Below are 115343 nucleotides of genomic sequence, written 5' to 3'. Positions count from 1 at the left end.
GCGGGTCGTCTGGCCGGGCCTCAACCAGGCCTTAACCAGGCCTCAACTTGGCATTGACCTGGTATTCACCTGGCATCAAGCAGGCTTCGGTCAAGCTTCGGTCAGGCGGCGCATTGGCAGTAGCGCTTCAGCGAGCGCGCAGCGGCACAACAAGGAGGTGACAGTATGAGCTCCAGCTTCAAACTCTCCGCCGTTTCAGTTGTCGCTTCTCTCGCGTGCGCGCTCGCGCCCGGCATGCTCGTGACGGCGGCTCACGCGGCCACGCCGATCACGGTGACGTCGCAGTCCGCCCTCGACGGGCCGATTCGCTACACGGTCCGCGTCACGTCGAAACAGTTCGGCAATTCACAGGAAACCCGCACGATCCGCTCTGGCGAATCGGACGACTTCACGTGGAAAACCGTGCCGCCGGGCGGCCCCGTGCCCGCGACCGATACTTGCCCGAATTATTCGTCGCTCCCGACGGATACCAACGGCGCCATGATTCGTCAGACGCAGATCCGTTTTGCACCGGTCGTCGCGGCTGACGGCACCGCGTCCGTGCAATTGAGTTTCCAGGCACAGACGCCCCACGGCGTAAAGACGGTGACGAGCGGCGGCAAAACGCTCAAGTGTCCGAACGACGTGACCGTCAGCCAGATTCTGCGTTTTACGATGCCGACCAACGGCAGCACGAAAACGCTGACGCTCAATGACGGCACCGAGGTGGCGGTCACGGCGAAACGTTGAGGGTCGCGCGCGAAGTTTGCCCGCGATGTCGCCCGCGATGTCGCCCGATAAGCGTCGCGTGACGTCGCGGCGGCAGCGTGGCTATCTGCCGGCAGCAGCAACCAGCCAGCTTCGCGCATGCTTGCCTCACGCCATCGTGCCGGTGGCGCGAATGCATTGCGCATCGGCTTGCCCCTCAACGCTGCGCCGCAGCCCGCTCCACCAGCCGCGCCGACAGAAACCGGTGCTCCGCCGAGAAGAGCCGCCGATAGGTGAGCAGCACCGCGCCCACCGTCCCCAAAGCCGACGCCGCCGCGATCAGGAACATGATCACGATCTGATAGCGCACCGCCTGCAATGGCGACTGACCGGCCAGCACCTGCCCGGTCATCATGCCGGGCAAACTCACCACGCCGACCACGGCCATCTGATTCAGCGTGGGCATCATGCCCGCGCGCACCGCCTGGCGCGCCGGCGCCTGCGCCGCTTCCCAACGGGTCGCGCCGAGCGCGAGCGCCATGTCCACACGGTCACGCCGCGCGGTCAATTCCTCAGTCATCCGTTCGATGCCGAGCGACACGCCGGTCAGCGTATTGCCGAGGATCATGCCGAGAATCGGAATCGCGTATTGCGGTTCGTACCACGGGTGAATGCGGATCACGACGAAGAGTCCAACCGCGGCCACCAGCCACGAACTGACCCAGATCGACAGCACGCTGTCCGCACGCTGGCCCGCATAGGTACGGCTGCCGCGCTGCGCGCCCGCAAAGCCGGCGATCAGCGTCATCACGACCATCAAGGGCAGCACCACGAACCAGCGGTCGTAACGGAACACCCAGCCGAGCACATAGCCGATCGCCAGCAACTGCACGACGGTGCGTACCGCTGCCCACGCGAGCTTGCGTTCGAGGTCCAGCTTGAGCGCCACCGACACCACGCCATTCACCACGATCAGCAACGCGGCGATCGCCACGTCCCACAAACTCAGGTTCTGCAATGTCATTGATCGAGCTCCTGATGCGCGGGTGTTACCACGGATTCGTCGAGCACACCGGCACGCATCGTGAGGTGCCGCGCGCTCATGCGCGCCGCTTGCGCCGGATCGTGCGACACCCACATCGACGCATGCCGGCCGGGATCGGCCGCGAACCACGCGTGCACCAGAGCCTCGATCGCGCGTGACGACTCCGGGTCGAGCGAAGCGGTGGGTTCATCCAGCAGCAGCACTTCGGGTGCGAGTTGCAGAACGCGAATCAGCGCGGTGATCTGCGCTTCTCCGCCGGACAGCTCGCTCGCACGTTTGTCGAGAAAATCGTCGCCGCGGCCGGCCTGAGCGGCGAGGCTCGCCGCGCGTGCGCGATCGAAGCGCACGTCGCGATAGGTGCGCAATTCGAATGGGTAACGCAGATTGTCTTCGACGCTGCCGTCGAGCAGCGCGGGCCGCTGCCGGATATAGGCGACATTGCGCCGGTAACGTGGAATGGCGGCGCGCTCGACTGGCGCGCCGTGCCACATGATGCGCCCCGCATCGAGCGGATCGAGCAGGGCGAGGGCGCGCAGAAACACGCTCTTGCCCGAACCCGACGGCCCGGTGACCGCGACGCGGTCGCCGCCGCGCAGGGCGAAGGTCGTCGGCTGCAGCAGCGTTTGCCCGCGCAATGCATCGCGCCGGGCGATGCCGTCGGCGAGGACGAAAGGAACATCGGTCATGGGTGGGATCGTGGTGGATTTCTGCGTGGATTCTGAGGCCGTCATGACATTCATTGACGTTTTCCATGGCAGGCAACCTGTGCCCGAACTGTGCGGCATGATAAAACGGCATCTGTCAGACAATACTACCAGGCACGATACGTGCTGCCCCGATGCAGAACGAAGAACAAAGGCGGAGCTTCTCAATGGCAGTGTCGCGCACGATTGGAAGGCGGATAGGAAAAATCATCGCATGGCTGGTGGCGATCATCGTCATTCTGATTGTCGCGCTGACTATTTTCATCCTGACCTTTGACTGGAACCGGGCCCGGCCTTACGTCAACGACAAGGTCACGCAGGCGATCGGCCGGCCGTTCGCAATCAACGGCGATCTGAAAGTAGGCTGGCGGCACCCGGTCGGCGAGACCGGCTGGCGCGGCTGGGTGCCCTGGCCGCGCTTTTCGGCGGCCAATATCACGGTAGGCAATCCTGATTGGACCAAACAGCCGCAGTTCGCGACGCTCGATGAAATCGACTTCGAGGTCAAGGTGCTGCCGCTGCTCGCGCACGACATCGTGATTCCCGCGATCAATCTCGTGAACCCGTCGGTCGACCTCGAACGCCTGCTCGATGGGCGTAACAACTGGACCTTCAAACTGCCGGCGTCCACCGGCCCTTCCGAATGGAAGCTCGATCTGCACGACATCGCGTTTGCCAAGGGCAATATCGCGCTGTCCGATCAGCAGAAGAAGGTCGAAATGCAGATGGCCATTGATACGCTCGGCCAGCCGATTCCGATCGGTGAGGCAATGAAGCAACAGGAGGCCGCGTCGCGCAGCGCGTCGGCAGAGACGGTCGGCAAAGCGGGCGCGGGCAAGCTCACTGCACAGGCTAACGCGCAGGCCGCATCGGAAGCTGCGGCGGCGTCCGCGGCGGCGGCTTCAGGCGCATCGTCGACGGAGATCGCCGCTTCGGGCGCGACGCCGGCGAATGGTGCTTCAGGTGCGCTGGTTGCCGGTGGGGCGAGCGGTGCAAGCGAGGCGGTAAGCGGCACAGCGGTGGCCTCGGCGTCGAGCGCCAGCGAGGCAGCCACGGCGCACGGCGCGAAGCCGGCGATCCCGCCTTACGCGATCGGCTGGACCGTCAAGGGTACCTACAACAAGACGCCAGTGTCCGGTAGCGGCAAGGTAGGCGGCGTGCTGGCGTTGCAGGACGTGAACCGGCCGTTCCCGGTGCAGGCCGATGTGAAGGCAGGCGATCTGCGTGTCGGCCTCGTGGGCACGATCACCGATCCGGCGCATCTTGCCGCGGTCGATTTGCGCCTCTGGCTGCAAGGCAACAGCCTGGCGCGGCTGTATTCGCTGACGGGCGTGACCTTGCCCGACACGCCGCCGTATGCGACCGAAGGGCGTCTTGTCGGTCAGTTCAAGTCCAGCGGCAACGTCTTCAAGTATGAAAATTTTACAGGGCGGGTGGGCGGCAGCGATCTGAATGGTTCGCTGACCTACACGGCACGTGAGCCACGTCCGCTGTTGCAAGGCGAACTGGTGTCGCGTCTGTTGCAATTCTCCGATCTCGCACCGGTCATCGGCGCGGACTCGAACGCGAGCAAGGCCAAGCGCGGCGATGCGACGGCGCAGCCGAGCAACAAGGCACTGCCGGTCGAAGAATTCCGCACCGACCGCTGGAAGGCGATCGACGCTGACGTGAAGTTCACGGGCCGCCGCATCGTCAAGGAGACCAACCTGCCGATCACGGACTTGTACACACACGTCGTGATGACCGACGGCGTGCTGTCGCTCGAACCGCTGAAGTTTGGCGTGGCGGGCGGCTCGCTGGAATCGAACATCCATCTGGATGGCAGCGCGACGCCGCTGAAGGGCCGCTTCGCGACGTCGGCGCGGCATCTGAAGCTCAAGCAGTTGTTCCCGAACTTCAAGACGATGCAGAACGCGCTCGGCGAAATCAACGGCGACGCCGCGCTGACCGCAACTGGCAATTCGCCGGCGGCATTGGCGGCGACGTCGAACGGCGAGGTGAAGGCACTGGTCACCGATGGGACAGTGAGCCGCCTGCTCATGGAAGCCGCGGGGCTGAATGTGGCGAACGTGGTTTATGAAAAGCTGTTCGGCAATCGCGACGTGAAGATCAATTGCGCGGCGGCGGACTTTGTCGCGACGAACGGCGTGCTGGATTCGCGCGTCTTCGCGCTCGACACGGACGACGCGGTGATCAACATCGACGGCGATGTGAATCTGCGCGACGAGACAATGGATCTTGGCGTGCATCCGCATACCAAGGGCTTCCGGGTGTTTTCGTTGCGCTCGCCGCTGTATGTGAAGGGGACGTTCAAGGATCCGCACGTGGGGGTGAATGCCGCCGCGCTGGCGCTGCGAGGTGGCGCCGCTATCGGGCTCGGCTTGATCAATCCGTTTGCGGCGCTGATTCCGCTCCTTGCGCCTAGCAATAACAAACCGCTGCCGTGCGCGCAGTTGCTGTCGCAGGTTCGTCAGGCGCCAAGCGCGCCGCCGCCGGGCGTGAAGCAGCAGCCTAAACCGACCATTTCCCTCGACGGTGTGCCGGTGAACAAGTCTTCCGCGGGCGCGTCCTCGCCGGCTGCGGCCGAAAAGAAGCCTGCTGTCGTGTCGCCGGCCAGCGCGGCCGAATATAAGGGGAGCTGATGTTTTCTGCGTTGCCCGCGGACTGGTGGAGTTGGACCTTCGGCGCCAGCCTTTCCTTGATTTTCTTGTGGCTGCTTAGCGTTCCCCCGGTACGGGGCGAACACTAATAAAGCCAAGCAGGAAAAGGAAAGGCGATGCCGTCGGCACGCGAGCAAACACGCGCCGTGCAGGCGAAAGAGAAAAACGGGGATCGGCGCCGCGTGCTTAAAACAGGGCGCCGATAAAGAAAAGGAAGAACTACCTTAACGAGCGCGGAGCGGCGTCTCCTGCGGCATCCTGCCTGCGAACCCCTCGTCGGGCGCCCCCAACGCGGGTGGCGCCAAACTCCGTCAGGATCTTGCCTCTAGCCCGGCTCGCAAAGACCAGGAACCCAAATCCGTCGGCTTCATACCAATACCCGCCGTTCTCGAGCCCGTCGAGCGGCTGCTCCAACGCATTGGTAATGGATTCGATACAACGCCGCCGCAATTCGGCGGGGGCGGGATAAGGTGGCTGTGCGCCTCGTACGCTGCACAGGAGAACGTCGAGCCCGGGCAGCACATGTGCATAGAGCACCGGCTCGTCTTGCGCGCGAGCGCGCGCAATTTTGGTGTCGAGCTGACTGAACGGCTTGAAATGCCGTAGCACCGCGAGGAACGACTCATCGCCGTCCACCTTCGCGCGTCTACGCTTTTTCGGGAAGGACATAAAAATTCGCCTGAAAAAGAATTGCAAGAAACGCAGAGTCCTCATGCGACAACTCCCGGCTTCGCGCGCCGCACGTCGATCTTTTATAGCATACGACAAGGCCGGATTCACGGTGATTCGGCGTCTACGCCGCCCCACCGCCTCCCGCACGAATCATGCCGAACCGCCTCGCCGCGCGCTTTCGCTTCCCAGCACATCTGTCTCCATCATAGACTCACGCGCCGCCGAAAAAACATCTCGTACCAATAAAAAAGTCATTTTTATGTGGGCGAGCGCATCTTGCCGCTACGTTGAAATATCTCACATTCACGTCGATAATGGTCCGTCCCGGCTGCACTGCGGCGTGCCTGCCAGTCCTGCACCGCAACGGGCCGCCCGCGTGGTGAGGCGCGTGGTCCGTGCAGGACTGGCAAGCACGCCGCGGCTTGAACGACCCTTCGGGCGCACATGAAACTATTCACCAAGGGTTTGCTGCTGATTGCAGTGCCGAGCGCGGTCGAGCTGGCGCTTCTGGGCGTCGTCTTCGATACCCAGGAGCAAACGGCGCAGGCCGCGCAGTGGGTCAGCAACAGCAAGCAGATCCTTTATCAGTCGTCGGCCATTGTCGATCCGTTGCTGCGTCAGGCCGCGCGGGTCCGCACGGGCATGGTTGTCGGCGATCCGTCGTTTATCGACCGCCACACTGTGTGGGTCGATCTCGGCGACCGGCTTTCGAACCTCGAAGCGCTGGTGGCCGGTACGCCGCAACAGGTCGAGCGCGTGCACAAGATGCAACAGGCGATCGAGGCGTATCGCGCGCAGGCCGTCACGATCTCGGAGGCGCTGCACGCAGGACGCAAGCTGAGTTCCGTTGCCGCGCGGGATACGGGTGCGCTCCCCCAGCAGATCGCGCTGTTTCGCGATCAGCTTGCTGAGTTTAGTAGCGAGGCCTCGCGGCTCGACGCCGAGCGCGGCGCGGCCTTGGCACGGCGCCACGAACGCCAGCAATATGCGCTGATTGCCGCGGTGTTGGGGTCGATGCTGATCTGGGCGGTCACCGCCGTGGTGTTTGCGCGCAGCATCGGTCGGCGCCTGGAAGTGTTGACAGGCAACGCCGAACGTCTGGGCCGCGGGCGCGAGCTCGCGGCACCGCTGTCCGGCAGCGACGAAATTGCCGCGCTCGACGCGGTGCTGCATCAAACGGGCGCGCGCCTGCGCGAGGCCGAAGGCGAGCAGGCCATGCTGAAAGCGCGGCTCGAAGCGCGCGCGCGGGAACTGGCTGCCGTCAACGAAGTACTGCGCCAGGAGACGCAAGACAACGAAATGTTCATCTACAGCGTGTCGCACGATCTGCGCTCGCCGCTGGTGAATCTGCAAGGCTTTTCGAAAGAATTGCAGGTGTCGTGCGACGAACTGGGCAGCATCGTCGAGGTGGCGAAACTGCCGGAGGCCGAGCATCGGCGTATGGTGCATATCCTCGACGGCGACGTGCGGGAGTCTCTGCAATATCTACGCACCGCGGTGACGCAGGCGGCGGCGATCATCGACGCGCTATTGCGGATTTCGCGCGCCGGCCGGGTCGAATACCAGTGGCAGCGGGTGAGTGTCGGACGGGTGGTGGGCCGTGTGGTCGACGCGCTGCAGGGCGCGATCCGGCAGCACGCGGCGGTGGTCACCGTGCGCGAGTTGCCGCCCGCATGGGGCGACCCGGGCGCGATCGAGCAGATTTTCAGCAACCTGGTTGGTAACGCACTCAATTATCTCGACCCGGCGCGCAATGGGCGCATCGAGATCGGCGCCCTGGAGCCGGAGCCGGAACCGGTCGACGAGACGGAACCGCGCGCGTTGCGCACGCGCACTTATTATGTTCGCGACAACGGCCTCGGGATTCCGGCGGCGTACATGTCGAAGGTGTTCCGGGCGTTTCAGCGCTTGCACGGCGACGTCGCGAACGGAGACGGCATTGGCCTCGCGGTGGTCCGGCGTATGGTGGAACGGCATGGCGGGCACGTTTGGGTCGAGTCGGCGGAAGGCGCGGGATCGACCTTTTTCGTCGTGTTGCCGGAACAGCCCGCGCGTCATTGAGTCGGGACAGTCGCCGGGAGGCACTGTGGAGACAGTTAAAAGCACTATGCAAAAACGGATTGTCAGCACGGAGGGCGTATGAATCACGGGGAGACGGTCAGTATCGTGCTGATCGAAGATGACGACGGCCACGCCACGCTGGTCGAGCGCAACCTGCGCCGTGCCGGTATTTCAAACGGTTTCGTGCGCTTTCGCGATGGCCAGCAGGCACTCGATTACTTCTTCGGCCCGGCGCCGGCCGACGCTGCGGCCAGCCCTTACCCGCCTCGCGAAGATCTGACGAATTTCGTCGTCCTGCTCGATCTGAAAATGCCGCGTGTGGATGGCTTCGAGGTATTGCGGCGGCTTAAGGAGTCGCCACAGACAGCCGCGGTGCCCGTGATCGTGCTGACCACGACCGACGATCCGCGCGAAATCGCTCGCTGTTACGAACTCGGCTGCAACGTCTATATCACCAAGCCGGTCGAATATGACGCGTTCATCGAAGCCGTGCGCCGTCTCGGCTTCTTCCTGCAGGTGGTCAAGCTGCCGCCGGGCCACCGGCTGGCCGCGCCGTGACGGGAATTTCATGTGAAGGCGCTCCGAAAGCGGCCCATGACAAGATAGCGACACCAGACCTAGCCAAAGAAGACTCCGCATGACCGAAGAAGTGTCCACGCAGCCCGCCGCGTATGTGCTGGTCGTCGATGACGATGAGGGCATTCTGCGGCTCGCGCGCAAGTCGCTCGAACGCGCCGGCTGCCGGGTTGCAATCTGCGCGGGTGTCGAATCCGCCCGCGAGCGGCTTGCCACGGGCGCGCCCGACCTGCTTGTGCTCGACTACCAGCTCAGCGGGCCGGAGACCGGTCTCGACTTCTTTCGCCGCTTGCGGGCGGAAGGTGTGCGGATCCCCGCCATTCTCGTGACCGGTTTCACTGACGAATCCCGCGTAATCGAAGCGTTGCGCGCGGGCGTATCCGATGTGGTGCCGAAATCCGGCGATTACCTCGATTACCTGCCCGAAGCGGTGGACCGGGTGCTGTCCCAGGTGCGTTTGCAGAAGGCTTCGGACGAAGCCTTGCTGCTACGCGATCGCGAACAGCATTACCGCACCTTGTCGGAGGCGTTGCCGCACCTCGTGCTGACCTGCAACGCCGCGGGCGATTGCGATTTCCTTTCGAAGCAGTGGTTCGACTACACGGGGTTGGCGGAAAGCAGTTCGTATGGTCTTGCGTGGCTCGAAGCGGTGCATCCCGACGATCGCGAAGAGATTCGCCGCACGTGGCTCCAGGCGGTGACGAGCGGCGCCGGCGATTATCGGCACGAACTGCGGATTCGCCGCCACGATGGCGCTTATCGCTGGTTCGACGTCCGCGCGGTCGCCATGCGTGACCCCGAGGGCAATGTCAGCAAATGGTTCGGCAGTTGCACGGACATTCATCCCCAGCGCGAGGCGATCGAGGAGCGCGAACGGCTGCTCGCTTCGGAGCAGGCCGCCCGCCAGATCGCCGAAGAAGCCAATCGTGCGAAAGACCGCTTCCTCGCCATGCTGTCCCACGAATTGCGCACGCCGCTCACACCTGTATTGGCGGGCGCCAGTGTGCTGGAGATGATTCCGGATCTGCCCGATCAGGCGCGCGCGAGCGTGCGCATGATCCGCCGCAACGTCGAACTTGAAGCGCGGTTGATCGACGACCTGCTCGATCTCACGCGCGTGGCGAACGGCAAGCTGCGTCTGTCGCTCGAAACCGTCGACGTGCATGAGGTGATGGACAGCGTGCTCGAACTCTTTCTCAGCGAGATCCAGGTCAAGCAGCAGGACGTGCATGTCTATAAGAACGCGCAGCACCATTACGTGCTCGCCGACCGCGCACGGCTGCAACAAATGCTGTGGAACCTGATTCGTAACGCCGCCAAGTTCACGCCGGACGGCGGCCATATCTACCTGCGCACGCACGATGAACGCATGCACGTGCAGATCTCGGTTGAGGATACGGGCATCGGTATCGAGCCCGAACAGATCGGCAAACTTTTCAACGCGTTCGAGCAAGGCAACCAGAACATGACGCGGCAATTCGGTGGCTTGGGTCTGGGTCTCGCGATCACCAAGGCCCTGACCGATGTGCACGGCGGCACGGTGATCGCACAGAGTCCGGGCGCGCACTGCGGCGCGACTTTCACGATCACGCTGCCTACCGCCGCGGCGCCTGCGGAAATAGCGCCCGTTACAGCGCCTGACGAGGTGCGTCCTCCTGGTCTGTTAAGCATTTTGTTGATCGAAGACCACGTGGATACCGCTGAGGTGATGGCGCAGCTGATTCGCAGCCTGGGGCATGACGTGACCACGGTGGGCCGTGTGGACGATGCATTGGCCGCCACCCAGTCGCAGATCTTCGATCTGGTGATCAGCGATGTGGGCTTGCCCGATGGCACCGGCCTTGATTTCATCAAAGCGTTCCGCGAGCATTCGGATGCGCCGGCGGTCGCGTTGACCGGCTTCGGTACTGACGAAGATGTGCGCCGTTGCCTGAGCGCAGGCTTTACTTCGCATCTGACCAAGCCTGTTAATTTCGGACAGCTCGAAACAATGATCGAAAGCGCGCTGAGTCTGAAGGCGGAAAAGGACGCTTAGTCTGTTCGTAGCGTCGGCTGACTCGGCGTAATTTGCGCGTGGCATAAAAAAGCCTGTGGCGATTCCTCGCAACAGGCTTTTTTAATTCGCGCCGGCTAATGTGCTGGCGCGAGTGCTGAACGCGGTGAAGGAGGCTTAAACGCGGGCGGCTTAACGCGGCGCCGAGTTTTTCAGCGAATCGCGGATTTCACGCAGCAGCACGACCTCTTCCGGCGTCGGCGGCGGCTCTGCCGGCGCGGCTTCAGCCGGCTTGCGCAGGTTGTTGATGAACTTGACCATCAAGAAGATGATGAACGCGAGGATCACGAAGTTGATGGCGACGGTGATGAACGAGCCATAACCGAACACCGCCACGCCTGCAGTCTGCAAGTCTTTATACGACTCGGGACTGCCTTTGAAACTCGCGGGAATATCGCCGAGGCGAATGAACTTGTTGGAGAAATCGAGGCCGCCGGTGGCAACGCCGACAACCGGCATGATCAGGTCTTTAACAATTGAATTGACGATGGTGGAAAATGCGCCGCCGATAATCACCCCGACGGCGAGGTCCATCACGTTGCCTTTGAGGGCAAATTCCTTGAATTCCTTAATCATGCTCATATACGTTCCTCCCAGAAGTCGATAATCGAATCATACCAATCTGAGAAGGATAGGCTAGTCTTTTGGCACGGAAAGCGCGGATTGGCTTTATTCTGGAAACTGTGCCTGACTATGCCGCGCCCGTTCAATATGCGCGGCAAAACTGACCGGGTCGGTATTGGTGCCGCACAACAGCACACCTACGCGTTTGCCTTGCAGCGTTTCGCGCAGCGGTCCGAGCAGCGCCGCCGTAGCTGCGGCGCAGGCCGGCTCCACGGCGAGCTTAAGTTGTCCGAACAAGGTCAGCATGGCCGCGCGCAACTGGTCGTCGGATACGGTGACGAGCTGGTCGATATGACGGCGGCACAACTCGTAGCTGTATTCCTCGGTATGCGGCGACGCCAACGAATCGGCAATGGTGTGCATGTGGCCCATCTTAACCGTGTGATTGGCCGCAAAGCTTTTGCCCATCACATCCGATCCTTCCGGTTCGACGCCGTAGACGTGCACCCTCGGATTCGCGAGCCGCATGGCGGTGGCCACACCGGCAGCGAGACCGCCGCCGCCGATCGGCACGATTACCGCTTCGAGGTCGGGCGTTTGCGTGGCCCATTCATAGCCGAGCGTGGCCGAGCCCAGCACGGTGCGATAACCGTTGAACGGGTGCACGAAGTAGCGGCCTTCCTCCGCCTCGATACGGCGCACCAGTTCGAATGCCTCGGCAATGTTTTCCGCGAACACGATGTCCGCGCGATATTGCCGGCACAAGGCGACGCGTGCCGGATTGGCCGCACGAAACAGCACGACCTTTGCGCTGATGCCAAGGCGCATGGCCGCATACGCGACCGCCACGGCATGATTGCCGCCTGAAACACAGGTGACGCCCGCGCTGCGTTGCGCTTCGTCGAGCGCGAGCAGGTTGGTGAACGCGCCGCGCGCCTTGAAGCTGCCGCCCGCTTGCAGCAACTCGAACTTAAAGTTCACTACCGTGCCTTCCAGTGACGGAAAGTCGAGCCGGTCGAACACCGGCGTTCGCGTCACCCACGGCGTCAACGCAAAGTGCTGCGTGGCGATGTCGTCGAGTGTGGGGATCGGCTCGCCGTCGATCGTATGGTCGGTGTGTTGCGGCGTGGCGGTTGACATGGCGTGGGCGTGTGTTCCTCAATAAGCGTAAGACTCTTTTTGCGCCAGTCGGTTTCAGTGCGCGTGCGCGTCAACCGACATGCTGTGAATGAATTTTTGCAAGAAACGTTCGCACGCCACGAGCTGATCCAGCGCCACGAACTCGTTGGCCTTGTGCGCCTGCTCGATGTCGCCGGGGCCGCAGACAATGCTCGGAATGCCTGCCAGTGAGAACAGCCCGGCTTCGGTGCCGTACGCGACCTTGCGTTTGTCCTGGTCCGCGGTCAGCGCACGCACGAGTTGTGTGATCGCGGCTTGTTCAGACGAATCGAGGCCGGGCGCGGCGGCAATCTTCGTGATCTCGATCGCCGCAGATGGATGCTCGCGCAACATTTTCGGCAGCAGCGTTTCGCGTGCATATTGATCGATACGCGCGAAGATCGGTTCGGGGTCGAGCGTGGGCAGATTGCGGAATTCAAACTGGAACTTGCATTCGGCCGGCACGGTATTGATCGCATTGCCGCCGATAATCGTGCTGGTTTGCGACGTGGTGAAGGGCACGTCATACAGTTCGTCGAACGGGCCTTGCTCGCGGAATTGATCGGCCATATCGCGGATGTAGCAGATCAGGCGCGCGGCGTATTCGATGGCATTCAAGCCCTTCGGCGTGAGCGACGAATGCGCTGCCTGGCCGCGCACGCAGCACTGATACGCGTTGATGCCTTTGTGCGCCACGATCGGCCGCATGCTGGTCGGCTCGCCGACGATGCAGCCGTCCGGCTTCACGCCGCGCTTCATCAGATCGGCAATCAGGAGCGGCGCGCCTGCGCAGCCCACTTCCTCGTCGAACGACAAGGCGAAGTGAATCGGCTTGGCGAGTTTGGTGCGCTGCATATCGGGCACGAGTGCAAGCGCCGCGCCGATGAAGCCCTTCATATCGCAGGTGCCACGGCCGTACAGTTTATCGCCGCGAATTTCCGGCTTGAACGGATCGCTGTCCCATTGCTGACCGTCTACGGGCACGACGTCTGTATGGCCCGACAGCACCACACCGCCGTTCGTCTCACCGTTGTGCGCGGGGATCGTTGCGAACAGATTGGCCCATTTGCCGCTTTCGTCGTGCGTGAGCGTGGCCTCGATGCCGACCGCGCGCAATTCGTCGCGCACGGTTTCGATCAGACCGAGATTCGGATTGCGGCTCACCGTGTCCATCGACACGAGACGGGTTACCCAGGGAAGCGAGGCGGGGAGCGATGCAGGCGAGGAAGAATTTGATTCAGAGGCGGGCGTTTGCGACGATTGCGCTGATTCAGCGACGTGAGACATGACAAGACTCCAGCATTTGAGTCTTTCGATCATACCCAAAAAAAACGCACCCGTATGCTGCGGAGCGCATTTGCGCACCGCAGCATGAACGAAAAACCGCTAGACGTAGCCGGTTTTTCGAGTGCCGGCGTGGGTGCCGGCGCAGGTGCCGGCGCAGGTGCCGGTATAGGCAGCGGTGTTAAAGCCGCTGTTGACGCGATATCGCCGCGTTAGCACGAACGCTGCGATACGTTAGCGCGCAGCAGTCGTGGCCGCCGTGCCGCGGCTGGGCGTGCCGAGCGCGCGCAAGGTTTCTTTCACCGTCGCCACACGCACGGCCAGATCCGGGCTGCGCGTTTCAATCCGCAGCTTGTCCTGGCCCGCGAGTCTGATGTGCTTGTGCTTCTGCACCATCTCGATGATCCGCATCGCGTCGATAGGCGGATTGGGGATGAACTGCAAGCCGATCACGTTTTCGCCTGCATCGATTTTTGAAATGCCCAAAGGCTTGGCCGCCAACCGCAGACGATGTGTCTCGATGAGCGCATGCGCTTGCGGCGGCAACTTGCCGAAGCGATCGATCAACTCTTCCTGAATGCCGTCGATCGAATCGTTGTGTTCACAATTAGCGAGCCGCTTGTAGAGCGACAGACGTTCCTGCACGTCGCCGCAATAATCCGCGGGCAGAATCGCGGGCGCGTGCAGATTGATCTCGGTGGTCGCGGCGAGCGGCGCGGTGAGGTCCGGCTCCTTGCCTTCCTTGAGCGCCTTCACGGCGTCGTTCAGCATGTCGGTATAGAGCTGGAAACCGATCTCCTGAATCTCGCCCGATTGCTTGTCGCCGAGCACTTCGCCCGTGCCGCGAATCTCCAGGTCGTGCATCGCGAGATAGAAGCCCGAACCGAGTTCCTCCATCTGCTGGATCGCTTCGAGACGGCGCTGCGCCTGCTTGGTGAGTCCTTGCGGGTCATGCACCAGCAGATACGAGTATGCCTGGTGATGCGAACGGCCTACGCGGCCACGCAACTGATGCAATTGCGCGAGGCCGAACTTGTCGGCGCGGTGAATCAGGATCGTGTTGGCGCTCGGTACGTCGATACCGGTTTCGATAATCGTCGTGCACAGCAGAACGTTCGCGCGTTGGGCAACGAAGTCACGCATCACGCGTTCGAGTTCACGCTCATGCATCTGTCCATGCGCGACGGCGATGCGCGCTTCCGGCACGAGCGCTTCAAGCATCTGCCGGCGATTCTCAATCGTCTCGACTTCGTTATGCAGGAAGTACACCTGGCCGCCACGTTTCAACTCGCGCAACATCGCTTCGCGAATCACGCTGTCTTCTTCGCGACGCACGAAAGTCTTGATCGCGAGGCGCTTTTGCGGCGCGGTGGCGATGACAGAGAAATCACGCAGGCCTTCGAGTGCCATGCCGAGCGTACGTGGGATCGGCGTGGCGGTGAGCGTGAGCACATCGACTTCAGCGCGCAACGCTTTCAATGCCTCTTTCTGACGCACGCCGAAACGGTGTTCCTCGTCGATGATCACGAGCCCCAACCGCTTGAACTGCACGTCCGACGACAGCAGCTTGTGGGTGCCGATCACGATATCGACCGTGCCTTCGTTGATCTGCTGGATCGCTGCGTTGACTTCCTTGGTCGACTTGAAGCGCGACAATTCGGCAATGCGCACCGGCCAATCGGAGAATCGATCAGTAAAGGTTTGCGTGTGCTGTTCGGCGAGCAGCGTGGTGGGCGAGAGCAGCGCAACCTGCTTGCCGCCCATCACCGCGATAAACGCCGCGCGCAATGCCACTTCGGTCTTGCCGAAACCGACGTCGCCGCACACGAGGCGGTCCATCGGTTTGCCGCTCGTCATGTCGCCGATCACGGCGGCAATCGCTGCGGCCTGGTCCGGTGTTTCCTCGAAGCCGAAGCTCTCGGCGAACTTCACATAGTCTTTCGGTTCGAGCGCGAACGCATGGCCTTCACGCAGGGCGCGACGGGCGTACAGGTTCAGCAGCTCGGCAGCGGTGTCGCGGATCTGCTGCGCGGCTTTGCGTTTGGCCTTTTCCCACTGGCCTGAACCGAGCGAATGCAACGGCGCGCTTTCCGGATCCGCGCCGCTGTAGCGCGAGATCACGTGCAACTGCGCGACCGGCACGTAGAGCTTGCTGTTGCTCGCGTATTCGAGGTGCAGGAACTCGGTCTCGCCTTCGCCGAGATCCATTGTGACGAGGCCCATATAGCGGCCGATGCCGTGCTGCGAATGCACGACCGGATCGCCGATCTTCAGTTCGGACAGATCGCGCACCATCGAATCGACGTTGCTCGCCTGTTCCTGACGGCGGCGCCCCGCGCGGCGCGCGAGCGGGCCGTAAAGCTCCGTCTCGGTGATGATCGCGATGCCGTCGGCGGGCACGGCAAAACCGTTGGCCAGCGGTGCGACGCCAAGCGAGAAACGCGTGTCGCTCGTGAGCCAGCTTTGGAATGTGTCGCTCGATGCCGGCCTCAGATGATTGTCGGCGAGCAATTGCAAGAGCGTTTCGCGCCGACCGGCCGATTCAGTGGCAAAGAGCACGCGGTTCGGCGTGGTGTCGAGGTAGGCGCGTAAGGCCGAGACCGGATCTTCCGCGTGACGGTCGATCGCAAGATTCGGCAACGGGATTGACCAGCCGCCGCCCGCGTTGGCGGGCAAGACGAGCCGCGCGAACGGCTTGGCGAACGTGAAGAAATCCTCGTCCGACAGGAACAGGCGCTGCGGTTCCAGAATCGGCCGGTCGCGATCGTGCGACAGGAAGTTGTAGCGCTGTTTGGTGTCGTTGGTGAAGCGCTTGATCGCCGCGTCCAGATCGCCGACGAACGCCAGTTGCGCGCCTTCGGGCAGATAGTGGAACAGCGTCGCCGTCTCGTCGAAGAAGAGCGGCAAATAGTATTCGATGCCCGCTGAAGGCACGCTGTTGCCGATATCCTTATAAATCGACGCGCGGCTCGGATCGCCCTCGAAGGTCTCGCGCCAGCGACTGCGGAATGCCGTGCGGGCGGCCTCGTCGAAGGGGAATTCGCGGCCGGGCAGCAGACGCACGTCTTTCACCGGATACAGGCTGCGCTGCGTGTCCGGATCGAATGCACGGATCGAGTCGACCTGGTCGTCGAACAGGTCGATCCGGTACGGTAGCGGCGAGCCCATTGGATACAGATCGAGCAGCGAGCCGCGTACGCAGTATTCGCCGGGGCGCACCACCTGGCTCACATGCTCGTAGCCGGCAAGCGTCAATTGCGCTTTGAGCCTGGCTTCGTCCAGCCGCTCGCCTTGCGAGAAGGAGAACGTGTAGCCCGCCATGAACGAGGCAGGCGGCATTCGGTACAAAGCGGTGGTGGCCGGCACCAGCAGGATGTCGCAGCGGCCTTCGCCGAGATCGTGCAGCGTGGCGAGGCGCTCGGAGACCAGATCCTGGTGGGGCGAAAAGGTGTCGTAAGGCAGCGTTTCCCAGTCGGGCAGCAAACGCACGCGTGCCTCGGGCGCGAAAAAGCTGATTTCCTGCGACAGCCGCTGCGCGTCGACGGCGCTTTCGCAGACGACCGCCAACAGCGGCACCTTCTCGCGATAGGCAAGGTGGTAGCGGGCGATCAGCAACGCGTCGGACGAGCCGTGCGTGCCGTCGAAGGCAAAACGCTGGCCGGCCTTGACGAGCGCGACGGGCGGGGAGTACTGCGATGTTGCGGCGATGTCTGGCATAAAAGAGAAAAAGCGGCCTCAGGCTCACACGTGATCGGCAAGTTTACGCGTGTCAGGGCGTGGATGCGAAGGACCTATTATAAAATCCGTCCTTTACTTTAACCTCGCGGCATCCGCACTCGTGACTTCCCGTCTATTTGCCCTGATTCCGTGCGCAGGCACCGGCAGCCGTTCCGGCGCCGCGATGCCCAAACAATATCGCACTGTCGCCGGCCGCGACATGTTGCATTACTCGCTGGCGGCTTTTGACGCCTGCAGCGAGTTTGCGCAAACCCTTGTGGTGATTGCCCCGGACGACCAGCACTTCGACGCCCGCCGCTTCAGCGGCTTGCGTTTCGCCGTGCGCCGCTCCGGCGGGGCCTCGCGCCAGGCGTCGGTGCTGAACGGGTTGCATGCGCTGGCCGAATTCGGCGCGCATGACGACGACTGGGTGCTGGTGCACGACGCCGCGCGGCCCGGCATTACGCCTGGCTTGATCCGCACGCTGATCGCCGCGCTGAAGGACGACGCGGTGGGCGGCATCATGGCCTTGCCCGTTGCGGATACCTTGAAGCGGATAGATGCAGGTTCGTCCGACGGGCGGATTGCCCGCACCGAAGCCCGCGATGGCCTGTGGCAGGCGCAGACGCCGCAGATGTTCCGCATCGGCATGTTGCGCGAGGCGATTTTGCGCGCGCAGGCGGACGGTCACGACCTGACCGACGAAGCGAGCGCGATCGAGTGGCTGGGGCACGCGCCCAAGTTGGTGCAGGGGAGTTTGCGTAACTTCAAGGTCACTTATCCGGAAGACTTCGATCTGGCCGAGGCGATTCTGTGCCGGTCGTCTTCGGCTTCCTGACTGGATAATCAAATTTTAATGAAGGGGCTGAGGACTTGACGCATATGGATTTCAGAATTGGGCAGGGTTATGACGTGCATGCGCTGGTGCCGGGACGTCCGTTGATTATCGGCGGCGTGACGATTCCCTACGAGCGCGGGCTGCTCGGGCATTCGGATGCGGATGTGCTGCTGCACGCGATTACCGACGCTATTTTCGGCGCGGCCGCGATGGGCGATATTGGGCGGCACTTCTCCGATACCGATGCCAAATTCGCTGGCGCGGATAGCCGGGTTTTACTGCGTGAGTGTTTTGCTCGCGTTAAAGCCGCCGGATTTTCTATCGCTAATGTGGATAGCAGTGTGGTTGCGCAGGCGCCCAAGTTGGCGCCCCATATCGAAGGGATGCGCGCGAATATTGCTGCGGATCTTGACCTGCCGGTTGAGCGGGTCAATGTTAAGGCTAAGACTAATGAGAAGCTGGGTTACCTCGGGCGCGGGGAGGGGATTGAAGCGCAGGCTGTGGCTTTGCTGATCAAGAATTGAGGTTGGTTTTTTTGCCTTTGCGGCGGTTGTTTATCTGCATGCCGGTGGCGTTGGCCTTTCCTTGAATTGATATTGGATTATTAGCCCCGCACAGGGGCGAACGCTAACAAACCAATAAGTAATCAAGGAAAGGCCCAAGACCACCTTCCGACAGCACTGCCTACAGCGTTGAGCCGCCGACTGCGCGGTTGCAAGGACACAGTTCGTCCGTCTGCAACCCATCCAGAATACGCAGCACTTCTTCTGGATTACGACCGACGTTCAGGTTGTTCACCGAAACGTGCTGGATCGTGTTGTCCGGATCGACGATGAACGTTGCACGCAGCGCCACGCCCGCTTCCGCGTCGCGCACGCCCAGCTGGTCAATCAGCTCGCCCTTAACGTCGCCGAACGAATAATGGTTCAGCTTGCTCAGGTCCTTGTGCTCACGGCGCCATGCCAGCTTGACGAATTCGTTGTCCACGCTGCCGCCCAGCAAGACCGCATCGCGCTCTTCGAAATCCTTGGCTAGCTTGCCGAATTCAACGATTTCCGTCGGACAGACGAATGAGAAATCCTTAGGGTAGAAATAGATAATCTTCCACTTGCCCGGAAATGACTGCTCCGTAATGTCCTCGAATGCGGACACGCCGTTTTCTTCGTGGTTGTTGAAGCCCGGCTTGGCAGCAGTGACCGTGAACGCTTCAACTTTATCGCCAACGGTTTTCATGCGAATACTCCTTCGTTTGATCGAAAAATTGCATGTTGAGGCTACTGGCTCGCCGTAACGAGCACGTACACGTCTCCGATATTGGTTTATTGGATCATCCGCCCAATAGCTCTCCTCTAACAATCAGGGTGCTGATATCCGACGCGGCCGGTGGTCGCAAGAACCGTGCAGACGCACAGACAATCAGGCGCCTTTTGCCAGCGGAAACTCGATCGTCACTTCGAGACCCGGGCCTGGCGTGCGATTGCGCAGGCGCAACGCGCCGCGATAACGGCCTACCAGTCGCTGCACAATGGCCATGCCAAGGCCCGTGCCGTTCGCCTGGGTGCGCGCCGAGTTCACACGATAGAAGGGGCGTGTGACAAGGGCCAGTTGGTCTTCAGGAATTCCGGGCCCTTCGTCGACCACCGACAACTCGACACGCGAATGTGACACCCTTGTTTCCAGAATCACATGCGGTATGCCGTCGCCGTCGCTCAAACCATACTTGCGCGCGTTCTCCAGCAGATTGCCGACCACGCGACGCATATCGGTTTCATCCGCTTCGATCACCGCCGATGGCGCGAGGCGCGTGATCAGGCGCATGCTGTCTTCGCTCTGCATTCGCGCGGCAAGCTCGCCTGCGATTACCGACAGATCGACGGGTTCCGGCACACGCTGTACGGGACGAGCGTAATCGAGGAACCGGCCGATGATCATGTCCATCTGCTCGATGTCGTCGACCATCGCATCCTTGGTGGCCTGGTCGGACGGGCTCATTTCGGTTTCGAGCCGCAGCCGCGCAAGCGGGGTGCGCAGATCGTGCGAAATACCTGCGAGCATGAGTGCACGGTCGGCCTCGAGCTGTTCGAGGTCCTGCACCATCTGGTTGAAACTGCGATTGGTCTCGGCGGCCACGCCCATGCCGCGCTCGGGCAGCGGCTCCGGCGACTGGCCGGAGCCGACCTTGCGCGCGGCCATCGCGAGCCGGGCGAATGGGCGGTTCACGAGACTGGTGATGAAGGCCGCGCCGAACAGTGACAGCGCCAGCGCGAACACGCCCCAGCCGGCCCACTGCAAGCCCGTTGCGTTGTCCAGTTGATCGCGGTCGAGCGCCACCCAGTAATCGTCATCGTCGATCTTGAAGCTGATCCAGACGCCGGGGATATCGTTGACGCTCTGTGCAATGACCGTGTCGTCGCCGAGGCGGCCGCGAATGTCGTGTTCGATCAGCCGGTTGAGCGACTCGTCCGGTTGGAGTTTGTACTTGTCGGTGGTTTCGCGCGGGTACACGCGCACCCCTTCATTGCTCTCCAGATCCTGCAGCAGGGCGCGCCGCAGGTCGGGATCGGAATAGAGGAGTGCAGTGCGTGTGAGCTTGACGATAGCAACCAGTTGCAACGCCACGCGCTGTGCGCGCGGCTCGCGTTCGATCACCCGAAAGCTCTGGAACCACGCGGCGAGACTGACTGCGATCAACAACGCGATCAACAGAAAGGTCCGCCAGAAAAGGCCACCGAACGCGAGCGTCAGGAGGCGCCGGTCGATCCGCATGGGCCCTTCTTATTTAGAAACTATCTTGCATGGGACCAGAGATAAGCGCTTTGCATGGGACCAGAGTAATCGCGCTGAAGCGCGAACTCTGGTCGACAGCTAAAGCGCCAACTCTGGTCGACTGCTTTGCATGGGACCAGAGATAAGGCGCTAAAGCGCCAACTCTGGTCGACACAGGAGCTGAGGACAAACTCAGGCTGCACCGTCAGGAATGAACACGTAGCCCAGACCCCAGACGGTTTGGATGAAACGCGGGCTGCCCGGATCAGGTTCGATCAGCTTGCGCAGACGCGAAATCTGCACGTCGAGACTACGGTCGAAGACTTCATATTCACGACCGCGCGCCAGTTCCATCAGCTTTTCACGCGACAGCGGCTGACGCGGGTGACGTGCAAACACCTTCAGCACCGAAAACTCACCCGTGGTCAGCGGAATTTCCTGGCCGGCCTTGGTGAGCGTGCGGGTGGCGAGATTCAGCGCGAACTCGCCGAACTCGAACACTTCGGTGGTTTCGGACGGCGCGCCCGGCAACTCCGACGGCGACTGGCGGCGCAGCACCGCGTGAATCCGGGCGACCAGCTCGCGCGGGTTGAACGGCTTGGGCAGATAGTCGTCGGCGCCCATTTCGAGCCCGACGATACGATCGACATCTTCACCCTTGGCCGTCAGCATGATGATCGGGGTGCGGTCGTTGCTGCCGCGCAAGCGGCGGCAGATCGATAGGCCGTCCTCACCCGGCAGCATCAGATCGAGCACCAGCAAGTCGAAGCGCTCACGCACCCAGAGCTTGTTCATGGAAGGCGCGTTCTCGGCAACGTAGACATTGAAGCCCTGTTCACCGAGGTAGCGGCGCAGCAGATCGCGCAGGCGCGGATCGTCGTCGACGACGAGGATTTTCGAAGGGTTTTTGGTTTCCATGGTCGGCATCTTAGCGCGATTAGAAAGTGGCGCGCGGTTGCATCATTTAACGGGTTACAGTCAGTTACAAAATTTACCCGCACTGTGGCACGACGTAAAGCACGGGCAGGTAGACTCCTTTACTGAATGCGGCTGTTCGGTGGATACTTCACTCGACTAAAACTCTCGCACCCGGCTCGCTACCGGGGTCTGTATACGCATTTGAGGTAGCCGGTTGCCGCGCCACGAAGGGAACAACATGAAGGGAGGGGTTTGGCCGAATGTGCGCCTAAGCGTAGCTGCACTGGCGGTAGCCGGGACGCTTGCAGGCACACTAGGACCAACGCTCGCCCACGCCCAGCCTTCGGCCGACAGAGCTGTGAGCGAACGCGTGCCCAAGTCGGCTAATTCCAGGGCGAATCGCCGCAATCCCAACACCAACAACGACAGCCCTGCGTCAGACGTCATGTTGCGCACTGCAGTTCCCCCCGATCTTGATCAACGCCGTCGTGATGGCCATATGACGCCCGACGAACGGCGTCTGCTGCGGCAGCACATCGAAGACGCTGTCCGCGAACTCTATAAGCGGTAGCTATTTTCGTGCCTGCTCTGGGCACGCCGATCGTGCGTTGTCCGCGCGTGAAAGATTTCGTTGCACTTCCTCCGTCAACTTTGCCGTTCCATCTGCCGTTGAGCTGCCAGAGCAGAGCGCGTTTTGCATGCGCGAATGCCTTTCCGTGACGCCTCGCAACCGGATGATCGATGATGAAAGTGCTGACAGGCGGTAATGGTGGGCGCTGGCTTGCAGTTACTGCCACTGCGCTCGCGGCTGTGACGTGGTGTGCGCTAGCACTGGCCGTGCAGCAAGGCGCTTCTCATGCTCCCTACAACACGCGTCGCGCGCCGGCTGCCGCATCTGCCGTTTCCCCTGCCGACCAGGACATCCTCGACGCCGATGACGCGCGCTTCTTCCTGACACGCGTCGGCTTTGCGCCCGACAGTGGCGAGGTCGCGCAATACGTTGGACTCACGCGCGAGCAGGCCGTCGACAAGGTGCTGGCAGCAACCCGAACCGAATCCGTCACACCGCTGCCCGTCTGGGTGCTCGAACCGATCCCGACACGCGAAATCCGCAAGACGTGGACGGACGATCAACGCCGTGACGAGCAGCGACTGCGTGGCCAGCGTTACGAAATATTACGTGCGTGGTGGGTGCGCGAGATGTTGAGCACGCCGTCGCCGCTGACCGAACGCATGACGCTCTTCTGGCACAACCACTTCACGTCGGGGCAGGACAAAGTCCAGTATCCGCAGCAGATGGCGCAGCAGAACATGCTGTTGCGCCATGACGCGCTCGGCAACTTCGGCGAGCTGTTGCACGACGTCGCGAAAGATCCGGCGATGCTGCAATACCTGGACGGCTCGAGCAATCGCAAGGGCAAGCCCAATGAAAACTTCGCGCGTGAAGTGATGGAGCTATTCACGCTCGGCGAAGGGCACTACACGCAGCGGGACGTATCGGAAGCCGCGCGTGCCTACACAGGGTGGAGTCTCGACCCCGACGCGCAGACGTACGTGTGGCGCGCCAACCAGCACGACGACGGCGACAAGACCGTGCTGGGTCAAACCGGTCCGTTCGACGGCGATCAGGTGCTCGACATCCTGCTCGCCCGACCGGAAACCGCGACCTTCGTCACGACCAAGCTGTGGCGCGAGTTTGTCTCCGATACCCCGGACCCCGCCCGCATCGCACCGATCGCCGCGCAGTTCCGCGCGAGTCACTACGATATCAAGGTCGCGCTGCGCGACCTCTTCATGAGCGACGCGTTCTGGGACGACGGCGATCGCGGTGTCCTGGTGAAATCACCGGCGGAGTTCGTCGTCGGAACACTGCGTGCGTTCGACATCGGCTACGACAACACGGCACCGTTCGCCGCGCAGATCCGCACGCTCGGCGAGAACCTGTTCTACCCGCCAAACGTCAAAGGATGGCCGGGCGGCACAATATGGATCAACAGTTCGACACTGCTTGCGCGCAAGCAATTCGTCGAGCAATTGTTTCGCGCGACTGAAACCGCCGGTCCGCGGCGTATGAACAATCCAACGAGTGCGAAGATCGCCGCGAGCGGCACAGCCGCCAATATGCAGGCGAATCCGCCGATGCAGCGCGCGACGGCGCGAGTCGGCCAGGCGGGCCAAGGTGGCGTACGCTTTGACATTGACACGTGGCTTCTACATTACAACACGGCGCCGACGTCGAAGCCGGGGCTATCGGTGGAGCTTCAGTTGCAGCACGCTGTCTTGCCGCTTACGCCGGTTGACGCGATCGCAACCGATTCGACCGCCAGTGCTTATCTGGAGGCGTTGCTGATGGACCCGGCTTATCAGTTGAAATGAGCAACCGGGCTATCCGTTGAAGTGAGCGACTGCGACGGGCGACGGAATTGAGCAGAGCAACCGTTTAACCCAGGTCGGCAGCGCGAATAAACGGTCCGTCGACGGCGGCAAGACACGCGCCATGACAATCGAACGAGGTGCAGGATGAAACGACGCAGCTTTCTCTCGATGTGCGCAGCCGCCGGCGCGACGCTCTGGTTGCCACGCGCGTTCGGCGCGCAGGCGGCAGCGCCCGGCGGCTCGATGAATCGCGGCTACGGCAACCTGCTGATTCTCGTCGAGTTGAAGGGCGGTAACGACGGTTTGAATACCGTGATTCCGTTTGCCGATCCCACTTACTATCAGCTGCGTAAAAACATCGGCATCAAGCGCGAGCAGGCGATTCAGCTCGACGAGCGCACCGCGCTGCATCCGTCGTTGCAGCCTCTGATGCCGCTTTGGCAGAGCCAGCAGTTGGCGATCGTGCAGGGCGTCAGCTACGCGCAACCGAACCTGTCGCATTTCCGCTCGATCGAGATCTGGGACACCGCGTCGCGTTCGGATCAATACTTACGCGAGGGCTGGTTGACACGTGCATTCGCGCAGGCTCCGGTGCCCGCCGGTTTTGCCGCCGACGGCGTCGTGATCGGCAGCGCGGAAATGGGGCCACTCGCCAATGGCGCGCGCGCGATCGCGCTGGTCAATCCGGCGCAGTTCGTCAAGGCTTCGCATCTCGTCACACCGGTGTCGCTGCACGAGCGTAATCCGGAATTGGCGCACATTCTCGACGTCGAGAACGACATCGTGAAAGCCGCCGATCGCCTGCGCCCCACACAAGCTCAGGCGCAATTGAAGACGGTGTTTCCCGGTGGCGCATTCGGCAGTTCGATCAAGACCGCGATGCAGGTACTCGCCGCTGGTGATGCCCCGCAGGAAGCCCCCTTGGGGGGCACGTCGCAAGGTCAGCCGAAGAGCGGGCAGGGCGTCGCGGTGATCCGTTTGACGCTGAACGGTTTCGATACGCATCAGAACCAGTCCGGTCAGCAGGCGGCGCTGCTCAAGCAACTGGCCGAAGGGTTTGCGTCGATGAAGTCGGCGCTTGTGGAGCTCGGCCGCTGGAATGAGACGCTGGTGATGACCTACGCCGAATTTGGCCGGCGTCCGCGTGAGAATCAGAGCAACGGCACCGATCACGGCACCGTGGCGCCGCATTTCGTGATGGGCGGGCGAGTGCGGGGTGGCCTGTACGGCGTGCCGCCGGTGCTCGCGCGCCTAGACGGCAACGGCAACTTGCCGGTCGGCGTCGATTTCCAGCAACTCTACGCGACTGTGCTTGGGCCCTGGTGGGGGCTCGACGCGTCAGCGATCCTGCAGCAGCGGTTCGAGCCGCTGCCGTTATTGCGCGTCTGATAACGGTCGCCGTTTCCTCATCAGCAGGAGGTGGCGGCCATTGTGGCGCCCGCTTACCTGGCGCGCCACGCGATCCAGAGTTTGCGGATCGGCGTCAACGCGATGCGCTGATGCAGCACGTGATAGCCGTCACGTTCGATTTCGTCCAGCAGCGCCAAGGCGAGTGCCGTCTGTGCCACCAGCGTGCGCTGCGAGCGGCGCTCATTCGCAGGCATGGCGGCGAGCGCCGCATGCAACGCATCTCGGGCCCGCTTGGTCTCGAAGCGCATCAGCTCGGTAAACGCGTCGGAGTATTTGCGGTTTATCAGATCCGCCGCGGTGACTTTAAAGCGCTGCATTTCGTCGATCGGGATATAGATGCGGCCGTGACGCGCATCATTGCCGGTTTCGACGACGAATTGCGCAAGCTGTAGCGCCTCGCCGAGCGGCACGGACCAGCTTGATGCCTGTGTGCTGTCTTTCGCCGTAGCGCGCGCGACCAGCGACGCGAAGGTGCCGCCCACGCCCTGCACGTAGCGCCGCAGATTCGGGTAGTCGAGGTAGCGCGCCTGATCGAGGTCCATTTCGAAACCGGCGAGCAACGCCTGTAACTCCGGATACGCGGCTTGCACGTCAGGCAGATAAGCTGCCAGCGCTTTGGAAACCGGATGCGACGGCGAACCCGAAGCCAACGCGGCGATCTCGTTTTGCCACCACGCGAGTTTGGTGCGGCCGATGGCCGGATCGCTGGTTTCCTTAACGGTTTCTTCAAACTCCCGGCGCAGCGCGAACAGCGCGCTCAGGAGTGGCTGGCTTGCCGCGGGCGCCTGCCGAAGCGCATAGTAGGTGCTCGATCCGGGCGGCGCCGCTTTCTGCTGGCAATATTCGTCGAAATTCACGGGATTGGAATGTGGGGAAGGGCACGCGAAGAGGGGCACGGCGTGCGTGCGTTTAGCCAAAAATTGTAGCATCGACGCTGCCTCAGGCAGATGCATCAGCAAATGCAGACAAGCGCGAATCAATCGGTTAGAATCTCGCGCTTACGCTTTCGGCCGCGGGTTTTTACGCGGTCGTGAGCATGCAGGACATCGGGCAGAACGTGCAGCGCTTTGCCCGGCTGCGAGGGTGGCGAAATTGGTAGACGCACCAGGTTTAGGTCCTGACGCCCGCAAGGGTGTAGGGGTTCGAGTCCCCTCCCTCGCACCATCCGTATGTCGCAGAGAACCCCGTTAAGTCTTCGGACTGACGGGGTTTTTTGTTTTCCGTGTGAGTTGCCTCGGACCTCGCGTGCCCGGCTGCGCTCAGGCGTCCGGCGCTGGCGATTGCTGTTCGGCTTGTGTGCCTGGCAACTCGGCTTGTGCGGCGCCCTCGAGAAAGCGGCGGGTCGATTCGAACGCCTGCAGCATCGGATCGGGCCATGGCGTTTGCAGCATGACCGCCTGGTGGTTTTCGAACGCCGACGACAACAGTTTTACCAGTTCAGGCGAGCGCAGATGGCGCAACAGCACACTGACGGCGATCGCCGTCGCCTGGCTCGCGCCGGCGGTTTGAAGTTCTGAGGCGGTGAGGGCCGCTACCTGTTTGTTGATGTCCACTGAAACTTCCCTGGATGAATGTGGGTGATTGAGGGCCCGGTGGCCGATTCCGAATTTTGACATGGTTGGCGGGTTGCCGCGAATGCGGCTGGCTGGTCGGGCTTGCCGTGCGCGAAGCGTGACGAAGGTTTTCACCGCAGTTAATCTATCAGGCGATATGCAGTTCGACGCCGCTGTCTGGTTTGTCCGGGCAATCGGGTGCCGATCGAGCCGTGCCCGGAATTAGGCGGTATTCGCTGTCACCCATATTGCGTAGCTTGTTAATCCGCGCGTCAGGTGCATTGATCGCATGGAGTTAAAGATGGCTGCTTTGGTCCGCTCCGTACGGTTTGTGGCGTGTACGTGTCCGAACCACACCAGTCGGCGCGTCGACGCGGAGACGCTCGCGCTCATTGCCACTCGTCCACGGATTAAACCTGGAGAAATAAGCAACGTAAAGTCGGCAAAAGAATCGATATGCATCGACGAATAAACGTCACCATTCGACTTCGTTCGCTTGATGGTTCAAAAGCGCGATTTACATGGTATTCTGCGCGCCGATTTTCGCCGTATTGCTGACGCAATACTCGCGGATAATCCGTGCGACCAACGGATCTCGCAGCAGAAGACAATAAAAGAGGGATGCGATGAGCGTGATATTTGCCGTGATCGGCGCGGTGGTCGGAATGTTGGCCGCCTTGTCGAACGACTTCTCGATCGGCTACGGTGCACTGATGGGCGGGGTGGCCGGCTTCGCGCTTGCACGTCTGCTGCAAAAGAAGTCGCCGGGCGCCCCGCACGAACCCGCGCCCAAACCGGCGGCGACCGATAGCTGGAGCCCACCCGGCGGCCCATCCGGCGAACTGGCCGCACGCGTTGAGCGACTCGAGCGCGAGATCGTCGTTTTGCGCGGCGAGATACGCGAATTGCGGGCCAGCGCCACCAGTGCATCGGCGACGGGGAGCGTGGATGGCGAGCCTGCGACGTTCAAATTGCGTCCGGCCGACGTCGTGCCGCGCAGCCCGGCGGCGTTGCCGCCGTCCGCCGGGTCACCGCTGCCGCCGTCGCCTTCCACCGAACCGCTGCCAGCGCAAACCCCGTCCGCGCCACCGTTTCCACCCGCACCGCCGCGCAGTCCCAGTCTCGCTGAACGCCTCTTCAAAAAGGGCCGCGACTGGCTATTCGGCGGCAATACGGTCGTGCGGGTCGGCATCATTGTGCTGTTCTTCGGCATTGCGTTCCTGCTCAAATACGCCGCCGACAACAGCCTGCTGCCGATCGAATTCCGCCTCGCCGGCGTTGCGCTTGCCGCGACCGTCCTGCTCGGGCTTGGCTGGCGCATCGGCGAGCGCCGCGGCGCGTACGGGCTGATCCTGCAGGGCGGCGGCGTCGGTGCGCTCTATCTGACCGTGTTCGCCGCAACCAGGCTCTACCACCTCCTGCCGGCGGGCGCGGCCTTGCCGCTGATGATCGCGATCTGCGGCTTGAGCGCGTTTCTGGCGGTGCGGCAGAACGCGTCGTCGCTGGCCTTCATGGGCAGTGCCGGCGGCTTCCTCGCGCCGGTGCTCCTGTCGACGGGCGACGGCAATCACGTGATGCTGTTCAGCTACTACGCGCTGCTCAACGCGGGCATTTTCGCGATCGCGTGGTTCAAGGCGTGGCGCCCTCTGAACCTGCTTGGCTTCGTGTTCACGTTTTCGATCGGCGCCGCGTGGGGCGTGACGGCTTACCGGCCTGAGTTGCTTGCCAGCATCGAGCCGTTCCTGATCCTGTTCTTCCTGATGTATGTCGGCATCGCGTTGCTCTACGCGGTGCGTCGCGAAGTCGCGCTCAGGCATTACGTCGACGGCACGCTGGTGTTCGGCACGCCGCTCGTCGCGATCGGTCTGCAGGCGGCACTGATGAAGGGCACCGAATTCGGTCTGGCGTGGAGTTCGGTGGCGCTGGCCGCGTTCTACCTCGCGATCGCGGGCTGGCTGGCGCGGCGGCGCGCGCGCCTCGGCATGATGTTCGAGGCCATGCTCGCGCTGGCCGTGATCTTCGCTACGCTTGCTGTGCCGCTCGCTTTCACCGGACCGACCACGAGCGCGACCTGGGCGATCGAAGGCGCCGCGATCACCTGGCTCGCTGTGCGTCAGCGGCGCCTGAGCGCATTTGGCTTCGGCTTGCTGATGCAACTGGCCGCGGCGGCCGCGTATGTTGTCGGCACGCTCGTGCAAATCGATGGCGCGCATGCGTGGCCGGTCCTCAACGGCGCGTACATCGCGACCGTGCTGATCGCGATCGCGGGCATCTTAACGGGATGGCGGTTGCATGGGCGCAGCGAAGCGGGCGCGTGGCGCGCATGGATGCCGCAGATCGGCCTCGTCGCCGGCGTGTGGGGGCTGTTGTGGTGGATCTTGGGCGGTCTCCACGAAATCCACGCGTACGCGCCGGTGCATCTTGCGTATGACCGCGATCGTTTTGAGACCGCTGCCGTCGCGCTGTTCGCCGTTCTAACAGCCTGGCTCGCGCACGGGGCACACCGCAAGCTGCGTTGGCAGCTCGCCGAACTGCCGGCGCTGGCGCTCGTGCCAGTCCTCGCTCTGCTGACGTTGAGTCTGTTCATGCTGAGCATGGCGCCGCTCAGCGGTTACGGTTGGCTGGTTTGCGCGATCGCCGCTGCGTCCACCTACGTGCTGCTGTGGCGTCAGCAACGCGACGTCGGCGATCGTGTGCTCGCGCCGCTGCATACGCTGATGTTCTGGACGGCCGGCGCGCTTGTCGCGCTCGAAGGCTATTGGGGCTTGCGCGCATACGTGCCGGAAGGCGCATGGAGCTGGAGCGCGTGGGCCTATGGCTTCGGCATTCTGCTGCTGTTGGTGGCGGGCGTCGGGCACCGTTTGCGCTGGCCGGTCGCGCGCTTCGTGCAGGCCTATCAGGTGTGGGCCGCGGCGCCACTCGCCGCCCTGCTGTGGGCGTGGAGCATCGCGAGCGTGACGAGCGACGGCAGCGCCGCGCCGCTCTTCTGGCTGCCTATCCTCAATCCGCTGGATGTGGCGCAGATCCTCGCTTTGATTGCCTGCGCCGTGTGGCTGCGGCGCCTGCGAGCACTGGGCGTGCACTGGCATCCGCGAGCTTTCGACTACGCGGTGCTCGCGACACTGTTCCTGTGGTTCAACGCGTTGCTGCTGCGCACGCTGCGTCATCATTTCCATGCAGGGTACGATGTCAATGCGGTGCTCGCGTCGTTCAATTTCCAGCAGGTGTTCCTGGTCGGCTGGAGCGCGTTTGCATTTGCCGGGCTGTGGCTCGCGCGTCGCGATAGCATCGTGCGCTTATGTGCGATCGCATCGACACCGCTCGTGCTGGTGATGTGGGTGTGGACGTTCTATGCGAACCTGACACAGGATGGCGATGCGTGGGCGCGTCTGCCGCTGCTCAATCCGCTCGACCTGGTGCAGGCGGTGATTTTTGCACTGGCGGCGTTGTGGCTCGTGCGCATCAACCGCCTGGGTGTGCCGGTCGGCGAATACCGTGTTCCGTTGCAGGCGGCGGTCGGCGTGACAGGATTCATCTGGCTCAACGCGATGCTGCTGCGCACGCTGCATCACTGGATTGGCGTGCCCTACCAGCTCGACGAGATGTCTCACTCGATGCTCGTGCAGGCTTCGGTATCGGTGTTCTGGACGGTCTGCGCGTTGGCTATGATGATCTGGGCGACCCGGCGGGCTAGCCGGCTGTTCTGGTTCATCGGCGGCGGCCTGCTGGCGGTGACCGTCGTCAAGCTGTTCCTGTTCGACCTGTCGCACGTGACCGGTATCGAGCGGATCGTGTCGTTCATCGGTATCGGCCTGATGTTGCTGCTGATCGGCTACTTCTCGCCGTTGCCGCCCAAAGCGGCAGTTCTGGAAACTGAGCAATGAAGCGTGTCTTGATAGTGACGGGGTGGTGCCTTGCGATCTCGTCCGTGTGGGTGTCGACGGCGGCCGTAGCGGCCGATCGGTTGGCGCAGCGCTTTGCGCTCGAACTCGAGAGCGGCGCGGCCTATTACAGCGTGACGCTTCCGGCTGCCGTCTACGCTGCCAGCCAGCGCAGCGATCTCGGCGACGTGCGTGTGTTCAATGGCGCCGGCGAACCCGTGCCGTATTCGCTCGACGCGCCGCGCGAGCCTTCCCGCGCACCGGTCACGTTGCATCCGGTAGGTTGGTTTCCCTTGCCGCCCGCCGCCCGCGGCAGCACCGGCGTGCCACTTGGTGAGACGATTGCCGCCGACGGGTCGCTGCGGGCAACGTCAGCGCCGCCGGACCGCGCGCAACATGACGCCGACCTGATCGACGTCGCGCGCGAGACGCGCGGGGAAGCTCGGGTCGATGCATTGGTCGTCCATGTGCGTGACGACAATTACCAGGGACGTGTCAGCGTTGAATCGAGTGACGATTTGCGCAACTGGCAACCCGCCGGCGAGGCGCAACTGCTCAAGGTGAGCTACAACGGCAGCACGCTGAGCCAGGACCGTATTGAGCTCAACGGCAGGCGCGCGCGTTACCTGCGTTTGCACTGGCTCGACGGCACGCCGTACATCGAGTCGATCGATGCTCAGGTGCAGGCGGCCAGCGCTGACAACGCACAGCGCGCGGATACCCAATGGGAATGGCGCGAAGGCATCGTTGCCCACGCGGGTCCGAAAGCCGGCGAGTATTTCTTCGAGACTGGCGGGCCTTATCCCGTCGATCGTTTGCGCCTGAATCTGCCGCAGCCGAATACCGTGGCGCCCGCTGTCGTCTACTCGCGTGCGGGACTGGAGTCGAGCTGGAAAGAAGTGTCGAGCGCGACGCTGTTCCGGTTGCACAACGGCACAGTGGAGCAAAGCAATCCATCGCTTGAAATGGCGCCGGACACGGATCGTCAGTGGCGCGTGGTGGTCGACACGCGCAACGGCGGTTTGGGCAGCGGCACGTTGACCGTCGCCGCGGGTTGGCGTCCGGCGACACTCACTTTCGTCGCGCGCGGGGCTGCGCCTTTCACGCTGGGGGTGGGGAGTGCGGCCGCGGTGTCGTCGGCGGTGAGCAGGGCGGATCTGCTGATGGGTGCTTCGTCGGTCGCCGCCACGGCGCGGCTAGGCGAGGTGCTGCCTGCTGAGCAGGACGCCGATGCGCAGTCGCCGGGCAGCGACCCCGATGCGATGCGGCGCTATATATTGTGGGCGGCCTTGTTGCTGGCCGTCGGCTCGCTCGGTGCGATCGCCTGGCGGCTTGCGCGTGGCGCTCAGGTCCAGGCCGGGGCCCGGGCTGGCGATGTGGCTGGGGGAGTAACCGATGGCGGCGGTGGATCCGGTGTAGCGGGCAGCGCTGGCGGATTGGCCGGTGGTGTGGCCAGCGAGTCAGGCGCGGCGAGCGCTATAGCTGACGATGCAGGCGCCGCCAGCGCGGACGGTCAAAGCACCGGAAAGAACTGACTTCGGCGCGGGCGTATTTCGGCGTGGAGGTTTGCGCAGAACCGGGAGATTGGAACGCGCCGAGGGATTGCACCGCGCGGGCACCCCGCGGTTGCGCGCCGTTACTTACGCCTCGCGTTCCAACATCGTGTTGATAATCTTGTCGAGAGCTTGCCCGAACGCGAGCTTTTCCTGTTCGTCGAGGCAGTCAAACATATCCCCGTTCCACTTACGCGCGATCGGCATCACCTTGCGATAGAGCGCGCGGCCCTCCGGGGTCAGCGACACCAGCACGACGCGGCCGTCTTCAGCGCTCGGCTCGCGTTTCACGAGTCCTTGCTTGATCAACGCCTCGGCCGCACGGCTCGCCTGACTCTTGTCGAGGTTGGCGTGCCGCGCCAGTTCCATGATCGAAAATGGTCCGAACGAGCCCACCGACGCAATCACCCGTGCTTCAGGCAATGTCACGCCCAGTTTGTCCTGATAACGCTCGCCGATGCCACGCTCGGCGAGTTTGTTCAGGACATGCAGACGGTACGTCAGGAACTGTTCGAGTCCGGTTTTGGCGGAGGCCTTCATGGTCTTCCCGTGATGAGTGGCGCGGTCGTGGCGCTGTGATTGTTGCCGCAACCGTCCTGCCGGTCAACGCACGCCGTATTTCAGGCGCGTCAACTGTTCGGCCTCGTCGGCAAGCAGACGCGCCGCCTCGCGAATTGCAACCTCGAGGGTGATCGGCCCGGGGGCCGGCGAGAAGCACCCACTGAAGTATTCGGCGAGGCGCGGTAGCGCCGCGGAGTCGACCGCACCGGAGAGCAGTGTGGCCGGCACGCCCGCTGCCTGCGCATGACGGCAAGCGATAAACGGCGCCTTGCCGTGTAGCGTTTGCACGTCCGAGCGGCCTTCGCCGGTGATCAGCCAGTTCGCGCCTTCAAGGGCCGCGTCCAGACCGATCTGCCGCGCGACGGTTTCCGCGCCCGGCTCGAACTGCGCGCCCAGCATATGCAGCGCGAAGCCGAGACCGCCGGCCGCACCCGCGCCGGGTTGGTCGCGTGCCGTGCGCCCTAGCGCCGCCTCGAGCAGATCGGCGAAGCGGGCGAGGGCGGCGTCGATCGGGGCAACCTGTTCTGGCTTCACACCCTTTTGCGGTCCGAACACAGCGGTCGCGCCGTGGTCGCCGGTCAGCGGGTTGTCCACATCCGACATGCCGACGAACTGCGTGTCCGCGAGGCGGGCATCCAGTTGCGACACGTCGAGGCGCGCCACGCGAGCGAGTTGTTCGGGCGTGGCGTCGAGCTCCTTGTCTTGCGCGTCGAAAAGTTTCAGGCCGAGGCCGGCCAGCAAGCCGGCGCCGCCGTCGTTCGTGCTGCTGCCGCCGAGCGCAACAAAAAAGCGCCGCACGCCCGCGTCGAGCAGCGCGCGAATCGCTTCGCCCATACCGCGCGTGCTGCGCGCCTCGACCGGCACGCCCATGCCGACCGGATCGGTAATGCCGACGATTTCCGCTGTTTCGATGATCGCGCTGCCATCCGCAAGCAGTCCCGTAAGCGCCTCACGAACTGGACCGGCCGCGCCGCGCACGCTCAGCTTGCGGCGTTCGCCGCCGCTCGTGAGCATGGCGTCGAGTGTGCCTTCGCCGCCGTCGGCCATCGGACAGATGCGCACGGTGGCGTCCGGCCGGGCGCGCTGGATGCCGGACGCAATCGCCTGCGCGACCTGTTCCGCGCTAAGCGAACCTTTGAAGGAATCGGGAGCAATGACGACGACAGGCGAGGACGGCAAATTCGGCATGGTGTCTCTGAATGGTTGGAGTCGTTGCGAGGGCGGGTGAGATGAACAGATAGAGGCGCAGCCCCGAGCGCGTCCATTAGCTTATCAGCATGGGCGCGCCGACTGAATATGTCGAATGGCATAGCCGGGATTGTCAGTAGGAGGGCGTGCAGGAATCACGAGTGGGGGCGCGAGCGGTAAGCGCGGCGCTGTCGGCCATGCGGGTCCTTCTGGCGGAAGCGGCGCCGGCGAAAGGGACCGCTGAACTGCCACAAGCACCGTCGCAAGCAGCCTGGAAACTGGCGGGGAATGCGCGCAGGGCAAGCACGAAACAGCCACCTGGCGAGCTGCAAAGAGGTGCAAAACAGCGCGGAAACTGGCCCCAACACCGATAAAAACGCGCGCAACCATCGAATCCCGGCTAAGCGCGCAAATAGTTTGCTAAAATATTCGGCTCTTTGGACCCAACCGTGCTGCCGGCGGCCTGCAAGCCCGCGGCGCAGGCGCGCAATCGATGCAAAGCCACAATGTGAAGCGACATCGAAAAGCGGCACGGAGAAGATAACTGATTCGCTCGAATAATTTTAGGACGATTGAAGCCATGGCTAACGTTGTTGAAAACCTCGGCAAGCTCGAACGCCGCGTAACGATTTCCCTGCCGAAGGACGCCGTGCAGAAGGAAGTGGACTCGCGTATCCGTCAACTCGCGAAGAACGTGCGCATGCCGGGTTTCCGCCCGGGCAAGGTGCCGCTCAAGATGGTGACGCAACAGTATTCGGGTCAGGTGGAAGCCGAAGTGCTGAGCGACAAGGTCGGCAAGGAGTTTTTCGACATCAGCCGCGCCGAAAACCTGCGCGTTGCCGGTCAGCCGAGCTTCGCGCCGAAGGCCGACGCAGCTGAAGGTGACTACGCGTTCGACGCGACGTTCGAGGTGTATCCGGAAGTGAAGCTGGGCGACGTCGCCACGGCTGAAATCGAACGCACCACGACCACCATCAGCGAAGCGGAAATCGACCGCACGCTGGACATCCTGCGCAAGCAGCGCGTGCACTTCCACGCTCGCGGTGAATCCGGCGAGCACGGCGACGGCGGCGCGGACACGGCGGCTAAAGACGGCGACCGCGTGACGGTCGACTTCGTCGGCAAGATCGACGGTGAAGTGTTCCAGGGCGGCAGCGCTGACGACTTCGCATTTGTGCTGGGCGAAGGCCGCATGCTGCCGGAATTCGAAAAGGCAGCGCTCGGCCTGAAGGTCGGCGAGTCGAAGGAATTCGACCTGGCTTTCCCGGCTGACTATCACGGCAAGGATGTCGCCGGTAAGACTGCGCAATTCACGATCACGATGAAGAAGATCGAGTGGCCGCACCTGCCGGAAATCGACGCTGAATTCGCGAAGTCGCTCGGTATCGAAGACGGCGATTTGGTCAAGATGCGCGCTGAGATCAAAGACAATCTCGAACGCGAAGCGAAGCGCCGCACGCAAGCCATCGTCAAGAACCAGGTGATGGACGCGTTGCTGAAGATTTCGGAACTCGACGTGCCCAGCGCGCTGATCGCGCAAGATCAGGAGCGTCTGGTCGGCATGGCTCGTCAGGACCTCGAGCAACGTGGCGTGCCGAACGCCGCTGACGCACCGATCCCGGCTGAAATGTTCAAGGAACAGGCTGAGCGTCGCGTCAAGCTGGGCCTCGTTCTGGCCGAGCTGGTCAAGGCCAACGAGCTGCAAGCCAAGCCGGAGCAGATTCGTGCCGAAGTCGACGAATTCGCGAAAAGCTACGAAGACCCGAAGGAAGTCGTCCGCTGGTATTATTCCAATCAGCAACGTCTTGCCGAAATGGAAGCGTATGTCGTTGAAGCCAACGTCGTCGATTTCGTCCTCAGCAAGGCCAAGGTGACGGACAAGGAAGTAAGCTTCGAAGAACTGGCAAGCGCAACGGCACAAGCATAAGCGTCGCTGCAACGGCGTGCCGGCTGTCGGAGCGACGGCTCGCACGCCGTTTTTTTGTGCTGTGAAAGTACGTTGCGTTTTGCATGGCGCGTTTCACGCAGCGTCGCACACCGCGTTCGCACTGATCGCGCACTTGAATACGGGCTCGTCGACCACACCTGTCTAGCATCTAATATTTAGAATATTTCCAGACAAGGATCCATTGCATGACCTTTCGCGCCCAAATGCTGGACACGTTGACCTCCCAGTCGTCGCGGGATCTCGAAGCGCAGGCGCTCGGACTGGTGCCGATCGTCGTGGAAACGAGCGGCCGCGGCGAGCGCTCGTATGACATCTACTCGCGTCTGCTGAAGGAACGCATCGTTTTCCTGGTCGGCGAAGTGAACGACCAGACGGCCAACCTCGTCGTCGCGCAGATGTTGTTCCTTGAAAGCGAAAACCCGGACAAAGACATCAGCTTCTACATCAACAGCCCGGGCGGTTCGGTTTCGGCCGGGATGGCGATCTACGATACGATGCAGTTCATCAAACCGGACGTGTCGACGCTGTGCATGGGTCTCGCGGCCAGCATGGGCGCGTTCCTGCTGGCAGCCGGCGCAAAGGGCAAGCGTTTTGCGCTGCCGAATTCGCGTGTGATGATTCACCAGCCGCTGGGCGGCGCGCGCGGCCAGGCGTCGGACATCGAAATCCAGGCGCGCGAAATCCTGTACCTGAAGGAACGGCTGAATCATTTGCTCGCGCACCACACCGGCCAGCCGGTCGAGCGTATCGCGCGCGACACCGACCGGGACAACTTCATGTCCGGCGACGACGCGCAAGCTTACGGTCTGGTTGACCAGGTGGCGCACAAGCGTCCTTGATCTGGTGCGGTTTTGCCTTATATTGGGGCAAAACCGTCATCGGATCGGTTGTGAAATAATCAAAACTCGTCCGAGCGCCTGCGGCAAACGCCGTTATCGTGGCTCAAGCCCTGCCGCGCCCAAGCCGCGAGGCCAGGGCAAACGGCGTATCATGTAATTGAGTGTCCGGAGGCTCACACATCTATGGCGGACAAGAAAGGTTCTAACAGCGAAAAGCTGTTGTATTGCTCGTTCTGCGGCAAGAGCCAGCATGAAGTCAAAAAACTGATTGCCGGCCCGTCGGTGTTCATCTGTGATGAATGTATCGACCTGTGCAACGAAATCATCCGCGATGAGGCTGCAGGCGCGGGCATCGAGGCGGGCTTGTCCAAGTCCGATCTGCCGAGTCCGCAGGAAATCCGTGAAATTCTCGACCAGTATGTGATTGGTCAGGAACGCGCGAAGAAGATTCTCGCGGTCGCGGTGTACAACCATTACAAGCGCCTCAAGCACCTCGACAAGAAGGATGAGATCGAGCTGTCCAAGAGCAACATCCTGCTGATCGGCCCGACCGGTTCCGGCAAGACCTTGCTCGCGCAGACGCTCGCGCGCCTTCTGAACGTCCCGTTCGTCATTGCGGATGCAACGACGCTGACGGAAGCCGGCTACGTCGGCGAAGACGTCGAGAACATCATCCAGAAGCTGCTGCAGAACTGCAATTACGAAGTCGACAAGGCCCAGCGCGGCATTGTCTACATCGACGAAATCGACAAGATCAGCCGCAAATCCGACAACCCGTCGATCACCCGTGACGTATCGGGCGAGGGCGTACAGCAGGCCTTGCTGAAGCTGGTTGAAGGCACGATGGCTTCGGTGCCGCCGCAGGGTGGCCGTAAGCATCCGAATCAGGACTTCATCCAGGTCGACACCACTAATATTCTGTTCATTTGCGGTGGCGCATTCGATGGGCTCGAGAAGGTCATCGTCGACCGTACCGAGAAGACCGGTATCGGCTTCGGCGCAAGCGTGAAGAGCAAGCAGGACCGCGACGCCGGCGAAGTGCTGCGCGAAGTGGAGCCGGAAGATCTGATCAAGTTCGGCCTGATTCCTGAACTGATTGGTCGTCTGCCGGTGGTGGCTACGCTCGGCAAGCTCGACGAACCGGCGTTGATGAAGATCCTCGTCGAACCGAAGAATGCCTTGGTGAAGCAATACCACAAGCTGTTCAACATGGAACGCGTCGAGCTCGAAATTCGCCCGGCTGCGTTGCAGGCTGTTGCGCGTAAGGCGATTCGTCGCAAGACGGGCGCCCGGGGTCTGCGTTCGATCCTGGAACAGGCATTGCTTGACGTGATGTACGATCTGCCGCAGATGAAAGGCGTTAGCAAGGTCATCATCGACGACAACGTGATTGACGGCGACGGCAAACCGCTACTGATCTACGAAGACGCGCCGAAAGTGGCGGGTTCGAACTGATCGGCTTGCGGGTTCTGCAAAAAAAGCCGTTCATGGCAACGTGAACGGCTTTTTTCGTTTATCGTGTGGTCAGGATGGTTGTTTTCACTATGGAGTCACTGAACCTTCGGAGTCACTGAACTTTTCCCACACGCGGAGGCTTGCAATCTTTTCTGCTGGCCTCACCTATCGAACGAACTGATTCCACTCATGGGGAAATGAAATGTCAGGAACCCAACTCCTTCCGCCGGAACGCATTACGCTCCCGCTGCTCCCGCTGCGTGACGTAGTCGTCTTCCCGCACATGGTGATTCCGCTCTTCGTAGGCCGCCCGAAGTCGATCAAGGCTCTCGAAGCAGCGATGGAAGGCGGCAAGCACATCATGCTCGTCGCCCAGAAAACGGCTGCGAAAGATGAGCCGACCGAAAAGGACATGTACGAAGTAGGGTGTATCGCCAACATCCTGCAAATGCTGAAGCTGCCCGACGGCACCGTTAAGGTGCTCGTTGAAGGCTTGCAGCGCGCAAAAACGCTTTCCATCGAAGAACAGGAAACGCAGTTTTCGTGCGAAGTCATGCCGCTCGAACCCGACCACGCCGACAGCGCTGAAACTGAAGCGCTGCGCCGCGCGATCGTGTCGCAGTTCGACCAGTATGTGAAGCTGAACAAGAAAATCCCGCCGGAGATCCTGACGTCGCTGTCGGGCATCGACGAGGCTGGCCGTCTGGCCGATACGATCGCGGCACACCTGCCGCTCAAGCTCGACCAGAAGCAGCACATCCTCGAAATGTTCCCGGTCATCGAGCGCCTCGAGCATCTGCTCGCGCAGCTCGAAGCTGAGATCGATATCCTGCAGGTTGAAAAGCGCATCCGCGGGCGTGTGAAGCGCCAGATGGAGAAGAGCCAGCGCGAGTACTACCTGAACGAACAGGTCAAGGCGATCCAGAAGGAACTGGGCGAAGGCGAAGAAGGTGCGGATCTCGAGGAACTCGAGAAGCGCATTACGGCTGCCCGTATGCCGAAGGAAGCCAAGAAGAAGGCCGACGCCGAGCTGAAGAAGCTCAAGTTGATGTCGCCGATGTCGGCTGAAGCGACGGTCGTGCGTAACTACATCGATACGCTGATCGGCTTGCCGTGGCGCAAGAAGAGCAAGGTCAACAACGACCTCTCGAATGCGGAACGCGTGCTCGACGAAGACCACTTCGGTCTCGAGAAAGTGAAGGAACGCATTCTCGAGTATCTCGCGGTCCAACAACGTGTCGACAAGGTGAAGGCGCCGATTCTGTGCCTCGTTGGGCCTCCGGGTGTCGGTAAGACGTCGCTGGGTCAGTCGATCGCTCGCGCTACGAACCGCAAGTTCGTACGTATGGCGCTTGGCGGCGTGCGCGACGAAGCTGAGATTCGCGGTCACCGTCGTACGTACATCGGTTCGATGCCCGGCAAGATTCTGCAAAGTCTGACCAAAGTCGGCGTACGCAATCCGCTCTTCCTGCTCGACGAAGTCGACAAGATGGGCCAGGATTTCCGCGGCGATCCGTCGTCGGCTCTGCTGGAAGTGCTTGATCCGGAACAGAACCATACGTTCGCCGATCACTATGTCGAAGTCGACTTCGATCTGTCGGACGTGATGTTCGTGGCGACGTCGAACTCGCTGAACATTCCGCCGCCGTTGCTTGACCGGATGGAAGTGATCCGTCTGTCGGGTTACACGGAAGACGAGAAGGTCAGCATCGCGCAACGTTATCTTTTGCCCAAGCAGAAGAAGAACAACGGCCTCAAGGATGGCGAGGTCGATGTGACGGAAACCGCAATCCGCGACATCATTCGTTACTACACGCGTGAAGCGGGCGTTCGTTCGCTCGAGCGTGAAATTTCGAAGATCTGCCGCAAGGTTGTGAAGATGCTTCTGCTGAAGAAGGCGGAAGGCGCGGTGACAGTCGACGGCAGCAATATCGACACCTTCCTCGGCGTGCGCAAATACGACTTCGGTCTGGCCGCGAAGGAAAATCAGGTTGGCCAGGTCACGGGTCTTGCGTGGACGGAAGTGGGCGGCGATTTGCTGACCATCGAAGCCGCGGTGATGCCGGGTAAGGGCAATGTGATCCGCACGGGTTCGCTCGGCGACGTGATGAAGGAATCCGTCGAAGCTGCGCGCTCGGTGGTCCGCTCGCGTTCGCGCCGTCTGGGTGTCAAGGACGAAGCGTTCGAAAAGCAGGACATTCACATCCACGTGCCGGAAGGCGCGACGCCGAAGGACGGTCCGTCTGCCGGCATCGCGATGACGACCGCGCTGGTGTCGGTGTTGACCGGTATTCCGGTCCGCGCCAACGTCGCGATGACGGGCGAAATCACGCTGCGTGGCGAAGTTCTGCCGATCGGCGGCCTGAAGGAAAAGCTGCTGGCGGCGCATCGCGGCGGCATCAAGCTGGTGCTGATTCCGGAAGATAACGTCAAAGATTTGACGGAGATTCCGGACAACGTGAAGAACGCGATCGAGATCGTGCCGGTCCGCTGGATCGACAAGGTACTCGAACTGGCGCTCGAACGTGTGCCCGCGGCATTGCCGGAAGAAGAACCGAAGCCTGCTACGCCAGTCGCAGCAGAGCCGGCGAAAGACTCTGGTGCAACGGATGTTGTGAAGCACTAAGGTAGTCAACAGCGAAAGCTGTTCGCTGTACAAAACCCGCGGCCTGGCTGCGGGTTTTTTATTGCCGGTGAGATGCCCGAAAGGTGTGTGTGGGAAGCGCAGCATCCCACCTTTTGACAAAGAGGCATTTACGGCCGTCGATTGGTTGTGCGCGCATCGATTCGCGGCAAGATTTGGTTATAAGAAGCCTCCTCCAGAACGCCTCGAATCAGGCTCAACCCCGCTTGACACAAGGGTTTCGGCCAATTCTAATGAGTCGGCTCGGCGTTGGCCGACAGCCGCGTGATGCCAGGTGCTACAGAGCGCCGTCACGATTGCCATAAACATTCTCGGGGGTTGGAATGAATAAAACGGAATTGATCGATCACATTGCGCAGCAAGCCGATATTTCGAAGGCCGCGGCAGGCCGTGCGCTCGATGCGGTGATCGGTGGAGTCAAAGGTACGTTGAAGAAAGGCGGTTCGGTGACGTTGGTGGGCTTCGGTACGTTTGCCGTGGGCAAGCGCACCGCGCGTACGGGACGCAATCCGCGCACCGGCGACGCCATCAAGATCAAGGCGGCGAAGGTCCCTAAATTTAGGCCTGGCAAAGCTTTGAAGGATGCGCTAAACTAATGGGCTTGCTGCTTGAAGAATTGCAGATTCGTTAGAAAGAAGTGTGGCGAATTCTGCGTGACTTGGTGTCGCATCGGGTTGATGCACAAAGTTAATAAATCGGGCAGCAAAAGCAGGAGCGCACTGAATCGCGAAACGGGTGCTTAGCTCAGTTGGTAGAGCGGCGCCCTTACAAGGCGTAGGTCGGGAGTTCGAGCCTCTCAGCACCCACCATTTCCGTTTCGCGAGGACGTCCAGAAGCGTCCATAGATGTCCGGAGCAATCCGCTGAAACCCGCATGGCTAATGGCTCTGCGGGTTTTTTATTGCCCACTGGCTGGGTAGATATGTCCAGTGCCGTCCAGCCGAATCCTAACTTTTTTCGTTGTATTTTTTGTTGTAGTGGAGTCGGTGCGTGGACGCTCGACAGCTGTCTGCTCTGGTACCTGCACGGCGAAACATGCCGCACGCCGTTCAAGCTAACGTCGCGTTCGCCTTTTCTTTTTGGGCTTCGGCGGTGCAAGCGCAGCGGTCCAGAAAGCAGTAGTTCCACGCTTCGCCGCAGCTGTTGCAGTCCCACGCGCTGCCCCGGCCGCCGCATTGGCTCCGCTCAACCACATGCTGAGAAAAGGATTCTTTTTCATCCACGGATTTTTCATGTCGTGCTCGGTCGAGGAAGCCGGTTGTCCAGCTAATGCCAACTGAGCACCGCAAGCGGTGTTCCTACCAGGCCTTTGTGTCGCGAGGACGGTATTTCCCGAGCCTGAGCGATGCCGCCCGACGGAAACAGGGGTTTCGGGGCATGGCGTGCCGACGGCGGAACGAACCACTTTCTCAAGCTCGAATACGGGCTGAGCGCACCACCTGTGCAGTGTTGCAACGTCCGTTCACTTCCGGGATTAAAGCGCACAGGTAGAACGGGAGATGCAGAATACGCTCGAGCGGCCTCGCGCCGAAACGTGCCTGCGCGTTTATTGCCGATGTCGAACCGCCAGTTGCGGGTGTGATACTGCAGCGCCGCGTCGTACAGCGTATAGCTTGGACGGTCGGCGAGTTGTCCGGCGCACCCGCCGACGCGCTCTGGTAGCGGATCCCACGACCGATCCCGAAGCCGGCGAGCGTTCCCGTATGCCATGTCCAGAAACACCGGTGACGCTGACTGCGATCCACCTCCAGGACTGGAATGATATTCACACAACTTCCTGCCCGCGCGAGCGGCGCATGCGGGGCTTTCGCGACCTGAAGCGCACGCAGGCTTTCGTGTCGGGCTTCGGTCCGATCCGACAGCACTTCGCACTGAAACGACATCTGCTGCGCGTTTCTCTTTTCGCAAACACCTCGTGGCCCGGTTCGCCGCATGGCGCGAATTTACCGACGTCACCCAAACTCCGTCGAATGCCTTCTAAGCCATAGTGGCTTATGCATCAACACCGAGGAAGTCCCGCGAGTTGACAGTGCCGAAAGGACAGGTGAAATGTTCGGCAAAAACTACGTTGTCTGCCGCCCAGCAATTTTACTCGTTGGTTTCATAAGCGAGCCTTCGCATATCGGCTTTGCTTGACCCGCTTACCTTACTGCGACGACCTAAAAATATGCACCGTGAGGTATAACCCTTGCTGGCTTTGCACAGCAGCGCGAGTAGGTATTGCGTAGCCGCGGCCACTTCCGTCGGCAAGATTCGGCCACGCCGGTAAGCCGGGCGGGAGTGCGCGTGCGACACCTCCCGCTGCTAGCGGCATGCGCCGCCCATTTACTCATGGAGGCTTCAATGAACTATTCAAAGGCATTGCTGGTATCGGCACTTGTGGCTATGCCAGCCACCGTGTTCGCGCAAGCGGGTGGCGGCAACGGTAACGGAGGCAATAGTGGGACTGGCGGCTCTGGCAACGCACATGGCGCGGCAACCGCGGGGCCGACTGCAGGCGGCGATCCTGCGTCGGGTGCAATGAGCAGCAGCGGGGTGAAGGCGCATCACATGTCGAAATCGAAGGCAAAGAAGCCGATGACCGACACCACCAATACGCCGGGTGCGGACGCGAGCAGCGATACTAAGGGCCACTAAGTGCCACCAGGTGCCCCGAAGTGCCACGGAGGGTAATGGGCGCGCCGATGCGCCGATGGCCGCGGCGGCTATCTTCGCAGGTAGACGTATCGAGTACTCGGTGCCGTTTCCGCCCGTGTCCGCCTGCAGGCAAGGCGATGCGAAGTACCGGGCGCGGTACGGGATGGCAGACGGTGCGCAAGCGGAAACAGTCCTTGCGCAAAATCCCACTGTCCGCTGCGCAGCAGTTCTACTCGCTCGTTTCATAAGCAATACATAGTAATCGCGTCTACTTGCCCATCGCGCCTTACTGCGACAAAACCCACCTGCGTCGGGAAAGCGGTCGGACGCTACGAAGCTCCGGGAATCGCGCCGGCTCTGCGGGCCAGCCTTTCGCAGTAAAACGGGCTGCAGACCCGTGCTTTCCGATCGCCCGACCGGCCGACCGGCGCATTGGGAAAATGGGGGGAGGGGCCTAGCTGGCCTGGGTCGGCAGGCTGAATCCTCCCGAAGAAGCTCACCTTGCCGCTCCGCCGTCCGATGTCGCCTGGCTGGGCCTGCTTCTTGCGGAAGTTCGATGACGTGAATGCCATTGCTTCAGGTCGGCCATCGGCGGCTCCGCACGCGAAGCCTTCCGGTACCGGCTCTCCAGTTTTTGAACTCAACAGTGGGAGCATCGAGATGGACACAGAGAAGGCAGAAGGAGCGGTTCGGGAAGTCGCCGGTAAGGTGCAGGCCACGGCAGGCGCGGTGGTCGGCGACTCCGCGACGCAACTGGCAGGAAAGGCACGGGAGCTTTCCGGTAAGGCGCAGGAGCTTTGCGCCGACTATGCCAGCATGGTTCGGGAAACGGCGGCCACAAAACCAATCACTACCCTGGCAGTCGTTGCCGCTGTGAGCTTTGTTGCCGGGGCCGTCTGGCGCGTCGGTGGATCGACGCGCGACGATCAATAGAGTCGTAATCGCTGACCGATGGGGACCCATCTGGCCGCAGCCATCACTGCGTCAGAGTCGACGCACCACGCGACCCTGGGTAGATGTGGACAAATGCAAAAGCTGATGGCCCGGAGAGCACGACAGCGGGAACGGCCATTGTCGCCGTAGACAGGGGCTTGCTGATGCGCACCGTCTTGCCAGTATGGTGATTTCTTCTATATGCAGAAAACTGCTTACCGCAGACGATGACTTCAACACGACGGCGATGGTCGCGCTGTTTTTCGCGGCTCATAACTTCGAGGTGCAAGCCACCTCCGATGGGGGCGTCGCGCTACGACTCTTTGCCACCTGGCAGCCCGACGCCGCTACGCTGGATAGCAACATGCCCGGTGCAAGCGGGTATGAAGTCGCGCGGCATATGCGGCGCACTGGGAGATCCGGCGGCCGGACGTCGCTCGTCGCGATAACGGGAGGAGTGCCGCCGCACGAGGTGGCCGCAAAATGTCATTCGGCCGGCTTTGATCTGCGCGTTCGGAAGCCAGCAGATGCAACGGCGCTGGTCGAATTTGTGGTTCTGGGGATCATGAACTGATTCGCCGTTGCCGGTCTTCAATTGCCCAATCGGCCAACCGAGCGTGCAGGCGGCCGTCACGCCTCAATGCGATCAGCGCATGCGGGGCCGTTTGGCAAAGACTGGCTGAGTGCGCAGGCAGGTTCTCTTCTGCGACCAATCGAAGCACGCAGCCGGCTGGGCATGCGACTTGCGCGGTGTCTTGCCGCATTTCCCGGGCTCTGCATCAATCAGGAGTACATCCCTATGACAAAGGCCGCAGTTTTCGATATCGACGGAACGCTGGTCGATTCTGTCGACCTGCATGCGAGCGCCTGGCAGGAGGCATTCGCCAGGTTCGGGCACCACGTCACATTCGAACAGGCCCGAAGCCAGATCGGCAAGGGCGGCGACCAACTCCTCCCGATTTTCCTGTCAGCAGCCCAGCAACAGGATTACGGTAACGCCCTGGAGGAATGGCGCGGCGAACGGTTCAGGTCAAATTACCTGCCAATGGTTCGCCCGTTTTCCGCCGTACCGGAATTGTTCCGGCGCGTGCGTGACGCCGGCCTCAAGGTGGCAGTGGCTTCATCCGCCAAAGAGGACGAACTCGATATCTATCTCGACATCGCAGGAATCTCAAAGCTCGTCGACGAATCGACGTCGTCCACGGATGCTGCCAGGTCGAAGCCGGCACCCGACATTTTTGAAGTGGCGCTGAAAAAACTCGGTATCGCTGCAGTTGATGCAGTGGCGATCGGCGACACCCCCTACGACGCGCAGGCGGCCCGCAAAGCGGGGATGCGAACCATTGGCATGCTGTGCGGTGGCTTTACGGAGGGGAGTCTTCGAGCCAGCGGCTGCGTGGCGGTCTATCCTGGACCGGGCGCGCTGCTGGCCTGCTTCGGCGCATCGCCGCTCGCAAGTGGGGCTTAGCCAGGCGAGTCCAGCTTCATCTCTCCCGGTTAGGCGACGTGTGTGCTACCCGCATCGTTGACCTTCTGGCAGCTAGTCCGTTCCGAGTCCGGGACCCCTCTCGGATCTCCTGTCCGCTGTGCGGCACGGTGTTTGCGCGCCCGTAGTGCCGGCACCGATGCGCCGGTGCGTGCGCGACAACCATGCAAGGCGCGCTGTCCGTGGCCCTGCCTTCCCTGACGATGGAGCGAGAGATGAAAGCGTTATGCTGGCATGGCAAGAAAGACATTCGTTACGATACGGTCGCGGATCCGACGCTTGAGCATCCGCGCGACGCGGTGATTAAAGTATCGAGTTGCGCGATCTGCGGTTCTGACCTCCATCTGTTTGATGGCTTCATGCCGACCATGGAGTCGGGCGACGTGATGGGCCACGAGTTCATGGGCGAGGTCGTTGAAGTCGGAGCAGATAACAAAAAGTTGAAAGTGGGGGATCGGGTCGTGGTTCCGTTCACCATCGCGTGCGGCGAATGCGACCAGTGTAAGCGTGGCTATTTTTCGGTGTGCGAGCGGTCGAATCGCAACAAGGAAAAGGCTGACAAAGTATTCGGGCATGCTACCGCGGGCCTCTTCGGCTATTCGCATCTGACGGGCGGCTATCCCGGAGGCCAGGCGGAATACGTTCGTGTGCCATTTTCCGATGTGACCCCCGTCAAGGTTCCCGACGGACTGACGGACGAACAGGTACTGTTTCTTGGCGACATCTTCCCGACCGGTTGGCAGGCCGCCATCCAATGCGATATCCAGCCAACGGATACGGTCGCGATCTGGGGCGCCGGGCCCGTCGGCCAGTTCGCAATCCGCAGTGCCATATTGCTTGGGGCAAAACAGGTCGTGGCGATCGACCGCGTGCCGGAGCGTTTGGCGATGGCCAATGCGGCAGGCGCGATCACCATCAACTTCCAGGACGAGAGCGTCGTCGAGCGACTGAACGAACTGACCCAGGGCAAGGGGCCGGAAAAATGCGTCGATGCGGTCGGCATGGAGTCGCACGCGACCCGCTCAATCGACGCGATGTACGATCGGGCGAAGCAGGCCGTGATGCTCGAGACCGACCGCCCGCATGTGCTGCGCGAAATGATTTATGTGTGCAGGCCAGCGGGAACGCTGTCGATTCCCGGCGTGTACGGCGCCCTCATCGACAAGATCCCGTTCGGCGCGGCGATGAACAAGGGTCTTACTTTCAGGATGGGGCAGACGCACGTCAATCGGTGGACCGATGACCTGCTTCAACGGATCGTGGAGGGGCAGATCGATCCGTCCTTTGTGATCACCCATACCATGCCTCTCGAAAGAGGCCCCGACATGTACAAGGTGTTCCGCGACAAGGAAGACGGTTGCATCAAGGTGGTATTGAAGCCTTAGCATGGCGCTGCGGCGGCGTATCGTGCGGCTTCTTCCGGAGCCCGCAATTCCGTCATCGCCGTCTGCGCCCTTTGCATCGGATGTCGGCGGCCATGATTGGCTGCCGACTTGCGCCGACGTGAGGAGACCGATCATGAGTGAACCGACCCAAGACCATGCGGCCCGGCACGGCCACACTGTCAACATAGCAGGTGTAGTAATCACGGCAGTCCGGCAGTTTCTCGCGGACCGATGCACAACGCTATCCGCCAGCATCGGATTTTATTCAGCGTTTTCATTGGCCCCGACCCTGCTCATGGTCCTCACCGTCGCGGGCTGGTTTTTCGGCGAGACGGCAGCCCGCGGGAAACTGTTCGCGCAGGTGCACGACATCCTGGGCAACGACGCCGCAGGCGCCATGCAGGCCGTGGTCGAGAACGCGCACCGTGCAAGCGGAGGCGGCCTGGCAGCGGTGCTTTCAACGCTGCTGCTGGTGATCGGTGCGTCCGCGACATTCAGCTCGTTGAACACCGCACTTGACGTGGTCTTCGCGACAAAGCCAAAGGCCGGAGTGGCCGGGCTTACCCTGCTGGTGCGTGCGCGACTTATCTCATTCGCGCTGGTCCTCGGAGTTGGATTCCTGCTGGTTGTTTCGTTAGTCCTCGACGCGGCGATCACCTATATCGGGCATCAGGTGTTTGGCGAATCGCCTTTGGTGATGGCTGCCCAGATCGCGCAAGCCGTCATCGGCATCGTGGTGCTGTCCGCTGCCTTTACAGCAATGCTGCGCTGGCTGCCGGACGCCCATGTCCCGTTGCGCCATGCGATGACAGGCGCAATAGTTTCCGCCGTCCTCTTCACGGTGGGGCGCCGACTGTTTGGACTTTACCTGGCGCATGCCGGCACCGCAAACTCGTTCGGCGCGGCCGGCTCGCTTGCCGTGCTGATGATGTGGCTTTACTTCTCCGCAGCGGTATTTCTGCTCGGTGCGGAGATTGCAGCGGCGATGGATAGCGAACGCCAGAAGCTGGTCGAAAAGTCGGTGGTGGTAGGGGAACCGCGCCGGTGAGGTTTAACGACCGGGACTACGTGCGCGGCGGCGGTTCGGTCGACGCATTCGCAACGTTGGGCGCCTCGACGCGTCGCGGTCGTGCGTCTTCACGATGCCGATGCGATCAGCCGCAGAAGCCGACCTGGTCGGTAAGGGTCCGCCCTGCAGAGGGCGAGCATGCCAAGCTTAACCCAGACCTGAGGAAACCCGGATGTGGTCTGGACAGCCATAGAGAGGTTAACCGTTGTCGTCATAGTCCCAGCCGCCGATCCGACGGGCGCGACCGCGGTTCACTTGCGGACACTACTTGCTCGAGCCAGCCTTCGCCTGAAAAATTTTGTGTCTGTCCGACGCAGACGATCTATATTTCCCCGAACAGCAGGCAGCGACCGGGGAGTTTTGTGATGCAAGCGGAAACGGCGGAGCAGCGTATCCGGGCCAAGGCGTATGCGCTCTGGCAGGAGGACGGCAGCATGGAAGGTTGCGCGGACGAATACTGGCGAAAGGCGCGGGGTCTGGTCGAGGCTGAAATGGCGGAAGAGCAGCGTCGACGCGCCGCAATCGACGGCGCGGACGTTGGTGGGGACGCGGATCCCGCAGCGAACGATTAGCGCTGCCTAGCGCCGCCGCAAGTCTGCGTGCTGTTGAGTCGCAGCGGCTGGTAGCGCTGCCACCGTGAGTCGTGCGCAGACTCCCTTATAGTGCTCTCCCGGACCGGCTGCGGTTGAAAAGCGGCACGATTTCATCGTTTTGCCTGATTACGTGCGTGGGTTGCCGTTCCTCCGGTGCGCCTTTTGCGCTGACCGGCGACTGTTCTGCGCAACGCACGTGCCAACGGTCGGGCATTCATCTAATTGCCCGTGAAGTCAAGGGTGCGCAGATGCGCAACGGCTCTTAACGGCGCTCTTGCCCGCTAGCCGCCTGCGCCAGCTTTCCTGCGGTGGTCGCTTCGAGGCAAAAAGACGGCTCGCGTGTCCGAGCCGCATGCAAAGCCCATTTAGTCCCGAGCATCGGGACGCCTTCCTACGTGCAAGGGGAATGCCGCGTCGGGGGCTATCAGTGGCCATCCAAACTTGGCAATTAGCGGCCGTCCGCAGGGTGCGATAGGAGCACCTCGGTCTAAATTGCAGAGATATCGCTATAGGCACATGCGTCCGATCCCTGGGGGGACCGCCCAGGATCCACTCGAACAGGTCACCTCCCAGGCACGACGCATGCGAAGTCGGAGGCGCAGGTGTCTCGTTGCGTTCCTGCGCGCACATCACGCCAGAGCAATTGCTCTGAGACCAGGGTCGGGGCATTCCGCACATGCGTTCGTCATCGCCCGCACAGCCGGTTTTCCAACCAGGCGTCGTCTGTCCGAGGTTCCTTCGCCGCTCGCGGCACGAAGAACTCTGGCGGAGCCCACAATCTTGTTTTGGAGAAATGCGATGTTTGTGCACAACAAACGACTTCAGTACACCGTCCGTGTAGCAGCCCCGAACCCTGGTCTTGCCAATCTTCTGCTCGAACAGTTCGGTGGCCCGCAAGGCGAACTGGCTGCAGCGTGTAGGTATTTCACGCAGGCGGTAAGCGAGGAAGACCCGGGCAGGCGCGACATGCTCTTCGACATCGCGACGGAAGAACTAAGTCACCTGGAAATCGTCGGTTCGATCGTCGCGATGCTCAACAAGGGCGCGAAAGGTCAGCTTGCAGAAGGCGTCGAGAAGGAGGCGGAGCTTTACCGCTCGCTCACGGGAGGCGGCAATGACTCGCACACCACGGCGCTGCTTTACGGTGGGGGCCCGGCGCTGACGAATTCGGCGGGTGTGCCGTGGACCGCCGCTTACATCGACACGATCGGCGAGCCGACCGCGGACCTACGATCGAATATCGCCGCAGAAGCGCGTGCGAAGATCGTCTACGAGCGGTTGATCAATGTGACCGATGATCCGGGCATCCAGGAAGCCCTCGGCTTTCTGATGACCCGGGAGATTGCACACCAGAAGTCGTTCGAGAAGGCGTTGCACTCGATCCAGCCAAACTTCCCGCAAGGCAAGTTGCCGGGCGTTCCAGAATTCACCAACGTCTACTACAACATGTCCAGTGGTGACGACGCGCCGCGCGGTCCGTGGAATGAAGGACCGGGGTGGGAGTTCGTCGAGAAGCCGGAGCCGGCAGTCGACGGCGGCGACGGCCTCGCTAGCGTTCAGGTTTCCGAAAAAGAAGTTGAGGTGTTGAGTGCGATGGCATCGCGAACGGCTTCCGCACCGGGGACCGACCCGGTCACCGGTGCCGACCTGGGCGCCGGTGAGGATGCAGCAGTATCGAAATAAAAGCGCTAGCAGTAGCAATCAAGGTCGCCGGCAGCTCAATGCCGGCGACGGCGAGCTGTCTGATCTTTAGCGCAATGCGAGTGGCGCGAACAGGTCGTCCCCGGCATGCGGTACCACAACGCTGTGTGCGCCCCACCACAACGGAGCCTTTATGTACCCCGATACCATGAACCAGTTCTCCCCGCGTCAACGTGAAACGGCCGTCAAAGCAGCCTTCGCCTGCACTAACGAGGTCTTTGCCGGAATTGAGAAGGTTGTCGAATTGAACGTCCAGACTGTGAAAACCTCACTGTCCGAGCAGCAGGCGTTGGGCGACGCGGCGCTTTCTGCCCAATCCGTCAGCGAAGTAATCGATCTTCAGTCACAGCAGTTCCCGGCCGCGGTCACGAAGACCTTTGCATACTGGCGGCATGTGGAAGACATCGCCGTTCAAACGCGAAATGAGCTTTTCTCGGCGATGCAGGAGCACTTCGGAAGTTCGCTTCAGACGTTCGCGGAGATATCCGACGTCGCGTCGTCCGGATTCGTCGGTCAGGAGCGGATCGCCAGATCGAGTCTGCTTGTCATGACGGAACCAGCCGTCGCCGGTGCCGACAGGGTGGCGATCGTGGACAGTTCGGGCAAGGTGCTTTCTTCCGACGATGTCCGGAGCGACTTGCACTAGGATTGCATCGATGCGGCCGCCGACGGACGTGCCGCGCTCGATTCCGTGAGCGTCGGACGCGTGAGGCTTGGGGCGTGCCACGGCGCCAGCTCTCGAGTCCCACGCTGTCCAATGAAGAGCCGCTAGCTGCCACGCGCTCCGGTACGGGCTGCGGAGCAGTCAGGTCGCTTCATAACTGGTCATTCACTTAAATCGAGTTGACGGACGGATCCGGGTGTGGGAACGGTCGTTGCGCTCGCCGTTGGCAGCAGTTCGATGTCAATGCGCCACCAGCGAGAGCAAACCCATGAACCCGAATTTCGAAAACCTAGAATGCCTGGATGATCCGACCGGAAGTCAGCGCAGGCGCCTTCAAAACGGCGCGCCTGTCCGCGTGCTTGTCGTCGACGATTCGCACCCGTCAGCAGACGCTCTGAGCGCATACCTGCAAGCCGGCGGCATGAGCGTGCGAACCGTCTACCACGGGTCGGACGCCCTGAGGGAAGCGAAGGCGTGGATACCTGACTGCATTGTTCTGGATGTCGCCATGCCCGGCCTATCCGGCATTGGTGTTGCAGCGGCGCCCCGGAGAATCGGGGCGACCGAAAAGATTCCCCTTCTGGCATTCACCGCGTTCGATACCGCCGACTACATCCGTGAAATGAAGGAGGTTGGTTTCAACGCCGTGTGCCGCAAGCCTGCCGAGCTAAACCAGCTCGAAGGCATGAACTTCGAGGTGCTCGGCCAGAAAGCAGTCGATGGCTCTCAGGCCGTGCCAGCCACCGCGGAGCTTGGGCCGACCGATCCAGGCCCGGACCCGGTTGGTCCACATTAACGCAGAGTCAAAACGGCGCGACGCGCTCGATTGCGCCGCGCCCGTTACTTTCCGAAGTTCACTGCGCCGAACGCCAGGACACACCCGGCGATCGGCGGCATGGCGGCGCCTAATGCCAGAACAGTGCGATCAGAATGATGATGGGAATGGGTACCCCGAGCATATAAAGAAGAATTGAGCGCATAAACACCTCCTTCGGTAAATGAATTGAAGTTTCAATCAGAGCTGGCGTACGCGGCCGCCATGAGTTGCCATCAGGCTCGCAGAAAATGCGCCCATCAGAAGCGAGACGAATAGCCACAACGATGCGCCGATTGTGACTCTGCGCGCCTTGTCGGCGGCATCTTTAGCGGCCGCATCGAGGGCAGTGATTTTCTGCAACAGGCGCGTGTAGGTGGTCACCACACGAGCTTGTGCAGCTTCTGGCGTAAGGCCAGTATGTTGCGCAACAAGCTGGCTTAGATAGGCAGTGTCCTCCGGCGACAACTGATCGCCCGTTGCCGCGCTGTTAAGGAAGATCCGCGCGGTTTCCGCGCGCGCCGTCTCATCGGTGCCTGCGGCGGTCGCGGGTGCGGCGAGCGACGAACCGACGGGCATCCGGAATAGTGAATCGACGAAGTAGCCGAGCGGCCACGTGTTCGTTGCCGCCTGTGCATTGCCGCGTTGCATCGTCCCCATCGTGACGGAACCGCCTGCCACGGCCGTTGTCGCGGCGGTCTGCGCGCCGGCCCGCACAATGCCCGATACGGCCGATGTCAGGATGGCGGCCGTGAAGAGCGTCGCCAGGGCCCAGCTCAGGAAACCATGCGCCGTGTCCCGGAAGTGGATTTCATCGGCGTCGACTGCCAGCCAGCGGCTGCGTAGCCGTCCCGCCAGATAGCCGCCCAATCCCGACGTGAGAATCGAGGTGACACATATCCACACCACAGCCGCAAAGCCGAACGCTTTTGCATTCGAGGTCCCCGATGACCACGGGGAGATCGACGTCAGGCCGAGGCCCGTGCCCAAGCTCAGCAGGATGAGCGCGAACGCGGCCGCACCGACGCCGCCAGCGAACACGGCTCCCCATGAGACCGCGGCCCCGTGTTGACGGACTAGCAGCGCAGGATCTTTCGTGGCCAGCGTATAGTCCGCTGGATTTCTTGTGTTGTTCATTGACAGCCTCCATGACCTGGTCGTTACCAGCATCGTCTCGATGCCGACGCATTCGGCATCACGCCGACGCCTTGCGGGGTAAAACGTCTGCGTGGGACGCATTTTCTGTGCCGCTCGTGCCCGGCCGCGTCTCGCACGAGACAGCCGCCGCCGCGCCAAAAATCGCGACTGCCGGTGCCGCCTGTGGTGAGCGTTTGTGTTGGCGCTACTGACGCCGGATCGCGGTTCGTCTCGTCCGTAGTTCAGATTTCGCTTCCCGACTCTGCGTACCAGCCAGTCCGTCAGTGGGCATGGGGGTTGCTCGAAGTAGCGTTCTGCCGCTGCATTCAACCGTAGCAGCCAATCGCATGACCGAGGAGATCAGCATGGAAGCGACGACACAGGACAAGACAGAGACCGGATCCGGCTCGCACGATGCACTGGCCTTTCTCGAAGCGGAGCATCGTGCAGTCGAAAAACTGTTCAAGGCGTTCGGGAAAGCCGACGACGACCTCGACGCGAAGGCGGCGCTCGCGCAGCGCGCCTGCGAAGAGCTATCGATCCACACGCTGCTCGAAGAAGAGCTGCTTTATCCGGCCGCACAGGAAGCATTGCCTGACAGCGACAAGATCGACGTCGAAGAAGCGTATATCGAGCACTTCCTCGTCAAGACGCTGATCGCGAAGTTTGAGACGCTGAAAGCGGGCGACAAGGGCTTCGATGCGACCTTCAAAGTGATGAGTGAGATGGTAGGCCATCATGTCGAGGAAGAAGAGAAAGAGCTCTTCCCGGAACTGCGCAAGTCGCAATGCAATCTCAGTGCACTCGGCGAAAAGATGGCGAAACGCAAGGCGGAGTTGCAAGGCAAGCTCGATGCGGTGGGCAGTAGATCGGTGGGCGACAAGACCGCGACGCTTTAAATCCAGCAACTCAACAGCAGGTCGCGTACGCCAACCGGAAATCAAAGATACATGACGCTAGAGCAGCGGCTTCGCAGCATGCGCAAGACGATGCGTGACACATTCGGCATCGCCCTATTGCGCGCCGGCCAGGAAGACATCATTCGCAGTGTGCTGGAACGGCGCGACACACTTGCGACGATGCCGACCGGTGCCGGCAAATCCCTCTGCTATCAATTGCCGGCACTCCATCTCGATGGCACGACGCTCGTCGTATCGCCGCTCATCGCCTTGATGAAGGATCAGGCGGACAAACTGCTGGCGGCGGGCGTCGACTGTACGCTGGTGAACAGCACGTTGCGCAGCCGCGAAGAACGGGAGGCATTGCAGCGCATTCTGGATGGAGAGAGCGGCATCGTCTTCGTCACGCCGGAGCGGCTGGCGCAGCCGGCATTCATGGCGGTATTGCGGGCGGCCGCGGGACATAAAGTGGGTCTGGTGGTGGTCGACGAGGCGCATTGCGTGTCGCAATGGGGGCACGACTTCCGGCCGGCCTTTCTTGAGATCGCCAACGCTGTCAAGGCGCTCGGTCAACCGCCAGTGCTCGCGCTCACCGCGACTGCCACCCCGCCCGTGCTGGCCGACATCGCCCGTTCGTTGGGATTGCGCGATCCGCGCGTGGTCCGCACGGGTACGTTGCGAGAAAACCTGCGTTATCGCGTCGTGCAGGTCAGCGTGGGCGGCGGCAAAGACGGTGCCGCGCGGGCCGCACAGGCCAAGCATGAACAGTTGCGCGAAGTGATCGCGTCGAGCGCCGGGACCGGCATTATCTACACAGCGACGGTACGCGACGCCGAGGAGATTTACGCCTGGCTCGCGGAAGAGGGCGAGTCCGTGTCGCGCTATCACGGCAAGCTGACGCCGGGTGCGCGCGAAGCCGCCCAGGAAGCGTTCATGTCGGGCGGGACCAGGCTAATGGTCGCCACCAACGCGTTCGGCATGGGCATCGACAAACCCGATATCCGCTTCGTCGTCCATTACCAGATGCCAGGCAGCCTCGATGCCTACTACCAGGAAACCGGCCGCGCGGGCCGCGACGGGCAACCCGCCGACTGCGTGCTGCTGTTCGACCTGAATGACCGGCGCATTCAGCAGTTCTTTCTCGCCGGCAGGTATCCGAGCGTCGAACTGGCGCAGCGTTTGTACGACACGCTCGCAGCACGCTGCAAAGAAGCGTCGGGAGGCGTTACGCTCGCGGAACTCAAGGACGCAATGCCCGGGGTGGGCGGCGGCAAGCTGGAGGTGGCGCTTGGCATGCTGGTCGATGCGCGTATCGCGGGCCGCGACCGGCAGCGGCGCTATCGTCTGCGGGCACACGATGGCGCGCAGAGTAGTGCGCATGATGCGGTGGCGAAAGCCGCCGCACAGTTCGAAGCAATGAGCGTCCATGACAAGGAGACGCTGCAACAGATGATCGATTACGCGCAGACCGGCCAGTGCCGATGGCGCGCGATCCTCACGTACTACGGCGATACACCGTCGATGCAGCGCTGCGGCGTATGCGACAACTGCATGAGTCCACCGCAAATCGCGCCGGCCGATCAGTCGATCTCCGTGGACGACACGTTGCATGACGCGGACGCATCGAAGCGATCGTCGAAGCCGCATCCATGGTCACCGGGCGACGCGGTACGCGTGCCGAGGTTCGGGGCGGGAGAGGTCGCGTTGGCGAGCGGCGAGCAGGTCGCGATCGTATTTCCGGACGGCAGAACACGGACTTTCATGTCGAGCTATGTGAAGGCGGCGCGCCGTGCGGTCTAGCCCGACTGTGTGGCCGCGAGGACAAAGTCCTAGCGCCGACGCGTTTCTCTGCAACAGACTCACTTCCTCCCCGGAAGCGATGAGACCTGCTAGAGCCTGAAGCGTCGACAGTCACTTCTGTTTGCCTCCGCCGACACCATTTGGTGCCACAGTACTTCCCAGCAGACAAAACCGGACCGGTCCGGACAAGCGAAACAATCGACGGGTCTCTGGCTCTCGCGAGGAATGCGAGATTCTCAGGATCCGCGACCAGAGGTGAAAGCCGGCGATGCGGATCTGAGCCAGTAGTCCCGTGTATCGTAGAACTTCAGAATCAGGTCAGTGTTAACCGGCGAAGATCACTCTGGAGCGAGACATTGAATTGCGCAATTTACGGCTTATGACGGTGCGGGAACGAGTCGCAGGGCCCTCGCAAAGCGGATGTGGTGCGATAGCGCATCGCGCCCCCCCGTTATCGTGGCGAACCATACTGGAAGTTAGAGTGGGCACGTCAGATTCGGAGCCCCGATCCGGCTCGGCGGATAGAACTCGCGCTCCTCCGCTACAGACTGGTTGCCTCGTCGAAGACCCCGAAGGTTTGTCCGCAACGGTGGGACGAGAGAATGCGAGAATGCGCGAGTCGAAGGCGGTGGGGCTGAATTCGGCGTATACCGTTGCTTTTCAGCCCGCAAAAATGGTCTCGGGTATTCCGCGTACACCAGGGATCTGAACGGCAAAGAGCGAGCCTGAAAGCGGGGCGCTCTTGAGCACATCTTGTGCGAACCGCACGCGCGCGCTCGTGACATACAGGATGTCGAGGTTGGGACCGCCGAGGCAGCAGCTGGTCGGACGCGGCACCGGTATTCGGACACGCGTCATCTCCCGGCCTTCCGGGTCGAAGCGAGCGATGCACCACTCGTCCCACATGGCGACCCACAGGCAGCCTTCCGCATCGACCGTGAGACCGTCGGGCGAGCCTGCCGACGCGTCGAACGAGATCAGCGGCCGGCGATTGTTGATCGTGCCGTTGATGAAGTCGAAGTCGTACTGGAACACGAGCTTACGGTGCGAATCGGTGAAATACATGCGCGTATTGTCCGGGCTCCAGCCGAGACCGTTCGCCACCGTGAAGCCGGTGTCCATCTTGATCCATGAGCCGTCGGGGTCGACCTTGAACAGGTTGCCGCGGTTGGGCGCCGCGCCCATGTCCATCGTGCCGACCCACAGGCGGCCCATGCGGTCGCATTTGCCGTCGTTGTAGCGATTGCCGGGCCGATCAGCCTCGGGGTGGGACAGCCGCGTCAGCGTGCCGCTGTCATCTATCGTCATCAGGCCGTTGGGCGTCGCGATCAGCAGTCCGCCGGTTGCCTTCGGAATGACGAGGCTGACCATCGAGCCGAGCTTCGTTTCGGTATCTTTACCCGTCGCCACGTCGAAGCGATGAATCGCGGGAGTCAGGATGTCGACCCAGTAGAGCGCCTCGTCACGTGGCGACCAGAGCGGACCTTCGCCCAGCAGCGACGGAATCTGGCTGACGCAGCGGACCTCGGCGTTCGACTGCGTTTCCGGTTGTCCCTTCGCCGAGATCGACATCGAGCGGCCACCTGCGTTGTGTGAAATCTTGCGTGCGGCGCCGATGACGGTCGCCATCATCGTGTGCAACTACGTCAGCGCGGACTGGCTCGTCGTGGCGATCATGGCACTGGCTTTCTTCGGCAAGGGCTTCGGCGCGCTCGGATAGGCGGTCATCGCCGATACCTCACCGGTGAACGCGGCAGGACTGAATGCGTCGGTGTTCAATACTTTTAGCAGCCTCGCGGGTATCACCACGCCGATTACCATCGGCTTCCTGGTCCAGACGATGCACTCGTTCAATGGCGCGCTCATATTCGTCGGCGCTCACGCACTGCTCGCGATTGTCAGCTACGCGTTCGTCGTCGGCACGATCAGGCGCGTCGATCCGGTTTAGCGTGCACGAGCAGATCAAGCGTTCGGCGGACTGCATCCTTATCGTCTGCGACCGTATTGCTTTCAACCCTTAATCCGGAACGTCGAGGGTCTTGGCTGGTCGGTGATGTCGGTGATGTCGGAGAATCGGTGATCGACATGCGCGGCACCAGTCGGTTAGCTTGCCCGTGCCCGTCAGTAGCGCCTTGCGTCGGGGGAGAGCTGCAGTCGGGCTGGCTGCCCACCAGGATCGTGTCGTCGCCGGTTTTCGCGGCTTCAATTGCAGCACATCAGTGACGCGCAAATGAATCGATCGCACGCGCCAGCGCGACCGGGTATTGATACATCATCGCGTGTCCTGCGTGCTTAACCAGCAGAAGATGGGCATGGGGCAATAAGCGTGTGAGCGCTGCGGCGTTCTCTTTGGCGACGATGGCATCGTCGGTGCCCGAGAGCACTAGCGTATCGATATGCACCGAGCGCAGCGCGTCAGCGGCTGTATCGTCCGTTTCCCAAGCTTTCAGCGAGGCAGATTGACCATCCGTGGCCGCGCCGGAAATGGCGGGCGACTGGTAGTCGGACGGCTTGAACATATCTTTGACGAAACACCGCTCGGCGCCTTGCACGCTCGGTGCCGGGAACAGAACGGCCATGATGTCGTTGAACGTGATGCCAGGCTTACCCGACAGTTGCATCAGGATGTCCGCGGGCGCCGGGATGCCGGTTCGGCCTGGCGCCAAAGCGCTCATCAATACCATCTTGCCGATCGCCTGAGGCTTGTCGATCGCGAGTTGCTGCACGATCGAGCCGCCCATCGACCATCCGACCACCGTCGCGTGCTTCAACGCCAGCGTGTCGATCAATGCGGCGGTATCGCTTGCCATGTCGTCGATCGTGAAGCTCGACGCATTGGGCATTGAACGTCCGATACCGCGGTTGTCGAAGACGATGACGTCATGATGTTTCACGAGTTCGGCGAGGAACGTTGCGTCCCATTCGGACATCGTCGCGCGATATCCGGTGACGAGCAGAAGCGGGCTGCCATGACCGAACCGGTAATAGGCGAGTGGGCCGCGCTGAGTGTCCGCGATCTGTTCGCGATGACCTGCATAGATCGAGGACGTCGCGGGTGGCGCTACGCACGCCGCTTCATGCGGATAGCTCTCGGTTCGCGCGTGAGCGATGGTCGATAGTGCGGCACACGCCAAGGTAATCGCGAGTGCTGCGGATCTTAGCGGCGTATTCATGGGGATGCCCTTGACTCGATGATCGTCGACGTAACACGTCAAGTGTATTGATCGACTATGAGCGTCGAATGAGGAAGACAGCGGTCAGCTTGGGTACCGGGGAAGCCATGTTAGTGACGGACGTAAATCGACTTCAACCCCAGGTCAGTGGCGGGATTGAATTCAGTGTCTGAAAGTGTGCCCGCGAGCGTGCCGGCATAGTCGTTCGCCGGGTTGGTGTGGACCTGCGCCGGCGCGGAAACCGGACCGACATTCGCATACGCGATCGTCTCAACCTGGGTCTCGTCGACCTGCACGATCGATTGCGCGAACGCCTCAGCGGGCAAGACGACCATAGCGGCAAGTAGTGTGGAGCGAAAAAGGGCGTTCATGAAGATTCTCCTGCGAGACGCTAAGCTTCGATCAGGGTCGGGGGACGCTGCGACCCATAAAACTATGGTAAGCGCGAAGAACTAGGTCAGAGTGAGCATGCACGCTCATGCCACCAACACTTTTACGGCACCCAGCACGTCCCCGATCCCGCGAATGGAGACGCGAAATGGCCGACCCGATTCTCATCGTCATCGACGGGGTGCATCTTCTAATGCTCACCTAGTAGACGCGACAGACACGCTATAGCGAGAGCTCGCTTTAATTGCCAAGGCCATCGAACGCGAGTTTCAAAACACGAGCTCAGCGTATAGTATTCCTGCATTAAAGATAACGACGGTGCTGATGATGAACGGAAACGTATTGATTTCCGGTGCAGGCGTCACTGGTCTGGCGCTGGCATACTGGCTGGACCGCGCGGGGTTTGCCACGACGCTGATCGAGCAGGCCCCGGCATTTCGCCGGGGCGGCCAAGCCGTCGACATTCGGGGCGTCGCGCTCAAGGTCGTCGAGGAGATGGGATTGCTCGAGGACGCCCGTGCGTTGCGAACGCGCCTGAAGGGTATGTCGATGCTTGATGCCGACGGCAACGAGACACAACGCACCGAAGAACGTACTTTCAGTGCAGGCCGGCTCGACAGCGACGACATCGAAATTTTCCGCGATGACCTGTGCGAGCTTCTGATGGGCGCGATGAGCGAACGCGTCGAATTCGCCTACGGCGACAGCATTCGCGCGATCGATGATCAAGGCGACGGCGTGGCGGCGACGTTCGCGAGCGGCGTGAACCGGAAATTCGATCTCCTGATCGGCGCCGACGGCATCTACTCGAATGTCCGCAAGCAGTGTTTCAACGATGAATCCACGTTTGTTCACCCATTGGGCGTAGTTCTCGCCCTTTTTTCGACGCCGAACCTGATCAATCTGATCGATTGGCAACTTGGCCACCGGGAGGAGGGCATCGGCTACGTGATCTATCCAAGCCACGACAAGAGCGAACTCCGGATTGGCGTTGGCTTCGCGGCTCCGGGATCTGCGATGTCCCGCAGCGATACGGAGGCGCAAAAGCAGCTTGTGGCCTGGCAGTGCGCTCACCTGAAGGGCGAATTTCCCCGCTTCATCAACGCAATGAAGACGACCGATCAGTTCTATTACAACGAGCTCGCGCAGATCCGCATGCCGTCATGGTCTAAAGGCCGTGTTGTGCTTGCCGGCGACGCAGCGCACTGCGCATCCCCCTTCTCGGGCCAAGGCACGAGCCTCGGGCTCGTCGGTGCTTTCGTACTCACTTGCGAACTGATTCGGCAATGGGACGATCCGGCGCAGGCGTTTGCTGCATACGAACAGCGTATGCGGCCGTATGTGGATCTGAATCAGGCTCTCGTCGATCTCACTCGTGAGGGCCCGACGCCGGATCACTTGCTGACCGAAGCCAAGAACGGTGTTGACCTGAGCGACTTGCTGAAAAAGGCGGTATAGCCTTTGGAGGCCGGATGCTTCACCCACACTGCAATCATCCCGCGCAACGTACTAGTGACTGGCAAATGCGCGGCCACGCGAGCCGGACAGTCAGTATCAACACCGGCACAGCGTTACCCGATGCGCGCGTCGTCTTCCAAGCCGCTTGCCGCCACGCGCCTGACCTCAGATGGCTGTCACCATCGCAAGCATTAAGTAGGGAATCATTTCTTCATAAGTTGCCGGCTGGTCAGCGGACTTCTTTTCATCGCCGGCGTCGAGTGCTGCCGATTGCGTCGTCATTTCACTGGCGGGAACCTGGCCAGCGCCGTTGGCGGTTGAACGTGCGGGTTGGTTGAAGAGCGAGAACATGATGGGCTTCCTTTCGGTTAAGTGATGCGAATTGTCGATTCGCATAACCTATGTTCGCCGAAGGAAATGAGGGGAAAATTAGCGCAGGTCGATGCGCGATCCAACCTGATTCTGCGGTGTGTGCCTACTTGGAGCAGGCAAGTGGGTGCCCCCATGCGCGAATCTTTGCAAGGCGGCGGGCTGCCAGGCAGCGGCGGCATTGAAAGCCGGCCAGCTTTGTGCCGCCGCCGAAAAAACAGAATAGCGGTCTTTCAGAGCGAATCGCTCGTCTCTGCCTTGGGTTTCTGTCGCTTTCTGGCGGCTTGCCCGGCCTTTAGCTTGAGACCAGCGTCATGAATGAGCTGCATGTGCTCAATCGCGGCATCCACGAGTTCTTCGGTATTGCGTATACGTTCGGTGGACGCGGCCAACGCTTTCAGTCGGCCGTGAGGAGACGCTCAGCGGCCGGCCCTTGCGAAGATGCATCGATTTTCAGATGCGGACGGTAGACGCATCAGCCCAACGTGCACCGGCACAATGCGCCGACCTCGGGTTGATCCGCTCGCCCGCGACCTGGATTGGCGTGCCGGAACAGCGTACGACCTCCGATGCCACGTCTTCACTTAACCAGCGCCACGGGGACGAACTCCGTTCGCCGAGAAGAATCAGGTCAGCACCTGTCTCGTCGGCAACAATAGCGATCGCGCGACCAACCGTCATCCCGGACGCCGGCAGCGTAACCATGCGGACTTCCGCTGTACGCGCTTGATTGTCCAGCACATTCCTGACATGCGTGGCCACTTTGCGTCCATGTTCCGTCATTGCCTCGACGATCAGGCCAAAGTTACAGTCGGCGACGCCCAGATAACAGGGCGTTGGGTCGACTACATGGAGTGCGACAATATGTGCGTCGTACTTTCGCGCGGCTTCAATGGCAGACGTCAGGACGGTGTCGGTGGAACTGGCACTGACTGCAACGAGAATCTTCGTGAACATTCTGAGTACCTCATAGACGGGTAACTAAGCCACGACAGCGGGCTTTCGCTGTTCGTGATCCCTAGCCGCATCATCACGCGGCAGAGCAAGAAGAAAATGAACTGGGAAAATCGATAAGACCCGTAGCCGAAGCGTCACGGGTAGCCGTAAGCCACGGCGCTCGGTGCGTACGCGAGCGGAACCGTCGAATAGACGGCTGGTTGAGAAATACTGTTGCCCTTTGAGGCCATGCATTGCGCGTAGGCTGCGTTGTACTGCGCCTGCAGACCGGCCGAGGTGGCTTGCGCACCGTTTGTACCGACGGCACCGCCAAACAGCAGACCCACGCCCGCACCGATCGCTGCACCGACGCCCGCGTCTCCCGCCGCGGCGCCGAGCAGCGCGCCAGCCGCCGCTCCGCCCACGGTTCCGATCGCACTGCTGCCGACGCCGTCCGGTATTTCGCTGTGAGCCGGTGCGGCGCGATTGTCCGAGCGGAAGGCGTAGTCCCTGCATGCGTAGTCTTCCTGCTGGAAAACGCCTATCGGTTTGCCACTTGGCGGCAATGCGACGACAGACGGGCCAGTCGGCGGAATGACCGCGCAGCCGGTGAGCGCAATGGCGAGCAAGCCTAGGGGCAAGGCTATGCGTGTGATCCTTAGGAGCGTCATGATGTTCGTGTCCTCCGATTCGATGAGGCCATCATGAACACGCACAGTTAGCGCTGAATTAGCTTGAGGCTACGCAGGGCGGCCTGCGGCCGATGCATTTGGCGTCGTCATGGGCTAGCCAGCCGCCGTTTTCCCGGCGTACCTCTATGAAGTCGAGCTGACGCTAATTGAAATCTAATTCAAGGCCAGTACATTGAACTCTCGAACCATTCACAACCGTTGCGGAGAGTACATGATGCTAGACCTGTTTCAGCGAGCCAACTTGATCGATGCTACGAGCCGCGGAATTAGCGAGATCAATCGAACCATACAAAGGTTGAAGAATTTCTCGCGCTCGCAGCAGTAGTTGTAACCCTCAGCGCAGTCGCACCTGCACACGCCGACGATCATCAACATCATCGCGTGTGTCACAAAGTGAAGGTACACGGCCACTGGCAAAACCGCTGCCATTAACCGGTTTCGCCTGATCCGCCCCGCTTCGCGCGGGGCTTTTCGTTCCTGCCTGCGTCAAGGCCTGCGGTGTAACCAGTCGCGTATAGGGTGTGTGTCCAGCCAGCGAAGTTGCTGATTCCTGTGATGTTCGCGTCTGTAGTGCTCCGCAACCAGGATGGCAGCCACGATCAGGACGATCACCCCAAACAACATCCCCGAAATTGACTCGCCCATGGCCGTCTCCTTGCTTGTCGCGATCATGCCTGTATTTTAGGTCATGGCGACAAGCGGGACGGTGAATATCCGGGCCGCTGAACAGCGTGCCAACGCTCGCCAAACTACCCAATACGACTCGCGAGATGGTTATTGGAGAATTGCCACCAGCTATCCCCGATAGTTGGCATACCGCGAAAAGTGGCCTACAGTATTTATCAGACATAAAGCAATAGATCGTGGGCCAAAAGCAGATACGGGGGCGCACATGGGTATGTTCTTTGACCAGGACATCGCGCATATTGCACGCGTGATGGTGCCGTCACTGGTAGGAGACCTCGGCGGGCCAATCCTGCCAGCGGAATACTGGCGCGGGCGGCTTCACAAGCTTCTGGATGCGACTCACCTCACGCGCGGCCAACTCTGTGCGCTGGATAGTCTGCTGCTTCAACTGGACGACTTCGAAGCCAAGGGCCGGCCGGCGGCAGCGGGAAGCACCTGCCCGTTTCGCTCGAAATCTCGACTACATCGAACGCCGCAACGGAACATTTCCTGACCCGGTCCCTCCGGATTTCCACTGGCGTTCGCATAAGAAGAAGCCGCAGGACTGAACTGCGGACAAGGATCGTCGTCAGGCCGGTGTGCACATTGATGCCGCTCGCAGCGGGCGAACGCGTGCTCGAATACAAAGCTGAAGTCACGGCCTGGCGGGAAGCAGTGCGCCGGCATCGGCGCGAAGGTGTCGCCGGACATACGTTTCTCTTTGGCCTGTCGGATGGACGGGTGATCGACGGCAGTCGCGGCGGCAATAGCGCGCGATGGCTGAACCACGCGTGTGCACCTAACTGCGAGACCCTCGAAGACGCTGGGCGCATCTTTATCCACACGCTAAGGCCAATTGGGGCAGGCGAAGAACTCTTTATCGAACACCTTTCATTGGCGAGTCGGCTGCGTCATGCAGATCATCGAGATCACGCCCGCGTGTTTCCGGTATGAAGTAAGTCGTCACCACGCCAATCAAGCTGAGAATCGCGACGTAACTGGCAAGCGGAATCCACGCCAGAATCGTCCCCTCATGTCCGCCCCAGTGCACCGTCGCCCAGGCGATGATGGATGCGCCGATGAGCGGCGCCACTCCGCCCGCGATGACGGCCGAGACTTCGCGTCCCACCGCCACGCCGGCATAGCGATGCTGCGCGCCAAAAAGCTCCGGCAGCAGCGCGCCCTGCGTCGCGAACATTCCCCAGACGCCGGCCAACGCGACGCACAACATCACAACGCTGGCGGTGGCGTTGCCCAGGCTCAGCACCCACCAGGTCGGATAGGCAAGCAGCAATTGATAGAAAGCGAAGGCGCGATAGACGGGGATTCGCCCGAACCTGTCGCTCGCCATGCCGGCGAGCGGAATGATGATCGCCCCCGAGGCGCCGGCGAGCAGCAGGGCGACCGGGCCGATCTGGCCTTTGAGGCCGGTCGCCGTCGCGATATAGCTGATAGCGAGCGACTGATAGATCGACGAGCCCCCGTTCTCGGCCATGCGCATGCCGATGACCTTGAGAAGTGTCGGCTTCGAATGCTGCATGAGGTGCTTCAACGGATTGTCGTTGACCTCGCTGCGCGCTTCGAGTTTGGCAAACGATGGCGACTCCTTGAGCTTCAGCCGGATCCAGATTGCCACCGCAATGATGACAGCGCTCAGCAGGAACGGCACACGCCACAGCCAGCTTTGCGAAAGGTCCTCGACGCGGACCAGCGCGAAGTAGATCGCAGCCGCCATCACTGTGCCAAGCAACACACCCATGAACGGCAACGCAGCGAAGTAGCCGCGACGTTTGGCCGGCGCGTACTCGGCCATCAATACGGCAGCGCCTGCCTGTTCCGCGCCGGCGCCCAATCCCTGCAGCAAGCGGCATCCTACGAGCAGTATCGGAGCCCAGATGCCCGCGGACGCATAGGTGGGCAAAACGCCGATGAGCGTGCTTGCGATGCCCATCAGCAGGATCGTCGCCATCAGGACGAACCTGCGGCCATAACGGTCGCCGAGCGTGCCGAAGATGATGCCGCCCACCGGCCGGATGGCGAAGCCCAGAAAGTACGCGCCGAAGCTTGCAATCAGTCCGATGGCCGGCGTGCTGGACGGAAAGAAGAGCGGCCCGAAGATCAGCGCCGACGCGAGGTTGTACAGCGCGAAGTCATAATATTCGAGCGCGCTGCCGAGCGACGCCGCCCATGCGGCGCGATACAGGTCGGCGTTCGTGACTTCGTGCCTGCCGGCACCGGCGCGCACGCCGGCGGCATGACCCGTGTCGCGCGGGTCTGTCGCAACGGTTTGCTGATGTTTCATCATGTCTCCTTCAATAGGGATGCCATTCTGGTCACTCATGACCCGAACGGTCCGCTCCTGTTTGCTGCAGGCGAGCACGACTTGTCGCCATTCATCGCCAGCTTTGCATCGGCGATTCCGCTCTCGTCTTGCGCGAGGTGCCGGGTCGCGCGAGCGATACGCGCTTTCATCTGGACGGAACCCGCGGCGCGCTAGCCCACGCGTGCAATCTCGTCGAGCAAGGCCGCGCTCATCGTATCGAGCGGCGCAGGCTTGCCGGTGTACAGTTCGATCTGGCCGCAGAATTGATGCAGCAGCATCCGCGTTCCGTCGACGACGCGGCATCCAAGCTCAGCGGCGTTGCGAATCAGCTTGGTTCGCACGGGGATAAACGCCGCGTCCATCACGAACAGATGCGGCGCAAGTTGTTCGGGCTTCAGCGGATTGACGTCAGGCGCGCGGAAGCCGGCGGCCGTCGCATTGACCACGCCGTCGAACTTGTCCGCATCGAAATCATTCAGGTCGCCGCCGAAAGCAAGACCGAAGTGGCGGGCCAGCTCTTCTCCACGCGACGCGGTGCGGTTGAATACGGTGACTTCCGCGCCGGCGCGTTGTACGCCCCAGGCGATCGCGCGTGCCGCGCCGCCCGCGCCGAGCAGGGCGATGCGGCGGCCCGTTAGCGGCGTCACTTCCTCGAGCGCGCGCACCGCGCCCGTGCAGTCGGTGTTGTAGCCGGTCAGATGGCCGTCGCGGTTATCGATCGTGTTCACGGCGCCGATTTCGCGCGCCGTTTCGTCGAGTGCGTCGAGGTAGGGAATGACGGCCTGCTTGTGCGGCATCGTCACGTTCAATCCGCGAATGCCGAGCGTGCGCATTGCGTTTATCGCGCCGGCGGCATCCTCCACACCGAAGCTCACGAATGTGTAGTCGACGCCTAGCGCCCGATAAGCCGCGTTGTGCACCTTGACGTTGAACGTGAACGGCTGGCCGGCGAGCGAGCCGCATAACGTCGGAATCGAGTGAGGCATGAAGCGCATGTGCTGTTTCCCTGTTGTATTCAGTCGACGATGGTCAGCGCGGGGTCGTACGAAGCGACGAAGGCCCGCCCGTCAGCGCGATCCGCTGCCCGGTGTCCTGCAGATGGCCGCCGTTCACCGCAAACATGGCGAGCTGCTTCTCGACGTTGAACTGCACGATCAGATACTTGCTGTCGGCGGTAAAGACGATGCCTTGCGCAGCTTCTCCACCCGGCGCCTCGGACATCTTCACGGCCTGGCCGTTGCGGATCGCGAAAAGAAGAACCTTGCCGCGCGCATGGCGTCCGGGGTTGTCCGGCGTGAGGTTCGAGCCGTCCATGGCCTGTACGCCGATCCACTTGCCATCGGGCGAGATCGCCACGCCCTCGGGCAACGACGGCACCGTGATGTGTTGAACCGCGCGGAACGGCTCGTGCGACACGTCGATGAGGGTGATGGTGTCGGCGTCGCCCGCGAGCTTGCCCACGTAGGCGGGCAGGCCGGCGAGGCCAACGTCGCTCACGACGGCCCATTTGCCGTCGCTCGATACGTCGACGGTATAGGGCGCCACGCCGCTCGACAGGCGCACGCCGCTATCGGTGACGTGGCCGTCCGCGATGTTCAGCACGGCGACGCCTTGCTCGTCGCGCAGTGCAACCAGCGCATGCTTTGCGTCGTGCGTGAAGCTCACGCCGGCCAGACGCTTCTGGCCGATCTTCAGCGTATCCACCAGCGTCACGCGGTTTCCGTCGATGCCGAGCACTGCCACGCTGCCGTCGACGCACGCGACGAGCGCAAGCTTTCCGCTGCGGTCGATGGCGATGCCCTGCGGATGGCTGCCGACCTCGAGCCGGCTGACGGCGGGTGGCGACGCCTGCAGATCGACCACCTGGACAAAGGAATCCATCAGCAGCTTGCCGGCCGTCCGGTCGTAGCGGGTGGGCGCACCGACCAGCGCCACGGCGGCGTCCGGCGTGACTGCAACCGCCTGCGGCGGTCCCTGGATGCCGTTCTCCACCTCCGCCTGAACCTTGACCTGAGGCGGAAAGCGGCTGGCGTCGAGGAGCGTGAGCGTGTCTGGTTGAGCATTCGCCGGGTACGTATCGCGTCCCTCGACGCGCTGATACTTGCCGTCGTTGCCCGACACGATCCAGTCCGCGGCGTGCGATGCGCATGCCGCGAGTGCGATTGTCAAACCGGCGAGCGTCTGTGCGCCGCGCATCCGGCTCGCGATGAATGAATGCATGTCGATGTCTCCGATCTCGTGTTTTTTGGTGTATTGCCGTGGTGGACGGCTTCTCTCAGACTGCGCCGCGCATCCGATGATGCACCCCGGTTGCCTCGAATGCCCACAAGTTCAACGCAAGTGCCGCAAACGTGCCAATAGTCTTTCGTGACGTTGTTATCATGATTCGTGATGACAAGCGACCGCCTGCGGAGAGACACCATGGAATTGAAGCACCTGCGCGCATTCGTGGCACTTGCTGAAGAGCTGCATTTCGGCCGCGCGGCGCAGCGCCTATGTATCGTGCAGCCTGCGCTGAGCATGCAGATCAAGGCACTGGAAGAGGAGTTGGAGGTGCGGCTCTTCGAGCGTGACCGGCATAAAGTCGCGTTGAGCGACACCGGGCGGCTCTTTCTGCCCGAAGCGCGCGCCACGCTTCATCAGGCGATGCGAGCGGAGCAGACCGCGAGGCTTTCCGCGCGCGGGGAGATCGGCGTGCTGCGCATTGCGTTCGTGTCGTCGGTCCTGCCGAAGCTGCTGCCCGATCTGATCCGCAGCATGCACGCGCGCTATCCGCTCATCACGCTGGAGTTGAAGGACCTGCCGACGCCGGACCAGATCGCGGCCCTGCATGACAACAAGCTCGACTTTGGCTTGATACGCATGCCCGTGAGCGGCTCGGGACTCGAAACGCGCGTCGTGCTCGAAGAATCGTTTGTGGTGGCGGTGCCTGAAGATCACGCGCTAGCCGCAAAGCCCCTGATTCATCCGACCGATCTGAGTGGCTCGCCCGCTTTCGTGCTCTCGCGGCGATACGCGCCCGGCTTCTATGACGAGATGCTCGTCGCGCTGACACAGCAGGGCGCGGTGCTCGACATCGCTCAGGAACTGGGTGAATTCCCGACCATGCTGGCGCTGGTGGCGGCGGGACTCGGCATCGGCGTTATTCCAGCCGAGGCGGCGCTGGCTTTGCCGCCCAAGGTCGTGGCGCGTCCGCTCGATCTTCCTGGTCACCGTACCGGTATCGGTCTTGCTTACACGCGGCTCGATAGCCCGACAAAACGTGCGCTCTTCGAAGTGATGGCGCATAGCGCCAGCGATGCACGGGAGAACTGAGGTTCGACGAACGCTGCGTTTGCGATTCAGCTTGCTAAGTTGGAAAATCGCTTCGTGGCTAACCTGCGTCTCATTACCTCGGCGGTATCGCTTGACCACGACGAGTCTCTGATCGTGCACGTCGGCAAGGCGGGACGGGGCGGATCGGAGTGCTATCCGGACGTGTTCCGGGAGTATGGTCATCTGCGTCTGTCGATCGGTCTCGAAGACCCAGCCGATCTGATCGCACTTCATCGCGGCTAAGCGTCGGCCCAACACCTGAGGCAGGCACCGTCAATAGTTTGATGGGCCGAAGCAGCCGAGCGGAGTAACCGGTCGATCGGCTGGTGACACCAGTGTTAACTGGAGCGTCGGAGGGTTGATCCGGTGCGTCTGCACGTTTTAGGAAGTCGGTGTGTCGTATATCAGGACTGCTCTGCTGTTCCGGAAACATTGCACTGACCCGAACACACTGCGGCAATCTTTGCTGCACCAAGTGCAGCAATCGCGGCGATGGCGCGGTGTAACTTAAAAGCTGCCGCTCGTCCAGTTGATGGGCTTGCGGCGCGATCAGCATTTCCCTCAGGCGTGCCTGGCGCCATGCGAAGTCCGCTAGATTGTGTCCTCCCACGCGCAGAGTCAGAGGCGCGCGATGCGCCATCACGTAGTGGCGCGGACCGCCACGAAAGTCCTGAAAACGCGCCCCCGCTGACGACAGCGGTTTCGTGTCAAAAGGCACAATATCCGCCCGCTTCAGAAACGCCGCATGCACGATGATCTCCGCCATGGCGTCCGTCCGGCCGCGGGCATGGACCGGCGCAGCGTTGAGATCGAAGGGGATTGCGTGGGTGAAGGGCGCTGCATGTCCACCATGAACAGCGCCGGTGATCTCACGTGCCATTCCGGATGCCTCCGTCGGGGATAAGACTGCCATGCGTCATGCTACTACTATTCACGGCTCTGTCACGTTTAGTTGTTGATGGCACAAAAGCGCGGATGACGCGGAATTGATCAGTAAGCGTGCGGATTTTGGGCAAGCTCGGTGTGGGCGCGGCGATTCCGCCGCCTTTCCTCCGGTCAGCTTGCTGCGCCAACAGCGCGTGTTGAAAATCACGCGTCACCGTTCGTCTTATATAGGTACGGGCGCGTCCGCGAGACCGTCTTTCGAGCGAGGATCAACCCCATGCTCTCGTGGTCGCCACCGCACGACACGATCACGAGTCGGAGGAATCGGACATCCCGCAAGCGAATTCTCGTGCTACGGGGGTGGTTGCACAAGCGTGTGAAAAATCCAATCGCTAGATCTCGATCATCGGTGTCGTTTTTATGGCTGGGTCCCCGCCATACGATAGAAGCTCAGGAGATCGCATTGAAGAGGATGACTGCCGGCCTGCTCGCTGTTGTTTTTTCATTTACTTACACGGCTGCTATCGCCGAGCGACCGGATAGTGACGAATCGCTGCAAAATACCCACCGCAATTCCGTCGTCGGGGATTTTTTTACGCCGGTGCAGTGGACTGCGGACGCGCGCTCTGGCTTCTCCGTTCGAAGGGTACAGTTGCCGGACAACAGTCGCGCCATTGCACGGACGTCGCTTTGCTCGGCGGACGAAACTGTGTACTTCAATTGCGCGGTCAAGAACGGCGAAAAGGTTGTTTCTCTTTGTGGCACGAAAGGACTCAGCCGCAACGAGGGATACCTGCAGTACAGGTTCGGCAGGCCCGGTCATATCGATCTGGAATATCCCAAGGCACGCGAGGACACGCGACGCGCGTTTTTCTACGCTCACTACTTTCGAGCGCTCGTGGACCTTTCAGAAATCAGCTTCACGATCGACAAATACCGGTATTCGATCTTTGATCATGTCGACTCTGAGTCAAAACCTTCAAAACGCGAAGCCGGTGTACAAGTCACAACAGCCGATGACGGTTCAACTACGACGCTCGTTTGTCGCGGCGCACCCACCTCCCGCCTGGCGGCGCTGGCGAATGTTCTTCCTTGCGACAAAGAAAGCGGATTGAACATAAGCGGATGCTCACAGTAGACGAGGTTGCACATGAGTCCCACCTGCGAAAACTTCATTCGGGCGGTTCTTACGCAAAGCTGGCGTGACGCCTATCTCAATCTGAATGGGCTCAACATGGACGAGATGCTTCGCGCACAGGCCGCGCTGGATCCGCTCGACCTCGCTGACATGTGGGCGCAGCGGCAGGCCTTCACAGGGCAGGTAGACATGCCTCGGATTGAGTATGCGCATGATGTCGTCACCACCCGCAAAATACCCCAGACGGCACCGGGTGATCTTGGGACGACGGGCCAGACCAACGACGCGAAGAGCTTCATCGGGAAACCAAAGCCGCTCACGTTTGAACATGATCTAACCGGGACCTTGCCCGCTACCAGTGCCGCCCCGGCACGGTTGGGCGAGCACGACTTTGTACTGGCGGCCAAGCAGAACAACGTAGAAGTGGCCGCGATCATGGCGGTGGCGCAGGTGGAGTCGGGCGGACGGTCAGGCTTCGCAGCTGACAGCAGACCTGTCATCAGATACGAACTCCATCTGTTCGACCGACACACGGGCAAAGCGTACCGGAAAACTCACCCTCATCTGTCACAGCCAGACTTGGCGTCGGGTGAGCGGTATCATCACGGGGGACAGCCGAATGAGTGGAGCCTTGTGTTTGGGGCGATGATTCTGCGCGACAGTAAAGGCGGACGGCGAATATCGGAGGCATGGCAATCGACTTCCTGGGGGATGTTCCAGGTCTTGGGGTCGAACTCCCGGATGGTTGGATGGCCAACTGTTGGAGCCTTCGTCGCAGACATGTTCGTCTCCGAGGCCCAGCACTTGCGAGCGTTCCTCGGATACTGCAAGGCAACCCACCTGTTTTCCCAGATTCGGACCCATCATTGGGCCGCCTTCGCAAACGGTTACAACGGACCAACCTATGCCGTGAATCGCTACGACTCGAACCTGGCTAACGCGTTTGCTTCGATCAGTAGCCGCCGCCGGGGCTCGCGGCTGCCGCCGTAATCCGTGCAAGGTTGGGACAGCGACTTGAATTGAGTTCGCATACGGCCCGCCCAAACTGCGTAAATCCCTTATCGGCCGTCGTCGACGTCTGTGCCGGGCGGAACACGGTGGCGGCCGGATGATGATCCGATTACGCAGACGGACCGTTGAACACGTCTTTGGCGCGTTCAAGCACTGGATGGGTTACACGCACTTCCTTTCTCATCCAACGGGTTCGCCGAGATTGAGCATCAGGCGATTGGCCCAGGCGAAGATGGCGATGGAATGTATCAGGTCGAGGATCTCGTCGTCGTTAAGGCCGACTTCGCGCAGCACCCGTAGTTGCGCCGGGTCGACCCGGCCCGGGGTCAGCGTCAGATCGATCGATGTCAGCACGATCGCTTTTTCGCGTGGCGACGATCCCGCCGTAGCCGGATCGTTGAAAACCTGCTCGATCACGTCGTCGCGTTTCGCGAGTTGCTCGAAGCGCTGAGCATGCACGGACGCACAATACACGCAGCCGTTGACTCGCGAGACGACCGTCGATGCCAGTTCCCGTTCCGCGCGCGGCAAGCCGCCCGGTGCGTACATGATCGCGTTGAACGCAGCCGAACGCTGCCGCAGAATCTCCGGCTGATGCACGAGGAACAGGTAGTAGTCCGATTCCTTGGCTTTCGGATGACTCTCTTCAAGCACCGCAATCTGCTCGGCGGAGGCATCGTCGAGTGACACGATATCCAGCCATGCGTCCCATTCCAGCACGCGATTCGTGAAACCCTGGGCTTCGATCAGGCGGCTCATGCGGCCTCCGTTTCATTCAGAGCCTGCAGCGCGTGCAAACCGGCCGTCAGGCGAATCTGGTACGAAAGAAACGCGATCAATTGTGCGAGCGCGACCACGGCCGGCGTAGCGATGCCGGCATTGCTAAGGCGTTCGAGCGCGGCTTTATCACCCTCGATAGGTGCTTCGATCAGCGTGCGCGTGAAGTTCAGCATGGCGCGCAGGCGAGGCTGCCGGAGTTCGATCTCGTCGAGCGAGCCTTGCGTGATCGCGTCGATCACCGTACCGTCGAGGCTGATCGAAGCGAGCCGCTGAGCGTAGTGCGCAGCCAGCGCGGGCGCCTTCGACAACGCGCAAGCGTACAGTGCGACGCACAGGCGGTCGGTCAGCGACAAGTCCGGCAGCGAAGGATCGAACAAAACGTCGTAGCTGCGCTGCGTCGCCGCGGCAACCTTGGCGCGTTTGTGCCGTGTGGCGTATGTCGTTGAGCCGGCTGCGAGATCCGCAATCCGGTCGACGACATCGGTGCTGAGATCGTAGGTATCTGTCATGGTTGCTCCTGTCGCAAAGAGTCGTTCGCGTAGTTCGTTGCGCGGGAGTGGCGTGCGGCGTCGAGAAAGGCCAGCACTTCGCGCCACGATGCTTCGTCCGCGCGTGCGTTCGCTGCGGGTTCGCCGCCGCCCGTGCTGATGCGTCCCGAAACGGGGTGGGCATAGACGAGCTGGGTGGTCGGCACGTAAGGAAAAACGATTGCGTGGCCGGCGCGGTCGAAGTCGAGGTGACGGACCGGATAAGTATGCTTGTACCGCTCGAGACGTTCGACCACCATGCGCGAATAGTCGGAGGAGGGCCACGAACCGTCGTCGGTGGCGGAGAGCAGCAGCACCGGACCGGCTATGTTTTCGACGTGGATCCGCGCCCGTTCCACCGCATCCTGATCGAGCAACGCGGTTCGAATCGCGCGTTCATGGCGATGCGGCGGCGGCCCCTCGTCGAAGGGCTGCCAGCTCGCCGTGCGGTTGTTCTCCCACAGATGCGGCAGCGGGTTTCCATCGAGCAGCCAGGCCGGGCCTTCGCGGCCCGTCGCGGGATCGGCAGCATTTTGGGCGCTGTGAACGACCGCGCCAGGCACGTAGCCGATCACCGCCTTGATCCGGTCCGGATAGGTCGCGCCGAGCAGCAGCGCCAGTTCGCCGCCGCGCGATTGCCCGCTCACCGCAATGAAACCGTGCGCCGGCTGCAACTCGCGTGCGATCCAGTCGAGCGCGCGGCGGAAGTATTCAAGCGGTGTGTTGGAGATGTAATCGGAGAGCCCCGGCGTTTTGAAATAGCCGAGCGCGAGGGCGGCATATCCATGCGATGCATAAAGCGCCCCGCGCGGTTCGTTGATGCCGCCGCCCGATCCGTTGAGCACGAGCACGACAGGATGCGGTCCCGGCGTGGCAGGCAGAAACAGTGTGCCGACGCAACCGTCCACGCGCACGTCGCGCCGCTGCACACCGGGCGCCATCAGGCGCTGGGTGATTTCCGTCGCGGCCAGCACCTGTCCGGCGTCGTCGATCACCTCGATGCGGGTCGTCAGCGGGGTCGAGACATCGGCCGGAAACACTTCGCGTTTTCCCGCTTCCGTGGGCGCTTGCGACCAGATGAGCCCCATCGGCGCCAGGCCCTCGTAGTCGCCTGCGAGTGGTGTGTCGCGATCAAGATCGACGACGCCGTGACCGTCTGCGCGAAACACCGCCTGGCTGCTCCAGGCTGTACCCGTGCCGCGCACGGTCCGGGTACGAATGGTCAACGACGCACCCGCTTGCGCACCGGTGACCGTGATGCGGCGGGCAACGTCGATCAGCGCATCGCCGGGTGTAGCTGTGATGTCGATCATGCGTGCCTCAGCTGCCGTTGCGCGTGACCATCATGGCCGTGGTCCGGTCGCTGACCGCCGGCACCACTTTCAGGCCTTTCTTCGCGGCCCAGACGTTCTCGTAGTGATAGAGCGGGATCACACCCACGTCGTCGCTCACCACCTTCACTGACTGCCGCAGGATCGCCTCACGCTTTGCGGGGTCGAACTCCGCGGTCGCCGCGTCGAGTGCGTGATCGACGGCCGGGTTGCTATAGCGCCCCCAGTTCGACGAGCCGATGCCTTTCTTCGCATCGACCGTGCAGAGCACGTTGACGAGCGCATAGCTCGCTTCGCCGGTGCCGTTGCCCCACGCGATCATGCTGACCGCAAACTCGTTCTTGTTCGCGCGGCTCGCATAGGTGGCCCAGGGCATCACCTCGACTTTCGTCTTCACGCCGATACGGGTCCAGAATTGCGCGACCGCCTGGGCTGTTTCAGGCGCCTGCGGATAACGGTCGTTCGGCACGCTGAGCGTCAGCTGGAAGCCGTCCGGAAAGCCTGCTTCGGCCAGCAGCTTCTTCGCCTGGGCCGGATCGTTCGGAATGTTCTTCACGTCCGGGTTATAGCCGAACGTCTTCGCCGGCATCCACTGATTGGCGACGGTCGCCGCGCCTTGCAGGATGCGGTCGGTGATGGCGGGGCGGTTGATCGCCAGCGACAAGGCGCGGCGCACGCGCACATCAAGAAGCGGATTGTTCGGCAAGGGCTTGCCGGCGTTGTCGGTGATATAGGGGTTCGGGCCCGTGCGGAAACTCGGCTGAAGCAACAGTACACGCAAGCCGGGATACGCGAACACCGACACCTGCGGTGACTGTTTCAGGCGCGGCAGGTCGGACACGGAGACCTTATCGATCACGTCGACGTCGCCCGACAGCAAATCCGCGGTGCGCGCCGCCGCGTTGCTCACGTAGCGATAGTTCACTTTCTCCCAGATCGGCTTCGCGCCCCAGTAGGCGTCGTTGCGCGCCATCACCACGCGATCGCCCGGTGTGTATGAAACGAATTTATAGGGCCCCGAGCCGACCATCGCGCGGCCGGCGTTGTAGTCCTCCGACGATGACTTCTCGCCCATGTGTTTGCTCACGATGTGCACGGAAGTCAGGTTGAGCGGCAGATCCGGCGTCGGGGTGTTCGTCTTGATGATCAGCGTGTACGGATCGGGCGCGCTCACGGAAGCGATGGTGCGCAAATAGCCGGCAAAGGTGGCGATTGTGCCTGGCACGTTGCGCGCGCGCTGATACGAATAGATCACGTCGTTGGCGGTGAACGGCGTGCCGTCCTGCCACTTGACGTCGCGGCGCAGCTTGAATTCCCACGTGTCGTTACCGATAGCCTTCCAGCTGGTCGCGAGACCGGGCGCGAGCGTGTTGTCGTGATTCTCGACCAGCAGATCCCAGAAGTGCAGATCGACGGAGCGGTCCCCCGCGTAGTTGTTCAGTTGCGGATCGAGCGACGACAGTGGATCGGCGAACGCGATGTTGAGCGTCTGCGCCGACGAAGTGCCGGAACTGAACAGCGCCGCGCTGGCGAGCGTGACGGTCAGCATGGAGAGGAACGGGCGTTTCACGATGCAATTCCTATTGATTGAAAGTTTTGCGGATCTATGCCTGGTTGACGTCGTTCAGGTGGCACGCGCTGACGTGCTCGATGTCAATGCCACGCAAGGTGGGCGCTTCGGTCGCGCAGCGAGGCATGGCGTGTGGACAGCGAGGATGAAAATGACAACCCGACGGCGGCGCGAGCGGGCTCGGCATCTCACCGCGCATGGCGGTGAAGTGCTTCTTGCGCGAGTCGAGCCGCGGGATTTCGGCCAACAGGGTCTGCGTATAAGGATGATTCGGATGCCGGAATATCTCCTCGACCGGCGCGCTTTCCACCACGCGCCCGAGATACATGATCACCACGCGGTCCGACACCTGTTCGACCACACCCAGATCGTGGCTGATGAACAGGTAGGTGAGGTTGAGCTGCTCGCGCAGGTCCATGAACAGATTCAGGATCTGCGCCTGTATCGAGACATCGAGCGCCGCCACGGCTTCATCGCAGACGAGCATCGACGGATTGACCGCGAGCGCTCTCGCAATACCGATGCGCTGCCGCTGGCCACCGCTGAACTCGTGCGGATAGCGATCGGCAAGCGCCGGATCGAGGCCCGCGCGCTGCAATTGCGCGGCGACATACCCGTCGAGATCGGCGCGTTCGACCATGCGATGCACGAGCGGTGCTTCGCCGACGATGTCGCGGATACGCCGTCTCGGATTCAGGCTCGAATGCGGATCCTGAAAGATCATCTGGATCGCCAGCCGGGCGGCGCGCGCTTCGTCGGCCGACATGGCCGCGCGCCGCCGGTCACCCACCAGCACGTCGCCTTCGGTCGGCGCGATGAGGCCGGCGACGATGCGGCCGAGCGTGGATTTTCCGCAGCCCGATTCGCCGACCAGTCCGACCACTTCACCCGGCATGATCTTGAGATCGACACCCTCGACGGCGTGCGTGACCGCGTGCGCCGCGAGCAGATTGCGTTCGCGCAGCCAGCGTGCCGCAGCGTTTTCGCGACGCTCGCCGAAGCGGTGGCTGACGCCGCGGAGCTCGATAAGGGCGCGCGTATCGACTGGGGCTTCCATATGGCTCATGCGGTCGCCTCCTTGCGCACGCCGGCCTGACGGCCCGGATGAAAACAGCGCACCAGATGCGTGCCGCGTTGGGTAGCTTGCGCGGCCGGTGACGGTTCGAGCGCCGGTGGCGTCGAGCAGACCGCCGTGGCCCGCGTGCAGCGCGCAGCGAAGGCGCAGCCCGGCGGCAGCGAGCGCAGATCGGGCGTCATGCCGGCAATCTGCGTGAGCCGCTTACCGCGCGTATTGAGGCTGGGCAGACTGTCGATCAACCCGGCGGTGTAGGGGTGCTGTGGATGATCCAGCACGGCGTCCACGCTACCCTGTTCGACGACTCTTCCGGCATACATGACGGCGATGTCGTCGGCGAGACCTGCCACCACGGAAAGGTCGTGCGTGATCCAGATCAGCGAGGTGCCTTGCGTGCGCACGAGCGTCTGCACTTCCGACAAAATCTGCGCCTGGATGGTGACATCGAGGGCGGTGGTCGGTTCATCGGCGATGATCAGATCGGGCTTGTGCAGCATCGCAATCGCGATCGCAATACGTTGGCGCATGCCGCCCGACAACTGATGCGGATACGCCCGCAGCCGTTCCTCAGGGCTGGCGATGCCCATTGCCGCCAGCGCTTCGCAGGCCTCGTCGCGCGCGGTGCGCCGACTAACGTGACGATGCGCGCGCACGGCTTCAATCATCTGCGCATCGACGCGTTGCACGGGGTTAAGCGTGGACATGGGATCCTGGAACACCATGGCGATGCGGCTGCCGCGCAGACGCCGCATCTCCGCTTCCGGCAGGCCGACCAGGTTTTTCCCCTTGAATACGATCTCGCCGGCAACCACGCGGCCAGGCGCATCGACGAGTCCCATGATCGAAAAACCGGTGACCGATTTACCCGAACCCGATTCGCCGACGAGACCCAGCACGCGGCCCCGCCCGAGTGTGAGCGAGACGTCTTCGACAGCGGGCAATACGCCTTCACGCGTGAAAAAACGCGTCTGCAGGTGCCGGACTTCGAGCGTGTTTTCGACAGTAGGTGAGGTCGCACCGCTCATTTCACGAACCTCGGATTGAGCAGGGTGCGCAGCCGGTCGCCGACCATGTTGATCGATACGAGCATCGCCAGCAGCGCCAGACCCGGATAGACGCTGATCCAGTATTCGCCTGAGAGCATGGTCTGATAACCGTTGGCAATCAGCAGTCCGAGCGAGGGTTCGGTAATCGGCACGCCGAGTCCGAGAAACGACAGCGTCGCTTCGAGCGTGATCGCACGCGCGACCTGCAGCGTGCCTACCACGATCAGCGGAGGCAGGCAGTTCGGCAGGATGTGAACGAACACGATGCGCCAGTCCGGGATCGCGAGACTGCGCGCGGCTTCGACGTATTCGCGCCGCGCTTCGACCAGTGCCTGCGCGCGGGCGGTCCGTGCGTAATACGCCCATTCGATCAGCACCAGCGTGAGCACGACGTTCGTCACGCTCTTGCCGAGGAAGGCGAGCAGCATCATCGCGACAAGAATGGAAGGGAAGGCGAGCAGCAGGTCCACGAGCCGCATGATGAGGCTATCGGTCTTGCCACCCGCGTACGCCGCGATCAGGCCGAACGCGGTCCCGACCACGCCTGCGATGAACGCCGAGCCGAGGCCGACGGAAAGGCTCAGGCGCAGGCCGTAGAGCATCGCGGAATAGAGGTCGCGGCCCTGGCCGTCGGTGCCGAGCCAGTATGCATGTGTGCCGGCGCCATTCATCGAGCCGGGTGGGAGGCGGGCGTCGAGTACGTCGAGTTGCAGCAGATCATAGGGGTTCTGCGGCGTGACGAGCGGCGCAAAAATGGCCGCGAGCACGAGCAGTACCGCGACGCTCAACGCGGCCAGCGCCGCGGGCGAGCGGCCGAAATCCGCGACCAGCCGGCGCCACGGCGACTGCCGGCGCGGCGTCGCCATCCGCGCCGGCGTTTCCGGCATCAGCGGTGTCGTATTCATCGGGTGCCCTCCAGCCGCACGCGCGGATCGAGGAGTTTGTAGAGGATATCGACGAACAGGTTCAGCGAGACGAACATGCACACAACCACGATCAGATACGACAGGATCACCGGACGGTCGAGCGCGTTGATGCTGTCGAGGATCAGCTTGCCTGCGCCTGGCCACGCGAACACGGTTTCGGTAACAACGGCGAACGCGATGGTCGAACCGAATTCCAGACCGATCACCGTGATGAGCGGAATCAGCGTGTTGCGCAGGATGTGGACGAGCACGACGCGCGTGGACGACAAACCTTTGGCGCGCGCGAAACGCACATGTTCCATCGGCAGGACCTCGCGCACGCCGGCGCTCGTCAGGCGCAGTACGAGCGATATCTTGAAGAGCGCCAGATTCAGCGCAGGCAGGATCAGGTGACGCAGGCCGTCCAGCGTGAGCCATGACCACTGAACGCCGAACAGGCTCGCGGTTGCGCCGCGGCCGCTGGCAGGCAGCCAGCCGAGCTTCACGCTGAACAGCATGATGAGCATCAGACCGACCCAGAATGTCGGCAGCGAGAAGCCGACGATGCTGCCGGTCATCAGTATTTTCGACAGCGGATGACTCGGCCGCAGACCCGCGAACAAGCCGAGCGGGATGCCGATCACGAGCGCGAGCAGCAGCGCCGCGACAGCAAGCTCTAACGTCGCGGGCAGGCGTTGCAGGATCAGGCGAATGGCGGGTTCGTTATAGACGAAGCTGTTGCCGAGATCGCCGTGCGCCGCGCCGGCGAGGAACGCGAGGTACTGTTTCCAGAGCGGCTGGTCGAGACCCAGTTGCGCGATGATGCGTGCCCGGTCGACCTGATCGACGTCTTGTCCGATCAGGATATCGATGGGGTTGCCGATCGCGTGCAGGCCGACGAACACGATCAGCGTCATCAGCAGCACCACGAACGCCGCCTGCGCGATACGGCGAATGAGCCAGCCACTCATTGGTCCACCGTGTACTGGGCCGGGGCTTCGGCGGGCTGCCATTCGTCGCCGTAGAGCTCGGGCTCCGCGTAGGCTTCCAGCGCGGCGTAGTGCTGCTCCACGTCTTCCTCGTACAGTAGGGCGGCGATGCCCCGGGCAAGGCGCTTCGCCCCCGTGCTGACGGCGGGAATGTCGCCGGAGACGGCGCCGTGCGAGAGCGTCGCCGGATAACAGAAACAGTGAATGTTCGACAGCCCGGGGCAGGCGCCGGGGACTTGTTCGATGAATTCGAACGCCGCGCCGAGATCGGGCGAGTCGGACAGTTCGGTATCTTGATCGTCCGCGCCGCGCGGCTGGTAGCGGCTGGCCCAGGTGCGGATATGCGGTGCAAACGCCGCGAACTCGGGGCGCAGGGTCCAGTCGATTTTGAAGCCCGTCGAGACCACGAGGAAGTCGGCCGCAAAGATGCCCTTGGGCGTGTGGATGGCGAGGCCGTTCGCCGTGCTCTCGACCGACGACACCGGGCATCCCAGGTTGAAGCGCGCGTTCGCATGACGCGACACCCGCAGCGTGCTGCCGCGCGGCGGCGGCACCTGCACCGTGTTGATGTAATGGCGGATCTTCCATTTCCACTCGTCGGGCAGCGCCTGATGACCATGCGTCAGCCCCGGATTGCCGGCGCCTTTGCCCTTGTTGACTCGCGGAAAGTCAGCGCGTCTGACCAGCAAATCGACGCTCGCGGCCCCGGCTTCGAGCGCCGTGGCGGCGCTGTCCATTGCCGACGCGCCCCCGCCGACCACCGCCACGCGCTTGCCGGCGAGGGTGCTGTAATCGTAGGTATCGGACGAATGCGCCCAACGGCTGCGCGGCAACCCTTCGACGAAATCTGGCAACCCAGGGCCGCCCAATCCATCGCGGCCGGTTGCCAGCACGACACGTCGTGCGTAGACATCGAAGCGCGTGTCATGCGTTCGCACGCTCAGTGCGACGAGACCGTCGGCGCGCGGCGTAACGGCTTCGATTGCGTGGTCGTTGCGGACGTCCAGCGCGAGCACGCGGCGATACCAGACCAGATACTCCATCCATTGCAGGCGGTCGATTTTGTCGAGCGCTTGCCATGCTTGCGCGCCGAACTGCGCCTCGAACCACGCGCGAAACGTCAGCGCAGGCAATCCCAGGGCCGGCCCGGTCAGTTGCTTCGGCGAGCGCAGCGTTTCCATGCGGGCGGTCGTGGCCCAGGGGCCTTCCAGGCCTTGCGGCGAGCGGTCGAAAATGCGTGCCCGTACGCCCAGCAGCTTGAGCGCGGCGGCCGCCGCCAGCCCGGCCATGCCGCCGCCGATCACCGCGACGTCCAGCACCTCGCCGCCCTCGTGGGTTTTGCCGATCACCCATTCCCGTGCCGGCAATTCGAGCAGGGACAGGTCTTCGGCGAGCCGTGCTTCGAGCGCCGCGAGGCCGCTGGGTGGAGTCGATGAGGCGGCAGTGTCGGGGCTCACGTGGTGTGCTCTTCGGTCGGATTGAGAATGTCGTCGGGCGCGTCGTAGAGCGCCTGAAGGATCGCGCTGTGCTGGCTTGCGTCGTGCAGAATGAAGTCGGGCAAGACCTCGGCGGCCGCCTGTGCAAGCGCCTGCACTGCAGCAAGGGTCGCCGCGCTCGGCGGACGAAATTCCGGTGTGATGGCACCGAACAGGAATGCGATGCGCATATCGAGCGGACGGATCACCACGCCCTCGACGGGTAATCCAAGCGCCGTCACCGGTTCCAGCACCGCGAGCCCGAGACCCGCGCGTACTGCACCGAGTGCGTTGAGCGATGAGTTGGTTTCAATCACGCCGGCCGTGCGCACGCCCGCTTGCGCGAACGCCGAATCGAGCCGCGGCCGCAGCCGGTAGGGGTTTTGCATGGTGACGAGGCGCCGGTTTGCGAAGTCGCTCAACGCGATGCGCGGCGCTTGCGCGAGCGGGTCGTCCGCGTGCACGGCGGCAACGCACGCGGATTCGCCGATCCAGTGCACGAGCACGCCGCGATGCTCCAGCGGCAGGCTCGATACACCAATATCGACCGTACCGTTCAGCACGGCATCCACCACCTGTTCGGGTGCTGCGCTGCGCAAATGCACCGATTCGAGCGGATGACTCCGATCGAGCAAGGCCAGCGCGCGAGGCACCAGCCCGACAGCGAGCGCGGACGTTGCGGCGAGGGTAACGGGCGGCGGCGCCTGTCGAGCAATCTGTTCGGCGCGCGCCTTGACCTGGCGCAGGCTAGCCAAGGTGCGTTCGACGTCCTGATAGAGCTGCGATGCCTCACGGGTGGGCGCGACCCGCGGCCCAAAGCGCTGGAACAACGGATAGCCGATTTCGGCTTCCAGTTCCTGAATGGAACGCGTGACGGCGGGTTGCGACCGTCCGAGCAACCGCCCGGCGGCGGTGACGCTGCCGGCCGACATCACTGCAGCAAACGCTTCCAGTTGGCGAATTTCCATGGATACGCAAGTCTGATCGATCAGATCGATGAATTCGGAAAACGCATTCTTACGCATGAAGCATGCGAATTGCAAATCATAAAAAATGCTTTAGATAGTCTGGAAGGTGGAAAACGGTTGACGGCGCGCCAGGATATCCCTTCGCTGGCTCAAACACCGAATCGCAAAGGCGGCTCGGTGATGTGAGCTGTCAAAACGCCTGCTTGCAAGAATCCCGCAACTTGTCGCGGGCGATACTTTGCATAGCAGAACAAATTGGTTTTCCACGGGTCCCGTAGAGGCGGACAATCATTTTTCTGGAAAATATGAATCCGCCATGAAATTGACCCGTTCTGCACTACTCGATCAGATGAAAGAGGGCCAACGCTATACCGCGAGAGGCTTGGCCAAGACATTCGAAAAGCCGACTGATATCGTGCGCGATCTGTTGCACACACTGATTGAAGACGGCGCGGTGACGAGGTGTGATCAGCCATCACGCATCGTGTGCTTTCAGCGCGCTGCCGGGTCTATTTCCGCAGCCGACGCAGAACCCAGCGACGTCGCCGATGCGCTCCCGACTACGGTGGCCACGTTCCCGATCACGCGCTCCTTTAGCGGCACGCTGACCGACTACAATTTGAACGCCCATCGGATGCTGGCGATGCTCACGCGCCGCTAGTGCAACTTTAGCGCGCCGGGTTGCGACACTCAGGCAGATTACCGCCCGCATGCCGCCTGCACTCGGACAATTGCTCACCGCGTGTACAACGCCTTATGAGACTTGTGTCGCTCGTATCTGGGGCAGGCAACGCAGTGGCTTGCCGGGCCGCCCGATCGGACGGCGTGCATCAAGGTTGCGGGCCCGGAAACCAGTCCTTGTACGTCCGAAGCCCTTGTGGCGCGAAACCATAAGCCCGTCGAAACGCGCGCGTGAAGTCCGACGCGCCCGTGTAACGCACCGGGGTCCGGAAACGCCTCGTGCAACGCCGTGTAAATCCGTATTGCGTCTGCCGCCAAAAGTCAGTATTCCCTCCGGTGATCACCTGAAGCTGATGGTCGTCTATTTTCCATTCAGGAGGCTCGTTGATCCATTCACACTGTTCAAACATGAACTCTCCTGGATAGTGGTCAAACCGCTGTGCAAGGGTCGGCGGAACGACAGAGCCGATTATGAAGTGAATCTGCGTCGCGAGGGTACGGTGACCACTTCCGGAATAGAACGGCAATTGCAGGAAAGCAGGCGACAGGTTTTTCCGTCACTGCGATGGACGTCATGCATGCGATATCGGGGAGCGCGTAAGCCGTGAGCCTCGCTATCCGTTTCGACGATATCCGCAAAGACTTCGGGCCGGTGCGCGTGCTGCACGGGGTGAGCTTCGAGCTGGCGCCGGGGCGCATCTACGGTTTGCTCGGCGAGAACGGCGCGGGCAAGTCGACGCTGATGAAAATCCTCGCCGGCTACGAAACGGCGACCTCGGGCACCTTGCTGGTCGACGGCCACGCGCAGCAGTTCATCGGTTCGCGCGACGCGGAAGCGGCTGGCATCGTGCTGATTCACCAGGAGTTCAATCTTGCCGAGCATCTGACAATCGCGCAGAACATGTATCTCGGCCATGAAAAGCGGCGCGGCTGGTTCGTCGACGACGCCGCAATGCGGGCAGAGGCCGCGCGGTATCTCGCGCAGGTCGGCCTCGAGAAAGCGCCGGATACGAAAGTGCGCGAATTGATTGTCGCGGAAAAGCAGATGGTGGAGATTGCCAAGGCACTATCCCGTCGCGCACGTTTGCTCATCATGGACGAACCGACCGCCACGCTCACGCCTTCCGAAACCGAGCGGCTCTTCACGCTGATGGCGAAGCTGAAAGCCGACGGCGTGACCATCGTCTACATCTCGCACAAGCTGGATGAAGTCGAGCGCATCACCGACGAAGTGATCGTGATGCGCGACGGCCGCTTTGTCGCGCGCGGCGAAACCGCCGGACTCGCGCGGCAGCAGATGGCGAATCTGATGGTCGGGCGCGACGTGTCCGATATGTTCCCCGACAAGATCACTGTGCCTGCCGACGCGCCGATCGCGTTGAAAGTAGAAGGCCTCGCCGTACCGGACTGGGTCGAAGACCTAAGCTTCGAGGTGCGCGCCGGCGAAGTGCTGGGTTTTGCCGGCCTCGTCGGCGCAGGACGCACTGAAGCGTTCGAAGCGATCATCGGCCTGCGCAAACGCACGGCAGGCCGCATCGAAATCGCCGGCCGCCGCGCCGATCTGAAGAGCCCACGCGACGCCATGCGCCACGGCCTCACGTATCTGAGCGAAGACCGCAAAGGCAAAGGCCTGCATGTGAATCTAAGCCTGCAGGACAACGTCACGCTGATGACGCTCGAACGCTACGCGCATCCTTTGCTCGATATGAAAGCGGGCCGCGCGGCGTTGATCAAAGCCGTGAGCGACTTCGGCATTCGCACGGGCGATCTGTCGAGCCGCGCCCGCATGCTCTCCGGCGGCAATCAGCAGAAGCTCGCGCTCGCCAAGTTCCTGCAGCCCGACCCGAACGTGATCGTGCTCGACGAGCCGACTCGCGGCGTCGATGTCGGCGCGAAACGCGACATCTATTTCCTGATCCATCGTCTCGCCGCCCAAGGCCGCGCGGTAATCGTCATTTCATCCGAACTGATCGAGCTGATCGGCTTGTGCCATCGCGTCGCCGTGATGCGCGCGGGATGCTTGCAAACCACGCTCACGCTCGAGCATCTGACCGAAGAGGAGTTGATCGCACATGCGACCGGCACCCACTGAAGCCGTTCAATCCGGCCGCGCGTTGCGCTTCGCGCATCGTCTGTATGCGCTCGGGCCGCTCGTCGGGCTGATCGTGCTGTGCATTGTCGGCACGCTACTCAACCGCGATTTCGCGACGCTCGACAACATGATGAATGTGCTTACCCGCACGTCGTTCATCGGCATCATCGCGGTCGGCATGACATTCGTGATCATTTCGGGCGGCATCGATCTGTCGGTCGGGTCGATGGCGGCGCTGATCGCGGGCAGCATGATCTGGCTGATGAACGGACTCGCTGCCGGTGTCGGCGGTCATACGTTGGCGCCTTTGCTGATTGTGACGCTCGGCATCGTGCTCGCGCTGGTGCTCGGCGGTTTGTTCGGCTGCGCCCACGGCCTGCTGATTACCAAAGGACGCATCGAGCCATTCATCGTTACGCTGGGTACGTTGGGCATTTTTCGCGCGGTGCTGACGTGGCTCGCGGATGGGGGCGCGCTGACTCTGGATAACTCGTTGTCCGACTTATACGGGCCGGTTTATTACGCGAGTCTGTTTGGCGTGCCGGTACCGATCTGGGTGTTCCTGGTCGTCGCGGCGGGCGGCGCGTTGATCCTCAATCGCACCGCGTTCGGCCGTCACGTGCAGGCGATTGGCTCGAACGAACAGGTCGCGCGCTACGCGGCGATTCGCGTCGATACCGTGAAGATCATTACGTACGTATTGCTCGGTATCTGCGTCGGCGTTGCGACAGTGCTGTACGTGCCGCGGCTCGGCTCGGCCACGCCAACCACCGGCCTGCTCTGGGAGCTCGAAGCGATTGCATCGGTGGTGGTGGGCGGCACTGCGCTGAAGGGGGGCGAAGGTCGCGTGGTCGGCACGGTGATCGGCGCAATCCTGCTTTCGGTAATCGCCAACATTCTGAATCTGACCAGCATCATCAGCGTGTATCTGAACGCTGCGGTGCAGGGCGTCGTGATTATCTTCGTTGCGTTTGTGCAGCGCGGACGGCGGTAAGTGGCAAGCGTTGAGCTTCAAGGGATACAACGGCAAGTTCGAGAATCGGGCGCATGAACGCCTCATAAACGCAACTATGTTGCATGGGACACAGGAGACACAACCATGAAGCAGGTCATTCGAGCGGTCGGCGCCGGCATGCTGGCGTTGGGGATACTGGGCACGGCAGGCGTCGCGCGTGCCGATGAGAAGGTCACGCTGGGCGTCGCGATTCCGACGGCCGATCACGGCTTTACGGGCGGCATCGTCTGGTGGGCGAACAAGGCGAAAGCCGATCTGGAGAAAGCACATCCTGATCTCAAGGTGATCGTGAAGACCGCGGCCGGCGCGCCCGAACAGGCGAACCAGTTGCAGGATCTGGTGACGGTGAACAAGATCAACGCGCTGGTGATTTTCCCGTTCGAATCGGCTTCGCTTACGCAGCCTGTGGCACAGGTGAAGAAGAAGGGCGTGTATGTGACGGTGGTGGATCGCGGTCTGACCGACACTAGCGCACAGGATGCTTATGTCGCGGGTGACAACACCGCGTTCGGCAAGATTCCCGCCGAGTATCTGGCGAAAGCGCTCGACGGCAAGGGCGACATCGTCGCACTGCGAGGCATTCCGACGACGCTCGACAACGAACGCTGGACCGCGTTTACGGGCGTGATCAAGAACTATCCGGGGATGAAGATCCTCGACGCCAAGTACGCGAACTGGAATCGCGACGACGCCTTCAAGGTGATGCAGGACTACCTCACGCGCTTCAAGCACATCGACGCGGTCTGGGCTGCCGACGACGACATGGCCGTGGGTGTCCTCAAGGCGATCGAGCAGGCCAAGCGTACCGACATCAAGATCGTCTTCGGCGGTGCGGGTTCGAAAGGCATGGTGAAGAACGTGATGGACGGTGCACCGATGATCAAGGCCGACGTGTCGTACTCGCCGAAATTCATCTACGACGCGATCAAGCTCACCGCCGAGGCGCGTCTGAAGGGCGACAAACTGCCGCCGACCACGATCATTCCGTCGGTGCTGATCACAAAGGAAAACGCGCAGCAGTTCTATTTTCCTGACTCGCCGTTCTGATCCAGGGCATCCGGAGCGCGCTTGCCGTGTGTTTGTTGAAGAGGCATGACAGGCGCGCCATAGTTTGAGGAACCGTACGATGAAAACCATCAAAGGGCCGGCGATTTTTCTGGCTCAGTTCATGGGCGACGAGGTGCCGTTCGACAATTTCGCGCATCTGGCGGGCTGGGGGGCGAGTCTCGGCTTCAAGGGGATCCAGGTGCCGTGCGATACGCGCCTGATCGATCTCGAACAGGCCGCGGCGAGTCAGAGCTATTGCGACGAATTGCGTGAAATCGCGGAAGATGCGGGCGTGACGATCACCGAACTGTCGACGCATCTGCAAGGGCAACTCGTCGCCGTGCATCCGGCCTATGACACGTTGTTCGACGGCTTTGCGGCGCAGCATGTGCGCGGCAATCCGGCTGCGCGTACGCAGTGGGCGGTTGATCAGATGCAACTGGCGGCAAAGGCGTCGCAGCGTTTGCGCTTGAACGCGCACGTGTCGTTTTCCGGCGCGCTCGCGTGGCCTTATCTCTATCCGTGGCCCCAGCGTCCGGCAGGTCTGATAGAAACGGCGTTCGACGAACTCGCGCGCCGCTGGACGCCGATTCTCGATGCGTTCGACGAAGCCGGTGTCGACGTGTGCTATGAACTGCATCCGGGTGAGGACCTGCACGACGGCGTGACCTTCGAGCGCTTTCTGGACGCGGTGAAACAGCACCCGCGCGCGAACATCCTCTACGACCCGAGCCATTTCGTCCTGCAGCAACTCGACTACCTCGCGTTCATCGACATCTATCACGAGCGCATCAAGGCGTTCCATGTGAAAGACGCGGAGTTTCGTCCGAACGGCAAGCAAGGCGTGTACGGCGGCTATAGCGGTTGGGTTGAACGCGCCGGACGCTTCCGCTCTCTTGGCGATGGACAGATCGATTTCGGTGCGATCTTCTCGAAGATGGCGCAATACGATTTTCCGGGCTGGGCGGTACTGGAATGGGAGTGCGCGTTGAAGCATCCACAGGACGGCGCGCGTGAAGGCGCGGAGTTCATTCGCCGCCACATCATTCGCGTGGCAGAACATGCGTTCGATGATTTCGCGGGCAGCGGCGTAGACTCGGAGCAGATCAAACGCCTACTTGGCATTTGAACGCTTAGCCTTCACCGTCCCACACGATCGTCGAATTTTCGCCCGTCATGTACTCGCGTAGTGCCGGCTCGCCGTCACGGCTGCTCAATAGCTGGAGGTCTCCTGCAAGCAGGCCGTGAGTCGCGAAGTGCACGATTTTGTAGCGTTCCAGTTGCCCCTGCGCGCTCAGCAGTTTTATGTCCGATTCAGTCGCCTGCTCGCCGAGGCGTACTGTCACACCGGCACCGAGGCCATCGAGACTTCGCGCGACGCTAGTGATCTCATGGGCGGATTCCGGCAATGGGCACAGTGCGCGAACGGCAGCAAGCACGGCCTGTTGCTCCGCGCCGGCGCTGTAAGCAGACTCGAATCCGCTGCTGTGCGTGCGGGCACCACTTGCAACAGAAATTCGCTTCGATGTAGTCGCCGTGTGTCGTGCGTTCAATGCAGTGGTACAGCAAGGATTTTTCGGCATGGCTGACGGTATCGTCGCAGCCCGACCGGGCGGAGAGGGCGTCTCCACAAGGGCCCGGACGCAGATTGACGATCGAGTGGGAGTAGAATTCCCGCCAGGAAACATCATTCGCTAGTTGACTGGCTATAAAAGCCCTGTTTTTTACAGCGCCTGGTATTTTGTTTTGAGCAGCATTTTTGGAATTCCCCCATGGAAATTAAAGTCAACTTTCTCGATAAGCTACGTCTTGAAGCCAAGTTCGATGACTTCACGGTAGTGGCCGACCAGCCTATCCGTTATAAGGGCGATGGCTCGGCGCCGGGTCCCTTCGATTATTTTCTGGCCTCATCGGCCTTGTGTGCAGCTTACTTTGTGAAGTTGTACTGCGTAACTCGCAATATTCCTACCGAAAATATCCGCCTGTCGCAGAATAATATTGTTGATCCGGAAAACCGGTACCAGCAGATTTTCAAGATTCAGGTTGAGTTGCCGGCGGACATCTCCGACAAAGACCGCCAGGGTATTTTGCGTTCCATCGACCGTTGTACGGTCAAAAAAGTGGTGCAAGCAGGACCCGAGTTTGTCATTGAAGAGGTAGAGAACCTGGATGCCGATGCTCAGTCCTTGCTGACGTTGAAGCCGGCTTCTGACGCCAGCACCTATATTGCGGGCAAGGATCTGCCGTTGGAGCAAACCATCGCCAATATGTCGGGCATTTTGGCGGGCTTGGGCATGAAGATTGAAATCGCTTCGTGGCGCAATATCGTTCCCAATGTGTGGTCGCTGCATATCCGCGATGCGCACTCGCCGATGTGTTTTACCAATGGCAAGGGAGCGACCAAAGAAAGCGCGTTGGCGTCGGCGTTGGGAGAGTTTATCGAGCGCCTGAATTGCAACCATTTCTATGGCGGTGCGTTTTGGGGCGAAGACATCGCCAACGCGGCGTTTGTCCATTATCCGAACGAGCGCTGGTTCAAACCTGGCCGTAAAGATGCACTTCCGGCTGAGATTCTGGATGAGTACTGCCTGCAAATTTACAACCCCGATGGCGAGTTGCGTGGCTCGCATCTGTACGACACCAACTCCGGCAATGTGCAGCGCGGCATCTGTTCGCTGCCATTTGTGCGGCAGTCGGACGGCAAAGTTGTGTATTTTCCGTCCAACCTGATCGAAAACCTGTACGTCAGCAATGGCATGAGTGCCGGTAATACGCTGGCCGAAGCGCAGGTGCAATGTCTGTCCGAAATTTTCGAACGGGCGGTAAAGCGTGAAATTCTGGAAGGTGAAATCGCATTGCCTGATGTGCCGCACGAAGTGCTGGCGAAATACCCGGGCATTCTGGCCGGGATTCAGGGGTTGGAAGAGCAGGGCTTTCCGGTGCTGGTAAAGGATGCGTCGCTGGGTGGGACCTACCCAGTGATGTGCGTCACGTTGATGAACCCGCGGACAGGCGGTGTCTTTGCCTCGTTCGGCGCGCACCCGAGCTTCGAGGTGGCGCTGGAACGGAGCCTGACGGAATTGCTGCAGGGGCGCAGTTTTGAAGGCCTGAACGATTTACCTCAGCCCACTTTTGTCAGTAACGCGGTGACTGAACCGAATAACTTTGTTGAGCACTTCATTGATTCCAGCGGTGTGGTGTCGTGGCGCTTTTTCAGCGCCAAAGCGAATTTCGAGTTTGTTGAGTGGGATTTTTCTGGCCAGGGTGAAAACTCCAATGTTGAGGAAGCCGCAACCTTGTTCGGCATTCTCGAAGACATGGGCAAAGAGGTGTACACGGCGGTGTATGACCAGCTGGGTGCCGTAGCCTGCCGGATTTTAGTGCCCGGTTATTCGGAAGTTTACCCGGTAGAGGATTTGGTTTGGGATAACACAAACAAGGCGCTGTTGTTCCGCGCCGATATTTTGAACTTGCATCGCCTGGACGATGCCGGCTTGGCAGCACTGCTTGAGCGGTTGGATAACAGTGAGCTGGACGAGCACTCCGATATTGCCACTTTGATCGGCATCGAATTTGACGAGAATACGGACTGGGGGCAGCTAACAGTTCTCGAGTTGAAGCTGCTGATTCATCTCGCCTTGCAGCAATTTGAGGCGGCGCAAGAGCTGGTGGGAGCCTTCCTGCAGTACAACGACAACACGGTCGAGCGAGGATTGTTTTACCAGGCCTTGAATGTGGTGCTGGAGGTGCTGCTCGATGACGACCTCGAACTGGACGACTACGCGGTCAACTTCCGCCGGATGTTTGGCAACGCTCGGATGGACGCGGTAATGGGGTCAGTGGACGGCAGCGTGCGCTTCTATGGGCTCACGCCAACGAGTATGAAACTGGAGGGTCTCGATAGGCACCACCGCCTGATCGACAGCTACAAAAAATTGCATAAGGCGCGGGCCAGCGTGGCGGCTACAACGAGTTAGGGTGACGAGTCATTGCTGGATGCGATGATGCCGTTCATCCTCGGGCACAAACGCATTTTCGATACCCGAGCGACCAATATAAATAGTGTTGGGGGCATGCCCGCTGCGGGGGGGGGGGCGAATCCGGACCTATCACCAAGATGGGTTGCGGGTAGCATAAGAGGTGCGGTGCCTTCGGGCTAGCTCGCGTGGCCAGATTTCCGTTGCCAAGCCGCTACATTTGCGGCAGAATCCCGGATCGTTGTATTTTTCGTTGTATCCGCTGGATCGAATTGCGTGGGCGCCTTGCCTCATAAGGCTTCGCTGGGAATTTTCGAACCCCTCAGCACCACCAGTTTCAGATTCGGTTAAGTGTTTCAGCGCAGCGCATTTGCAGTACAAGGAGTGGTAGTTCAGTCGGTTAGAATACCGGCCTGTCACGCCGGGGGTCGCGGGTTCGAGTCCCGTCCACTCCGCCAGTATCCTCGAAAGGCGAACTCCGGTTCGCCTTTTTTATTGCCCGCTGTTGTAAGATCGGGCGTTCTGTTTTTGGCACTCGTTCACGCATGCTCGATTTTTTCCGCAATCACAAACGCCTGATGATGTTCATGCTCATCCTCGTCATTGTGCCGGGGTTGGGTTTTGTGGGTATTCAAGGCTTCCGCGGCTTCTTTGACGAAAGTGCAAACGTCGCCAGCGTCAACGGTCACAAGATTACTCGCGCAGAATATGACGACGCGATGCGTCAGCAGCTCGACCGCGCCCGTCAAATGCTCGGCGCGCAGTTCGATATGAAGTCGTTCGATACGCCGGCGCGCCGCAGCGAAATGCTTGACGGTCTGATCGAGCAGCGCGTGCTGGCCGACGAAACACAGCGCCTGCATCTGACCGCATCTGACGACGCCGTGCGCCGCGTGCTGCTGAACGATCCGGTGATTTCGTCGCTGAAGAATCCCGACGGCTCGATCGACGTCGACCGTTACAAGCAGTTGCTCGCGATGCAGGGCATGACGCCCGATCAATACGACGAACGTGTGCGCTACAGCCTCGCCACGCAGCAGTTGCCTGCGAGCATTCAAGGCAGTGCTTTCACGTCGAAGACCCTCGCACAACATTTGACCGAGCTCGCCGAACAGCAGCGCGAAGTACAGGGTATCGCGTTCCATCCGCGTGACTATGCAGCGAAGGTGCAACCGACGGATGCGCAACTGCAAGCGTACTACGACGCACATCGCAACGACTTCGCCACACCGGCCACGGCAACGATCCAGTACCTTGTGATGTCGTCGGCAACGTTGTCTGCCGCCGTGCAGCCGAGCGACGCCGACCTGAAAAAGTACTACGACGACAACATCGCGCATTACCGCACGGACGGTCAGGTGCGCGCGAGCCACATCCTGATCTCCGCGCCGAAAGATGCCAGCGCGGCTGATAAGGCCAAGGCGAAGCAGAAGGCCGAAGAGTTGCTCGCACAGATCAAGGCGCATCCGGACCAGTTCGCGCAGATTGCGCAACAGAACTCGCAGGATCCGGGTTCGGCGTCGAAGGGCGGCGACCTGGGTTACTTCGGCCGCGGCATGATCGCAGGCGGCCAGGCGTTCGACGACGCCGTGTTCGGTCTCAAGAAAGACGAAGTCAGCGGCATCGTGCAGACCGACTTCGGCTATCACATCGTCAAGGTCACGGACGTGAAGCCGGCGGTCACCAAGCCGTTCGACGAAGTGAAAGATCAGATCGCAAAAGACCTGAAGACGCAGCAGGCGAGCAAGGCATTCAGCGACGACTCGGAAGGCTTCACGTCGATCGTCTACGAGAAGTCAAAGAGCCTGCAGCCCGCCGCCGACAAGTACAGGCTGCAATTGCAAACGGCCACGGTGACACCGCAGCCGGATCCGAAGCTGCCGCCTGATAGCCCGCTGAACAATGCCAAGTTCCTGGCGGCTGTCTTCGCGAACGATGCAGTCACCGCGCGCAACAACACGCAAGCGATCGACGTCGGCGGTAACACGCTGATCGCAGCGCGCGTGACCGATTACAAGGCTGCAGCCGTGCCGGCGCTCGACGCCGTCAAAGATGCAGTGCGTCAGAAAGTGATCGCGGTTCAGTCTAATGATGCCGCTCACAAGGATGGCATCGCGAAGCTGGCTGAGTTCGACAAGTCGAAGGCCACAACGGGCTTCTCGTCGCCGCTGAAGGTTTCGCGCAACGACGCGCAAGGTGTGCCGCCGGCTGCATTGAGTGCAATCTACAAAGCGGACGCGCAGAAATTACCTGCCTACGTCGGTGTGGATCTTGGTGACGACGGCTATGCGATCTATCGCGTGAACGCGGTTGTTGCGGGTGCCACGATCGATCCGCAGCGTTTGGCTGCCGCGCAGCAGCAGATTGCGCAGGTTGACGCTCAGTCCGAAGCAGAGGCGTACGTCGAGGCCCTGCGCGCGCGTTCGAAGGTGAAGTTCTACGGCTCGCTCGACAGCAGCAATGCCCAGGCGAGCGGCGATTAAGGCGCAGCTCCGCCCCCTGCGCGCAAGCAAGTAAAGCGCGCAGGCGCAAAAAAGCCCCGCATTTTGCGGGGCTTTTTCGTTTGACGAGTGCAAGCTCGTCAAAGGGTTTGCTCGGGAACTCGGCTGCTTTTAGCCGTCAGTCGCTTAGAGGCAAGCGCTGATCGAGCTGGTGGCGTCGCTGCCCGCTGCGCCATTCGCGCGGAAACCGACCCAGGAACCCGGACCGGAGTACGACGGACGTACCACGGCCGCTGCGCCGCTGGGCGGTTGCTGGCCCGGCACATAGACATCCATAGCCTGGTCGTTAGCCAGCGTGTCCTGCGACACGACTTGCTGTTGCGAGCTATCGGCCCACTTTTGCGCAATGCATGTAGCGACGGCCTTCGGCGGTTGCTGGCTTTGACCGACGGATTGAACGCCAGCGGGCGGTTGAGCGGCGCATGCAGAAATTGCCACGGTCAAAGCGATTAACGGTAAATATTTCACGTTATCTCCTCAGAAGTCGCTCAGATTCGAGCCGGGTTACACGGGATTACGAAAGTGTCCGATTGACCTTACCGATCCGCGTTCCCCAATTACTGGAACAAGTTGTTAGCGAGCTTTTCAGTGCGGCGAACTTGTGCGAAGGAGTGGCTTGACAGCCGGCCACACGTTGTTGAGTAGCACTGGCTGTGCCTGCTGCGTGGGATGGATCTGATCCGCCTGAAACATCTCCGGTTTGTCGGCGATACCGGCCAGCAAGAAGGGCACCAACGGTACTCGCAATTGCTTCGAGAGTTCGCCGTACAGGCCGTGGAACTTTTGCGTGTAGTCGGGGCCGTAATTGGGTGGCACATACATGCCAACCAGCACGACCTTCGCGTGGCCTTGTTGAGCCTGCTCGATGATCGTACGCAGGTTGTCTTCGGTTGTCGCAAGCGGCACGCCGCGCAATGCATCGTTGGCTCCGAGCTCGACGATCACGATACTCGGCTTGAGCCGCTGCAGGAGCGCCGGCAAGCGGGCCCGGCCGCCGCTTGTGGTGTCACCGCTGATGCTTGCATTGGCGACGCTATAATCGATTCGCTCATCGGTGAGGCGCTGGCGCATCAAGGCAACCCAGCCAGTGTCGCGGGGCAAGCCGTATTCGGCAGAGATGCTGTCGCCGAGCACAACGATTACCGACTTGGCCTGTTCGGGCGCGTTAGCCGCATGGGCGGGGAAGGGCAGCGAAAACAGGGTTGCGGCCAGTACGGCCGAGCCGAATGCCGTAGTCAGCGCCAGCGCGCGAGGTGCTACGGCGCGCATTTTCAACCTACGCTTCACCATGCTAAACAAAACTGATCCAGTCATTGAAGTGCGGGGTTTGTGCAAGAAGGTTAAGGATGCAACGGGCGAACTGACGATACTCGACGACATCGATCTTGCTATCGATGCCGGCAGCAGTGTGGCGATCGTCGGTGCATCCGGGTCGGGCAAGTCTACGCTGCTTGGCTTGCTCGCAGGATTGGACAGCGCGAGCTCGGGCTCGGTTCGGTTGCTCGGCCGCGAACTCACCGACTTGAACGAAGACGAGCGCGCCGCGTTGCGCAGCGGCTCGGTCGGTTTTGTGTTCCAGTCGTTTCAATTGATGCCGCATTTGACGGCGCTCGAAAACGTCACGTTGCCGCTCGAACTGCAAGGCGGCATCGGGACGCGCGAGGCCGCGGCGCGCGCGCGCGGATTGCTGGAGCAGGTGGGACTCGCCAAGCGCACCGGGCACTATCCGAAGCTGCTGTCGGGCGGCGAACAGCAGCGGGTGGCTCTCGCGCGCGCGTTTGTTACGCATCCGGCGATCCTGTTCGCCGACGAGCCGACCGGCAGTCTCGATGCAGCTACCGGTCACGCGGTGATCGATTTAATGTTCGAGATGAACCGCGCGAACGGCGCCACGTTGATCCTCGTCACGCACGACGTCGAACTGGCGCGTCGTTGCGATACGACGGTGACGATCGAAGCGGGGCGGTTGGCGTAAGCGAGCCGCTCGCACGCAATCATTCGTGCAAAAGTACAAAAGCCGAAAGACACAAAAGCAAAGCGGGCCGCAAGGGCCCGCTTTTCATTTCAGCTAACGCGACTTAACGCAGCTAATCCCAGCGCAGCTAACCAGGCTCGGCTCAGCGCGCGATTGAACGATCAGCGTATGCGGCGCGAACAAGCGCCGCTCACACTCAGCGCTTCAACGCAGCACGTGCCCGCGCGATCAACGCCGACGTCGATGAGTCATGCTTCTTCTCATCGACGCTCGCCGACGTCAGATCCGCCTCGACCACCTTGCCGAGGATCTTGCCCAACTCGACGCCCCATTGATCGAACGGATTGATGTCCCATACCGATGCCTGCACCAGCACCTTATGCTCGTACAGCGCAATCAATGCGCCGAGCGAACGCGCGGTGAGCGCATCGACCAGCAGCGTACTTGTTGGACGGTTACCCGGAAACACCAGGTGCGGGGCCAGTTCCGGCTTGTCCGCACCGGCAACTTTCTTCGCTTCTTCAAGCGTACGGCCCAGCATCAGCGCTTCGCTTTGCGCAAAACAGTTCGCCAGCAGCTTCGGATGATGACTGACGAGCGGATGCTCCGGCGTCAACACGGCGATGAAGTCGATCGGCACGATGGTTGGCCCCTGATGCAGCATTTGAAAAAATGCATGCTGACCGTTCGTGCCCGGTTCGCCCCACGTCACGGCGGCGGTCGGATAGTCGACCATCACGCCATCCAGGCGCGCCGACTTGCCGTTGCTCTCCATCTCGAGTTGCTGCAGGTACGACGGCAGGAAATGCAGGGCTTCCGAATACGGCGCGACCAGATAGCTTTGCGAGCCGAAGAAGTTGCGATACCAGATGCCGATCATGCCGAGCAGCACCGGCAGATTCTTTTCGAGCGGCGCGTCACGGAAATGCTGATCCATTTCGTTCGCGCCGGCCAGCAGTTCGTCGAACTGCCTGGGCCCGATCGCGATCATGATCGACAGACCTACTGCCGACCACAGCGAATAACGGCCGCCGACCCAGTCCCACATCTCGAACACATTCTCTTTCGCGATGCCGAACTTGACCACCTCCGCCGGGTTCGCCGACACGCCGACGAAGTGCTTCGCCAGCGCGCTTTCCGGGCAACCTTTTTCGATGAACCAGTCGCGCAGCGAGCGCGCGTTGGTCATCGTTTCGAGCGTGGTGAAGGTCTTGGAGACGATGATCGCGAGCGTCTCTTCGGGATCGATCATCTGCATCACGTTGTACAGATCCGCGCCGTCCACATTCGACACGAAGTGCGTGGTGATCTCGGGCGTGGCCAGATGATGCAGCGCGTGCACGACCATCTTCGGCCCGAGGTCCGAGCCGCCGATGCCGATGTTGACGACATAGCGAATCCGCTTGCCGGTGTAGCCAGTCCACGCACCGCTGCGGACCTGATCGGCGAACGCGGCCATCTTCGCGCGTTCGGCCTGGATTTCGGCATGGAACGGTGCTTTCGGATCGGTGGCACGCAGCGCGGTGTGCAAGGCGGCGCGGCCTTCGGTCGGGTTGACGACTTCGCCCGCAAACATCGCGTCGCGGCGTTTCTCGACGCCAGCTTCGCGCGCGAGTTGCACCAGCAGTTTCAGGGTTTCGTCGGTGATGCGGTTCTTCGAGAAATCGGCCGCGAGACCGCCGCCCGCGAACGCAAAGCGCTCAGCACGGGTAGGGGCGGGATCGTTCTCGGGGGCGAACCAGTCGCGCATGTGCGCATCGCGAATCTTCTCGTAATGCGTTTGCAGCGAGGACCAGGAGGGGAGCGAGTTCTGCGTCATAGCGTCCGTCTAACGAAGGGGCACGAAGAATGGCACGCGCGTGAAGCGCTGCCGAGGATGATGCAACGATGCTGTTAGAGCGATGCCGCGCGACCGGGTTCGTGGTGGGTTGCCGTGAGCCTTCGCGAGCCTGTCGGGAGATCGGACCAGCTCGCTGAAGTTTCGCTGCAACCCGCGATGACCTGACGCGCGGCGCAGTCAGTCAGTATAACGGCGTTGCGTGACGGGCGGCAGCGGTTTGGGCGTCGTATGCAAACTGTGGGATCGGCTGGCCCATTCGGGCTGGCCTATGCCTGACCCATTGGAGCCGCCCCGTGTGGGTTGCTCGATTTGGGACGTCCCATAAGTGGGTTCATTCAGCCGCTGCCGGATAGAACATACGGTTTAGCAAAGTCCGCACCATCGGGGCGAGTTCGCCCGCCGTCAAACCCGCCGGGCCGTGGCCTTGCGCGCTCAGCGTGTCGGCGGCGAGGCCGTGCAGGTAGACGCCCGCCAGCGCGGCTTCGTATCGCGGCAGGTGCTGGGCGAGAAACGCGCCGATGATGCCGCCGAGCACGTCGCCCGTGCCGCCAGTCGCGAGTGCGGCATTGCCGGTTGGATTGATCGCGACGCGGCCGTCCGGCGCGGCGATGACGGTGCCCGTGCCTTTCAGCACGACCACGCCGGCAAAGCGCGCAGCCAGCGCGCGCGCCGCGGCGAGGCGGTCGCGTTGCACGCCTGGCGCGTCGGTGCCGAGCAGGCGCGCGGCCTCCAGCGGATGCGGCGTCAGCACGCAAGGGTCGCCTTGCACGCCGCGCGCGGTGACTTCGGCCGCGAGCGACGGGTCGGTTGAAATCAGATTGAGCGCGTCGGCGTCGAACAGTTTGGGCACGTCGAGCGGCAGCACGTCGTGCAAAACACGGGTGGCGCGATCGCGGAGGCCCATGCCGCAGCCGACGGCGAGCGCGTCCATCTTATCGAGCGGCAGATCGTCGACGGCATGCAGCATCAGTTCGGGGTGCGGCGGATCGTAGGGCGGGGCGCCGTCGCCGAGCAAGGCGACGTGCACTTTACCCGCGCCGGTGTAGAGCGCCGCGCGCGAGGCGAGGATCGGCGCGCCGCACATGCCGGTGTCGCCGCCGACCACGGCGAGGCTGCCGAAGGTGCCCTTGTTGGTGGCGAAGTCGCGCGGCGGCAGGAAGGCGGCGAAAAGCTCGGGCGCGTTCAGTTGCACGGCCGTGCGGGTCGTGCTGTCGATGCCGAGCGGCGCCACGATCACCGTGCCGGCGAGATCGCGTCCCTGCGCCGTGAAGAGGCCGGGTTTCGCGCCGATAAAGGTGATCGTGTGGGTGGCATGGACCGCGAGGCAATCGCTCTGGTTTTCGCTTCGGCTCTTGCCTTGGTCCCGCCTGTCGCCGACTACCGTGCCGGTGTCGCTGTCAAGACCGCTTGGCGTGTCGAGCGCCAGAACACCGCCTCTTCTGAGCTTTGCTTTCGTTCGTTGCGAGAGTTGACGGGCGATGGTGGCAAAGATGCCTGCCAGGGGGCGGGTCAGGCCGATGCCGAACATGCCGTCCACCAGCCATGTGTAGCTTTCCAGCGAGGCCGGCGGTGCCGCAGTCATGGCGACACCCGCCGCACGGGCTGTGTCGAGCGCCCAGCGGGCGTCGTCCGGCTTGACTTCAAGCGGCATGCACAGGTCTACGGCAATACCTGCCAGGTGCAGTTCCGCGGCCATGATCAAAGCGTCGCCGCCGTTGTTGCCCGGGCCAGCTACGACCCATACCTTGTGCTTCGATTTTTCGGTCGATGTGTCGCGGGTGATCCGTTCTTGCAGGTAGCTCGCGGCTGCTTTGCCGGCGCGGGACATCAGCGCGTGCTGAGGCAGTGCTGCCGCGGCCTGGGTTTCAAGGATTCTCAGGTCGGTTAGCGTGAGCAGCGGCAACGCCCGGTTGCGCGGGCTGATTAATGTCGGGAGCGTGGATTCGGGCACTGTCATGGCGGGGCTTGGAGTTCACCTAGGGCAAGGTGAGGAAGCTTTGAGAGCCACTATGGTAGTGCCGATAGGCTTCGGGCGCGCGCCGGGTTGGCATGAGCCTGCTTTGTTGTTGCCGGATTGTGTCCGATTGAGCCTGATTTGGCGTTGCCCGGCTTGGCTTTACCTGCGGCACCCGCCTTTCTGCTCGCGCCTCGTTCGACCCGCGTCAGTGCGGGCACGCCATTTACTGGAATCGGTCCGCGCGCAATGCAGCCAGGGTGTCCGCGGGGACGTCGGGGGTCTTGTCCGAGACCAGGTCGGCGATCAGTTTGCCTGAGCCGCATGCCAGACCCCAGCCGGCAGGCCCGTGGCCAGCGTTGACGAACAGACGCGGGTGAAGCGCATTGCCGATCACCGGCAAACCATCCGGCGACAGCAGTTTTACGCCTTCCCACGGCAACGCCGCGGAGATCCGGGCCGCGCCCGGGATCCAGTCGTGCGTCGCCTGACCCAGCAGCGCCAGCGCGTCCTTCGTCAACGACTCGCCGAGCGGTTTGTCGATCTGCCCGGCGCTCTGCAGGACCGCACCGCCCGCAACCCGCAGCCGATGGTTCATCCGGCTGACCGTAATCCGTTTGACCGCATCCACAATCGCGACGTGCGGTGCGCATTCCTCATGCGCGATCGGCGCCACCAGGTTATGCAGGCGCAACGGATGCAGCGGCAGCCGCAGCCCAAGGCGTTCAAGCAGCGGCAGACTGCCGTAACCCGCGGCGACGACGATCGCGTCGGCGTTGATCACGTCGACTTCGCGCGAGCGCGATGCCGCGCCCGGCCGTGGCGCCAGTTCCACCGCGGCGCGCTGACCGTCGAGGCGGATTGACGAGACTTCGCAGCCCAGCATGAATTGCACGCCGCCCTGCGTATCGAGGGTCTGCTTGATCAGTTTCGCGAAAAGCGGGCAATTGGCCGTGCGCTCATGGTCGAACAGCACGCCGCCGGCGAATTCCGGCTCGGTCCGCACGGAATGCTCGAACGCGGCGCATTCGGCCGGCGTCAGCACGTGGTGCGGTACTTCGTATTGGTGCAGCAGATCGAGCGCTGCCTGTGTCTGCTGCCACTCCTGTTCGGTGCGCACCAGATAGAGCAGGCCGCTGGCCTGTTCGAATTCCAGCCCGAAGCGCGCTTCGATATCGGCCATCGCGTCACGCGATGCTTCGATCAGCGGACGCAGCCGCGCGTACTGACGGCTGAACGCCTCAGGCTCCTGCAAAGCGGCTAGCTGCTTGACGAACTGGCGCGCCGGCCCGTTAAAGCCGGCCTTGCTGATCACGCCGCTTTTGGCGCTCTGACGGCTCGCCATGAAAGTCGGGCCGAACCAGACGTCGAGCGGGGTCGGCAGCACGGTGCCGCCGTGCCCGTAGGTCGCACCTTGCGCGACCGTTGCGTGGCGTTCGACGACGCATACCCGGTGGCCGGCCGCGCGCAGTTGATAAGCGGTGGCGACGCCCACAATCCCGCCGCCAATGACGATGACATCCATGATCTGATTCGATTTGCCGGCGGGACGCCGAAACACCGCGTTCCCCGCGTTCCCGTCAGGCGTGGCATGCGGCGCGTTGCCCGGCATTGCCGAGGCCGCTCGCGCCGATCTGGTGAAAGGGCGAATGATAGCAGCCAAACGGATGGCTCTGCCACGCGAGCGCCACGCTGAAGCGCCGCAACGGCGCGTCCGAGCCGCGACGCAGACCCCGCCGAAACCCTGGTGCTCAGCCCGCTGGAAGCCCGTTCCCGGGGTATAATCCCGGACTTCCTTTCCGCCTCACGTCGCCTTCACGCGCGACTCATCGGCATCACTCATCGGCATCATTAGCGACGCAACGTCAAGTCCATGGCCCACTTCTCGTGTTTCCCCGGCGCTTCGGCCCTTTCCGATTTCCGTCAAACCCGCCTGCTCGAAACGCTCACGCGCATCGACGCCAACATCACCGGCGTGCGTGGTCAGTATCTCCACTTCGTCAACGCGCAAACCCCGCTGTCCGCGGAAGACAACGCGAAGATCGAGGCGCTGATGCACTACGGCGATCCGCTCGAAGAAACCAAAGAGCGTGGCGCGGCCGAAACCTTCCTGGTGGTGCCGCGCTTTGGCACAGTGTCGCCGTGGGCCAGCAAGGCAACCGATATTGCCCACCTCTGCGGCCTGACGCAGGTGCGCCGCATCGAGCGCGGTGTCGAATACACGGTCACGCTGAAAAGCGGCCTGCTGGGCGGCAAGAAGGCGCTCTCAGATGAAGCCCGCGCGGCCGTCGCCGCGGCGCTGCACGACCGCATGACCGAGAGCGTGTCGCCCTCGCGCGATCACGCGCTGCATCTGTTCGACGAACTGCCGGCCAAGCCGCTGCAAACCGTCGACGTGTTGAGCAATGGCCGCGGCGCGCTGGAAGCGGCGAACACGGAACTGGGCCTCGCGCTCGCCGACGACGAAATCGACTACCTGGTGGACGCGTTCACCAAACTCGGCCGTAACCCGACCGACGTCGAGCTGATGATGTTCGCGCAGGCCAACAGCGAACACTGCCGTCACAAGATCTTTAACGCAGATTGGACGATCGACGGCGAGAAGCAGGACATCTCGTTGTTCAACATGATCCGCAACACCGAGAAGCTGAACCCGCAGGGCACGATCGTCGCGTATTCGGACAACTCGGCGATCATGGCAGGTGGCGTGGCTGAGCGCTGGTTCCCGCGCACGCCGGCTGAGCTTGGCGCGAACGAGTTGCCTGAGCACTACCGCCGCAACGTCGAACTGACGCACACCTTGATGAAGGTGGAAACGCATAACCACCCGACCGCGATCTCGCCGTTCCCGGGCGCCTCGACCGGCTCAGGTGGCGAAATCCGCGACGAAGGCGCGACCGGCCGCGGTGCGCGTCCGAAGGCGGGTCTGGCGGGCTTTACGGTGTCGAATCTGGAGTTGCCGGACGGCGTCGAAGCATGGGAAAACGCGCGCGACGCCGCGCAGCCCCTCGCGCATCGCAATCTGGACGACAAGCACGAAGCGTACGGCCGTCCTGACCGCATCGCGTCGCCGCTGCAAATCATGATCGACGGCCCGCTCGGCGGCGCCGCGTTCAACAACGAATTCGGCCGACCGAATCTGGGTGGCTATTTCCGCGCGTACGAGCAGAACGTCGCGGGTCTGGTGCGCGGTTATCACAAGCCGATCATGATCGCCGGCGGCATCGGCAATATCTCCGATCAGCACACGCACAAGCACGATCTGCCGGAAGGCTCGCTCCTGATCCAGATCGGCGGCCCGGGTATGCGCATCGGTATGGGCGGCGGTGCCGCCAGCTCGATGGCGACCGGCACCAACACGGCCGAACTTGACTTCGACTCCGTTCAGCGCGGCAACCCGGAAATCGAGCGCCGCGCGCAGGAAGTGATCAACGCGTGCTGGCAACTCGGCGAGAAGAACCCGATTCTGAGCATTCACGACGTCGGCGCGGGCGGTTTGTCGAACGCGTTCCCGGAAGTGGTGGACGGCGCCAGCAAGGGCGCGATCTTCGATCTGCGCAAGATTCAGCTGGAAGAGAGTGGTTTGTCGCCGCGCGAAATCTGGTCGAACGAAGCGCAGGAGCGTTATGTGCTGGCGATTGCGCCGGCCGATCTGCCGGCCTTCGAAGCCATGTGCAAGCGCGAGCGTTGCCCGTTCGCGGTGGTCGGCATGGCCACGGCTGAGCGTCAGCTGAAAGTGATCGACTCTGAAGCGAACGGCGATGCCGCACACGAGCCGGTCGACATGCCGATGGAAGTGCTGCTCGGCAAGGCGCCGCGCATGCATCGCGATGTCAAGCGCGTCGAGCAGAAGCTCGAGCCGGTGGATGTCACCGGCATCGCGTTGTCGGATGTCGCGCTCAGCGTGCTGCGTCACCCTACGGTTGCCAGCAAGTCGTTCCTGATCACGATCGGCGACCGCTCGGTTGGCGGCACGACCGCGCGCGACCAGATGGTCGGTCCGTGGCAAGTGCCGGTGGCCGACGTCGCAATTACGACAATGGACTACGCGGGCTTCCGCGGCGAGGCGATGACCATGGCCGAGCGTACGCCGCTCGCCGTGATCAACGCGCCGGCGTCGGGCCGTATGGCGGTCGGCGAGGCGGTTACCAACATCGCAGCGGCGCCGATCGCGTCGCTCGACAAGCTCAAGCTGTCGGCAAACTGGATGGCCGCGTGCGGCGCAGCGGGCGAAGACGCCGCACTGTACGACACGGTCAAGGCCATCGGCATGGAATTGTGCCCGGCGCTTGGCATCAGCATTCCGGTCGGCAAGGATTCGCTGTCCATGCGCACCAAGTGGGAAGACCGCGGCGTTGCGAAGGAAGTGGTCGCGCCGGTCTCGCTGATCATCTCGGCATTCGCGCCGGTTGAAGACGTGCGTCGCCACCTCACGCCGCAACTGCGCCGCGCGAGCGACGTGGGCGATTCCGTGTTGATCGCGATCGACCTCGGCCGCGCCAAGCATCGTCTGGGCGGAAGTATTCTCGCGCAAGTCACGCAGCAGGTCGGCGACACGGTGCCGGACGTCGACGATCCGGAAGATCTGAAGCGCTTCTTCACTGCGATCCAGTCGCTCAATAGCGACGGCAAGCTGCTTGCGTACCACGACCGCTCGGATGGCGGCCTATGGGCGACCGTTTGCGAAATGGCGTTTGCGGGTCACGTCGGCGTGTCGCTGAACGTCGACATGCTGGTGCTCGATCCGAACCATGAATCCGATTACGGCGACGCGAAAGACTGGGCGAAACAGACCAGCGGTCGCCGTGAAGACCGCACGATCCGCGCGCTCTTCACCGAGGAACTCGGCGCGGTGATTCAGGTGCGTGCGGCGGACCGCGACGCGGTGCTGGGTGCTTTGCGCGAACACGGTCTGTCGGCATGCTCGCATGTGATCGGCAAGACCAACGAGCGCGACACGATCGAAATCTATCGCGACGCGAAGAAGATCTACGACGCACCGCGTACTGAATTGCATCGCGCGTGGAGCGAAGTGAGCTGGCGTATTGCGCGTCTGCGCGACAACCCGGCTTGTGCCGATGCCGAATACGATGCGCTCTCCGACGCGGCCGATCCGGGTATCTCGCCGGTCCTGACCTTCGATCCGACGGAAGACGTTGCCGCGCCGTTCATTGGCAAGGCTGCGCGTCCACGCGTCGCGATTCTGCGTGAGCAGGGCGTGAACTCGCATCTCGAAACGGCCTATGCATTCGACCGCGCCGGCTTCGACGCGCACGACGTGCACATGAGCGACCTGCTGGCCGGCCGCGCCAATCTAGCGGATTTCGCCGGTGCGGTGGCGTGCGGCGGCTTCTCATACGGCGATACGCTGGGCGCCGGTGAAGGCTGGGCGAAGGCGATCCGCTTCAACTCGCAACTGGCCGACATGTTTGCCGCATTCTTCGGCCGTGAAGACACGTTTGCGCTGGGCATCTGTAACGGCTGCCAGATGATGAGCAGCCTCGCGTCGATGATTCCTGGCGCCGAAGCATGGCCGAAGTTCACGCGCAACAAGTCGGAGAAATTCGAAGCGCGTTTCTCGCTGGTCGAAGTTGAGGCGTCGCCGTCGATTTTCTTCGCCGGTATGGAAGGTTCGCGTATTCCTGTCGCGATCGCGCACGGTGAAGGTTACGCGGACTTCTCGCAGCAGGGCGACGCGTCGAAGGCGGCGGTGGCAATGCGTTATGTCGATCACCGTGGGCAAGCAACGGAGCAGTATCCGTTCAACCCGAACGGTTCGCCGAACGGTATTACGTCGGTTACGACGCCCGACGGCCGCTTTACGGTGCTGATGCCGCACACCGAGCGCGTGCATCGCGCGGTGCAGATGAGCTGGCATCCGGCAGGTTGGGGCGAGGGCAATACGGACGCGAGTCCGTGGTTGCGCGTGTTCCAGAATGCGCGGCGCTGGTTGGGGTGATCAATAGGGTGTGATTGGGAGCAGGCCGTCGCGAGGTAACGCGGCGGCCTGTTGCATTCACGTCCCGGGCTTTTTCGGTTTGGGCCCACTGCTGGCTTGCACCGGCGGAGCCTCTTTCGCATAAATGTCTATCTGCACCTTTCCATCTTGCTTTTGCAAAAGTGCATAAACACACCCTTTTCCTTGCGGTAGTTGCGCGTAATCGACCCATTTGGCAGTCGTTTCCGCACTTACGTCCCCCGGAAAGCTATCCGGCAATTGCCCAGAATAGGCAACGAAGCTCTGTTTGTATCCTCCCAGGATATCCCGCAATGCGCGATGACCGAGCGAGTCTCCGCCCTCATTGACAAGCGCCCCAGCGTCGGAAATTTTCAGGCCCGGTATTGTTTTCCCTCCCATGGAACGATAGGCCTGATAGATGCCTGCGACGCCTTGCTGGCTGGGTTGCCAGTTCGGATCGCCGGCTTTGTAGCCCGCGTGGAAGACATAAAGAAAGCCGTCCTCGGATGATGCAAATGCAATGGTGGAGCCACCGAGTTCGCCGCCCGATATGATCAGGGGACGGCCTTCCTCCAGGCCGTTCAGATTGATCCGAATCGCGGCCGTTTCCGATTTTTCACCTCTCATTTCGATCACTGAAAAATCGTTATCGAGAAAGTGCTCGCGCCCCCATGTTCCTGACCAAACGTCGTTTTTTAGCGACGTGGTGCTGCCGCCCAGCCAGGTATCTAGAAAATGTGAAAATTTTCCACTTTCAAGAGAAAATCTTTCTGCCTTCGGTAAATCGGACGTAAGCGCATCAAAGTTCACCGGAATCTGGCTGGACGATGTTCTATATAATAATCCGTTCTGAATGAGCGGAGTCGTATCGCGGCCAAAGAGTTGGCCAATTGCCGTTCGAGTTTTCAGACGAATTGGTCCGCCTTTGTTGTGGTCTTTGAATCTCCATTCAAGTGGCAGGCTATTATCGACTATAAATTTATTGTATTCGGTAATAAAATTTCCATACCAGGGAGATCTGTCGTCGAGGTTTGATAGAAGCACGGTCAAAAATGCAAGATTATCGGCATTGTAAATCGCGCGGCGAAAGGATCTTTCGCGGCCATCCATCAGTTCATCGCGTGACAGCCCATATTTTTTCATGATTTCTTGAGCATTGTCGCCGAACAGCCATGGCTCTCTTAACATGATAAGAGGCGAAATATCCAGGGAGCCGTCCCGAATTACCGGGTATCCAAAATCATTCGCTTCGGGGGCAATCGCGTGATATGACTCATGAATTAGAGCACATCCAAGATAGTTCTCGAATTCACTTAAGGTAAAGCGCTTTCTGAGAGAAATGTCAGCCAGCGCATCGACAGATACAGTGACAGGCGGCGGACCAACTTTCCAATTTGTCGATGCAGCATTAACTTGCGTGCGCATCAGTACTTGTTTGTTTTCAAAATAGCCTGCCTTGTAAGCTATGTCGTTTATGGTATCGAGATTATTTAAGAATTTTTTGTTTTCATTCAAGGAGTGGCGGTAAACATCCTTCACCACATCGTTATGTCTTCCAAAAAATAAGTCCATTGCCGCATCGACTTTTTCGGTGTTTTTTCGATTGAGGGCTTTGAGCGCGCCATCAATATTATTCAGTGCCCGCTTGCGCCCGCTTCTTACAAGCGAGCGCATCTCCTGGCTCTGAGTTTCGCTCAAATTAATAAGATGACCGACCTTGCCCGCACCGGAAAACGGACTGCCTATTTTTTCTGCGGGTATATCTAAACGTGCCGCCCAATGCCCCATATCGTCTAATTTGACCGGCACGGCCTGGCCAAATGTTCCCGGGTCCAGCGGATTGACGACGCGCCAGGTGCGGGCATCATCGTCCCAGCGTACCTCATACGCATTATTTTCTTCCTTGATATAATATTTCCACTCGTCAGGGGACTTGCTGGTCCCTGCTACTGGAACAGAATAAATACCTTCAAATCTGTCTCCAGCTTCGCCAGGTTTTTCCAGGTCCAATGAAACGTCCTCACGCCTCCACTGTATCTCGAGTTTCCCATGCGGCCCGGCAGCGGGGGAGGCGACCGGCTTAACCCCAGGACCTGGTTCCGGATTTTGTCTTGTGACTGTCTGAAAAATAGCGCGTAGTAACGACTTGCGTGCATCCTCCGCCGCTTTCAGCGATACGTCTAACCCATAAAATTCAAGGTCGTTCATCTCTTCCAGTCCGAACGCGCTCGCGATGTTTTCGGCACGAGGATTTCTGGCCTGCATGGAAATATATTTCGCCCCGGACTCTGCAAGAGATTTCTTTGCTGTGTGGTAACTCAGAAATCGACCCACGCCTTCTATTCTGTATCTCTCCAACGCTTGCAAGTTCCATTCTGCACCGTGTCGGGTTGCGTAATCCACGAAGTCCTGCTCGTTTCTCAATTGCGTGAACGGATGTGCAACCACTGTATCAAGGTGAAGTATTTCATCTTTTTCGAGCACATGCAAAACGAGGGACAAACCGTAGGCACTAGGGTCTTGAATATTAAAGTTATTCTTGTCGATCAGAGCACGGATGTTTTCATTGTAGTTAAGGTCTGAATAGCGAATTAAACGTTCAGTCATCTCGATGCCGAGATACGAATTTTTTACAATGTCCTGTCCTTTTTCAAGTCTGCCCTCAAGGGAATAGGCTATCGCCATGTCGTAGATTTCATGATATAGCGTCGAATATTCAGACAAAATATGCTTGAGTTCTACTTCACCAAATAGATATTTAAGGTCAGGAACTCTGACTACGGAAAACCCAGGGTCAGCTATATAATTGCCAGTGGCAGAGTGATATTTTTTAACTGAAATTTTATTAAATAAGATATTTTTTAAAGCATGTGCTTCCACATCGGTCGTCTTGGCGATCATTCGCTTTCCGGGATTCCTTTCCGGGCGAACAACGCCCGGAACTTCGCCACGGATTTTTCCGCGAAGATCTCCCAGCCGGCCTAGCAATCCTCGCAGGAATTGATAGTTGGCAATTTCGTCCACTCTGGTTTGCTGTATGCGAAGATTCATCGCGTTCTGCGGTTCCTCCAGGCGGTATCGATCGAGAATGGACCTTTCCGTGCGTAGATCGTTGCCTAGATGCGGGCCGGAGTATTTCGCCATTTCGTCCCGGGTGCGATCTATGGTGTCTTCGAGAGATGGCAATGCTTCGGGATCGAAATGCATCAAACGGTATCGATTGGTGATCTCGTTGAAAAACTGGGATTGGCCGATTTCGTGTGGAACATCGCGGGCGTCAAGATAGTTCGGGATCGTTCTGGGATCGTTCTGGGATCGTCGATCAATCTGAAGAATGTAATCTTGTGACGATTTTCGCTCTCCCACCGTTTCAGCGGCATCACACCGTTCACCGTAAAGGCTTCTCCGGAGTGCGAGGGCATCAGTTTAATAACGTCTGCCGTCTCACCCGGGAGTTCCGCCTGTATTACATAATTTGTGACCGGATTTTCGTCATGGAGATTTTCGTACGTTTTCGTCATTATTATTTTTGATTTTATATTTTTTTCGTACAAAAACGCCTGGAATTTTTTAATTGCGATATCAGATGATCCGGTCAATGTGGCGGAAATTCCTTTGTCGTTTATTATTTTATTCCATTTTTCGCTGCGCTTCGCAGGCAGTGATGGAAGTGTTTCGATGGGAGGAGAGTCAAGGTAGGCGCGCTGAGTTCTGCTCCTATTAATATCTATAACCATATCAATGTTGATGGCTTCTGTAAATTCCGACGCTTGAAGAAGCGTCCACGTTGGTTTGTTTAATATAGTCCAATCCGGGTTGGAAATTAAGGGTGCCAACGGTTGGTTGACCAGATCGGATTTAACAAGATTCACCAGAGATTCGAAATTATTAAAATCACGAATCAGGACAACATGGTCGGGAAATAGAGAAATGTATTGAATTCTCCACGACGAATCGGTCAAGCAAAGAGGGTGATCAACTCCTTGTGACGAGAATCGACCCGCAGTAACGTCGACGAGGTAGGCTCGCCCATTTTTTTCGACGATGGGAACGTAATGTTGAACCACGTTTGTGGATTCTTTCGATGGCCATAGAATGGTCATTCGATATATTACGTTATAACCATTCGCTGTAAAGTATTTGCCTGCCGCTTCGACTGCCTCAAGAGAATCCCCGTCGGGAACTCGAATATAGGAGCTCACTTTACTTCGGGATTTCACCAGCAGATCGACGATTTCGGTTATGTCGGATGTCGCAATTTCGGGCGATGTACGGTCGTCGGCATCGGGCTGCCATGGTTTAAGCTGGCTGGTGTCCACGTCGCCTCGGTATTGACCTCTGCCAACAATGCTAACGTGATCCTCATCGGTTCGCGACAACAGGTAGTATGCATTCCCAGAGCTTTGAATAATATTTGTGTCGGATGAAACGCGATTGTATTTAAGCAGGTCCAACGCGGACGAGGAAGCGGAGTGACTCGTCACGGGTTTTGCGCCCGGCTGGGTTGAAAAATCGAAGTCCTGATCCAGCACTGTAAAATCGCTTACGCGAGGGTCGTCCGCATAGATGAGCATCGTCCTGTCGAATTTCTTACTGAACCAGAGTAAATCCGTTTTTTGCACCAAGTCCGGAACGGATATTTTGATTTCTGCGCGAGTCGCAAGAGCGTTGTGAACGCTGAACAATTGGCGAATTGCGACATTGTCGGAGGTCGAATCTACGGCGTTGTTGCTTATAGCCCCGAGACGATAGAAGTAGACGCATGCATCTTCTTCGTCAACGCAGGCTAGGAACGTCCCCGCGGGCATGTCTCCTGACGTGATCAGAATGGGCCGATCTGAAGCAATGTCCTCAAGGTCGATACGAATGCCTACAACTGAATCGGCAGTTTCGCGAAGATGGACGACTTCGGTGTTCGGGGCGATACCTAACTCACCGTCGAAGCGGAACGGCATGAATGGGCGGCGGTGGAACTCGATATTTCTTGCGATTCCCTGGTCCATCAATTCGAAATTCAAATGACGGCCTTCGCTCCCAAGCGACGACACCGCCTCAGGAAAAATCGTTGCATCAGATCGACTGTATCGGAAGGGCGTCTCGACTCTTGTTATTGCACGGGAGGAACTCAGTTCGATAGCCCCTTCGTCGTTCAACGCGCGAGGATCTGCAGGTGGTATCGCCTGCTTGGGCGCGCTTGGCGCCGCCGCATCGACATCGGGCAATTTTCCTGTGCCCAATGGCGTTTCCTTGGCGTAACTGTACGAATATTCATAATATCGAAAGTCGTTTTGATGTAACGATGCCAACAGGCCTCGGGCTTCGGCGGGTTCGGATTTGCCAGATTTCGCCACGTTGGGGGCTTCCGGATTCAATATTTTAATTTCTGGGTTTGGAATTGTTTTTGATTTTACTTCTTTAAATTTGAAATCAAATTTAAATTTTCTGACTTGTTTGTAAAGTGACTTCGTGAGGGTGTCGAGCGGTAGCGGCTCCCAGAATGCGAATATCTCGTAACCGGCAATGGCAAGAACGCGGAGTGGGAAGAACGCCAGGCTTGATCCGACTTCGGCCCAAACAGCGAGAAACAATGCAGGTCCCCGAAGCCCCTTCGCGAGATTTTTAACTAAAGAAGCACGCAAAATTTTTGCGCTTGCGGCGGTCAGCTGGCCAACGGGAAAACCTATTGATATCAAAGTGAGAACGGCGGACAGTGCCTCTAGTGAAATTTCCCCTGCCGACGGTTCGTAGTCGGGATCGTGGTGGATTCGGTATATTATGTCGAATCCTGTAAGCAATGAGGTATAATATTGCCACCACGCCTTCTTATATTTCGCTTCTACAGCCTGCGCCATGAGAGTTTTTAGCGCATCATCGGTGGCTTCGTCCACGATAGAAAGCATGTTTTTTTCTTTAAAATTACGCTTGCTGTCTCCGTTTAAATATAGATAAGCTTTCTCAAAGCTATCTTCATTAATTATCGATGCATTGCCAAATATCGGCTGGACTACGAGTTTAATCATATCTTTGTCCATCCACCAATGATGACTTCCATCCGGGACGTTTGAAGAGAACAGGTCGAGAAAAGGATCTTCAAAATCTATTTCGGGACACCCTTGTTCCAGAGATATATCCCTGAGCGCGGCATTCTGGTTCATCTAGGCCACGGTGAACGATCTCACTAGACAGGATCCGCCGAGAGTAGAAATCACTGTCCAGTCTTTTGTGAGCATTTCGCAAAATATCAATTCGCCGGCCTTCGCATAGGTCATTTTGGCCCTCGATGAATCACTGAGCCAATTCAAAAAAAGCGGGTATAGGTAGCCTATGGAAGGTTTTGGAGCAGCATCGAGTTTGGGTCTCATATATAGGGTCATTTGTACTACCCTGAGCGGTTTTTCGGTAAGCATCAGATAGGGATGCATGCCATATTCTGAGAGTGCAAAATAGCTTATTGATTTTGCGACAGCCTTGTGATACTTGGATTTGAAATCAGAAAATTGCTTGTAATATTCTGTGTCGCTGTACGTCTTATCGCTAGTGGCAATATTCTGGAGGAATTTCGCGCCTTCGGTGGCCACGCTTCCATTTCGGTTGCTGATAGGTGATCTGTCGAGTTCTCTCTTAAAAACTAGAATTAGCTCAGCGGGGTTAGTGGCAAATCGGTGAAGATTATTGACATCTCGCCCGATCAATGCCTTGTAAAATATGGCCTCCGCGAATGAAATGAATGCTGTCATTTCGGGGCTTGACGCTATTATCAAAGGGAAATTATATAGATAATCCACGTCTGATAGGTTGCCGAGAACGGATGGATTATCTGAGCCTGCCGGCTGCGGACGTTTTCCGAGCATTTTCAGTGCGGCCTTGACTGCTAATACTCTGGCATAGAAAACAGTAGCATCTCCAAGCCTGGAGGGAAGGGTCGGAAGTTGCGGCTTAATTTCCTGTAGTATCGGCTTTATCTCGTTCAGGGCATCAAGAAAATTGTGAGATAGTTTTATGTGATTTTCAAGATGGAGGGCTGCGTAGCGGTATTCAGCAAGTTTTTCCCTGCTGCGTTCGAGACGTTGTCGATCGCGTGGACCTCTAAATGTATATATTTCTTCTTTTGCTTGTCTGATTTTTTCTGCAATAGACTGTCTGGACGCGGAGATTGCTGTTTCGGGAATTCCAGATTTGTCGTCGAGAAATTCTCTAGTCGCGTCAGCCCATGAGGAAATGGCCGTTTGCACGCCATTTACGACTTCGGCGGGTGCGGTAGTGTTGGAGTCGTAGCCTAATCGTGTGTTTATATAGGCATCGAGAGATTCAGTGAAAATTGCCTGTTCGGGAAGTTCGATCGGCAAGCCGAAAATTGATTCCAGCTTGGCGATCACTCCTTCTTTGCTGTCAAAATGAAGATTCCTTCGCGCACGAAGGATGAATGTTTCGTACGTCTTTATTTTTATCAGGAGTGGCTTGAGAAGCTGCAGTTTTTCAGGTGCGCAGTTATCGGCCGGATCGATTCCCGTAATGATCGAATAGAGTTCTGCGCCGTATCGGTCTTCCGAGGAGCGGTAACGCAACGGCGTTCCAACATCCCTTACATAGTCGCCCCACGTGCTGCGTACGGAAATTTCGTACGTTGCGTTTTCACTTTCACCCAGCTGGTTTTTATTGTCCGGCGCAAAAACCGCAACCAACGCATCTTCGAAAAATTGATGATCGAATTGGGTTTCTATGAAGTATGTGACACATGCCAGGTTTCGGCCCTGAATATATAACCATTTAAAATTCGGTGTCTGTATGTCAGCGTTAGTGTCATGATATTCCTGACTCAATGGTTGGGCGTCGGCCTGTAAAATCTCAAAGTCAGTGTCGTCGATCTCTTTCGGAATAGATAAGCCCAATTGGACAAAATACGCAACGATAGTGCCTATCGTGACGATAGACACCGTACCGACAACCAACGCCCGCATGCCCGGTGGCCAGATCGCGCCTAACTGGCCGTGGCCAACTACCGCCGCCGCCGCGGCGATTGGGAGCGCAATGAAGGGTCTTGTTTCTGGGGCGTCGGAAGTGACGGAGTTTTGTGGGGAGGATGCATAGTTTTCTTCGGTCTGGGAGGATGTGCCGAAGGACTCGAGGCTCGATTCGCGCCCGTTGTTATTAGCGGTCTTAAAGATCGCATCCGCCTCGTCTAGCCTGCCAGTGACGGTGACCGTAGGCAAAGAAGCCGCTGCGTCCAGAGCCGCTTCACGTCTCCTTTCAGCTGCAAAGGCTCGCAACCTGGCCTTATGGGGTTCTTTCATTGTCTGCCTGTGCAGCTTTTGCCAGGCCTTATCTTCACGACTCACGGCACTGGGATCGTCATCCACTGAACAGACAGGTTCAACTATTGTGGCTAGGGCGGTTGGGGGCTTCGCATCGACCACCGTTCGCAGGACTGCATAGCCTTGTACCGCTCGCTGCAGTTTCCCGATCATCCCCGCCAGATTCCTGCCAAGCGGGGTCTTGGGAGGATGCAGATCGTTCTTAAAGAGGAATCCGTTTGGCGGGTAAACCGCAGGCCCCTGAACAACCTTCGATCCGTTTGTTGGGTAACAAAACGCAGGTCCATGAAGAACCGTCGATTCCACCGGCTCATCAAGAACCTTCGAGATGAGAGGGTTGACTGCCTGCCGGCTGACAAAATATCCGTAGTACGAAAAGAGTGCGACAACCCCGACAGCCATGTAAATGTTGTCCCGCTGAGCGCTCAGGCATTCGGGAACCACCCCGTCCAGCACGTCGTCGATATATCGTTTTGTCTCCTCGGCGATGGCAAATAGCAGCGATTGTGGAGACAGCAACTGATAGGGAAGTGCCAACAGCACCTGGATGAGTCCGCCCACCACATCGCGCTGCCGCACGGCGTTCCACAGATTCCACACGGTGGTGCCACCCGCGGCTACGCCACTTAACATGGGCGAGACTTTCGCGAGCGCCCAATACCCACATGTCAATAATCCGCTGTAGGCAAGCCATCCACTGGTCTGGGATCCGGCTGAAAAAAGCACCCGCTGGAATTCGG

At 60.9% G+C, this 115343-nt stretch carries 89 protein-coding genes, 3 tRNA genes and 3 pseudogenes; 50 read left to right on the top strand and 45 right to left on the bottom strand.

Features of this window, described 5'->3' with window-relative positions; all coding sequences use genetic code 11:
• Window positions 1–165: 165 nt before the first annotated feature.
• Complete coding sequence (locus HHL24_RS28885) at window positions 166–729, top strand: DUF6013 family protein (RefSeq protein WP_169488749.1); 564 nt, start codon at window positions 166–168, stop codon at window positions 727–729.
• Between the two features lie 175 nt (window positions 730–904).
• Here HHL24_RS28885 and HHL24_RS28880 read toward each other — a convergent pair whose 3' ends face one another.
• Both HHL24_RS28880 and HHL24_RS28875 read right to left on the bottom strand, forming a co-directional pair.
• Window positions 905–1711, bottom strand: coding sequence for an ABC transporter permease (locus tag HHL24_RS28880; protein WP_169488748.1), 807 nt, complete (start codon window positions 1709–1711; stop codon window positions 905–907).
• On the bottom strand, window positions 1708–2418 hold the full coding sequence (locus HHL24_RS28875; RefSeq protein WP_169488747.1) for an ABC transporter ATP-binding protein: 711 nt from the start codon (window positions 2416–2418) through the stop codon (window positions 1708–1710). The genes HHL24_RS28880 and HHL24_RS28875 overlap by 4 nt, the downstream gene beginning before the upstream one ends.
• 185 nt (window positions 2419–2603) lie before the next feature.
• Between HHL24_RS28875 and HHL24_RS28870 the strand changes: the two genes are divergently transcribed.
• Window positions 2604–5078, top strand: a complete 2475-nt coding sequence (locus HHL24_RS28870) for an AsmA family protein (protein ID WP_169488746.1) — start codon at window positions 2604–2606, stop codon at window positions 5076–5078.
• A 237-nt stretch (window positions 5079–5315) separates the two neighbouring features.
• Here the strand turns inward: HHL24_RS28870 and HHL24_RS28865 are convergent, their stop codons facing one another.
• Window positions 5316–5810 carry a hypothetical protein gene (locus HHL24_RS28865; protein WP_169488768.1) on the bottom strand — a complete coding sequence of 165 codons (495 nt, stop codon included), beginning with the start codon at window positions 5808–5810 and terminating at the stop codon, window positions 5316–5318.
• 402 nt (window positions 5811–6212) lie between these two features.
• On the opposite strand from HHL24_RS28865, the gene HHL24_RS28860 reads away from it, so the two are divergent.
• The 3 genes from HHL24_RS28860 to HHL24_RS28850 all read left to right on the top strand — a co-directional run bounded on the left by HHL24_RS28860 (window position 6213) and on the right by HHL24_RS28850 (window position 10440).
• Entirely contained in the window at window positions 6213–7829 is a 1617-nt protein-coding gene (locus HHL24_RS28860) for a sensor histidine kinase (protein ID WP_169488745.1), read from the top strand.
• Between the two features lie 78 nt (window positions 7830–7907).
• A complete protein-coding gene (locus HHL24_RS28855) occupies window positions 7908–8387 on the top strand; it encodes a response regulator (RefSeq protein WP_169488744.1) in 480 nt (159 codons plus the stop codon).
• A 79-nt stretch (window positions 8388–8466) separates the two neighbouring features.
• Window positions 8467–10440, top strand: coding sequence for a hybrid sensor histidine kinase/response regulator (locus tag HHL24_RS28850; protein ID WP_169488743.1), 1974 nt, complete (start codon window positions 8467–8469; stop codon window positions 10438–10440).
• A gap of 150 nt (window positions 10441–10590) precedes the next feature.
• Here HHL24_RS28850 and mscL read toward each other — a convergent pair whose 3' ends face one another.
• The 4 genes from mscL to mfd form a co-directional block, all read right to left on the bottom strand.
• A complete protein-coding gene (gene mscL, locus HHL24_RS28845; RefSeq protein ID WP_169488742.1) occupies window positions 10591–11040 on the bottom strand; it encodes a large conductance mechanosensitive channel protein MscL in 450 nt (149 codons plus the stop codon).
• 87 nt (window positions 11041–11127) lie between these two features.
• Complete coding sequence (locus HHL24_RS28840) at window positions 11128–12162, bottom strand: threonine/serine dehydratase (protein WP_169488741.1); 1035 nt, start codon at window positions 12160–12162, stop codon at window positions 11128–11130.
• A gap of 54 nt (window positions 12163–12216) precedes the next feature.
• On the bottom strand, window positions 12217–13467 hold the full coding sequence (argE, locus tag HHL24_RS28835) for an acetylornithine deacetylase (protein ID WP_169488740.1): 1251 nt from the start codon (window positions 13465–13467) through the stop codon (window positions 12217–12219).
• Window positions 13468–13698: 231 nt separating this feature from the next.
• Window positions 13699–17181, bottom strand: coding sequence for a transcription-repair coupling factor (gene mfd / locus HHL24_RS28830; protein ID WP_169488739.1), 3483 nt, complete (start codon window positions 17179–17181; stop codon window positions 13699–13701).
• 121 nt (window positions 17182–17302) lie between these two features.
• On the opposite strand from mfd, the gene ispD reads away from it, so the two are divergent.
• Together ispD and ispF are read left to right on the top strand one after the other, a co-directional pair.
• Window positions 17303–18019 carry a 2-C-methyl-D-erythritol 4-phosphate cytidylyltransferase gene (gene ispD, locus HHL24_RS28825; RefSeq protein ID WP_169488738.1) on the top strand — a complete coding sequence of 239 codons (717 nt, stop codon included), beginning with the start codon at window positions 17303–17305 and terminating at the stop codon, window positions 18017–18019.
• 44 nt (window positions 18020–18063) lie between these two features.
• Window positions 18064–18543, top strand: coding sequence for a 2-C-methyl-D-erythritol 2,4-cyclodiphosphate synthase (gene ispF / locus HHL24_RS28820; RefSeq protein WP_169488737.1), 480 nt, complete (start codon window positions 18064–18066; stop codon window positions 18541–18543).
• 160 nt (window positions 18544–18703) lie between these two features.
• On the opposite strand, the gene HHL24_RS28815 is transcribed toward ispF, so the two are convergent.
• From HHL24_RS28815 to ompR, 3 genes are all read right to left on the bottom strand, one after another.
• Window positions 18704–19252 (bottom strand): peroxiredoxin, encoded by a 549-nt coding sequence (locus HHL24_RS28815; protein ID WP_169488736.1) that lies wholly within the window; start codon window positions 19250–19252, stop codon window positions 18704–18706.
• Between the two features lie 183 nt (window positions 19253–19435).
• Window positions 19436–20785 (bottom strand): ATP-binding protein, encoded by a 1350-nt coding sequence (locus tag HHL24_RS28810; protein WP_054039512.1) that lies wholly within the window; start codon window positions 20783–20785, stop codon window positions 19436–19438.
• Between the two features lie 192 nt (window positions 20786–20977).
• Window positions 20978–21712: an osmolarity response regulator transcription factor OmpR gene (gene ompR / locus HHL24_RS28805; RefSeq protein WP_006048917.1), complete on the bottom strand. Its 735-nt coding sequence runs from the start codon at window positions 21710–21712 to the stop codon at window positions 20978–20980.
• Window positions 21713–21941: 229 nt separating this feature from the next.
• Between ompR and HHL24_RS44175 the strand changes: the two genes are divergently transcribed.
• The 3 genes from HHL24_RS44175 (at window position 21942) to HHL24_RS28790 (ending at window position 25468) form a co-directional block, all read left to right on the top strand.
• Entirely contained in the window at window positions 21942–22274 is a 333-nt protein-coding gene (locus HHL24_RS44175; protein WP_169488735.1) for a hypothetical protein, read from the top strand.
• Between the two features lie 173 nt (window positions 22275–22447).
• Window positions 22448–24079: a DUF1800 domain-containing protein gene (locus HHL24_RS28795; protein WP_407947534.1), complete on the top strand. Its 1632-nt coding sequence runs from the start codon at window positions 22448–22450 to the stop codon at window positions 24077–24079.
• Between the two features lie 144 nt (window positions 24080–24223).
• The gene (locus HHL24_RS28790; protein WP_169488733.1) at window positions 24224–25468 is read left to right on the top strand and encodes a DUF1501 domain-containing protein; all 1245 of its coding nucleotides are present in this window, start codon (window positions 24224–24226) and stop codon (window positions 25466–25468) included.
• A 53-nt stretch (window positions 25469–25521) separates the two neighbouring features.
• Here the strand turns inward: HHL24_RS28790 and HHL24_RS28785 are convergent, their stop codons facing one another.
• A complete protein-coding gene (locus tag HHL24_RS28785; RefSeq protein WP_169488732.1) occupies window positions 25522–26346 on the bottom strand; it encodes a squalene/phytoene synthase family protein in 825 nt (274 codons plus the stop codon).
• 220 nt (window positions 26347–26566) lie between these two features.
• Between HHL24_RS28785 and HHL24_RS28780 the strand changes: the two genes are divergently transcribed.
• Window positions 26567–26653, top strand: a tRNA-Leu gene (locus HHL24_RS28780).
• 95 nt (window positions 26654–26748) lie between these two features.
• Here HHL24_RS28780 and HHL24_RS28775 read toward each other — a convergent pair.
• Window positions 26749–27042: a hypothetical protein gene (locus tag HHL24_RS28775; protein WP_169488731.1), complete on the bottom strand. Its 294-nt coding sequence runs from the start codon at window positions 27040–27042 to the stop codon at window positions 26749–26751.
• 626 nt (window positions 27043–27668) lie between these two features.
• Between HHL24_RS28775 and HHL24_RS28770 the strand changes: the two genes are divergently transcribed.
• Both HHL24_RS28770 and HHL24_RS28765 read left to right on the top strand, forming a co-directional pair.
• Complete coding sequence (locus HHL24_RS28770) at window positions 27669–30926, top strand: DUF2339 domain-containing protein (protein WP_169488730.1); 3258 nt, start codon at window positions 27669–27671, stop codon at window positions 30924–30926.
• Window positions 30923–32458: a DUF3999 domain-containing protein gene (locus HHL24_RS28765; protein ID WP_169488729.1), complete on the top strand. Its 1536-nt coding sequence runs from the start codon at window positions 30923–30925 to the stop codon at window positions 32456–32458. Before HHL24_RS28770 ends, HHL24_RS28765 begins: the two co-directional genes overlap by 4 nt.
• Before the next feature lie 105 nt (window positions 32459–32563).
• Here HHL24_RS28765 and HHL24_RS28760 read toward each other — a convergent pair whose 3' ends face one another.
• Window positions 32564–33016 (bottom strand): MarR family winged helix-turn-helix transcriptional regulator, encoded by a 453-nt coding sequence (locus HHL24_RS28760; protein ID WP_169488728.1) that lies wholly within the window; start codon window positions 33014–33016, stop codon window positions 32564–32566.
• A 63-nt stretch (window positions 33017–33079) separates the two neighbouring features.
• Window positions 33080–34225, bottom strand: a complete 1146-nt coding sequence (locus tag HHL24_RS28755; protein ID WP_169488727.1) for a glycerate kinase — start codon at window positions 34223–34225, stop codon at window positions 33080–33082.
• A 580-nt stretch (window positions 34226–34805) separates the two neighbouring features.
• On the opposite strand from HHL24_RS28755, the gene tig reads away from it, so the two are divergent.
• From tig to HHL24_RS28725, 6 genes are all read left to right on the top strand, one after another.
• A complete protein-coding gene (gene tig / locus HHL24_RS28750; RefSeq protein ID WP_169488726.1) occupies window positions 34806–36152 on the top strand; it encodes a trigger factor in 1347 nt (448 codons plus the stop codon).
• Between the two features lie 206 nt (window positions 36153–36358).
• The gene (clpP, locus tag HHL24_RS28745) at window positions 36359–37012 is read left to right on the top strand and encodes an ATP-dependent Clp endopeptidase proteolytic subunit ClpP (protein ID WP_007182010.1); all 654 of its coding nucleotides are present in this window, start codon (window positions 36359–36361) and stop codon (window positions 37010–37012) included.
• A gap of 183 nt (window positions 37013–37195) precedes the next feature.
• Complete coding sequence (clpX, locus tag HHL24_RS28740) at window positions 37196–38467, top strand: ATP-dependent Clp protease ATP-binding subunit ClpX (RefSeq protein ID WP_074284192.1); 1272 nt, start codon at window positions 37196–37198, stop codon at window positions 38465–38467.
• Between the two features lie 202 nt (window positions 38468–38669).
• Window positions 38670–41093 carry an endopeptidase La gene (gene lon / locus HHL24_RS28735; protein ID WP_169488725.1) on the top strand — a complete coding sequence of 808 codons (2424 nt, stop codon included), beginning with the start codon at window positions 38670–38672 and terminating at the stop codon, window positions 41091–41093.
• A 341-nt stretch (window positions 41094–41434) separates the two neighbouring features.
• Window positions 41435–41707 (top strand): HU family DNA-binding protein, encoded by a 273-nt coding sequence (locus tag HHL24_RS28730; protein ID WP_027796408.1) that lies wholly within the window; start codon window positions 41435–41437, stop codon window positions 41705–41707.
• A 137-nt stretch (window positions 41708–41844) separates the two neighbouring features.
• Window positions 41845–41920, top strand: a tRNA-Val gene (locus HHL24_RS28725).
• A gap of 239 nt (window positions 41921–42159) precedes the next feature.
• Here HHL24_RS28725 and HHL24_RS28720 read toward each other — a convergent pair.
• On the bottom strand, window positions 42160–42333 hold the full coding sequence (locus HHL24_RS28720) for a hypothetical protein (protein ID WP_169488724.1): 174 nt from the start codon (window positions 42331–42333) through the stop codon (window positions 42160–42162).
• Between the two features lie 558 nt (window positions 42334–42891).
• On the opposite strand from HHL24_RS28720, the pseudogene HHL24_RS28715 reads away from it, so the two are divergent.
• The 11 genes and pseudogenes from HHL24_RS28715 to HHL24_RS28665 form a co-directional block, all read left to right on the top strand.
• Window positions 42892–43091, top strand: a pseudogene (locus HHL24_RS28715) (IS6 family transposase); the annotation flags it as partial.
• A 362-nt stretch (window positions 43092–43453) separates the two neighbouring features.
• Window positions 43454–43747 carry a hypothetical protein gene (locus tag HHL24_RS28710; protein ID WP_169488723.1) on the top strand — a complete coding sequence of 98 codons (294 nt, stop codon included), beginning with the start codon at window positions 43454–43456 and terminating at the stop codon, window positions 43745–43747.
• Between the two features lie 660 nt (window positions 43748–44407).
• Window positions 44408–44680: a CsbD family protein gene (locus HHL24_RS28705; protein ID WP_169488722.1), complete on the top strand. Its 273-nt coding sequence runs from the start codon at window positions 44408–44410 to the stop codon at window positions 44678–44680.
• A gap of 184 nt (window positions 44681–44864) precedes the next feature.
• Entirely contained in the window at window positions 44865–45254 is a 390-nt protein-coding gene (locus HHL24_RS28700) for a response regulator (RefSeq protein WP_169488721.1), read from the top strand.
• Between the two features lie 225 nt (window positions 45255–45479).
• Complete coding sequence (locus HHL24_RS28695) at window positions 45480–46148, top strand: HAD family hydrolase (protein ID WP_169488720.1); 669 nt, start codon at window positions 45480–45482, stop codon at window positions 46146–46148.
• 233 nt (window positions 46149–46381) lie between these two features.
• Entirely contained in the window at window positions 46382–47551 is a 1170-nt protein-coding gene (locus HHL24_RS28690) for a zinc-dependent alcohol dehydrogenase (RefSeq protein ID WP_169488719.1), read from the top strand.
• A 133-nt stretch (window positions 47552–47684) separates the two neighbouring features.
• Window positions 47685–48599, top strand: coding sequence for a YihY/virulence factor BrkB family protein (locus HHL24_RS28685; RefSeq protein WP_169488718.1), 915 nt, complete (start codon window positions 47685–47687; stop codon window positions 48597–48599).
• 386 nt (window positions 48600–48985) lie between these two features.
• A complete protein-coding gene (locus HHL24_RS28680; protein WP_169488717.1) occupies window positions 48986–49192 on the top strand; it encodes a DUF2934 domain-containing protein in 207 nt (68 codons plus the stop codon).
• A gap of 819 nt (window positions 49193–50011) precedes the next feature.
• Complete coding sequence (locus HHL24_RS28675; RefSeq protein WP_169488716.1) at window positions 50012–50896, top strand: manganese catalase family protein; 885 nt, start codon at window positions 50012–50014, stop codon at window positions 50894–50896.
• A gap of 151 nt (window positions 50897–51047) precedes the next feature.
• Complete coding sequence (locus HHL24_RS28670; protein ID WP_169488715.1) at window positions 51048–51560, top strand: phasin family protein; 513 nt, start codon at window positions 51048–51050, stop codon at window positions 51558–51560.
• A gap of 286 nt (window positions 51561–51846) precedes the next feature.
• Window positions 51847–52374, top strand: coding sequence for a response regulator (locus tag HHL24_RS28665; RefSeq protein ID WP_169488714.1), 528 nt, complete (start codon window positions 51847–51849; stop codon window positions 52372–52374).
• Between the two features lie 219 nt (window positions 52375–52593).
• Here the strand turns inward: HHL24_RS28665 and HHL24_RS28660 are convergent, their stop codons facing one another.
• Window positions 52594–53529 carry a hypothetical protein gene (locus tag HHL24_RS28660; RefSeq protein WP_230417612.1) on the bottom strand — a complete coding sequence of 312 codons (936 nt, stop codon included), beginning with the start codon at window positions 53527–53529 and terminating at the stop codon, window positions 52594–52596.
• 365 nt (window positions 53530–53894) lie between these two features.
• On the opposite strand from HHL24_RS28660, the gene HHL24_RS28655 reads away from it, so the two are divergent.
• Both HHL24_RS28655 and HHL24_RS28650 read left to right on the top strand, forming a co-directional pair.
• On the top strand, window positions 53895–54428 hold the full coding sequence (locus tag HHL24_RS28655) for a hemerythrin domain-containing protein (RefSeq protein ID WP_169488713.1): 534 nt from the start codon (window positions 53895–53897) through the stop codon (window positions 54426–54428).
• 51 nt (window positions 54429–54479) lie between these two features.
• Window positions 54480–56228: a RecQ family ATP-dependent DNA helicase gene (locus tag HHL24_RS28650; RefSeq protein WP_169488712.1), complete on the top strand. Its 1749-nt coding sequence runs from the start codon at window positions 54480–54482 to the stop codon at window positions 56226–56228.
• 660 nt (window positions 56229–56888) lie between these two features.
• On the opposite strand, the gene HHL24_RS28645 is transcribed toward HHL24_RS28650, so the two are convergent.
• On the bottom strand, window positions 56889–57800 hold the full coding sequence (locus tag HHL24_RS28645) for an SMP-30/gluconolactonase/LRE family protein (protein ID WP_230417614.1): 912 nt from the start codon (window positions 57798–57800) through the stop codon (window positions 56889–56891).
• Between the two features lie 43 nt (window positions 57801–57843).
• Here HHL24_RS28645 and HHL24_RS44170 point away from each other — a divergent pair.
• Window positions 57844–58176 (top strand): annotated as a pseudogene (locus HHL24_RS44170) (MFS transporter); the annotation flags it as partial.
• A gap of 268 nt (window positions 58177–58444) precedes the next feature.
• On the opposite strand, the gene HHL24_RS28635 reads toward HHL24_RS44170, so the two are convergent.
• The gene (locus HHL24_RS28635) at window positions 58445–59401 is read right to left on the bottom strand and encodes an alpha/beta fold hydrolase (protein ID WP_169488709.1); all 957 of its coding nucleotides are present in this window, start codon (window positions 59399–59401) and stop codon (window positions 58445–58447) included.
• A gap of 110 nt (window positions 59402–59511) precedes the next feature.
• Complete coding sequence (locus HHL24_RS28630; protein WP_169488708.1) at window positions 59512–59772, bottom strand: hypothetical protein; 261 nt, start codon at window positions 59770–59772, stop codon at window positions 59512–59514.
• 343 nt (window positions 59773–60115) lie between these two features.
• On the opposite strand from HHL24_RS28630, the gene HHL24_RS28625 reads away from it, so the two are divergent.
• Window positions 60116–61249: an FAD-dependent monooxygenase gene (locus HHL24_RS28625; protein ID WP_206003059.1), complete on the top strand. Its 1134-nt coding sequence runs from the start codon at window positions 60116–60118 to the stop codon at window positions 61247–61249.
• Window positions 61250–61414: 165 nt separating this feature from the next.
• On the opposite strand, the gene HHL24_RS28620 is transcribed toward HHL24_RS28625, so the two are convergent.
• From HHL24_RS28620 to HHL24_RS28610, 3 genes are all read right to left on the bottom strand, one after another.
• Window positions 61415–61600, bottom strand: a complete 186-nt coding sequence (locus HHL24_RS28620; RefSeq protein ID WP_169488707.1) for a hypothetical protein — start codon at window positions 61598–61600, stop codon at window positions 61415–61417.
• Between the two features lie 471 nt (window positions 61601–62071).
• Window positions 62072–62575 (bottom strand): universal stress protein, encoded by a 504-nt coding sequence (locus HHL24_RS28615; RefSeq protein WP_169488706.1) that lies wholly within the window; start codon window positions 62573–62575, stop codon window positions 62072–62074.
• 134 nt (window positions 62576–62709) lie between these two features.
• Window positions 62710–63228: a glycine zipper domain-containing protein gene (locus HHL24_RS28610; RefSeq protein WP_169488765.1), complete on the bottom strand. Its 519-nt coding sequence runs from the start codon at window positions 63226–63228 to the stop codon at window positions 62710–62712.
• A 910-nt stretch (window positions 63229–64138) separates the two neighbouring features.
• On the opposite strand from HHL24_RS28610, the gene HHL24_RS28605 reads away from it, so the two are divergent.
• Window positions 64139–64426, top strand: coding sequence for a hypothetical protein (locus HHL24_RS28605; RefSeq protein WP_230417611.1), 288 nt, complete (start codon window positions 64139–64141; stop codon window positions 64424–64426).
• A gap of 95 nt (window positions 64427–64521) precedes the next feature.
• Window positions 64522–64803: pseudogene (locus tag HHL24_RS28600) on the top strand (SET domain-containing protein); the annotation flags it as partial.
• Here the strand turns inward: HHL24_RS28600 and HHL24_RS28595 are convergent.
• From HHL24_RS28595 to HHL24_RS28585, 3 genes are all read right to left on the bottom strand, one after another.
• The gene (locus HHL24_RS28595; protein ID WP_230417610.1) at window positions 64790–66217 is read right to left on the bottom strand and encodes an MFS transporter; all 1428 of its coding nucleotides are present in this window, start codon (window positions 66215–66217) and stop codon (window positions 64790–64792) included. The pseudogene HHL24_RS28600 and the gene HHL24_RS28595 overlap by 14 nt on opposite strands.
• A gap of 188 nt (window positions 66218–66405) precedes the next feature.
• On the bottom strand, window positions 66406–67230 hold the full coding sequence (gene aroE, locus HHL24_RS28590; RefSeq protein ID WP_230417609.1) for a shikimate dehydrogenase: 825 nt from the start codon (window positions 67228–67230) through the stop codon (window positions 66406–66408).
• Between the two features lie 34 nt (window positions 67231–67264).
• Window positions 67265–68455 carry a YncE family protein gene (locus HHL24_RS28585; protein ID WP_169488704.1) on the bottom strand — a complete coding sequence of 397 codons (1191 nt, stop codon included), beginning with the start codon at window positions 68453–68455 and terminating at the stop codon, window positions 67265–67267.
• A 201-nt stretch (window positions 68456–68656) separates the two neighbouring features.
• Between HHL24_RS28585 and HHL24_RS28580 the strand changes: the two genes are divergently transcribed.
• From HHL24_RS28580 to HHL24_RS28565, 4 genes are all read left to right on the top strand, one after another.
• The gene (locus HHL24_RS28580) at window positions 68657–69550 is read left to right on the top strand and encodes a LysR family transcriptional regulator (protein ID WP_169488703.1); all 894 of its coding nucleotides are present in this window, start codon (window positions 68657–68659) and stop codon (window positions 69548–69550) included.
• Window positions 69551–69604: 54 nt separating this feature from the next.
• Entirely contained in the window at window positions 69605–69793 is a 189-nt protein-coding gene (locus HHL24_RS28575; RefSeq protein ID WP_206003057.1) for a hypothetical protein, read from the top strand.
• 1105 nt (window positions 69794–70898) lie between these two features.
• The gene (locus HHL24_RS28570) at window positions 70899–71573 is read left to right on the top strand and encodes a hypothetical protein (RefSeq protein ID WP_169488702.1); all 675 of its coding nucleotides are present in this window, start codon (window positions 70899–70901) and stop codon (window positions 71571–71573) included.
• A 12-nt stretch (window positions 71574–71585) separates the two neighbouring features.
• Window positions 71586–72563 (top strand): N-acetylmuramidase family protein, encoded by a 978-nt coding sequence (locus tag HHL24_RS28565; RefSeq protein WP_169488701.1) that lies wholly within the window; start codon window positions 71586–71588, stop codon window positions 72561–72563.
• Window positions 72564–72764: 201 nt separating this feature from the next.
• Here the strand turns inward: HHL24_RS28565 and HHL24_RS28560 are convergent, their stop codons facing one another.
• From HHL24_RS28560 to HHL24_RS28520, 10 genes are read right to left on the bottom strand one after another with little or no spacing between them, the layout of a single operon-like run.
• Complete coding sequence (locus tag HHL24_RS28560; protein ID WP_169488700.1) at window positions 72765–73343, bottom strand: peroxidase-related enzyme; 579 nt, start codon at window positions 73341–73343, stop codon at window positions 72765–72767.
• The gene (locus HHL24_RS44165) at window positions 73340–73873 is read right to left on the bottom strand and encodes a CMD domain-containing protein (protein WP_230417608.1); all 534 of its coding nucleotides are present in this window, start codon (window positions 73871–73873) and stop codon (window positions 73340–73342) included. The genes HHL24_RS28560 and HHL24_RS44165 overlap by 4 nt, the downstream gene beginning before the upstream one ends.
• Complete coding sequence (locus tag HHL24_RS28555; RefSeq protein ID WP_230417607.1) at window positions 73870–75204, bottom strand: acyl-CoA thioesterase/BAAT N-terminal domain-containing protein; 1335 nt, start codon at window positions 75202–75204, stop codon at window positions 73870–73872. The genes HHL24_RS44165 and HHL24_RS28555 overlap by 4 nt, the downstream gene beginning before the upstream one ends.
• Window positions 75205–75211: 7 nt before the next feature.
• Entirely contained in the window at window positions 75212–76771 is a 1560-nt protein-coding gene (locus HHL24_RS28550) for an ABC transporter substrate-binding protein (RefSeq protein WP_206003064.1), read from the bottom strand.
• Between the two features lie 55 nt (window positions 76772–76826).
• The gene (locus HHL24_RS28545; protein ID WP_169488762.1) at window positions 76827–77849 is read right to left on the bottom strand and encodes an ABC transporter ATP-binding protein; all 1023 of its coding nucleotides are present in this window, start codon (window positions 77847–77849) and stop codon (window positions 76827–76829) included.
• A 5-nt stretch (window positions 77850–77854) separates the two neighbouring features.
• On the bottom strand, window positions 77855–78892 hold the full coding sequence (locus HHL24_RS28540) for an ABC transporter ATP-binding protein (RefSeq protein ID WP_169488698.1): 1038 nt from the start codon (window positions 78890–78892) through the stop codon (window positions 77855–77857).
• Window positions 78889–79818 (bottom strand): ABC transporter permease, encoded by a 930-nt coding sequence (locus HHL24_RS28535; protein WP_169488697.1) that lies wholly within the window; start codon window positions 79816–79818, stop codon window positions 78889–78891. The genes HHL24_RS28540 and HHL24_RS28535 overlap by 4 nt, the downstream gene beginning before the upstream one ends.
• Complete coding sequence (locus tag HHL24_RS28530) at window positions 79815–80789, bottom strand: ABC transporter permease (RefSeq protein ID WP_169488696.1); 975 nt, start codon at window positions 80787–80789, stop codon at window positions 79815–79817. The genes HHL24_RS28535 and HHL24_RS28530 overlap by 4 nt, the downstream gene beginning before the upstream one ends.
• Entirely contained in the window at window positions 80786–82264 is a 1479-nt protein-coding gene (locus HHL24_RS28525) for an NAD(P)-binding domain-containing protein (protein ID WP_169488695.1), read from the bottom strand. The genes HHL24_RS28530 and HHL24_RS28525 overlap by 4 nt, the downstream gene beginning before the upstream one ends.
• Complete coding sequence (locus tag HHL24_RS28520; RefSeq protein WP_169488761.1) at window positions 82261–83250, bottom strand: LysR family transcriptional regulator; 990 nt, start codon at window positions 83248–83250, stop codon at window positions 82261–82263. Before HHL24_RS28520 ends, HHL24_RS28525 begins: the two co-directional genes overlap by 4 nt.
• A 316-nt stretch (window positions 83251–83566) precedes the next feature.
• Between HHL24_RS28520 and HHL24_RS28515 the strand changes: the two genes are divergently transcribed.
• Window positions 83567–83911 carry a hypothetical protein gene (locus tag HHL24_RS28515; RefSeq protein WP_169488694.1) on the top strand — a complete coding sequence of 115 codons (345 nt, stop codon included), beginning with the start codon at window positions 83567–83569 and terminating at the stop codon, window positions 83909–83911.
• A gap of 169 nt (window positions 83912–84080) precedes the next feature.
• Here the strand turns inward: HHL24_RS28515 and HHL24_RS28510 are convergent, their stop codons facing one another.
• The gene (locus tag HHL24_RS28510; RefSeq protein WP_169488693.1) at window positions 84081–84341 is read right to left on the bottom strand and encodes a DUF1349 domain-containing protein; all 261 of its coding nucleotides are present in this window, start codon (window positions 84339–84341) and stop codon (window positions 84081–84083) included.
• Between the two features lie 194 nt (window positions 84342–84535).
• Here HHL24_RS28510 and HHL24_RS28505 point away from each other — a divergent pair, with 194 nt between their 5' ends.
• The 4 genes from HHL24_RS28505 to HHL24_RS28490 all read left to right on the top strand — a co-directional run bounded on the left by HHL24_RS28505 (window position 84536) and on the right by HHL24_RS28490 (window position 89214).
• Window positions 84536–86023, top strand: a complete 1488-nt coding sequence (locus tag HHL24_RS28505) for a sugar ABC transporter ATP-binding protein (protein ID WP_169488692.1) — start codon at window positions 84536–84538, stop codon at window positions 86021–86023.
• Window positions 86004–87017 (top strand): ABC transporter permease, encoded by a 1014-nt coding sequence (locus tag HHL24_RS28500; protein ID WP_169488691.1) that lies wholly within the window; start codon window positions 86004–86006, stop codon window positions 87015–87017. The genes HHL24_RS28505 and HHL24_RS28500 overlap by 20 nt, the downstream gene beginning before the upstream one ends.
• Window positions 87018–87122: 105 nt before the next feature.
• A complete protein-coding gene (locus HHL24_RS28495) occupies window positions 87123–88085 on the top strand; it encodes a substrate-binding domain-containing protein (protein WP_169488690.1) in 963 nt (320 codons plus the stop codon).
• Window positions 88086–88164: 79 nt separating this feature from the next.
• A complete protein-coding gene (locus HHL24_RS28490) occupies window positions 88165–89214 on the top strand; it encodes a sugar phosphate isomerase/epimerase family protein (protein WP_169488689.1) in 1050 nt (349 codons plus the stop codon).
• Between the two features lie 4 nt (window positions 89215–89218).
• Here HHL24_RS28490 and HHL24_RS28485 read toward each other — a convergent pair whose 3' ends face one another.
• Window positions 89219–89668: a CHAT domain-containing protein gene (locus HHL24_RS28485; protein WP_230417605.1), complete on the bottom strand. Its 450-nt coding sequence runs from the start codon at window positions 89666–89668 to the stop codon at window positions 89219–89221.
• 189 nt (window positions 89669–89857) lie between these two features.
• Between HHL24_RS28485 and HHL24_RS28480 the strand changes: the two genes are divergently transcribed.
• The 3 genes from HHL24_RS28480 (at window position 89858) to HHL24_RS28470 (ending at window position 94545) form a co-directional block, all read left to right on the top strand.
• Window positions 89858–92062, top strand: a complete 2205-nt coding sequence (locus tag HHL24_RS28480; RefSeq protein WP_169488687.1) for an OsmC domain/YcaO domain-containing protein — start codon at window positions 89858–89860, stop codon at window positions 92060–92062.
• A 381-nt stretch (window positions 92063–92443) separates the two neighbouring features.
• Window positions 92444–92520, top strand: a tRNA-Asp gene (locus tag HHL24_RS28475).
• Between the two features lie 87 nt (window positions 92521–92607).
• A complete protein-coding gene (locus tag HHL24_RS28470) occupies window positions 92608–94545 on the top strand; it encodes a SurA N-terminal domain-containing protein (RefSeq protein WP_169488686.1) in 1938 nt (645 codons plus the stop codon).
• Window positions 94546–94689: 144 nt separating this feature from the next.
• On the opposite strand, the gene HHL24_RS28465 is transcribed toward HHL24_RS28470, so the two are convergent.
• Both HHL24_RS28465 and HHL24_RS28460 read right to left on the bottom strand, forming a co-directional pair.
• The gene (locus HHL24_RS28465; protein WP_169488685.1) at window positions 94690–95031 is read right to left on the bottom strand and encodes a hypothetical protein; all 342 of its coding nucleotides are present in this window, start codon (window positions 95029–95031) and stop codon (window positions 94690–94692) included.
• 117 nt (window positions 95032–95148) lie between these two features.
• Window positions 95149–95832: an arylesterase gene (locus tag HHL24_RS28460; protein WP_230417604.1), complete on the bottom strand. Its 684-nt coding sequence runs from the start codon at window positions 95830–95832 to the stop codon at window positions 95149–95151.
• A 19-nt stretch (window positions 95833–95851) separates the two neighbouring features.
• Here HHL24_RS28460 and HHL24_RS28455 point away from each other — a divergent pair, with 19 nt between their 5' ends.
• Window positions 95852–96538 (top strand): ABC transporter ATP-binding protein, encoded by a 687-nt coding sequence (locus HHL24_RS28455; protein WP_169488683.1) that lies wholly within the window; start codon window positions 95852–95854, stop codon window positions 96536–96538.
• A gap of 196 nt (window positions 96539–96734) precedes the next feature.
• Here the strand turns inward: HHL24_RS28455 and pgi are convergent, their stop codons facing one another.
• The 3 genes from pgi to HHL24_RS28440 form a co-directional block, all read right to left on the bottom strand.
• Window positions 96735–98357, bottom strand: coding sequence for a glucose-6-phosphate isomerase (pgi, locus tag HHL24_RS28450; RefSeq protein WP_169488682.1), 1623 nt, complete (start codon window positions 98355–98357; stop codon window positions 96735–96737).
• A gap of 352 nt (window positions 98358–98709) precedes the next feature.
• Window positions 98710–100335 carry an NAD(P)H-hydrate dehydratase gene (locus HHL24_RS28445; RefSeq protein ID WP_169488681.1) on the bottom strand — a complete coding sequence of 542 codons (1626 nt, stop codon included), beginning with the start codon at window positions 100333–100335 and terminating at the stop codon, window positions 98710–98712.
• Between the two features lie 223 nt (window positions 100336–100558).
• Window positions 100559–101857 carry an FAD-dependent oxidoreductase gene (locus HHL24_RS28440; protein WP_169488680.1) on the bottom strand — a complete coding sequence of 433 codons (1299 nt, stop codon included), beginning with the start codon at window positions 101855–101857 and terminating at the stop codon, window positions 100559–100561.
• Window positions 101858–102205: 348 nt separating this feature from the next.
• On the opposite strand from HHL24_RS28440, the gene purL reads away from it, so the two are divergent.
• A complete protein-coding gene (gene purL / locus HHL24_RS28435) occupies window positions 102206–106291 on the top strand; it encodes a phosphoribosylformylglycinamidine synthase (RefSeq protein ID WP_169488679.1) in 4086 nt (1361 codons plus the stop codon).
• Window positions 106292–106348: 57 nt separating this feature from the next.
• Here the strand turns inward: purL and HHL24_RS28430 are convergent, their stop codons facing one another.
• The 3 genes from HHL24_RS28430 to HHL24_RS28420 form a co-directional block, all read right to left on the bottom strand.
• Entirely contained in the window at window positions 106349–109498 is a 3150-nt protein-coding gene (locus HHL24_RS28430; protein ID WP_169488678.1) for a cytotoxic necrotizing factor Rho-activating domain-containing protein, read from the bottom strand.
• Entirely contained in the window at window positions 109498–112446 is a 2949-nt protein-coding gene (locus tag HHL24_RS28425) for a cytotoxic necrotizing factor Rho-activating domain-containing protein (RefSeq protein ID WP_169488677.1), read from the bottom strand. Before HHL24_RS28425 ends, HHL24_RS28430 begins: the two co-directional genes overlap by 1 nt.
• The coding region (locus HHL24_RS28420) for a hypothetical protein (RefSeq protein WP_169488676.1) at window positions 112447–115343 on the bottom strand (2897 nt) is incomplete at its 5' end.

The sequence above is a fragment of the Paraburkholderia polaris genome (assembly GCF_012927345.1).
Classification (GTDB): Bacteria; Pseudomonadota; Gammaproteobacteria; order Burkholderiales; family Burkholderiaceae; genus Paraburkholderia; species Paraburkholderia polaris.
The sequence above is the reverse complement of the archived record's forward strand: the minus strand, read 5'-3'. Positions and strand labels throughout refer to the sequence as shown.

What these genes read in the sequence shown, in the direction of transcription:
- ompR (WP_006048917.1), bottom strand. Translation starts at nt 21,712, where the DNA reads ATGCCGACCATGGAAACCAAAAACCCTTCGAAAATCCTCGTCGTCGAC.
- HHL24_RS28620 (WP_169488707.1), bottom strand. Translation starts at nt 61,600, where the DNA reads ATGTTCTCGCTCTTCAACCAACCCGCACGTTCAACCGCCAACGGCGCT.
- HHL24_RS28660 (WP_230417612.1), bottom strand. Translation starts at nt 53,529, where the DNA reads ATGAACAACACAAGAAATCCAGCGGACTATACGCTGGCCACGAAAGAT.
- HHL24_RS28760 (WP_169488728.1), bottom strand. Translation starts at nt 33,016, where the DNA reads ATGAAGGCCTCCGCCAAAACCGGACTCGAACAGTTCCTGACGTACCGT.
- HHL24_RS28855 (WP_169488744.1), top strand. Translation starts at nt 7,908, where the DNA reads ATGAATCACGGGGAGACGGTCAGTATCGTGCTGATCGAAGATGACGAC.
- HHL24_RS28565 (WP_169488701.1), top strand. Translation starts at nt 71,586, where the DNA reads ATGAGTCCCACCTGCGAAAACTTCATTCGGGCGGTTCTTACGCAAAGC.
- HHL24_RS28425 (WP_169488677.1), bottom strand. Translation starts at nt 112,446, where the DNA reads ATGAACCAGAATGCCGCGCTCAGGGATATATCTCTGGAACAAGGGTGT.
- clpP (WP_007182010.1), top strand. Translation starts at nt 36,359, where the DNA reads ATGACCTTTCGCGCCCAAATGCTGGACACGTTGACCTCCCAGTCGTCG.
- HHL24_RS28665 (WP_169488714.1), top strand. Translation starts at nt 51,847, where the DNA reads ATGAACCCGAATTTCGAAAACCTAGAATGCCTGGATGATCCGACCGGA.
- HHL24_RS28810 (WP_054039512.1), bottom strand. Translation starts at nt 20,785, where the DNA reads ATGCGGATCGACCGGCGCCTCCTGACGCTCGCGTTCGGTGGCCTTTTC.
- HHL24_RS28455 (WP_169488683.1), top strand. Translation starts at nt 95,852, where the DNA reads ATGCTAAACAAAACTGATCCAGTCATTGAAGTGCGGGGTTTGTGCAAG.
- HHL24_RS28595 (WP_230417610.1), bottom strand. Translation starts at nt 66,217, where the DNA reads ATGATGAAACATCAGCAAACCGTTGCGACAGACCCGCGCGACACGGGT.
- HHL24_RS28695 (WP_169488720.1), top strand. Translation starts at nt 45,480, where the DNA reads ATGACAAAGGCCGCAGTTTTCGATATCGACGGAACGCTGGTCGATTCT.
- HHL24_RS28880 (WP_169488748.1), bottom strand. Translation starts at nt 1,711, where the DNA reads ATGACATTGCAGAACCTGAGTTTGTGGGACGTGGCGATCGCCGCGTTG.
- HHL24_RS28870 (WP_169488746.1), top strand. Translation starts at nt 2,604, where the DNA reads ATGGCAGTGTCGCGCACGATTGGAAGGCGGATAGGAAAAATCATCGCA.
- HHL24_RS28790 (WP_169488733.1), top strand. Translation starts at nt 24,224, where the DNA reads ATGAAACGACGCAGCTTTCTCTCGATGTGCGCAGCCGCCGGCGCGACG.
- HHL24_RS44165 (WP_230417608.1), bottom strand. Translation starts at nt 73,873, where the DNA reads ATGACAGATACCTACGATCTCAGCACCGATGTCGTCGACCGGATTGCG.
- HHL24_RS28770 (WP_169488730.1), top strand. Translation starts at nt 27,669, where the DNA reads ATGAGCGTGATATTTGCCGTGATCGGCGCGGTGGTCGGAATGTTGGCC.
- ispF (WP_169488737.1), top strand. Translation starts at nt 18,064, where the DNA reads ATGGATTTCAGAATTGGGCAGGGTTATGACGTGCATGCGCTGGTGCCG.
- lon (WP_169488725.1), top strand. Translation starts at nt 38,670, where the DNA reads ATGTCAGGAACCCAACTCCTTCCGCCGGAACGCATTACGCTCCCGCTG.
- pgi (WP_169488682.1), bottom strand. Translation starts at nt 98,357, where the DNA reads ATGACGCAGAACTCGCTCCCCTCCTGGTCCTCGCTGCAAACGCATTAC.
- HHL24_RS28540 (WP_169488698.1), bottom strand. Translation starts at nt 78,892, where the DNA reads ATGAGCGGTGCGACCTCACCTACTGTCGAAAACACGCTCGAAGTCCGG.
- HHL24_RS28755 (WP_169488727.1), bottom strand. Translation starts at nt 34,225, where the DNA reads ATGCCGAATTTGCCGTCCTCGCCTGTCGTCGTCATTGCTCCCGATTCC.
- HHL24_RS28645 (WP_230417614.1), bottom strand. Translation starts at nt 57,800, where the DNA reads ATGTCGATCTCGGCGAAGGGACAACCGGAAACGCAGTCGAACGCCGAG.
- HHL24_RS28550 (WP_206003064.1), bottom strand. Translation starts at nt 76,771, where the DNA reads ATGCTGACCGTCACGCTCGCCAGCGCGGCGCTGTTCAGTTCCGGCACT.
- HHL24_RS28885 (WP_169488749.1), top strand. Translation starts at nt 166, where the DNA reads ATGAGCTCCAGCTTCAAACTCTCCGCCGTTTCAGTTGTCGCTTCTCTC.
- HHL24_RS28445 (WP_169488681.1), bottom strand. Translation starts at nt 100,335, where the DNA reads ATGACAGTGCCCGAATCCACGCTCCCGACATTAATCAGCCCGCGCAAC.
- mfd (WP_169488739.1), bottom strand. Translation starts at nt 17,181, where the DNA reads ATGCCAGACATCGCCGCAACATCGCAGTACTCCCCGCCCGTCGCGCTC.
- HHL24_RS28635 (WP_169488709.1), bottom strand. Translation starts at nt 59,401, where the DNA reads ATGAATACGCCGCTAAGATCCGCAGCACTCGCGATTACCTTGGCGTGT.
- HHL24_RS28710 (WP_169488723.1), top strand. Translation starts at nt 43,454, where the DNA reads ATGAACTATTCAAAGGCATTGCTGGTATCGGCACTTGTGGCTATGCCA.
- purL (WP_169488679.1), top strand. Translation starts at nt 102,206, where the DNA reads ATGGCCCACTTCTCGTGTTTCCCCGGCGCTTCGGCCCTTTCCGATTTC.
- HHL24_RS28625 (WP_206003059.1), top strand. Translation starts at nt 60,116, where the DNA reads ATGATGAACGGAAACGTATTGATTTCCGGTGCAGGCGTCACTGGTCTG.
- HHL24_RS28560 (WP_169488700.1), bottom strand. Translation starts at nt 73,343, where the DNA reads ATGAGCCGCCTGATCGAAGCCCAGGGTTTCACGAATCGCGTGCTGGAA.
- HHL24_RS28605 (WP_230417611.1), top strand. Translation starts at nt 64,139, where the DNA reads ATGGGTATGTTCTTTGACCAGGACATCGCGCATATTGCACGCGTGATG.
- HHL24_RS28585 (WP_169488704.1), bottom strand. Translation starts at nt 68,455, where the DNA reads ATGCATTCATTCATCGCGAGCCGGATGCGCGGCGCACAGACGCTCGCC.
- HHL24_RS28545 (WP_169488762.1), bottom strand. Translation starts at nt 77,849, where the DNA reads ATGGAAGCCCCAGTCGATACGCGCGCCCTTATCGAGCTCCGCGGCGTC.
- HHL24_RS28500 (WP_169488691.1), top strand. Translation starts at nt 86,004, where the DNA reads ATGCGACCGGCACCCACTGAAGCCGTTCAATCCGGCCGCGCGTTGCGC.
- clpX (WP_074284192.1), top strand. Translation starts at nt 37,196, where the DNA reads ATGGCGGACAAGAAAGGTTCTAACAGCGAAAAGCTGTTGTATTGCTCG.
- HHL24_RS28700 (WP_169488721.1), top strand. Translation starts at nt 44,865, where the DNA reads ATGGTGATTTCTTCTATATGCAGAAAACTGCTTACCGCAGACGATGAC.
- HHL24_RS28685 (WP_169488718.1), top strand. Translation starts at nt 47,685, where the DNA reads ATGAGTGAACCGACCCAAGACCATGCGGCCCGGCACGGCCACACTGTC.
- HHL24_RS28485 (WP_230417605.1), bottom strand. Translation starts at nt 89,668, where the DNA reads ATGCCGAAAAATCCTTGCTGTACCACTGCATTGAACGCACGACACACG.
- HHL24_RS44175 (WP_169488735.1), top strand. Translation starts at nt 21,942, where the DNA reads ATGAAGGGAGGGGTTTGGCCGAATGTGCGCCTAAGCGTAGCTGCACTG.
- HHL24_RS28555 (WP_230417607.1), bottom strand. Translation starts at nt 75,204, where the DNA reads ATGATCGACATCACAGCTACACCCGGCGATGCGCTGATCGACGTTGCC.
- HHL24_RS28675 (WP_169488716.1), top strand. Translation starts at nt 50,012, where the DNA reads ATGTTTGTGCACAACAAACGACTTCAGTACACCGTCCGTGTAGCAGCC.
- HHL24_RS28530 (WP_169488696.1), bottom strand. Translation starts at nt 80,789, where the DNA reads ATGAGTGGCTGGCTCATTCGCCGTATCGCGCAGGCGGCGTTCGTGGTG.
- HHL24_RS28495 (WP_169488690.1), top strand. Translation starts at nt 87,123, where the DNA reads ATGAAGCAGGTCATTCGAGCGGTCGGCGCCGGCATGCTGGCGTTGGGG.
- HHL24_RS28470 (WP_169488686.1), top strand. Translation starts at nt 92,608, where the DNA reads ATGCTCGATTTTTTCCGCAATCACAAACGCCTGATGATGTTCATGCTC.
- HHL24_RS28430 (WP_169488678.1), bottom strand. Translation starts at nt 109,498, where the DNA reads ATGCATTTCGATCCCGAAGCATTGCCATCTCTCGAAGACACCATAGAT.
- HHL24_RS28680 (WP_169488717.1), top strand. Translation starts at nt 48,986, where the DNA reads ATGCAAGCGGAAACGGCGGAGCAGCGTATCCGGGCCAAGGCGTATGCG.
- HHL24_RS28480 (WP_169488687.1), top strand. Translation starts at nt 89,858, where the DNA reads ATGGAAATTAAAGTCAACTTTCTCGATAAGCTACGTCTTGAAGCCAAG.
- HHL24_RS28850 (WP_169488743.1), top strand. Translation starts at nt 8,467, where the DNA reads ATGACCGAAGAAGTGTCCACGCAGCCCGCCGCGTATGTGCTGGTCGTC.
- HHL24_RS28875 (WP_169488747.1), bottom strand. Translation starts at nt 2,418, where the DNA reads ATGACCGATGTTCCTTTCGTCCTCGCCGACGGCATCGCCCGGCGCGAT.
- HHL24_RS28795 (WP_407947534.1), top strand. Translation starts at nt 22,448, where the DNA reads ATGAAAGTGCTGACAGGCGGTAATGGTGGGCGCTGGCTTGCAGTTACT.
- tig (WP_169488726.1), top strand. Translation starts at nt 34,806, where the DNA reads ATGGCTAACGTTGTTGAAAACCTCGGCAAGCTCGAACGCCGCGTAACG.
- HHL24_RS28705 (WP_169488722.1), top strand. Translation starts at nt 44,408, where the DNA reads ATGGACACAGAGAAGGCAGAAGGAGCGGTTCGGGAAGTCGCCGGTAAG.
- argE (WP_169488740.1), bottom strand. Translation starts at nt 13,467, where the DNA reads ATGTCTCACGTCGCTGAATCAGCGCAATCGTCGCAAACGCCCGCCTCT.
- HHL24_RS28460 (WP_230417604.1), bottom strand. Translation starts at nt 95,832, where the DNA reads ATGCGCGCCGTAGCACCTCGCGCGCTGGCGCTGACTACGGCATTCGGC.
- HHL24_RS28765 (WP_169488729.1), top strand. Translation starts at nt 30,923, where the DNA reads ATGAAGCGTGTCTTGATAGTGACGGGGTGGTGCCTTGCGATCTCGTCC.
- HHL24_RS28510 (WP_169488693.1), bottom strand. Translation starts at nt 84,341, where the DNA reads ATGTTTGAACAGTGTGAATGGATCAACGAGCCTCCTGAATGGAAAATA.
- HHL24_RS28440 (WP_169488680.1), bottom strand. Translation starts at nt 101,857, where the DNA reads ATGGATGTCATCGTCATTGGCGGCGGGATTGTGGGCGTCGCCACCGCT.
- HHL24_RS28650 (WP_169488712.1), top strand. Translation starts at nt 54,480, where the DNA reads ATGACGCTAGAGCAGCGGCTTCGCAGCATGCGCAAGACGATGCGTGAC.
- HHL24_RS28815 (WP_169488736.1), bottom strand. Translation starts at nt 19,252, where the DNA reads ATGAAAACCGTTGGCGATAAAGTTGAAGCGTTCACGGTCACTGCTGCC.
- HHL24_RS28860 (WP_169488745.1), top strand. Translation starts at nt 6,213, where the DNA reads ATGAAACTATTCACCAAGGGTTTGCTGCTGATTGCAGTGCCGAGCGCG.
- HHL24_RS28670 (WP_169488715.1), top strand. Translation starts at nt 51,048, where the DNA reads ATGTACCCCGATACCATGAACCAGTTCTCCCCGCGTCAACGTGAAACG.
- HHL24_RS28520 (WP_169488761.1), bottom strand. Translation starts at nt 83,250, where the DNA reads ATGGAAATTCGCCAACTGGAAGCGTTTGCTGCAGTGATGTCGGCCGGC.
- HHL24_RS28615 (WP_169488706.1), bottom strand. Translation starts at nt 62,575, where the DNA reads ATGTTCACGAAGATTCTCGTTGCAGTCAGTGCCAGTTCCACCGACACC.
- aroE (WP_230417609.1), bottom strand. Translation starts at nt 67,230, where the DNA reads ATGCGCTTCATGCCTCACTCGATTCCGACGTTATGCGGCTCGCTCGCC.
- HHL24_RS28490 (WP_169488689.1), top strand. Translation starts at nt 88,165, where the DNA reads ATGAAAACCATCAAAGGGCCGGCGATTTTTCTGGCTCAGTTCATGGGC.
- HHL24_RS28655 (WP_169488713.1), top strand. Translation starts at nt 53,895, where the DNA reads ATGGAAGCGACGACACAGGACAAGACAGAGACCGGATCCGGCTCGCAC.
- HHL24_RS28515 (WP_169488694.1), top strand. Translation starts at nt 83,567, where the DNA reads ATGAAATTGACCCGTTCTGCACTACTCGATCAGATGAAAGAGGGCCAA.
- HHL24_RS28580 (WP_169488703.1), top strand. Translation starts at nt 68,657, where the DNA reads ATGGAATTGAAGCACCTGCGCGCATTCGTGGCACTTGCTGAAGAGCTG.
- HHL24_RS28535 (WP_169488697.1), bottom strand. Translation starts at nt 79,818, where the DNA reads ATGAATACGACACCGCTGATGCCGGAAACGCCGGCGCGGATGGCGACG.
- HHL24_RS28865 (WP_169488768.1), bottom strand. Translation starts at nt 5,810, where the DNA reads ATGAGGACTCTGCGTTTCTTGCAATTCTTTTTCAGGCGAATTTTTATG.
- HHL24_RS28730 (WP_027796408.1), top strand. Translation starts at nt 41,435, where the DNA reads ATGAATAAAACGGAATTGATCGATCACATTGCGCAGCAAGCCGATATT.
- mscL (WP_169488742.1), bottom strand. Translation starts at nt 11,040, where the DNA reads ATGAGCATGATTAAGGAATTCAAGGAATTTGCCCTCAAAGGCAACGTG.
- HHL24_RS28630 (WP_169488708.1), bottom strand. Translation starts at nt 59,772, where the DNA reads ATGAACGCCCTTTTTCGCTCCACACTACTTGCCGCTATGGTCGTCTTG.
- HHL24_RS28690 (WP_169488719.1), top strand. Translation starts at nt 46,382, where the DNA reads ATGAAAGCGTTATGCTGGCATGGCAAGAAAGACATTCGTTACGATACG.
- HHL24_RS28840 (WP_169488741.1), bottom strand. Translation starts at nt 12,162, where the DNA reads ATGTCAACCGCCACGCCGCAACACACCGACCATACGATCGACGGCGAG.